This window comes from Agrobacterium sp. LY4 (genome assembly GCF_001526585.1).
Taxonomy (GTDB): domain Bacteria; phylum Pseudomonadota; class Alphaproteobacteria; order Rhizobiales; family Rhizobiaceae; genus Agrobacterium; species Agrobacterium leguminum.
Genome location: NZ_ASYA01000012.1, coordinates 229790 through 343784 on the forward strand (window position 1 = coordinate 229790; position 113995 = coordinate 343784).

Genomic DNA, 113995 nt, shown 5'->3' on the forward strand with positions numbered 1-113995 from the left:
CTACATCACCGATTTCGAGAAGCTGCTTGCCGACGTGGCCCGCACCGATCGCGACCGGACCGTGACACAATCCTACCTCACCTCCGATACCGGCAAGGTCTATACGATGCTTGCCCATGCGGCGGGCCGGTTCAACTGAGCCGATTGACGCTGAAATGACAAAACCCCGGTCAAGACCGGGGTTTTTCTTTTGGCTCTGCTCGCTGTTTTATCGCTCTTCGACGACATCGAACTGAGCGGGTGACGCTGAAATCAAATCTCGAACGTGCCCGAGGCAACGCGCACCGCGTGGCCGCCGATGCGGGCGCGGGCGATTTCGCCGTCCTTGATGTCCATACGCAAATGGATATGGGACGGTCGTTCCATCTCCACGCCCTGCTCGATGAGCAGCGGATAATGGCCGTCGGTCAGGCCGTCGAAATGGTGGATGGCGCCGGAAAGGGCGGCGGCGGCGGAACCGGTGGCGGGGTCTTCCGAAATGCCCATATCCGGAGAGAACATGCGGGCGTGGAACTTCGCCGCGTGATTGACGCCGCCGCGACAGTAGATATAGGCCGCCGCCAGGCGTCCTTCGACCAGCGGCGCGGTGCGTAGCCACAGATTGGCATCGAAATCCATGTCCCTGATGGCGGCGATATTGTGCAGCGGTACGATGAGGAACGGTACCCCGGCCGTCCAGATCGACGGTACATGGTTTTCAAAGCCGAGATGCGCCTCGCTGACGCCCAACGCATCGGCAAGCGCGGTGTGATCGAGCGGTAGTTCCACGCGAGACGATTTGCGCGGCAGGTCGAATTCCGCGAAGCTGACCGCGCCGGCACGCATCTTCACCGCGCAACGCACCGGACCCACCTGCTCTTCCAGCACGCAGACCATATCGATATCGTCATCGCCCTCGCCGCGATTTCGCTCGGCGATGGCGACCGCCGCGCCGACTGTCGGATGGCCGGCGAAGGGCAATTCACCCGATGGCGTGAAGATGCGCAGCGAAGCCGCATGGGCCGGATTGCTGGACCGGTTGACGAAAACCGTCTCGGAGAGGTTCATTTCCCGCGCGATCGCTTGCATCGTGGCCTGGGGAAGATCGTCGGCGTCATACATGACCGCCAGCGGGTTTCCCGCCATTTTCGTCTCGGTAAAGACATCGTAGATATCGTAGTTCAGCGCCACATCCGTCTCCTGCCACTCGTCATTCCGACTGCCTTGGCAAACTGCATCAGGCCGTCCCGCATCGCAACCCTTGTCGGCGGGCGCAAATCAAGAAGCTGTGGACCGGAGCGGTGCGGTCCGCCGTCAGGGAACGCCTGCGTCTTCGAAAGGCCTTGTCGCCAGCCGCCGTCTTCATGTACCAAGGGTGCGTCTGGCGGCTTGTTATCGACCTTCCTGTCGAGGTTTAAAGATTTCGAGCCGCTTCAACGGGTTACAGCGCCTTGCGTGGACGGTTTCCGGTCTGCGCGTTGTCGAGGGAAGCGGATGTCGCATTCTACCTATTCACTGTCCTTCGTCGCCTCCGCAACCGAGGAGGCGCAGACGGCGCTGAAAGAGCTGAAAGGCATTTACGGCGATACGCCGTTCGAAGAGGCGGAAGTGATCGTCGCGCTCGGCGGCGATGGCTTCATGCTGCAGATTCTCAACGAAACGATGAATTCCGGCAAGCGGGTCTATGGCATGAACCGGGGGTCCGTCGGCTTCCTGATGAATGACTACCGGGTGGACGGCCTGCTGGAGCGCATCGCGGTGGCGAGCGGCAATGATTTCCATCCCCTGCGCATGACGACGACGGATTCCGACGGCGACGAGTTTACGGCACTCGCCATGAACGAGGTCAGCCTGTTTCGCCAGTCGCATCAGGCCGCCAAGCTTCGTGTGGAGGTGGACGGCAAGGTACGGTTGGAAGAATTGATCTGCGACGGCATGATGGTGGCGACCCCGGCAGGGTCGACAGCCTACAATTTCTCCGCCCATGGACCCATCCTGCCGCTGGAATCGCCGCTGCTTGCGCTCACCCCGGTCAGCGCTTTCCGCCCGCGGCGCTGGCGCGGCGCGCTTTTGCCGAATAAGGTAACGGTTGATATTCATGTTCTCGAACGCGACAAGCGCCCTGTGAATGCGGTGGCCGACCACACCGAGGTGAAATCCGTTCGTCACGTTCGGATCGCACAATCGCAGGACAGGACGGCCAGAATTCTCTCGGATCCGGATCGTTCATGGTCGGACCGGGTTCTCGCCGAACAGTTCAACAATTGACGCCCACAATCGACAATGGCCATGCAACTGACAAGACCTATCCTCGCTGCCTTTCTTTTCGCCGCCGCCGCGCTTCCCGCGCGGGCGCAGACGGAAGCGATTGACGCGCTGCCGGTTTCGGCGATCTTCGTCGTCAGCAGCGGCATGTGGGAAGATCGCAATCTTGAGCCGGTGAAAGGTCCCGACGGGCAGTTGCGGCCACCGCCTGCCTCGCCCACGCGCGGCTATTACAAGGTTATCGCCATCCGCCAGGGCGACGGCACGGCGAAAATCTACCTGCAACGCATCGTCTTTACCGCCGACGGGCCGAATCTCCTGGAAAATATCGAGCTGGAAGAATTCAACCAGATGAAGTCCTATGTCACGGATATTCGCCCCGAAAGCTCGAATGGCGCACCTGCCTCGCCCGGCCTGTTCGTGACCGTCTACCTGAAGACGGACCCGATAGCCAAGGAAGCGGAAAGCTGGACGATCCTGATCGACGAGCTGGGCGAGATGAAGATCGAGAAAGCGTCCAACTGATCGGCCCGATGCGCGGGCCGGGCAAGTTTACGCTTGCAGTGCCTCCGCCCCGGCAAGAACCGCACCGAAATGATGTTTCCACAATCTCGCCCCGAGTTCACCACTGCGGTCGAGACTGGAGCCCACCGTCAGCCACGGCAACAGCGTGGGATGCAGCCCCGCATCGAAGAGGGCAAAACCGGCGGCCAGCACGCAGGTATCGGCCTGAATGCCGCAGACCAGCACCCTGTCGAGTTTCAGCGACAGAAGATGGTCGATGACCTCCCGGGGTGGCGCATAGCCGTGTTTGATGAATATGCGATCTGCCGCAACAAGCGACTCGTCGTCCCTCCCAGGTTTCCAGCCGAGTTGCCGCTCAAAGGGTGTCACGCTTTCATCATGGCGCTCGACGGTGGCAATGCTGTGCATCGTCAGGGCGAGAGCGGATATTTCCGCCACCAGCGCAGCCGGCGGATTGAAGCTTGGCTGGACGTCGACGATATAGAGCGCCTGTTTCATGCTTGTCCTCCAACGAAAAACCCCTCGCAATGGGTTTGCGAGGGGTAATCTTTTCAATCGACGCACTTGGCGCGTCAGTCGATATCCGCGACTTCCACATCCGCGCCGCCGCTGATGCGATGCGCGAGGGCCGCTTCCATGAACTCGTTCAGATCGCCGTCCAGCACGTTGCCGGGTGCGGTGCTTTCCACGCCGGTGCGCAGATCCTTGACCAGCTGGTAAGGCTGCAGAACGTAGGAACGGATCTGGTGGCCCCAGCCGATATCGGTCTTGGATGCGGCCTGGGCGTTTGCCGCCTCTTCCCGCTTCTGCAGCTCCACCTCGTAGAGGCGGGCGCGCAGCATGTCCCACGCCTTGGCGCGGTTCTTGTGCTGGGAACGCTCCTGCTGGCAGGCAACGGCAATACCGGTCGGAATATGCGTGATACGCACGGCCGAGTCGGTGGTGTTGACGTGCTGGCCGCCTGCGCCGGACGAACGATAGGTATCGATGCGGCAATCGCTCTCGTTGATGTCGATCTGGATCGAATCGTCGACCACCGGGTAAACCCAGACGGAAGAGAACGATGTGTGGCGACGCGCATTGCTGTCATAGGGCGAAATACGAACGAGGCGATGCACGCCCGATTCCGTCTTCAGCCAGCCGAAGGCATTGTGGCCCTTGACGAGGATCGTCGCGGACTTGATGCCGGCTTCTTCGCCGTCGTGAACTTCGAGCACCTCGACCTTGAAACCTTCGCGGTCGGCCCAGCGGGTATACATGCGCAGAAGCATGTTCGCCCAGTCCTGGCTTTCGGTGCCGCCGGCGCCGGAATGCACTTCGAGATAGGTATCGTTGGTATCGGCTTCGCCTGACAGCATGGCTTCCACCTGACGGCGGTTCGCCTCGCTCTTCAACGCTTTCAATGCGTCTTCGGCGTCCTTGACGATCTCGTCATCGCCTTCCATCTCGCCGAGTTCGATCAGCTCGATATTGTCCTTGAGCTGCTGCTCGAGCGCCTTGACGCCGTTGATGCTGTCATCCAGCTGCTGGCGTTCGCGCATCAGCTTCTGGGCTTCAGATGCATCGTTCCAGAGGGTCGGGTCCTCTGCCTTGTTATTCAACCAGTCCAGTCGTCTTATCGCCTGGTCCCAGTCAAAGATGCCTCCTCAGCAGGCTTATGGCCTGCTTGATTTCGTCGACTACGTTCACGATTTCATTGCGCATTTCGCTGGTTCTTCACCTTCATTGAAACTCGTTGCTCAAATAAATGCGGGGGGCGCGGATGTAAAGACCCGCGCCCCCGCCAAACGTCAGGAGTGATATCAATAAAGACCGCCGCCACCGCCGGTGATGGCCTGCTGCGCCTGCGGCGAGGTCTTCAGAATGTCTTCCTGCGACATATATCCGTCATCGCCGATGACGGAGAAGGTGGAAGCAGGACCCGTGCCGGGCTTGAAGGCTTCCATGATGGTGTCGGGCTCGCCCTCGACCGCCGCCATGCCGGTCTTGCGGTTGACGGCGACGAAGTTCATGCCGCTCGGTACGATGAACTTGCTCGGCTCCATGTGCTTGGCCGCATCGGAGATGAACTCGCCGAATATAGGCGCGGACAGCGAGCCACCCGTGCCGCCGCGACCAAGCGGTGCGGGCGAATCGAAGCCGATATAGAGGCCGGCGACCATGTCCGGTGTATAACCGACGAACCAGGCGTCCTTTTCATCGTTGGTCGTGCCCGTCTTGCCGGCAACCGGCAGATCGACCTTGATCTTGCCCGCCGCCGTGCCGCGCTGCACGACGCCTTCCAGCATCGAGGTCGTCTGATAGGCGGTCATCGGGTCGAGAACCTGTTCGCGATTGTCGACGATGACAGGCTCATCCTGGTTCTGCCAGCTTGTCGCGTTGCAGCCTTCGCAGGCGCGCTCCTCATGCCGGAAGATCGTCTTGCCGTAGCGGTCCTGAATGCGGTCGATCAGTGTCGGCTTGATCTGCTTGCCGCCATTGGCGATGACCGAATAGGCCGAGACCATACGCATCACGGTCGTTTCACCCGAACCGAGCGACATGGACAGAAGCGGCGGCATCTTGTCGTAGATGCCGAAGCGTTCGGCATATTCCGCAACCAGATTCATGCCCATGTCCTGCGCCAGACGCACCGTCATGAGGTTACGGGATTTCTCGATACCGAGACGCAGGGTCGACGGGCCGGCGGAACCGCCGCCGTAATTCTGCGGCTTCCAGACCTGATTGCCAGAAACCACCTCAATCGGCGCATCGAGAATGACCGACGCCGGCGTATAGCCGTTATCGAGCGCCGCAGCGTAGATGAACGGCTTGAAGGAGGAGCCCGGCTGGCGCATCGCCTGCGTCGAGCGGTTGAATTCCGACTGCGCATAGGAGAAACCGCCGACCATGGCCAGAACACGGCCGGTATGCGGGTCCATCACCACCATACCGCCCTGCACTTTCGGCGGCTGGCGCAAGCGATATTCGTTACCTGAATTGGCAAGCGGCTGCGCATAAACGACGTCACCGGCCGAGAGGACGCCAACCGGCGACTTGGCGGTCGCCTTCTTGCCGGTCGCATCGCGGAAAGCCCAGCGCATGTTTTCAGCGGAGATATGGCCGCGCGTGCGCTTGTCGCCATCTTCCGTTTCCGTGTCCGGCTGTACGCCGATATCGACGCCATCGGCAGCGACGGCAAGCACCACAGCGACTTTCCATTCCGGAACGTCGCGCAGGCCCTTTACCTTGGCGAGCGCCGCCGTCCAGTCACCCGCAGTCTCGATCTTTTCGACGGGTCCGCGGAAACCGCGACGCTCATCATATTGCACCAGACCGTCCTGAAGCGCCTTGCGTGCCTCCATCTGGATCTGCGGATCGAAAGAGGTGCGGACCGAGAGCCCGCCTTCGAGAAGCGCTTCCTCGCCGTATTTCTCGACGATCTGGCGGCGAACTTCTTCGGCGAAATAATCGGACGCGAAGATATGCGCGCCGCCGCGACGCAGATTGACGCCAAGCGGCTGCTTTTTGGCGTCCGTGGCGTCGGCGACCGTGATGTAGCCGTTTTCGGCCATGCGGTCGATCACCCAGTCACGACGCTCAAGAGCCGCCTTTTCGCGGCGGATCGGATGGTAATTGGCCGGACCCTTCGGCAGCGATGCGAGATAGGCGGTTTCCGCAATCGTCAGTTCCGTCACCGATTTGTTGAAATAGGTGAGCGCCGCGCCGGCAATGCCGTAGGAGTTCAGACCGAAGAAAATCTCGTTGAGATAAAGTTCGAGAATCTTGTCCTTGGAATAGGTCTGCTCGATGCGGAAGGACAGAATGGCTTCCTTGAGCTTGCGGTCGATAGTCTGGTCGTTGGTGAGCAGAAAGTTCTTCGCCACCTGCTGGGTGATGGTGGACGCGCCGACCGGACGGCGGCCGGAGCCGAGATTCTGGATATTGACGAGAATGGCGCGTCCGAGGCCGAAGACATCCACACCCGGATGGTTGTAGAAATTCTTGTCTTCCGCCGAAAGGAAGGCAGCCTTCACACGGTCGGGTATGGCCTGGATCGGCAGGAACAGGCGCTTTTCATGGGCGTATTCCGCCATCAGCGCGCCGTTGCCGGCATGCACGCGGGTCGTCACCGGCGGCTCATAGGTGCTCAAAACTGCGTAATCCGGCAGGTCCTTCGTCACGCCGTGCAAATAAATCGCACCGGCGGCAGCGGCGCACAGGAAGAGCACGCTGGCCAAGCCGAAAAAATATCCAATCAGTCTGATCATACCAAGCTACCGATAATTCGAATCGTAACCATCAACGCCCGACGATTTACGGGCGCATCCTTGCATATCGCGTGCCGTTTTGCACACCATACCTTCGATGACAAGCCGGATACGGCAGCATTCGCTGATATGTTACCGGGCGGCAGGCCCGCAATCGCGCTGCGGGCGCTTTGCGGATCGCCACCGAATCCGCTTTCCGAGTAACGCGGCGAATGTGAGTAAAATAGGGCTTCGTCTTCGTAATCGTCCGCAAGACCCAAGAATTGAACAGCTTTTCGGCGGTCAATGGCAGCTCGGCAACAGCATTGCCGCTCCGCCGGCTACCCTCTTAGCCGCCATTTGCCATGGCCTTGGCGCGGTATCGCCCAACGGCGGTTGCCAGCGTATCGGCCACCTTCTTGCGCCATTCCCCATCGAGAAGCAGCTTTTCGTCTTCCGGATTGGAGAGGAAACCGAGCTCCAGCAGCACCGACGGCACATCATGGGCGCGCAGCACCATGAAACCGGCGTAACGGTGCGGATTGTTGATGAGCCCAACCTGCCCCTCAAAGGAGGAGACGATGTTTTCAGCCAGCGTTACCGAAAAGGCCTGCGTTTCACGACGGGTGAAATCGAGAAGAATATCGGCCACTTCCGGCGGCTCGCTGGAGGCAGCGACACCCGCGATCTGATCGGACTTGTTTTCGCGCTCCGCCAGTTCCTGCGCCTGCCGGTCCGATGCCCGGTCCGACAAAGTATAGACGGTCGCGCCCCGGATGCCCTTTTGCTTCAACGTATCCGCATGAAGAGAGATAAAGAGGTTGGCATTATTCTGGCGGGCGATGGTCACCCGTTCCGACAAGGCGAGAAAGGTATCGGAATCGCGCGTCAGGAAAGCCTTGATGCCGGGTTCGCGGTTCAGCCGCTCGGCAAGTTCCTTGGCGAAAGTCAGCGTGATAACCTTTTCCTCGGTGCCGGTGGTGCCGCCGGTGGCGCCGGCATCGATGCCACCGTGGCCGGCATCGACCGCGATGACGAATTCCGCTGGCCGCGACGTCTTGTCATCCGGCGTGATCGCGGCAGTCGTCACCGGGGCCGGCGCCTGCCACTGCTGATCCTTCACCAGTTCCGCGAACTTGCCCTTGGTGGTGATTTCCGTATCGAGCACGAAATGGAAAGATTGGCCATTATCGGTCTTTTTGGTTTCGGCAACCGCCACCTGAACCGGCTTTTTCGCCGTCAGCACGATGCGGGCGCTGTTTTGCCCCATGCTGCCGAAACGGATATCCGAAAAAAGACCGGTCGGCTTCAGGTCGGATGCGGGAAAGCTGAAATTCACCGCCGGAAAGTCCACAACGATGCGGGCGGGCGAATCGAGATAGTGCACGTCGAATTCCGGCTCTTCGGCGAAGTCGAGAACGATGCGCGTGCGCGCCTCATCGCCGATGATCCGCGCCTGATGGACGACGAGCGGTTCCACGGCATGGGCTGCCGGCGCGGCGGAAACAGAGGCGACGACGGAAAATGCCAGAGCCGCCGCAAGCCGCGCGATTCGCGCGCCAAGCCGCCCTCTCCCACCGAATATCGCTGCGTTGCGCGTGAAATTCATGGTCTTCAAGAAATTCCGTATTTCAGTCATTTTCGATAAACGGCGAGGAAAAACGCCGGCAACAGTGCCGTTTCGACCACGCCGTACGATAGTTTGCGCGTTTGCGCCCCACAATCGCAGGCCTTGGTGAACCAATTGTTAACCCGGAAATTCCACCAATAATATGGCATATTTAGCCAGCCTATTGCTATTATGACAGAGAAAACATACAACACGGATGAGGGTTAAAAGTGTTGACGGGATAGATGCCCGCCGGCTGCCAATCGAAAAAGACGCTGGCGCTGCAAATCGGGCAATCATCTGCCGTCGTTACATTTATCCTGAAACTCGATCAATTCCGGCCGTGGCCGGAGACCTACCCGGTGGCGCTGCCACCGCCGCTCTGAGGAGAGCAAATTCATCGGATCCCAAGGGGTCTATATATTATTGTCGTTCCGCCTGGCCAATGATGTCGCAGCAGTTTTCACATGAACCGGATACCAGGAGCAGGCCAAGCGCCTCGCCGTCGGTCCGGATGCTGCCAGTTTACAGACGCCCGGCAGGAGACTTCATTTCCGGCACATCCTTGCACTCATATGAAAGGCTCGTCCGTGTGGCGGGCCTGTTCTCGTATAAAACAAGGCTGCGCCGAGGAGCACAGCTTACATGGCAGACAAAATGCTTATCGACGCCTCCCACGAAGAGGAGACACGCGTAGTCGTTGTCCGTGGGAACCGGATCGAAGAATTCGATTTCGAATCGGAGCACAAGAAACAGATCCGCGGCAATATCTACCTTGCCAAGGTCACGCGGGTTGAACCCTCGCTTCAGGCGGCCTTCGTCGATTACGGTGGAAACCGCCACGGCTTTCTCGCTTTTGCGGAAATCCATCCGGACTATTACCAGATTCCGCTTGCCGACCGTCAGGCCCTCCTGAAAGCGGAAGCCGAGGATCATCGCCGCAGCGACGATTTCGAATCCGCTGATGCACCCGAGCCCGGCGCGCCCATGATCGACCTTTCGCAGGTGGATCAGCCGGATGTCGGCATTGTTTCCGCCAGCGAAACCATTGAAACCGTTATTACGGAAGAAACCGCGACCGTCGCGGAAGAGGTTTCAGGGGAAGCGGCCGTCGAGGCCGTAGCCGAAGAAGCGCCCGCCGAGGAAGAAAAGCCGAAGAAGCGCACCCGTCGCCCCCGCGCCAAGAAGAAGACGGCGGAAGAAGAAGCCGCAGCAGCCGAGGCCGCCGAAGCGTCTTCCGAAGACGACGGCAGCGTCGGCGGCGAAATGGCCGCCATGGTCGATACCGACACGATTTCCGAGGAAGTCGAGGGTCTTCGCCGCGGCAATGACGATGATGACGACGACGATGACGATCACCACGAAAAGGAAGTGATCGAATCCGTCGGCGCTGAAGACGCCATGGAAGAGGTTCCGGACCGCGTCGCCCGCAAGCCGCGCAAGCAGTATCGCATTCAGGAAGTCATCAAGCGCCGCCAGATCCTTCTGGTGCAGGTGGCCAAGGAAGAGCGCGGCAACAAGGGCGCGGCGCTGACCACTTACCTGTCTCTCGCCGGCCGTTATTCCGTTCTGATGCCGAATACGGCGCGTGGCGGCGGTATTTCCCGCAAGATTACCCAACCGGCCGACCGCAAGCGTCTGAAGGAAATCGCGCGCGATCTGGAAGTGCCGCAGGGCATGGGCGTCATCCTGCGCACCGCCGGCGCCAACCGCACCCGCGTCGAAATCAAGCGCGACTTCGAATATCTGATGCGCCTGTGGGAAAATGTCCGCACGCTGACGCTGAATTCCACGGCCCCCTGCCTCGTTTACGAGGAAGGCTCGCTGATCAAGCGTTCGATCCGCGATCTCTACAACAAGGATATCGGCGAGATCATCGTTTCGGGCGAAGACGGCTACCGTGAAGCGAAAGACTTCATGAAGATGCTGATGCCGAGCCACGCCAAGGTGGTTCAGCCTTACCGCGATATTCACCCGATCTTCTCGCGCTCCGGTATCGAAGCCCAGCTCGACCGGATGCTGCAGCCGCAGGTGACGCTGAAGTCGGGCGGTTATCTCATCATCAACCAGACGGAAGCGCTGGTTTCCATCGACGTCAACTCGGGCCGTTCGACCCGCGAGCACTCCATCGAGGAAACCGCGCTGACGACGAACCTCGAGGCAGCGGAAGAAGTTGCGCGGCAATTGCGCCTGCGCGACCTTGCCGGCCTTGTCGTCATCGACTTCATCGACATGGAAGAAAAGCGCAACAACCGCGCTGTCGAGAAGAAGCTCAAGGATTGCCTGAAGAACGACCGCGCCCGCATTCAGGTCGGCCGTATCTCGCATTTCGGCCTCCTGGAAATGTCGCGCCAGCGCATCCGCGCTTCGGTGCTGGAATCGACCACGCAAGTCTGCCAGCATTGCGGCGGCACGGGCCATGTTCGCTCGGAATCCTCCATCGCGCTGCATGTGCTGCGCGGCATCGAGGAATATCTGCTGCGTAACACCACGCATAACATCACGGTGCGCAGCACGCCGGAAACGGCGCTCTACCTGCTCAACCACAAGCGCGGCACGATCGTCGATTATGAAGGCCGCTTCGGCGTGTCGATCATCATCGCCGCCGATTCCGGCGTCGGTGCGCAGCATTTCGCCATCGATCGCGGTGAAGCCGTCGAAAATCCGGTGAAGATCGAAAGCCTCATCCAGATGCTGCCGAACTTCGTGGAAGAGGAAGACGATTTCGTCGCCGAGGTGGAAGAGGACGAAGACGAGGAAGAAATCGTCAAGGCGCAGACCTCCGAGCCACGACAGCAGCAGCAGGGCGACAATGGCGAAGAAGGCAAGCGCAAGCGCAAGCGCCGCCGCCGCCGTCGCGGCAAGGGCGGTCAGGGCGAGCAGAACGGCGCGCTCGACGCCCAGTCCGGCGATGCGGAAGGCGATGATGTCGAAGGTGACGACGATGGCGTCGAAACCGATGAAGCCGATGCAGAAACCGAAAACGGTGCAGCGGAAGCGGTAACATCCGAAGAGGATGGCAAGCGCAAGCGCCGCCGTCGCGGCAAGCGCGGCGGACGTCGCAACCGTGCGGAAGACGAGGCTCTCGATGCCGCCGGCTCGGAAGCCGAGGGTGAAAGCGAAGAGGCTTCCGCCGAAGCACCCGTAACCGAAGAGCCGACCGCCGCCGAGGTGGTGGAAGGTGCGGTTGCCGAGGTCGCGGAAGAGGACGTGCCGAAAAAGCCGCGCCGCACCCGCAAGGCAAAGGCCAAGACTGAAACCGAGGAAGCGCCGAAGGCCGAGGCCGTTGAAACGGTGGAGCCGGTGATCGTCGAGGAAACCGTCGTGGACGTCGCGATTGAAGAAGCGGGTGAGGCTTCGGCCGATCTGGCTTCGGAAGCGGAAACCCCGGCCACGGAAGAAAAGGTCCGCGCGAACCGGGGCAGCAATGTCTCGAGCTCGGAGCCGGTGGTCACCTCTTCCGGTTCCTCCACGCCCGCCGATGGCGACGAGCCGAAGCCCCGCAAGGGCGGCTGGTGGCAGCGCAAGGGCTTCTTCTGAGAGAAGCCACATCCTGAATAAAAGACGCCCGCAACGATGTTGCGGGCGTTTTCTTTTGTCGATGCAAAGAGCGGGTGTTTTTTGAGCCGCTGACATTTCCTCATTCCTGTGCTTGTCACAGGGATGAAGAGTGGGAAAGGCCAACCCGTCAAACAGACCGCGTCAGCCCACCATCAACGCGGATATTCTGACCGGTAATATACCCGGCCCCCGCAGAGGCAAGGAATGCCACGGTGGCGGCGATTTCCTCGCTCTTGCCGTAACGCTGCATCGGCACGCTCTCGCGGCGTTCCTCCGTCGTCGGCAGGCTGTCGATCCAGCCGGGCAGAACATTGTTCATGCGCACATTGTCGGCCGCATAGGTATCGGCGAAAATCTTGGTGTAGGAGGCAAGGCCAGCACGGAACACGGCGGATGTCGGGAACATGCTGCTCGGTTCGAAAGCCCAGGCGGTCGAGATGTTGACGATGGCGCCCGCCTTCTGTTTCACCATGACGGGGGCAACGATTCGTGTCGGGCGGATGACGTTCATCAGATAGACATCGAGGCCGGTGTGCCATTGCTCGTCGGTGATATCGAGAATGGAGGCGCGCGGGCCATGGCCGGCGCTGTTGACCAGCACGTCAATGCGGCCGAATTTTTCGAGTGTCAGATCCGTGAGCCGCTGGAGATCGTCATTCGACTGGTTGGAGCCGGTGACGCCGATGCCGCCCAGCTCCTGCGCCAGCGCCTCTCCCTTGCCGGAAGAAGACAGGATTGCGAGCTTGTAGCCATCCGCGGCCAGACGTTTCGCCACGGCGGCCCCCATGCCGCTGCCGCCTGCCGTTACAATCGCTACTTTTTCTGCCGACATCGCTTTTCTCCTTGTCCAATCCTAAGGGTGCCCCGCACCACATTGGCCCATCTATAACGGGTTTCAAAGACGAGTTCGAACCAGAAAGCCTTGCAGCGGCATGCAGAAAAACTGATGCTGGAAATGTCAGCCCAAGCCATTTCCCTCTGCCGGATGGGCTTTCCGGCTGTCGGCTGGCGCTTCCTCCCTGTCCTCCAGGCCATAGTCGCGGATCACCTGCGCGATACGCAGCCGATAATCGGAAAAAACACCGGACCGGCCCAGCGACTGCGCGGCGCGATGCGGCATGGTGTTGCGCCACGCCCTCACCGCCTCCTCATCCCGGAAAAAGGACAGAGACAGCATCTTGTCCGGATTGCCGATGCTTTGAAACCGCTCGACGGATAGGAAGCCGTCGATGGTTTCCAGTTCCGCCCGCAGGCCTGCCGCGATGTCGAGATAATGCTGCTTCTCGCCTTCCGCCGGCCAGACCTCGAAGATAACGGCAATCATTGCCCACCTCCGGCATGCGGAGTGGAAGCGAGACGCAGGAAAAGCCGGTCCTCGCGGCGGATGAACTGTTCGCGGCGGGCGAATTCGTAATTTTCCCGCCCCGCAGGATCGGCGGCGAGCCGTGCCCTGTAGGCTTCGTAGGCGGCGAGATTTTCGATGTTGTAGACACCGTAGGCAATGGTGCTCGATCCCTCCTTCGGCGCATAATAACCGATCAGATCGGCCCCGCAGCGCGGTATCGCCTCACCCCATGTGCGGGCATATCGTTCGAAGGAGTCGACCTTGAAAGGATCGATCTCGTAGCGGATGAAACAGGTCAGCATCGTTTGTCTCCTCGTGTTTTGCCTTTCTCTTTTACGCCATTGCTTTGCATCAATGCTTCGGCTACCATCGAAGCATGAAAGACGGACCTCTGATTGCCAATGTCGCCGCGCTGATCGGCGACCCTGCCCGCGCCAACATCCTGACGGCGCTGATGGACGGACGCGCGCTGACCGCAAGCGAGCTTGCCGAAGCCGCAGGCGTGACCCTGCAGACCGCCAGCGGGCATCTGTCGAAGCTCTCCGAGGCGCAACTCCTGAAAGCGGAAAAACAGGGGCGTCACCGCTATTTCCGTCTTTCCGACGAGGATGTGGCGCATGTTCTGGAAGCGTTGATGGGTCTTGCCCAGCGCACGGGCGCAGTCCGCGTCCGCACGGGACCGAAGGACAAGGCGCTGCGGGAAGCGCGCATCTGCTACGATCATCTGGCCGGGGAGAGCGGCGTGGCGCTGCTTGCCGCCATCACCGCAAAAGGGCTCGTGACATCAGGCGACGATCCTGCCCTCACGGAGAGCGGCCGTGATTTCTTCTCAAGCTTCGGCATCGACCTTTCGCCGCTCGAAAAAGCCCGACGCCCGATCTGCCTGCATTGCCTGGACTGGAGCGAACGTCGCCATCACCTCGGCGGCGGGCTTGGCGCATCTTTGCTTGAGGCGATGCAGCAGCGCGACTGGCTGCGGCGCGGAAACGGCCGTGTGCTGACCTTCACTGCAAAGGGCGAAAAGGCGTTCAACAACACCTTCGGCTGCACGCCCGCCTGATCTCCCTAATCGGATGATCCCAACTTACTTCAGCCAGCCGGCAATACGTCCAACGGCCTCGGCGATATCCGACACGGAACCCGCATAGGAAATGCGCAGCGCCCTGTGGCCTTCCTCGGGGTCGAAATCCATGCCAGGCGTCGCCGCCACATCGATTTCCGCCAGCATGCGCTTGGCAAAATCCATGCTGTCATTGGAAAAACGGCTGGTATCGACATAGGCGTAAAAAGCGCCATCCATCGGGGATGCCAGCGGCAGGCCGATTTCCGGCAGGCGCGCCATCAGGAAATCGCGGTTGGTGCGATAGCTTTCCCGGTAGACATCCAGTTCCTCCGCTGCCGAAAAGGCCGCCGTCGCCGCCAGCTGTGACAGTTCGGGCGAGGAAATATAAAGGCTCTGCGCCAGGCACTCGACCGGCCTGACCAGATTTTCGGGTAGGACCATCCAGCCGATGCGCCAGCCGGTCATGCAATAATATTTGGAGAAGGAGTTGATGATCACGGCATTGTCGGTGATTTCGAGCGCGCTCGTCTCTTCGCCGACAAAGGTAAGGCCGTGATAGATCTCGTCGGAAATGAAAGCCATGTCGCGGCTTTCGCAATAGCTCGCAAGCCGCTTCAGCGCCTCGCGGCCGGTAACCGTGCCGGTTGGATTGGCCGGGCTTGCCAGAAGCACGCCCTTCAGCTTGCAGCCGGCCTTTGTCTCCGCCCGCTCCAGACTTGCCGGCGTCAGCGTATAACCGGTTTCGGCGGTGACCGGCACTTCCACGACATTGAGGCCGAGCGCCTTCAGAATATTGCGATAGGCCGGATAGCCGGGTCTTGCGATGGCAACATGGTCGCCCGCATCGAAAAGGCTGAGGAAAGCGAGATTGAAGGCGGCAGATGAGCCCGTGGTCACGGCGATGCGGGCCGGATCGATGGCGACCTGGTGGCGCAGCCGGTAATGGCCGGCGATCGCCTCCCGCAGCTCGCGCAGGCCGAGCGCATCGGTATAACCGATCCGCCCATGCTTCAGCGCCGCCTCAGCCGCCGCAAGCGAGGCTTTCGGCGCGGGATGGGAGGGCTGGCCGACCGCCATGGAAATGACGGGGCGGCCCGCCTGCCTGCGCCGATTCGCTTCCGCCAGAATATCCATGGCGTGAAAGGGTTCGACTGCGCTCCGCTTCGACATCGTAATCAAGGGCATGCTCTTTCCTGAACCGTATTTCAGAGACTTGCCGCAGAATCACAATCTTCACAATCATGCGATCATAATGCGGACAAGTATTTTTGCCGTATGGCATTTGGCTTAAAGTAAGGTAATTGCCTTCATAAGATTTGAAGAGGCTCCGGCCGCACAGAATGAGGACCGATATGGCGCATTTTCTCCGTTCCACCCTTCTCGCCAGCGTGACGGCCCTTTCGACGGTATTCGCCTCCCTGCCCGCCCATGCGCTCGACGAGCAGCAGAAGAAGGAAATGGGCGAGTTCATCAAGCAATATCTGATCGAGAACCCGGAAATCATGCTTGAGGTTCAGGATGCGCTTGAGCGCAAGCAATATGCGGCGCGCAACGCCAAGGCGGCGGAAGCCGTCGCCGACAACAAGAAGGCCATTTTCGAATCGAAATTCGATCTGGCGCTCGGCAATCCGGATGGCGACGTCACGCTGGTCGAGTTCTTCGACTACAATTGCGGTTATTGCAAACGCGCCATGGGCGACATGGACAATATCCTGAAGAGCGACAAGAAGGTGCGCGTCGTCCTTAAGGAGTTCCCGATCCTCGGACCCGAATCCGTCGCGGCCCACCGTGTCTCCAATGCCGTGAAGCTGCTTGCGCCGGCCAAGTATCCCGAATTCCAGCGCACGCTCCTCGGCGGCCGCGGACGGGCGAATGAGGACAGCGCCATGGAAGTCGCGACCTCGCTCGGCCTCAAGGAAGCCGACATCCGCAAATCGATGGCGGAGAACCCCAATGACGAGCAGGTGCAGGAGACTTACAAGCTGGCAACCAGCCTCGGCATCACCGGAACGCCATCCTATATCGTCGGCGACGAGGCGGTTTTCGGTGCGGTCGGCGCCGACCCGCTGAAGGAAAAAATCGCCAATATGCGCAGCTGTGGAAAAGCCACCTGCTCCTGATTGCTAAAAAAGCCACTGCATTCCCTGTGAGATGCCTGCCAAGCGGCCGGTTTAGGGCTTGCGGGGGCTTTTCCTTGACGGCTGCGCAGTCTATAGGTGTCGCTGATTTTCTTATGGAAACGTGAATGAGCAACATCATCATCGTCATCAACGGCCCCAATCTCAACATGCTGGGAAAAAGGGAACCGGGTATCTATGGTGGCAAGACGCTGAAGGACATCGAGAATGATTGCCTTCAAGCCGGTGCCGATCTCGGTTTCGCAGTGGAATTCCGCCAGTCCAACCACGAAGGCGTGCTGGTGGACTGGTTGCAGGAGGCGGGCGAGCGGGCTATAGGCGTCGTCATCAATCCCGGCGCCTACAGCCACACATCCATCGCGTTGCATGACGCCATTCGCGCGATTTCCACGCCCGTCGTGGAAGTGCACATTTCCAACATCCACGCCCGCGAAGAGTTCCGTCACAAGTCGATGGTATCACCCGCGGCAAAGGGCATGGTCTGCGGTTTCGGACCATATGGATACATCATGGCGCTTCATGCGCTGAAAAACATCACGGCATAAAAAGAAACAAAGAATAGGGTTTGTCATGTCTGAAAAGAAACAGGGTATCGACAAGGAACTGATCCGCGAACTCGCGAATATCCTCAACGATACCGACCTTTCGGAAATCGAAGTGGAGCAGGACGACCTGCGCATCCGCGTTTCCCGCGCCGCTCCCGCCGCCACGGTCTATGCCGCAGCGCCTGCTGCTTATGCGCCCGCACCGGCAGCAGCCCCCGTTGCTGCACCGGCCGCAGCCGCGCCGGCCGCCCCTGCGGCCTCCGCAGCGCCTGCCCGCAACCCGGCCAACACCGTGTCGTCGCCGATGGTCGGTACGGTCTATCTGTCGCCTGCCCCGGGCGCACATCCCTTCATCGAAGTGGGTGCAACCGTCAAGGAAGGCCAGACCATCCTCATCGTCGAAGCCATGAAGACCATGAACCAGATCCCGGCTCCCAAGTCCGGCAAGGTCGTGGAAATCGTCGTCAACGACGCTCAGCCCGTGGAGTATGGCGAAGCCCTCGTGGTCATCGAATAAAGGCGGTTCAGCATGGTTTCGAAGATCCTCATAGCCAACCGCGGCGAGATCGCGCTACGCGTCCTGCGCGCCGCCAAGGAGCTTGGCATTCCCACCGTAGCCGTGCATTCCACGGCCGACGCGGACGCCATGCATGTGCGCCTTGCCGACGAAAGCGTGTGCATCGGCCCGCCGCCCTCGCGTGACAGCTACCTCAACATCCACCAGATCGTTGCGGCCTGCGAAATCACCGGTGCGGACGCCGTTCACCCCGGCTACGGCTTCCTGTCGGAAAATGCCAAGTTCGCTGACATTCTCGACGCGCACGGCATCACTTTCATCGGGCCGACCGCCGAACATATCCGCATTATGGGCGACAAGATCACCGCCAAGCAGACGGCGCAGGAACTCGGCATTCCCGTGGTTCCCGGTTCCGATGGCGAAGTGAAGCCTGAAAACGCGCTTGAAATCGCTCGCACGATCGGCTTCCCGGTCCTCATCAAGGCGACGGCGGGCGGCGGCGGTCGCGGCATGAAGGTGGCGAAGACGGAAGCCGATCTGGAAGAGGCCGTTGCGACGGCCCGCTCCGAAGCGGCAGCAGCCTTCGGCAACGATGCCGTCTACATGGAAAAGTACCTCGGCAAACCGCGCCATATCGAAGTGCAGGTTTTCGGCGATGGCGAAGGCAATGCCGTTCACCTCGGCGAACGCGATTGCTCGCTCCAACGCCGTCACCAGAAGGTGCTGGAAGAAGCCAATTCGCCGGCTCTGACCGTCGAACAGCGCATGAAGATCGGCGAGATCTGCGCGAGCGCCATGCGCAAGCTGAAATATCGCGGCGCGGGCACCATCGAGTTCCTTTATGAAAACGGCGAGTTCTATTTCATCGAAATGAACACCCGTCTGCAGGTGGAGCATCCGGTGACGGAAGCCATCACCGGCATGGATCTCGTGCAGGAACAGATCAGGGTCGCTTCTGGTCAGGGCCTGTCGGTCACGCAGGACGATATCGAATTCCATGGCCATGCCATCGAATGCCGTATCAATGCCGAAGATCCGCGCACCTTCGTTCCCTCCCCGGGCACGCTGACCTATTTCCATACGCCGGGCGGCCTTGGCGTGCGCGTCGATTCAGGCGCCTATCAGGGCTACAAGATCCCGCCCTATTACGACAGCATGATCGGCAAGCTGATCGTCCACGGTCGCGACCGTGACGAGTGCATTCGCCGCCTGCGTCGGGCGCTGGATGAGTTCGTCGTCGACGGCATCAAGACCACGCTGCCGCTTTTCCAGGACCTCCTCCAGAACGAGGACATCCTGAACGGCGATTACGACATTCACTGGCTGGAAAAATATCTGGCCGGTGACGCGTCTCACTAAGACGATATGGTTGGGCGGCGCAGCAGAAATAACGGCATAACGGTCGATATCCTGCTGCGCGCCTATTCCGCCGGCCTGTTCCCGATGGCCGATTCGGCTGACGATCCCGAGCTTTTCTGGGTCGAGCCGGAAATTCGGGGAATCATCCCGCTCAATGGTTTTCACGTTTCCAAAAGCCTCGCCAAGGCGATGCGCAGGAAGCCGTTCGACATACGCTTCAACACCGCTTTCGAAGCGGTGATGGCCGGATGTGCGGCGGAAGCGCCGGACAGGCCGAGCACCTGGATCAACGCCACCATCCGCAGACTCTATACCGAGTTGCACCAGATCGGCCACGCCCATAGCGTCGAGGCTTGGGAGGGCGAGGAGCTCGTCGGCGGGCTCTACGGTGTCTCGCTGGGCGCCGCCTTCTTCGGCGAGAGCATGTTTTCCCGCCGCACCAATGCATCGAAGATTTGCCTCGTGCATCTGGTCGAGCGTTTGCGGCAGCAGGGATTTACGCTGCTCGACACGCAATTTACGACCGAACATCTGAAGACATTCGGGGCGATCGATATCCCAAAGTCGGAATATGCCACGATACTTGAAGCGGCTGTCGACAGGCCGGATGTGCCCTTCGAAAAATTGTCGGCGCAAGAAAATCCACACTGAAAACAACCTGAGATTTTGCTTGCAACCCTCAAAAACATGACCTATCCGATCATGATATATGGTTCACCGGGGGATTGTCATGCGCTGGATTGCGGCCTTGTTATTGATGTTGACGCCGGCGGCGAATGTCACCGCTGCCGAACAGCGCCCGAACCCGCAGGCCGCCTGGCGAAGCGAAATTTCCCGAGCCTTGACGGGCGTAACCGGCCGCCCGGAATTCAAGGTCGTGCGGACGAACAAGAAGCAGGTGCTCCTTGTTACTTTCCGCGTTGACCCGGCGGGAAAGATGCAGGCTGTTCAGGTCAAAAACATAAGGGATAGCACCTATCAGACAAGAACGGCCGTGAAGAGGGCATTTTCTGAAATCAGGTTCCCCTCACCTCCCGCCGGCGATCAGCCCAAAAAGTTCACCGTTCCGATCGTGATCGAGCCCGAACTGACGCGGGAGGAAATGATCGAACAACTGGAAAGCAAAAGCAAAGCCCTGGCCGATTTGGCCGAGAAGCTCAGACGCCAGAAATAGGCGCGGTCGTGGGTTAATTACTTGCTTGCCGTAGAGGGAGCGGGAACTTCCGAGTCCTGCTTGCAGCCCGTCAGCCACACGTCGTAGATCGGGTGTTCCACGGCGTTGAGGCCGGGGCTGTCGGCGAACATCCAGCCCGTGAAAATCCGCTTGATCTTGCGGTCGAGCGTGATCTCATCGACCTCGACAAAAGCGTCGATCTTCTGGGTTTCCGTCTGGTCGCGGGAATAACAGACTTTCGGCGTCACTTGAAGCGCGCCGAACTGCACGGTCTCATCGATATAAACATCGAAGGAAGTGATGCGGCCGGTGATCTTGTCGATGCCGGAAAACACCGCCACGCGGTTTTCGAGACGGGCGGCGGAGACGGGCGAAATGAGGATGACAGCAGAGACCGCTGCAAACAGCGAGACTGTCAGCGCACGCAAAGAACGATCCCGCGTGAATTTCCTCATACGATATGTCTCCAAATATTTGCCTGTGTCGAACCGCCGACCGGATCAACGCCTAAGGGCGGAATGTGGCAAAAACCGGTGAGGCCGGATGCAAGCGCGGCGTTTTGCACAACACCGCGCATCGCAAGATGCTTAGTTGCCGGGTGTCCAGGCGTCGTAGTCGCCGGTCACGCGCGGGCGTTCGCCAGCCACGGCCAGCGATCCCTGCGGGCGATAGGCCTTGGAGGAACCGGTGAGGTTCGGCTGGTGCGGCTTCTGCCAGTCGCGCGCAACGTAGCTTTCCTGGCTCGGCGGCACGTCGGTGCGGTAATGCATCCAGCCATGCCAGCCGGGCGGAATGGCCGACGCTTCGGCATAACCATTGTAGATCACCCAGCGGCGCGGCATGCCCCAGGAGGTGGTGCCGCCTTCGTAATAGGTGTTGCCCAACTCGTCCTGTCCTACCTTCTTGCCGAAACGCCAGGTATGAAACCGCGTTCCGATCGTCTGGCCGTTCCACCAGGTGAAGATTTGCGTCAGGAGAGTCTTCATTCTACGTTCCTCGGGCTTGAATGCGCCGCAGCGATTTTCCGTGCACGGCACAAGACATGCTTATGCCGCCCCTCACGGCAATTGTCCAGCATTTCGAGATATATCCGCGCTATTTCAGCTTCATCCTGAAGCCTAAATGCCGCTTCTCGAAACCCAGCCGCTCATAAAAGCGATGCGCATCCAGCCGGGCCATGTTGGACGTCAGTTGCGCAGCGTTCAGGCCCTGACGGCGGGCTTCTTCCAGGCAATGATTGATCATCACAGCGCCGATGCCGCGACCGCGCATGTCGGCGCGCGTCTGCACCGCCTCGATCAGCATGGACTTCGCCCCTCGCCCGACAAGCTTGGTCAGGATCGCCATCTGGAAGGTGCCGACCACATCGCCATCCAGTTCCGCCACATAGAGCGTTTCGCTCGGCGACGCTTCGATGGCACGGAAAGCGGCGAGATAGTCCGGCTGCGCCGATTCTTCTGCCGTATCCCCGTGGCCGCCGATCTCGTCGGCGGCAAAAATGGCGGCGAGTGCTGGGAGATCGTCTTCGCGCGCCGTGCGGATGATCAGCTTCTGTAATGTCTCATTCATCGGGTCAGGCTCTTTTCCATAACGATGCCGGGTAACCCCTCGATGCCCGCCATGCGCTCGATTCGGTCCACCTCGACAAATCCGACGCCTTCATAAAAGGCGATTGCGACAGTATTTTTAGGTTCGACTTCCAGCCGCATGATTTCCGCATCCGGAAAGCAGGTTTCCAGTTCGGCGAAGAGATCGCGGCCGATGCCCTGCCGCTGGAGGTCGGGCGCGACATAGAGCTGGTGCAGCAGGGCTGTCTTCGCCATCTTGGTGGACATGGAGCCATAGGCCATGCCGCCGATCCGCTTGCCGTCGTCAGCCACCAGAAACTCGCCGCCCTTTTTCTCGATGCGGTCCTTCATGGCCTGCGGCGAATGCCATGCAAGGATCAGCTGGTTCACCTTGTCCACGCCATAGATCGCATCATAGGTCGCGTGCCACGTCGTGGCGAGCAGGGTGCGCACCGGCTCGATGTCACGCAGGCTTGCCGTGCGGATGAAGAACATGATTTGGCTCCGTCTTGAAACAGAAATGCCGGGCGTTGATCCCGGCAGAAGTGATGTCAGTCCCTCGTACCCGACGTCATCCTCGGGCCTGTCCCGAGGATCTGAGCACGTTGGACCTTGTGGGTCGTTAGATCCTCGGGACAAGCCCGAGGATGACGGATGAGAGCTTTCTGCCTCGATACCTATGAGCACGAGGCAGCGTCCGCTTACTCTTCCTCGATACCGAGCTTGGCCTTCACCAGCGCCTGCACCGCCTGCGGGTTGGCCTTGCCGCCCGTCGCTTTCATGACCTGACCGACGAACCAGCCGGCAAGCGTCGGCTTTGCCTTCACCTTCTCGACTTGATCCGGGTTGGCGGCGATGATCTCGTCGACGGCCTTTTCGATGGCGCCGGTATCGGTCACCTGCTTCATGCCGCGGGCTTCCACGATTTCCGCGGGGTTGCCGCCCTCGTTCCAGACGATCTCAAACAGGTCCTTGGCGATCTTGCCGGAGATGGTCTCGGCCTTGATGAGATCTATGATGCCACCGAGCTGTTCTGGCGAAACCGGCGTCGTCTCGATATCCTTGCTGAACTTGTTGAGCGCGCCGAGCAGATCGTTGATGACCCAGTTGGCGGCGGCCTTCGCATCGCGACCGGCGGCGACGGCCTCGTAATAATCGGCAATCGCCTTTTCCGAAACGAGGATCGAGGCGTCATAGACCGACAGGCCAAGATCGGCCACGAAACGGGCCTTCTTGTCGTCAGGCAGTTCCGGCAGGTCGACCTTCAGCGCCTCGACGAAAGCATCGTCGAATTCAAGCGGCAAGAGGTCCGGATCGGGGAAATAACGGTAATCATGCGCATCCTCCTTGGAGCGCATGGACCGCGTCTCGCCCTTGCCGGGATCGAACAGACGGGTTTCCTGGTCGATGACGCCGCCATCTTCCAGAATGGCGACCTGGCGGCGCGCCTCGTATTCGATGGCCTGGCCGACGAAGCGGATGGAGTTTACGTTCTTGATTTCGCAGCGCGTGCCGAAACCTTCGCCCGGACGGCGCACGGAGACGTTGACGTCGGCGCGCATCGAGCCTTCATCCATGTTGCCGTCGCAGGTGCCGAGATAACGTACGATGGAACGCAGCTTGGTGAGATAGGCCTTGGCCTCGTCCGACGAGCGCATGTCCGGCTTGGAAACGATTTCCATCAGCGCCACGCCCGAACGGTTCAAATCCACGAAGGACATGGTCGGGTGCTGGTCGTGCATGGACTTGCCGGCGTCCTGTTCCAGATGCAGACGCTCGATGCCGATCTCGATATCTTCGAAATTGCCCTGACGGTCCGGGCCGAGCGAAATGGTGATAGTGCCCTCACCGACGATCGGGTCCTTGAACTGCGAAATCTGGTAGCCCTGCGGCAGGTCCGGATAGAAGTAGTTCTTGCGGTCGAAGATCGAGCGATGGTTGATCTTCGCCTTCAGGCCAAGACCGGTGCGCACCGCCTGCTTCACGCATTCCTCGTTGATGACGGGCAGCATGCCGGGCATGGCGGCATCCACCAGCGACACGTTGGAATTCGGCGCATTGCCGAAGGTGGTCGATGCACCGGAAAACAGCTTGGAATTGGAGAGAACCTGCGCATGCACCTCCATGCCGATCACGATTTCCCAATCGCCGGTGGCGCCGGGAATGAAGCGTTTCGGGTCGGGGGTGCGCACGTCTACAAGGGTCATCTGAAGCTCACGATATACGGGTTCTTTGGCCTTGGTGGGTAGAACAAATGGAGCGCGGGCGCAAGACATCTTGCACCCTCTCACGCCAGGCCCGGGATTTTCGCCGAAACAGGATACGCGTTTTTTACGCTTCCCGGTTTCAATTCACGTCATGGTGACGGTCGCTCTCTGTTTCATAACCTATATCGCCTTCAATCTTTTCGTCTTTCTTGTCTATTGGTGGGACAAGGAAGCGGCGAGAAATGGTGCATGGCGCATTCGGGAAAGCATGCTGTTATCGCTTGCGCTCATTGGCGGCAGCCTGGGCGCGATCTCGGCACAACGGCTGCTTCGGCATAAAACGCGCAAGGAACCGTTCCGCAGCATCCTGATATCGATCGTGATATTGCAGATAGGCCTTGTCGCATCGCTCGCCATCATGCCGGATTGGCCGATGCAGCTGGTGGAGGCTTTGCAAACTCTGTCTCAGAAAGCCGGCCCATAAAGACCGCTCTCGACCTCGGCCAATTGCTTCTGTAGGCCTACCGACTGCACTTCGCGGTCGAGTTTCGGCGCATAGGAGACGGAGAGCCAGCGGACGCTATAGCCATGGTGGCGGAAAAAGGCGACGGCCGGCTCATTCTGGGCATGGGTTTCAAGCCGGATGGTCTCGAACCCCCTGTCCTCAATCAGCCTTTCGACATCGCCCAACAGGTGGCTGCCGACACCTCTGCGGTGAAAATCAGGATCGATCCAGAAATCGGAAATCGTCTCGTCGAAATGCTCCCGCGCCGCCCATCCGGCAACCGAGCCGCCCAACTCCGCCACCCTGATCGCCAGCCAAGAGGAACGGGTAAAATTGGAAAAGGCGCTGGCTGCATTGTCGTAAAGGGTCGGGGTGATGCCGAGAGCCGCGGTTGCCTGTCGCCATGCCCTGAGGCCGATGGCCGCCAGAACCTCCGCTTCCTGCTCATGCGCATTGCGAATGACGATCAAGCCGCGCCCTCCATGGCCGTTGAAATTAAACCATTGCCGGCGCGATTCGACCAGCGTGGTTTTCTCGCGCCTGGCGGGACTTGACCGCCTCGGCTTTGCCCGCTACCCAAAAGAAGCAAGAACGGAGTTTTTATGTTCGCTCAATCGGAGTCCCGGTAAAGGCCCTGCCCGCAAGTTTATTGCGCGCCGGGCCATGCTGAAACCGAGCCGGATGCCTTAACGGCACCCGGATTTGCTTTCACGCGTCTATATGACGCCGACCGGACTTCCAAAAAATGGACATTTCCCGCGCCGAACAGCGCATTCTTCACCTGCTCGCCCAGGGCGGCAGAATTGAACTCGTTCGAGACGACGCCCACAAAATCGAAAAACTCGCGCTCTACACGCGTGACGGCTGGATTTTCAGCGGCCTCGATCTCCTCACCTTCCGCAAACTGAAACGGAAGAGAGCGATCGCCTCCTCGGGCGGCAAACCCTACCGCATCACGACGCGCGGGCTGGAACTCGTGCGGGGTGAGCTGGACAATCGATAAATCAACCGGGCGGCGGCAGTGCTGTCGCCCGGCATTTCGCCGAGAAGCCGCTGCGGCCGTAAGAGCGGGTTATGGCGAGAGCCTGCGCTCTAGCTTCACCTTCTCGAGTTCGACTTTCATGATGTCGGACCATTCCATGCCGCGCCAGACGATCTCAAATCCGCAACGCTCGTAAAGACCGATGGCTGCGCGGTTTCTGGCATGGGTGTCGATGGTGGCAAGCGGCAGGCCTTGCGCGCGCATCCTGTCGAGAAAATGAAGGATCAGGGCTTTGCCGATCCCCTTGCCCTGCCAGTTCGGGTCCACCCAGAGATCGGAAATGTGATGCGGTGCCGTATCGCACGCTCCCCAGCCGGCAACAACGCCGTCCATTTCAGCGACGACAATATCACCGGTCGGAGACTTGGCGAAACTCTCGAATTCGCCCCTCACCCGCTCGATGACATCAGGATTGAGATAGCTGTCGTCGAAGGCGTCACCGGAACGCCATGCCGCAAAACCGACGAAGCCGACCGCATCGCGGTCGGCTTCGTTCATGTCTCGTAGCTTTAGGCTTTTCACCACCATTTGGCGGGGGTGAACTTGCCGGCTGCCTGCTCGATGGCATGCGCCGTCTTGAACAGCGTTTCTTCCTCGAAAGGCTTGCCGATGAGCTGAAGGCCGAGCGGCAGGCCCTTGCCGTCGAGGCCGGCCGGAACCGAGAGGCCCGGAAGGCCGGCCATGTTGACGGTGATGGTGAAAACGTCCTGCAGGTACATCTTGACCGGATCGGAGGCGAGTTCCTCGTCACCGACTGCGAAGGCGGAAGACGGGGTGATCGGCGCCAGAATGGCGTCCACGCCCTCGTGGAAGACGTTTTCGAAGTCGCGCTTGATCAGCGTGCGGACCTTCTGCGCCTTCAGGTAATAGGCGTCGTAATAACCGGCCGACAGCACATAGGTGCCGACCATGATGCGGCGCTGCACTTCCTTGCCGAAACCGGCGGCGCGGCTCTTCTCATACATGTCGGCAATGTCCTTGCCGTCGACGCGCAGGCCGTAGCGGACGCCGTCATAACGGGCAAGGTTGGACGAGGCTTCCGCCGGCGCGACGATGTAGTAAGCAGGCAGCGCGTATTTGGTGTGCGGCAGCGAGATATCGACGACCTCGGCACCGGCATCGCGCAGCCACTCGACACCCTTGGCCCAGAGCTTTTCGATTTCTTCCGGCATGCCGTCGACGCGATATTCCTTCGGAATACCGATTTTCAGGCCCTTGAGCGACTGGCCGATGGCCTTTTCGTAATCCGGCACCGGCAGGTCGACGGAGGTCGTATCCTTGGCGTCGACGCTTGCCATGGTCTTCAGCAGGATCGCGGCATCACGCACGTCACGGGCAATCGGGCCTGCCTGGTCGAGCGAAGAGGCATAAGCGACGATGCCGAAGCGCGAGCAGCGGCCATAGGTGGGCTTGATGCCGACGGTGCCGGTGAAGGCTGCCGGCTGGCGGATGGAGCCGCCGGTATCGGTTGCGGTGGCGCCGGCGCAGAGATGCGCGGCCACGGCTGCGGCCGAACCGCCGGAAGAACCGCCGGGCACCAGCTTCTGGTCGGAGCCATTGGCGCGCCACGGGTTGATGGCCGGGCCATACCAGGAGCTTTCATTGGACGAGCCCATGGCGAATTCGTCCATGTTGAGCTTGCCGAGCATGACGGCGCCCTGATCCCAGAGGTTCTGGGTGACGGTGGATTCATATTTGGGCTTGAAGCCGTCGAGAACATGCGAACATGCCTGCGTGTGCACGTCACGGGTGGCGAACAGGTCCTTCACACCAAGCGGAACGCCTTCCAGCTCGCCAGCCTTGCCGGCGGCGATGCGTTCGTCGGAGGCTTTCGCCATGTCGCGCGCCTTTTCAGGCGTCAGGGCGACATAGGCGTTCAGCGCGCCGTTGGCCGCATCGATGGCGGAGAGATAGGCGTCGGTCAGCTCGAGGGCGGAAAATTCTTTGGCCTTCAGCTTTTCGCGGGCTTCGGCAATGGTCAGGCTCGTCAGGTCGGTCATGGTCGGCAACGGCTTTCGAAATCTTGGAAAAATCGGGCGGCAAAGGCGGTCGGCTTATTCGACCACTTTCGGGACCATGAAGAAGTCCCGGTCGGTCGCAGGCGCATTGGCGACAATGTCTTCCGCCTTGTTGCCGTCGGTCACCACGTCGGCGCGTTTTTTCATGTCCACCGGGGTCACCGAGGTCATCGGCTCAACGCCGTCGACATTCACTTCCGAAAGCTGCTCCACGAAACCGAGTATGCCGTTCAACTGGCCGAGCATATTCTGTGCTTCTTCTTCGCTGACTGCGATACGGGCAAGGCGCGCAACGCGCTTTACGGTGGCGAGATCGACGGACATGGTTCTACTCCGGTCAGAATTTTCCTACCCGCTATAATCACCATGCCCGTCCTTCGCAACGGTAGAAAACATGTCGCGTCAAACTGCGGGGCGGTTTTGCTGCCGCGACATGCCGGAACGGAGGCTCAGAAGGACAGCGTATCGCCGGCCTTTGGCGTGTGGACGCGCGCTTGCGCCCCTTCCATGCCGGCCACGAACTTCTCCGGCGTCTGGTCGATGATCGGGAAGGAACCGTAGTGGCAGGGAATGACATTGCCGAAATTGAAGAAGCGCTGGCAGGCGAGCGCTGCGACGGCTCCGCCCATGGTGAAGCGGTCACCGATCGGCACAAGGCCGATATCCGGCTGATGCAGTTCATTGATGAGTTTCATGTCGGAAAAGATGTCGGTATCGCCCATGTGATAGACGGCCGGGCCGTCTTCGAAATGCAGCATCAGACCGTTGGCATTGCCGAGCGAATGGGAAACGCCGTCTTCGGTGATCTGGGCGGAGGAATGCAGCGCATTGGTGAAGGTGACGGAAAAACCGTCGAAATGCACCGTGCCGCCGGTATTGCCCATATCGACCTTCGCGACGCCCTTGGCGGAAAGCCAGGCGGCAAGATCGGCATTCGCGAGCACGGTCGCGCCCGTCTCGCGGGCAAGCTGCACGGTATCGCCGACATGGTCGCCATGGCCGTGGGTCAGGAGAATATGGGTGACGCCTTCGGCTGCCGACTTCCCATCCTGTCCGGCAAAACCGGGGTTGCCGGTGAAGAACGGATCGATGAGGATCTTCGCGCTACCGTTTTCAAGGCGGAAGGCGGAATGGCCGAGCCAGGTGATTTTCATGGGAAGTTCTCCTTTGTATTGCCGGTATATTATGACATAGGACGGCCTGAACAACCGCACTACCAATATTTAAGAGAGGCGACCATGGCCGCAAATGATGACGAGTACGTGTATGACGAGGCGACCGGTGAATGGCGACCGGCCTCCGAACTGGCTGCAGAAGCAGCGCGCGCGAATGAAGTGCGCGATGCGGCGGGCAATGTGCTGGCGGATGGCGATTCCGTCACCCTGATCAAGGATTTGAAGGTCAAGGGCACCAGCACGGTCATCAAGCAGGGCACCGTCATCAAGTCGATCCGCCTGACCGATAATCCGGAAGAGATCGATTGCAAGCATGATGCGGTGAAGGGTCTGGTGCTGCGCACCGAATTCGTCCGCAAACGATAAAGGCAACACGCGACATGGCAACACTCACCATTGAGGAACTGGCGCAGGCGCTTCAACCGGGACAGGCGATTGCCGGCCTCGACCTTGGCACGAAGACGATCGGGCTTGCCATGTCGGACCTGTCGCGGCGTTTCGCAACGCCGCGCCCCGTCATCAAACGGGTGAAATTCACGCAGGATGCGGAAGTGCTGCTGGCCTTTGCCGAAAAGGAAAAAGTTTTCGCCTTCATCATCGGCCTGCCGATGAACATGGATGGTTCGGCCGGTCCCCGCGTGCAGGCGACGCGCGCCTTCGTGCGGACAATGGGCGAAAAAACCGCCCTGCCCTTCATTTTCTGGGATGAGCGGCTTTCGACGGTCGCGGCCGAGCGCGCATTGCTGGAAATGGACGTCTCACGCGCAAAGCGGGCCGAACGCATCGATTCGGCAGCCGCAAGCTTTATTCTTCAGGGCGCGCTGGACAGGCTTTCCGCACTCACCCGCGCGGCCGACTGACGGCCCTGCCACCACGCGGCAATCTGCTTTCTCTTGCGGAAGGCGAGAATCGCAAAAACGATCAGGCTGTCGACGGCGATGGCGCGCGCCACCAGCGGCGGCAGGCTTTCCGGCGGCAGGCCGAGAATATTGCCGTAAATCTGGAACACCAGATCATGGGTCTGGCGTGTGAGCATGTAGAAACCGAAGCTCATGTCGTAATAGGAAAGCCAGTACCAGCTGCCCAGCAGCGCGACGGGGCCGGCCCAGAGGATCAGAAACCACTTCATGCCGCCTGCCCCCGCACAAACATCGTATCGGGAACGCCGGCAAGCACCGCCCAGCGCACCACGGCCATAAGGCAGAGGTTCAGCGCCGGCGCGTCGATATCCAACGGCAGCATCACAAAAAACGTCATCATGACGCCTAAAGCTGTCCAGCGGCTCACTTGCGGCTCCCTTATGCGCAGTCATTGCGCATGGTTAACATTTCGTTAATCCACACTGGACCGGCAGCCATGGCGAGGCAAACGAAAGCTGTCATTATGGTTAACGACGGGCGGCCGGCATGTGGAAAAGAACGTGATCGCGTGAACGGCCGGGTGCGCCGGGCGGTTGCCGGCCCGGCGAAAACATGACTGATTTTTCTTTAATGCACAGGCCCGAGCGCGACCGTCTTCCGCCTGCGGAAACCGGTTCAGCCGTAAACGCCGCGCACCAGCCTCTTGACGGCAGTGGCGATCTTGTCCCAGTCCCGGTCCGATTTGAGCGGTACGCCAGCGAACTGACCGCTGGTGGCAGCGGAAATGACGAGGTGCTGAATGGCGGCGAACAGTACGGCATTGACCGCCGCTGTATCCACCCCCTTCGGCGCCGCCAGCGAACCGCGCATCCGCTCCAGCCACTTGCCCAGCGATTTGGCGCGGGCTTCGGCCAGTTGCCGCACCTGCGGCGAACCGTCAGACACTTCCCACGCGATGATCTTGCAGACGAGAGGATCGCTGCGCAGCGCATCCATGAAATAAAGCGCCAGCTTTTCCATGAGGTCGCCATAGGTCAAAAGGAACATGCCGCCGGTATCTTCCGGAATTCGATCCTTCACCCAGGAACCGAGGTCCTCGCCGATCGCCTCGATCAGGCCATCGAGGCCGCCGAAATAACGGTAGATGAGCTGCTTGTCGCAGCCGGCGCGGCGGGCAACGGCATTGATGCCAAAGCCCTGAAACCCCTCTTCGGCAAGCAGCGACCGCGCCGCATTAAAAATCGCCTTCTCGGTCTGAGCGCGATCCTTGATGCGCTTTTCCGGTCTGTCGGCTGAAATCGCCTCTGCGGTCGCCAGCATGATTCCCTACCCGTGTTTTGAAAGGCCTTCCTCAACGGGTTAACAAAGCATGAAGGGAAGAACAACGCGGCGGGGCGGATGGACGGAAGGTTTTTGTGGATGAAGGGTACGCCATGCCGTTTCCGGCACGCGCCGGAAAAGCATCCACGCATTTTCAGGCGCTGACATCTCCATAGTCAACCGGGAGATGCCGCTCGATCTCCATGGAATCATGAAGAATGCGACCGATGCCCACCAAATCGGGATTCAACACGCGATAAAGCAGCAGATGCCTCGGATATTTAACCAGGCCGGTTTCACTTCTCGCCCGCTCCCGGCTGTAACGGAGATGGTAGCTGCGCACATCGTCTGCCACTTCCGGGCGGAGACTTGTTCCGGAGCGAAACGGATCCCGCGCAACATCACGCAGCGCCGTGACAAGCAATTTTTCGTAGCGTTTTCTCGCTGCGACCCCAAATGTCGCGTGGGTCCATCCAAGAATTTCAATAATGTCCGATTGCGCGGCTTCGGACAGACGATACTTCGTCATGCCTTATCAGATTTGGCAAGGCGCGCTTCAGCGTCGCGTCCGAGAGCGGAAATGAAGTCGTCGAGATCATCATCCGCCACATCCGTAAAACGGCCTTGATCCAGGTCGGCGAAGCCCTGTTGCGCCGCCACCCTCAAGGCTTCCAATCTGGTCACCTCAAGGCGCTCGCGTCTTTCGATCAATCGTAAGCCCTCGCGCAGCACTTCGCTGGCATTTTGATAGCGGCCAGATTTAACGAGTTCGTCTATGATCTCTTCGTGATGCTGTGTCAGAACGACGTTACGCGTTGGCATCGGAGCCTCCACCAGACATTAGCGACGTCCACCAATACCACCGATTGGCATAATCTGCCAATATTACTCCAGCGCCATGCCGAACCACACGCTGCCCGGCGTTTCGTGGCTTTCGAGGCGTTTGAACCCGCGGGTTTCCCAGAAGCGCATGCCCGCATGGTTGCGTTCGCTGGCGCCGAGGTGGATGCCGTAGACGTTGTTCTGTCTCGCCATATCGAGCCAGCGCGACAGAAGCCGGGTGCCGCCGCCCTTGCCCTGCGTGCGCGGCAAGAGGTTCATGTGGATATGGGCCGGAAACGGATCGGTGAGCCAGGCGGGTGTGCGGCGCGGATGGTGGATGAACTGGGCGCGGCGCTGGTCGGCGTCCCATGTCTGCTGGTCGCCGCCGGGATCGGGGTAAAGGCTGCGCAGATGCGGCCACCATTCCCGCTCCAGCCGCTCTTCGTGCACCGCTGTACGAGAGCGCCGACGATATACCCGCACACACCTTCCTCATCCTCCGCCACGAAAACGGCATCGGGCCAGAGATGCAGATAGGGCACGGAATAGATATGCCCGACCATGCGGCCATCGTTGTAAAGGGCGGTGGCGTCCTGCCCGGCATCGCCGGTGGCAAGGCTTATGGCGTAGAGCGCGTCTTCATCCTCGGCGCGGGCGGAACGGAAGGTCAGCATTGGCAGCCGCCTTCCCTTGCCGCGCATCGATGCGCGAAAGTGTCACGACAGATCAGAACACGCTTTACGCCATTGCTGTTTTTCAAATCCGAGACCCCTCCCGCCGGGACTGCAAAACCTTCATCCGCATGCATCGGTCAAGATGCAGGCGGATAAAGAAGATCGATTATATAATTCGGATCGAAGCGGGAATCGAGCATGCCGTAAGTATGCCGCCAGCCGCCCGCGAGACGGGTCTCGAGGAAGGCATCGGCAATCTTGCCGGCGCCGAGACGGCAAAGCTCGGCGGCAGCGGCCGCAAGCGCGAACTGCTCCACCAGCAGACGGGCCGCTCCCTCGTCACGTTCGGCAAGGGCGATTGCGGCGCGCAGCACGTCGGTGGTCTTTTTGCCGGCTGCCCCGAGATCACGCTCCAGCGTCTGGAAAACGAGATCGAACAGATCCTTGCCGCGCTGGAGAACCCGCAGCACATCCAGCGCCATGACGTTGCCGGAGCCTTCCCAGATGGCGTTGACGGGCGCTTCGCGATAGTGGCGGGCAATCGGCCGCTCTTCCACGTAACCGTTGCCGCCAAGGCACTCCATGGCCTCATAGATAAGCGCCGGCGCAATTTTGCAGCACCAGTATTTCACGATGGGCGTCATCACCCGCGCATAGGCGGCTTCGGCCGGATTGTTGCGGGCGGCGTCGAATGCCGTCGCCAGCCGGAAGGAGAGCGCAGTGGCCGCCGCCACATCCAGCGCCATGTCGGCGAGAACGCGCGTCATGATCGGCTGGGTGACCAGCATCTTGCCGAAAACAGAACGGCCGCGGGCATAGTGCACGGCTTCGGCAAGCGAGGCGCGCATCATGCCGGCGGAGGCAAGCGCGCAATCGAGCCGCGTCAGCGTTACCATGTCGAGGATCGTACGGATGCCGCTGCCGGGATCGCCCAGCAGATAACCGAAGGCATCGGTGAATTCGACTTCGGCGGATGCGTTGGAGCGATTACCGAGCTTGTCCTTCAGGCGCTGGAAGTGCAGGCCGTTCTTTGAGCCATCCTCCAGATAACGCGGCACGAGGAAGCAGCCCATGCCGTCGCCCATCTGGGCGAGCATGACGAAACCGTCGCTCATCGGCGCGGAGAGGAACCATTTGTGGCCGGACAGGCGATAGATGCCCTCGCCCACCCGCTCGGCCGTGGTGCGGTTGGCGCGCACATCCGTGCCGCCCTGCTTTTCCGTCATGCCCATGCCGATTGTGACGGCGGTTTTCTGCAGGGCCGGTTTCTGCGAGGAATCATATTTGCGCGAAAGAATCTTCGGCGCCCATTCCTTCTGCACGCGCGGCGAAGCCATGATGGCGGCGACGGAGGCGCTGGTCATGGTCAGCGGGCAAAGATGCCCGGCCTCCAGCTGCGAGGTCAGGTAGAATTTCGTGGCGCGGGCCTTGTGCTCATTGCCGCGCGTATCGGGAGAATTTTCCCAGACGCTGGAATGCAGGCCTGACGACATGGAACGGCGCATCAGCGCGTGCCAGGCGGGGTGGAACTCCACCTGATCCAGACGTTCGCCGCGCGGGCCGTGGGTATGCAGTTGCGGCACGCCCTGATTGGCCATGCGCGCCAGTTCCTGCGCCTCATGCGACGTGACGTAACGGCCGAGCTGGTCGAACTCGTCTCTCAGATTGCGCGACAGGCCGGAGGTGAGATCGACGATCAGCGGATCGGAACGATAGGCGTTGATACCGGACCAGAGGCTTGGCTGGTTCAGTTCGGCGAGCGTTTCTTCTGTCCGGGAATTCTGGGTCATCCGCTGCTTCTAGCTGTTTTGTACTGGCGTTGCATAGTGGGGTGATATTGCATAATTCCACCCGCAGGAAGCGATTGAGACGATTAAACCGCCGCTTTCAGCATTTTTCGGGAGTGATCCTGATTTAGGTATCCGGCCCGGAGAATACCAAACACGTTTCCGGCAAGATCAACGACAGTCCCCAAAAAGCCGCGCAGAAGTTGCGGCAGCAACCGGCAGGCATGCGGATAAACGCATTCTCCATAATCTGCGGCCTGACGTGGAACCTGCGGCAGGCTTTTTCGGTTGGCGACTTTGCTGAACGGCTGCACAGGGAGGAGACCATGGAGGCCAGCGTAAGAAAGCTCTTCGAGCGATATGAGCGATTTTTCAACAAGTCCCTCAAGGGTGACATGGATATGGAGGAGGTCGCCTCTCTCTACGCCTCCGACTTCATCGCCGCCTCCCCCGCCGGGGTGATGACCGGAAAGAACGATGACCACTTGAAGCAGGTCATGATGAAGGGTTACGAGCGCTACCGGACGATCGGAACGAAGGAGATGCGGATACGCGCCATCCGTATCTCGCCCATCGACGACCATCATTGCCTTGCCCATGTTGCCTGGACGGCGACCTTTGATCGCAAGCGACAACCGGATGTCGCAATCGATTTCGATGTTCATTACTTCGTCCAGAGGCTGGACGGAGCGCCGAAAGTTTTCGGCTGGGCGTCAGGAGACGAGCAGGCGCTTTTGAAGGAGCATGGCATCGTTTAATGCCTGCGCCTTCCATGGTCAGGCCGTTTGTTCTCGAGGGTTGGGGAAACATCGCCATGTTTTCATTTCAGGAGTTGCGGGTGCTTGCCCCGCGACCGTGCAGTCTCTATAGAGCGCAGGACCGAATTCCGCCGCACTCCTGAGGCGTGTTCACAGCGAATGGGAGCGCGCGGATCAGCATTCGGGCGTTCCGGGCATTTTCACGGGAAAATGCGGCGCCCGTCAGGAGGCAAACCGCATGGTCTTCTTCCCCCATCGCCATCTCCTCGGCATCAAGGGGCTTTCCCACCAGGATATCACCCTGCTTCTCGACAAGGCCGACGAGGCGGTGAAAATCAGCCGTCAGCGCGAGAAAAAGACCTCGACGCTTCGGGGCCTGACGCAGATCAACCTGTTTTTCGAAGCCTCGACGCGCACGCAATCCTCCTTCGAGCTTGCCGGAAAGCGTCTCGGCGCAGACGTGATGAACATGTCGGTCGGCAATTCCTCGGTGAAGAAGGGCGAAACGCTGATCGATACGGCAATGACGCTGAACGCCATGCGCCCGGATGTGCTGGTCGTGCGCCACTCCTCCGCCGGTGCGGCAGCTCTTCTCGCGCAAAAGGTCGCCTGCTCCGTCGTCAATGCTGGCGACGGCCAGCATGAGCACCCGACGCAGGCGCTGCTCGACGCACTGACCATCCGCCGCGCCAAGGGCGAACTGTCCGGCATCACGGTGGCAATCTGCGGCGACGTGCTTCATTCACGCGTCGCCCGCTCCAATATCATCCTGCTCAACCAGATGGGTGCGCGCGTTCGCGTCGTCGCCCCCGCCACGCTGCTGCCCTCCGGTATCCGCGACATGAGCGTGGAGGTTTTCCACGACATGAAGGAAGGGCTGAAGAACGCCGATGTGGTGATGATGCTGCGCCTGCAGCGCGAGCGCATGTCCGGCTCCTTCGTGCCTTCGGTGCGCGAATATTTCCATTATTACGGCCTCGATGCCGAAAAGCTGAAGGCGGCGAAGGAAGATGCGCTGGTCATGCATCCCGGCCCGATGAACCGCGGCGTGGAAATCGCCTCCGACGTGGCCGACGGTCCGCAGAGCGTGATCGAAAGTCAGGTCGAAATGGGGGTTGCCGTGCGCATGGCGGTCATGGAAACCCTGCTTGTCTCGCAAAATCAGGGTGAGCGCGTATGAGTACCGTTACCGTTCTCAACAATCTCCGCATCGTCGATCCGTCCCGTGATCTCGACGAGACCGGCAGCATCGTTATCGGTGCCGACGGCACCATTCTCGCGGCGGGCAAGGACGCGCATAATCAGGGCGCTCCCGAAGGGGCGACCGTTCGCGACTGCAAGGGTCTGCTGGCTGTTCCCGGTCTGGTGGACGCCCGTGTTTTCGTGGGTGAGCCGGGTGCCGAACACCGCGAAACCATCGAATCCGCCTCGCGCGCGGCAGCAGCCGGCGGTGTCACCAGCATCATCGTCATGCCCGATACCGATCCCGTCATCGATGACATCGCGCTGGTCGAATATGTGAAAAAGACGGCGCGCGACAAGGCGCTCGTCAATGTGCATCCCGCAGCAGCACTCACCAAGGGTCTGAACGGCGAGGAAATGACCGAATTCGGCATGTTGAAGGAAGCCGGCGCGGTGGCCTTCACCAATGGCCGCAAGGCGCTTTCCGATACGCTGGTGCTGCGCCGCGCCATGACCTATGCGCGCGAACTGGGCGCTGTCATCGCGCTCGAGACGCGCGACAAATATATCGGCGGCGGTGACATGAACGAGGGGCTTTTCGCGAGCTGGCTCGGGCTGTCGGGCGTTCCGAAGGAAGCCGAGATCATTCCGCTGGAACGCGACCTGCGCATTGCCGGGCTGACGCAGGCGATCTACCACGCCGCCAAGATTTCCGTGCCCGAATCGGCAGAAGCGATCCGAGTTGCGCGGCAGCGGGGCGTCAAAGCCACCTGCGGCATCTCGATCAACCACCTCACGCTCAACGAGAACGATATCGGCGAATACCGCACCTTCTTCAAGCTCTCCCCGCCGCTGCGCGCCGAAGACGACCGCAAGGCGATGGTGGAGGCGCTGAAGGACGGCACCATCGATATCATCGTCTCCTCGCACGACCCGCAGGATGTCGACACCAAACGGCTGCCGTTTTCGGATGCGGCGAGCGGCGCGGTCGGGCTCGAAACCCTGCTGGCGGCGGCGCTGCGCCTGCACCATAGCGGCGAAGTTCCATTGATGCGGCTGATCGATGCGCTCTCCACCCGCCCGGCGAAGATTTTCGGACTGGATGCGGGAACGCTGAAGGTGGGCGCGAAGGCCGATATCACGCTGATCGACATCGACGAGCCGTGGCTCGTGGCAAAGGAGCAGCTGGTCTCGAAATCCAAGAACACCCCGTTCGAGGATGCCCGTTTCAGCGGCCGCGCGGTTGCCACTTATGTGGCTGGCAAAGCCGTTCATTCCTTGGCATAAGATCACCAACGGAGATCACGCGGCCAGCGCGACAGAGGGGACGTTTGAATGAGTGCTTTGACTGACTGGCAGACGGCGCCTGCCCTTCTCGCGCTTTCGGCGCTGATCGGCTATCTGTTCGGTTCCATTCCTTTCGGCCTCATTCTTACCCGCATGGCGGGGCTGGGCGACGTGCGCAAGATCGGCTCCGGCAATATTGGCGCGACCAACGTGCTGCGCACCGGCAACAAGAAGCTCGCCGCCGCAACCCTGCTGCTGGACGCGCTGAAGGGCACGGCGGCGGTACTGGTTGCCAATGCGCTCTGGGGTTACGAAGCGTCGCTGGTCGCCGGTTTCTTCGCCTTTCTGGGTCACCTGTTTCCGGTGTGGCTCGGCTTCAAGGGCGGCAAGGGTGTGGCGACCTATATCGGCGTACTCTTGGGGGCCGCACCGCTGATGATGCTGGCCTTTGCGCTCATCTGGCTCGCAACCGCCTTCATCACCCGTTATTCCTCGCTCTCGGCGCTTTTGGCCATGCTGGTCATTCCTGTGGCCCTCTGGGTACTCGGACCTGAAAAGACGGCGCTGCTGGTGACGCTGCTGAGTGCGATTTCATGGTGGAAGCACCGCGAGAATATCGCGCGCCTGCTGGCGGGCACTGAAAGCAGGATCGGGCAAAAGGGCTGAGACCCATTTAAGGATATGCCATGCCGCATGAGGAAACGACACGGCAGGGCTTAGAGCTTTCCGCGCGGCAGCGGGTCGCGTGGCTGAGGCTCATCCGCAGCGACAATATCGGCCCCGTCACCTTCCGCGAACTCATCAATCATTTCGGCAGCGCCGAAAAGGCGCTCGATGCCCTGCCCGAGCTTTCAAGGCGCGGCGGCTCGTCGCGCAGCCCACGCATCGCCACGCAGGCGGAAGCGGAAGGCGAGATCGAAACGGCCGAAAAATTCGGCGCGCGTTTCGTCGGCATCGGTGAGCCGGATTACCCGCCTGCCCTGCGGCAGCTGGATGGCGCGCCGCCTTTGATCGCCATGAAAGGATCGGCAGCGACCGCGACAAGACCAAGCATCGGCATCGTCGGCTCCCGCAACGCCTCCATCAACGGCGCGAAATTCGCCGCCATGCTGGCGCGCGATTGCGGCCGCGCCGGCTATACCATCGCCTCGGGGTTGGCGCGCGGCATCGATGCGGCCGCACACAGGTCAAGCCTTGCAACCGGCACGGTTGCCATGCTGGCCGGCGGCCTCGACCGGCCTTATCCGCAGGAAAATTTCGGGCTCTTGCAGGAGATATACGATCAGGGCGGCGCGACGATTAGCGAAATGCCCTTTGGATGGGAACCGCGCGCCCGCGATTTTCCTCGCCGCAACCGATTGATCGCCGGTGTCTCCCTCGGTGTCGTCATCGTCGAGGCGGCGGAGCGCTCCGGTTCGCTGATAACGGCAAGGCTTGCCGGAGAAGCAGGGCGGCTGGTTTTTGCCGTGCCCGGCTCCCCGCTCGATGCACGCTGCGAGGGCACCAACCGGCTGATCAAGGAAGGCGCGATGCTGACCACGGGCGCGGCCGATATTCTGGAAGCGCTGCGGCCGCTGATGGAGCCGCAATTGCCCTATGAACGCAAGATCGAGGAACCGAGATCCGACACCGAGATGTCACCACCAGGGGACGACGAGCGCAGCATCATCGCCGCCGCTCTCGGTCCCTCGCCCGTGGAAACGGACGATATCATCCGTCACACAGGTTTTTCCGCTGCAACCGTTCATCTGGTGCTGCTGGAGCTTGATATTGCCGGACGTCTAAACCGGCATGCCGGGGGGCGTGTGTCGCTCTTCATCGCGGATTGACAGCTTGCGCCGCCCGCTCTGGATATCGCCGACTTCGACATAGGCCATCTCGATCAGATAACACAGCATGTCGGCCCCCTCACGACTTGCGACCTGCCGCAGTTCCGCGAGCATCTGGCGAATGTAAGCCAAGTTCTCTCTGGTCCCTTCATTATCGGCATTATTGTTTGTTGCGTTGGGGACCATATATCTATCCTGCAAAATTTGCCTGAAACGAAGAGCAATAAGTCGATTCAAATGATGTTGCCCATCATAACCAATTTACCAAAGATTGCAATACAACAATAGATTATCCATAGGTTGTAATCACCTTGAAGCGATAAAATCGGCCTTGCCTCTTGACCCGCGCGCATTACCTGTCCATGTCGAAATATAAAGAAGGCGAATTGCGGCATTGCGCCGTGACCCGGCCACGTTAACGGACCAGTTCCAGAGAAAAACAATATGAATGTCGTCGTCGTAGAATCTCCTGCCAAAGCCAAGACGATCAACAAGTATCTTGGCTCGGGCTACAAGGTTCTTGCATCCTTTGGCCACGTCAGAGACCTTCCTGCCAAGGACGGATCGGTGCTGCCCGACCAGGATTTCGAAATGTCCTGGGAGGTCGACAGCGCATCCGCCAAGCGCATGAAGGATATTGCCGATGCGGTAAAATCCTCCGACGGCCTCATTCTCGCAACCGACCCGGATCGCGAAGGCGAGGCCATCTCCTGGCACGTTCTCGATCTTTTGAAGAAGAAGCGCGTCCTCGGCGACAAGCCGGTAAAACGCGTGGTCTTCAACGCCATCACCAAAAAGGCCGTGCTGGACGCCATGGCGAACCCGCGCGACATCGACGTGCCGCTGGTCGACGCCTATCTCGCCCGCCGCGCGCTGGATTATCTCGTCGGCTTCAACCTGTCGCCCGTGCTGTGGCGTAAGCTGCCCGGCGCGCGTTCCGCCGGCCGCGTTCAGTCGGTTGCGCTGCGCCTCGTCTGCGACCGCGAATCCGAGATCGAGCGTTTCGTTTCCGAAGAATACTGGAACATCAGCGCACTTTTGAAGACACCGCGCGGTGACGAGTTCGAAGCCAAGCTGGTTTCGGCCGATGGCAAGCGCCTGCAAAGCCGCTCGATCAAGACCGGAGACGATGCGAACCGGTTGAAGGCGCTGCTCGAAGGCGCGAGCTATGTGGTCGAAAGCGTCGAGGCGAAACCGGTCAAGCGCAATCCCGGCCCGCCCTTCACCACTTCGACGCTGCAGCAGGCGGCCTCCTCGCGCATGGGCTTTTCCGCCTCGCGCACCATGCAGGTGGCGCAGAAGCTTTACGAAGGCATCGATATCGGCGGCGAGACCGTCGGTCTGATCACCTATATGCGTACCGACGGCGTACAGATGGCCCCTGAAGCGATCGATGCCGCCCGCCGCGCCATTGGCGAGCAGTTCGGTGGCCGTTATGTGCCGGAAAAGGCGCGTTTCTATTCGACCAAGGCCAAGAACGCCCAGGAAGCGCACGAAGCGATCCGCCCGACCGATTTCAACCGCACGCCGGATCAGGTGAAGCGTTACCTCGATCCAGATCAGCTGCGTCTTTATGACCTGATCTGGAAGCGCGGCATAGCGAGCCAGATGGCCTCGGCGGAAATCGAGCGGACCACGGTGGAAATCCTTGCCAGCAATGGCGGCGAAAAGGCAGGGCTGCGCGCCGTCGGTTCGGTGATCCGCTTCGACGGTTTCATCGCCGCCTATACCGACCAGAAGGAAGATGGCGAACAGAGCGATGACGGTGACGACGAAGGCCGTCTGCCGCCGATCAACGAGCGCGAGAACCTCGCCAAGCAGAAGATCAACGCCAGCCAGCACTTCACCGAACCGCCGCCGCGTTATTCGGAAGCCTCGCTGATCAAGAAGATGGAAGAACTCGGCATCGGCCGTCCTTCCACCTATGCGGCGACGCTGAAGACGCTGAGCGACCGTGAATATATCGTCGTCGACAAGCGCAAGCTGATCCCGCATTCGCGCGGCCGGCTGGTGACGGCTTTCCTCGAAAGCTTCTTCACCAAGTACGTCGAATACGACTTCACCGCCGCGCTTGAAGAAAAGCTCGACCGGATTTCCGCCGGCGAACTGGACTGGAAGCAGGTTCTGCGCGATTTCTGGAAGGATTTCTTCGCCCAGATCGAAGACACCAAGGAACTGCGTGTCACCAACGTTCTGGATGCGCTGAACGAGGTTCTGGCGCCGCTGGTCTTCCCCAAGCGCGAGGATGGTTCCGATCCGCGCATCTGTCAGGTTTGCGGCACCGGCAATCTTTCGCTGAAGCTCGGCAAATATGGCGCTTTCGTCGGTTGCTCCAACTATCCGGAATGCAACTACACCCGCCAGCTGACCTCGGACGGTTCGGAAGCCGAAGCTGCGGCTTCGAACGAGCCGAAGGCGCTGGGTGCCGATCCGATGACCGGCGAGGAGCTGACGCTGCGCTCCGGCCGTTTCGGGCCCTATATCCAGCGCGGTGACGGCAAGGAGGCCAAGCGCTCCTCGCTGCCCAAGGGCTGGAAGCCTGAGGATATCGACCACGAAAAGGCGCTGGCGCTCATCAACCTGCCGCGCGATATCGGCAAGCATCCGGAAACCGGCAAGATGATATCGGCCGGCCTCGGCCGTTACGGGCCGTTCCTTTTGCATGACGGTTCCTATGCGAACCTTGAAAGCATCGAGGACGTGTTCTCTATCGGCCTCAACCGCGCCGTGACCGTGATTGCCGAAAAGCAGAGCAAGGGACCGGGTCGCGGCCGCAGCGGCACGCCGGCGGCGCTGAAGGAGCTGGGCGACCACCCCGATGGCGGCTCGATCACCGTTCGCGACGGGCGTTATGGCGCTTACGTCAACTGGGGCAAGGTCAACGCCACCATTCCGAAGGGTCAGGACCCGGCTTCGGTGACGCTGGACGAGGCGCTGGTGCTGATCGCCGAGCGCATCGCCAAGACCGGCACCGGCGGCAAGCCTGCCAAGGGCAGGAAGACGACTGCCAAGAAGGCCGATGGTGACGCCGCAGCTAAGCCGAAGGCGACCAAGGCCAAGGCGGCAACGAAGAGCAAGACGGCCGCCAAGCCGAAGGCAGCGGCCAAACCCAAGAAGGCAGCAGAGTGAGCAAAGCGCCGCGTCAGAGACAGGGTTCCGCCAGCGACGGTTTCGGACGCACCGGGCGCGGCAAGCGGGTCAGTGAAGGTGAAGGCATCATCCATGGCGAGGTGCCTCCCCGCGAGGTGCTGCTGAAATTCATCGCCGACCATCCGCAACAGGCCTCCAAGCGGGAAATCGCCAAGGCTTTCGGGCTGAAAGGCGAGAACCGCGTCATTCTCAAAGCGCTGCTGAAAGAGCTTGAAGCCGACGGCATGGTGCAGAAGAGCCGCAAGTCGCTGACGCGGCCGGGCGGCCTGCCGCCGGTCACGGTTCTCGATATCACCACCCGCGACAAGGACGGCGAATTGATCGGCCGGCCGGCGGAATGGCCGGAGGATCAGGGCGCGGCACCGGCCGTGCTCATCCGTCAGTCATCGCAGGATCGCGGCAAGAAGGCGCCGGCGGCGGGTCTTGGCGACCGCATTCTGGCGAAAATCTTCCCCTCCAAGGAAAGTTCCGGCCCGGCCTATACGGCCCGCGTCGTGAAGCTGATCGACCGCCGCCAGAACGCGCTGCTCGGCGTGTTCAAGGAGACGGCGGGTGGCGGCGGACGGCTGATGCCGATCGACCGGCGCGGCGAAGAAATGGTCATCGACCCCGATGGCGTCGGCGATGCCAAAGACGGCGACCTGATCGAGGTGGAAACCTCGCGCAACAGCGGCCGTTACGGGCTGACGCGCGCCAAGGTCCTGTCGGTCATCGGCTCCGTTGCCTCGGAAAAGGCGATCTCGATGATCGCGATCCATTCGCACGGCATTCCGCATATCTTCCCCTCGAACGTTCTTGCCGAGGCGGATGCCGCCAAGGCGGCCAGCATGTCGCACCGCGAGGACTGGCGCGACCTGCCGCTCATTACCATCGATCCGGCCGACGCCAAGGACCATGACGATGCGGTCTATGCCGAGCCCGACACATCGCCCGACAATCCCGACGGTGTCATCGTCACCGTCGCCATTGCCGATGTCTCCTGGTATGTGCGTTCCGGTTCGCCGCTCGATCGCGAAGCGCTGAAACGCGGCAACTCCGTCTATTTCCCCGACCGCGTCGTGCCGATGCTGCCGGAGCGCATTTCCAACGATCTCTGCTCGCTGAAGGAAGGCGTCGACCGCCCTGCCCTTGCCGTGCGGATGATCTTTTCGAAGGAAGGCCGCAAGGCCGGCCACACCTTCCACCGCATCATGATGAAGAGCGCTGCCAAGCTCTCCTACCAGCAGGCTCAGGCGGCCATCGACGGACGGCCGGATGACAAGACCGGCCCGCTGCTGGAACCGATCCTGAAGCCGCTATGGCACGCCTATGCGGTGATGAAGCGCGGCCGCGACCGCCGCCAGCCGCTGGAACTCGACATGCCGGAGCGCAAGATCATGCTCAGGCCCGACGGCACGGTGGACAAGGTCGTCATTCCCGAACGCCTCGATGCGCATAAGCTGATCGAGGAAATGATGATCCAGGCGAATGTCGCTGCCGCCGAGACGCTGGAAAAGAAGAAGCAGCCGCTGGTCTATCGCGTCCATGATGCGCCCACGCTTTCCAAGCAGGAAGTGCTGCGCGAATTCCTCGGAACCATCGGCATTTCCATGGCCAAGGGTGCGGCCATGCGCGCCAATTCCTTCAACGGCATTCTGGCCCGCGCGCTCGATACGCCACACCAGATCATGGTCAACGAGATGGTGCTGCGCAGCCAGAGCCAGGCGATCTACAGCCCGGAAAATATCGGCCATTTCGGCCTCAACCTGATGAAGTACGCGCACTTCACCTCGCCGATCCGCCGTTATGCCGACCTCATCGTGCATCGCGCGCTGGTGGGGTCGCTTGGCCTTGGCGAAGGCGGCATCACGCCGCAGGAAGAGGCGACGCTGGACGATATCGCCGCCGAAATCTCGACCTTCGAGCGCCGCGCCATGGCTGCCGAACGCGACACCATCAACCGGCTGATCGCGCATCATCTGTCTGAACGGGTGGGCGAAGAATTCGAGGGCCGCGTTTCCGGTGTCACCAAGGCGGGACTTTTTGTCGCGCTTCCGCAATTTGGCGCGGACGGCTTTGTTCCTATATCTACACTCGGAACAGACTATTTCCTTTACGATGAGGCCCATCAGGCCCTGACAGGAGAGAAGACGGGCCTTGGATACCAGCTTGGCGACACGGTTCAGGTGCGGCTTGCGGAAGCGGTGCCTTTGGCAGGCGCGCTTCGTTTCGATATGCTGAGCCCGGGGCGCAAGATGCCGGTCGGCTCGCGGTCGTTCCACAAGGCAGGCCGGCGGACATCGCGTCCTGCCGCAAAGCCCGGAACGCGACCGCCCAGAAGGCGACGATAACAAGACCGCTTCAGGCGGTTGAAAAACGGGAGAAGGACTTAAGGATGAGTGCACATCAGGGCTCGGAAACAGTCACCTTCGGAGACGATAGCGCGGAACGGCCGCTTGGCCGCTCGATCATGCGGGGAATGGCCAATCGCTGTCCTGCGTGCGGCAGCGGACGCCTGTTCCGGGCCTTTCTGAAGCCGGTGGACGCCTGCGCCGCCTGCGGCGAAGAAATGCACCACCACCGGTCCGATGACCTGCCGCCCTATATTTCCATCGTCATCATCGGCCATATCGCTGTCGGCGGTTTCATGATGACCGATATGGTGTTTTCCGTTCCCATGTGGGTGCATTTCGCCATCTGGGTGCCGATCACCGTTCTCGCCGCGCTTTTGACGCTGCAACCCATCAAGGGCGGCGTGATCGGCCTGCAATGGGCGCTGAAGATGCACGGCTTCGACCGAAAACAGCAAAAAGCGCAGATCGACGGCTCGTCTCACTGACGGCGGGCGGGACCTTGCACATGCCTCAGCTCCCCCGGCGCGCCGAGACGGCGAGCGCGCCCATGCGGCCGCGCGACGCCGCCTCCATCATTCTGTTCGACCGCTCCGGCTCGCAGCTCAGGGTGCTGATGGGCCAGCGCAGCAGCGCCCATGTCTTCATGCCCGGCGCCTATGTGTTTCCCGGCGGCAAACGCGATCCGCGCGACCATGCATTGCCCTTTTCGGGCGATCTGCATCCCGCCGTCCTCCACAGCCTCACCGCCTCCGCAGCGCGGCGGCTCAGCGCTGCCGGCGCGAGAGCTCTGGCGCTTGCCGCCGCGCGCGAGCTTTTCGAGGAAACCGGCGTGGATCTCGGCTTGAGCACCAGGGGTCCCGATCTTTCCCGTTTCCGATATGTGGCCCGCGCCATCACCCCACCCGGCAATGTGCGGCGCTACGACACGCGATTCTTCTGCTGTTATGCCGACGAATTGCGGCTGGATACCCGGCTAACCCGTGATTCCGATGAGTTGCACAATGTGCAATGGCTTGACATGACAGACCTTTCCGGTCTGAACATGCCGAAAATCACGCGCACGGTTCTCGAAGATGTCACAAAACTCATGATAGGTGATCCCTCATTGCCCTTTGAAAGCCCCGCGCGGCTCTATGTCACGCGCCACGGCCGGTTCATTCGAGACTTTGTATAAAGGCCGTCATGTCACAAATGAAATGCGAAGAAGCGGACGCCATTCACTGGCCCTCACTGATCGCCGCCATTTCCGCCATCAGTGCGGTCGGTGTCGCCATCGGCCTTGGCCTTCCGCTCCTGTCGATCATCCTTGAGAAGCGCGGCATCTCTTCCACCATGATCGGGGTGAATTCGGCCATGGCCGGCGTCGCGGCGATGATGGCGGCCCCCGTGACCACCAAGATCGCCCATGATTTCGGCGTGGCGCGAACCATGCTGTTCGCAGTCGTCGTTTCGGCGCTGAGCGCGCTCGGTTTTTATTTCGCCGAAGCCTTCTGGATGTGGTTTCCGCTGCGAATCGTTTTCCACGGCGCCACCACCACGCTTTTCATTCTCTCCGAATACTGGATCAACATGACCGCGCCGCCCAGGAAGCGCGGCATGGTTCTCGGCATCTACGCCACCGGCCTTGCGGTTGGCTTCGCGGTCGGTCCGCTGCTGTTTTCCGTGGTCGGCAGCGAAGGCATATTGCCGTTTCTGGTCGGCGCGGCGATCATCCTGCTCGCCGCGATCCCGATCTTCATGGCGCGCGGCGAAAGCCCGGAGCTGGACGAACGGCCTAACCACCATTTCGTCCGTTATGTCTGGCTGGTGCCCATGGCGTCCGCGGCGGCCTTCGTCTTCGGTTCGGTGCAGGCCGGCGGCCTTTCGCTGTTTCCGATCTATGCGACGCGGGAAGGCTTCAACGAATCGCAGGCAGCGCTTCTCCTTACCGTGATGGGCATCGGCAATATGGTCTTCCAGATACCGATCGGCCTGCTTTCGGACCGGATGAAGGACCGGAGGACGATGCTGGGGCTGATGGCCTTTGCCGGCGTCTGCGGCACGCTGGCGCTTCCTTTCCTGGTGGAAAGCTGGCTTCTGGTGGCGGCCCTGCTGCTGTTCTGGGGCGGGCTGGTCTCGGGCATGTATACTGTCGGCCTCACCCATCTCGGATCGCGCCTGAAAGGCGCCGATCTGGTCGCCGCCAATGCCGCCTTCATCTTCTGCTACGCCATGGGCACGATTGCGGGGCCGCAGGCCGTGGGCATTTCCATGGACCTTGCCGGAACCGATGGCTTTGCCTGGTCACTGGCGGTATTTTTCGGGCTTTACGTGGTGCTTTATATCGTCCGTTTTGTTTTCCGGGCAAAACAGGCTTGACTTTTCAGGCGCGATACGTAGTTTCGCGCCAGATTTAGCCGAGGTGAGAAGCGCCTGCGGCTTCTCTTTTGTTTAAAGGCAGGACGACCATGGCGAAAGCTACAACAATCAAGATCAAGCTGCTGTCGACAGCCGACACCGGTACCTTCTACGTCACCACCAAGAACAGCCGTACGTTCACGGACAAGATGACGAAGACGAAGTACGACCCGGTTGTACGCAAGCACGTTGAATTCAAGGAAACCAAGATCAAGTAATTTCTTGATCGGGTCTCCGACAAAAGCGCGCCCAACGGGCGCGTTTTTTGTTTGTGCCGATGGGAAAAGGCTGCCACCAGCCTTGTTGCGCCCAGAGGCTTTCCAGGCGGCCAATAAGGCCCCGCGTCCCCGCTGCCCCCGGAAATTGCCGCCGTTACTGGCGAAGCGCGCGAGCAGCCATGGGCAAGTCCGACCATATGGTCTGACGCCCCGCCCGCCGCCGCAATCATTCAGATGCTCAAAAGAAGTATCCCAAGGGCTACGCATCCGCCCCTGCCCCGTATCACGACCTCGCACATGACGTGAACGAAGACGACCGCACAAGCCGCTACGCTGCGACACGCACACCACGAACAGGCAATTTTCGGGAAGAAGGCGGTCGGCCAACGATGCGATTACGGCACGAGGAACCGATTCGGACATCGTCAGCCGACCGACCCCACGATTCAGGAGATGCGGCGGACCTGAGCATCATGGGGCATTCAAACTACGCAATACCAGCCCCTGACGAGCGAAATCGCGACGGCTAAAGCCGCTATCATTCATCATCACAAGACGGATAAACCGCCGGAAGAACTGTTACTCTCAATAGGGAGTGTGCGCAGAAGTAAAATAAAAATCAACAAATTCTTAAGCCAGAGATACATCACCTGGGAAACATGGTTAAGTATACAAAGCTGGCACACTATAGTTGCCGGAGAGATTGAATTCAACGTATTTTTCAACTTGAACTCTATTTATATCGCTAATCTGCATCTTTTCATTGCAAAGCGATAAAATACATCCAAGGTCAATGGCTTGCAGTCTCGCGACGCCCGCCCCGTATTCCCGAATAACTATTTCGCCGGGATATGACGGAGAGATTGCGCAATATTTTTAGTCAATCCGCCGCTGATGCTCAGGCAGCGGCAGCAACGACGCGGTTGCGACCGGCGTGTTTCGCCTCGTAAAGCGCCTTGTCGGCCTGCTTCAGGATTTCGTCCGGAGCGCCGAAGGCCCCGCTGCTGGTGGCGATGCCGAGGGAGGCGGTAATGCTCAATTCCCGGTCGATGGAACGAACATAAAAAGGCTTGTCCTCCACGATCGCCCGCAAGCGCTCGGCGACGCTTGCCGCAAGCTCCATCGGCGTATCGGGCATGACGACGACGAACTCCTCCCCGCCATAACGGCAGGCGAGATCTGCGCCGCGCACCGTGCTGCGGATGCGCGCTGCAAATTCCCGCAGCACCTCATCGCCGACATCGTGACCATAGGTGTCGTTGACCAGCTTGAAGCGGTCTATATCCGTCATGCAGATGGAGATCGGACGGCCGCGAACGGCAGCACGGTCGAAGAGTATCTTCAGGTGGTTGTCGAGGTAACGGCGATTGTTGAGGCCGGTCAGCCCGTCGACAATGGCGAGTTCCATCGTGTGCTGGAGATTGAGCCGCAGATGCTCGTTGTAGCGCTTGCGCCTGATCTGCGTCAGCGAGCGCGCGACGAGTTCGTTCGGATCGATCGGGCGGAGAATGTAATCATTCACGCCGAGATCGAGCGCCCGCGCCACCATGTCGTCCGCCCCCTGCTCCGCCACCAGAAGCAGCGGCAGGAAACGGGTGCGTTCCAGCGAGCGAAGCTGCGAGCACAGCCGTAGCGGATCGTAATTCTCGAAATTGGAATTGACGATGACGAGCTCGAACGGATTGCCCGCGGCCTTGAGCAAGGCCGCCTGCGGCTCCGTGACGGCATCGACCTCGGCAACCGGCTTCAGCGCCCGCACGATACGTTCCTGCGAGCTGGCGCGGCCATCCGCAACCAGCACGCGGCCGGGCGTCTGCATCAGGCCATCGCTGCGCAGCATCTCCTCGATGCCGATCTGCCGTGCGGTTTCGGCGCGCAGCCGCAATTCGTCGCTGACGGCCTTGAGGCGCACGAGGCTTTTGACACGGGCGATGAGTTGAAGGTCATTGACCGGCTTGGTGAGAAAATCGTCGGCGCCGGCCTTGAGGCCGCGCACGCGGTCCGACGGCTGATCGAGTGCCGTGACCATCACCACCGGAATATGTGCGGTATTCGGATTGGCCTTCAGCCTTTCGCAGACCTCGAAGCCATCCATGCCCGGCATCATGATATCGAGCAGGATGATATCGACCTGCTCTTCGTCGCAGATCGCCAGCGCCTTGAAACCATCCTCGGCGGTGACGACATCGAAATATTCCGCCAGAAGACGGGCTTCGAGAAGCTTCACATTGGCCGGAATATCGTCAACAACCAGAACTCTCGCCGTCATAACCGTTCCCCAGTCGCCTCACGCATCGCCCAGATAAGTCTTGATGACTTCGATGAACTTCGGAACGGAAATCGGCTTCGACACATAGGCCTCGCATCCGCCCTGGCGAATCCGTTCCTCGTCGCCCTTCATGGCAAAAGCCGTGACCGCGATGACCGGGATGACATGCAACTCGTCATCTTCCTTCAGCCACTTCGTCACCTCCAGCCCCGAGACTTCCGGAAGCTGGATATCCATGAGGATGAGGTCCGGGCGATGCTTGCGGGCGAGATCGAGCGCTTCCATGCCGTTGCGCGTCTGGATGGTCGTATAACCGGACGCCTCGATCAGGTCGCGAAAGAGCTTCATGTTCAGCTCGTTGTCTTCGACTATCATGACCTGCTTGGGCATGGTGAGCAGTCCCCGTTTCGCTTTGAAACCTTCATCCAGACATATAAGTTGCCAGAGAACCGATTCCATCGTCCATTTGTTGCGCAAGGCTAGAGGGATTTGGTTTCAAAATAGGTAACTTCGGGGAAGAAATGCTGCGCGATACGAAAAACAAAGACAATGCCGGCCAGGATCCGCAAGAAACGGCAGCCGCCATACTTGGCTGGCTGGCAAACGAACCGGAAATGCTGGCGCGTTTTCTGGCGCTGAGCGGGTTGCAGGCCAATATGCTGCGCCAGGCCGTCAACGATCCCGGCTTTCTTGCGGGCCTCACCGATTTTCTGATGAGCCATGAACCGGACCTCATGGCGTTTTGCGCCGCGACCGATACTTCCCCCGAAACAGTGGCGGCCGCCTGGCACCACTTTTCCGGGCCGGGGCTGGATTCAGGCGTGTATTGACGGGTCGCCAGCCGGAGGCGGTCAGCGTTTCAGCAATGTGCGGGCATAGGATTCCAGCACCGCATTCATGCGCGTCTGGTATCCCTTGCCGGTGGACTTATAAGCCTCGACGACGGACTTCTTGACCCTCAGCGTGATCTGCTGCGTCCCTTCCGGCTCCACGAGTTTTGCGTTCGCCCAGAAGCGCTCATCCAGTTCGGGAATATCGCTGTAGTCTATCTTCTCGTCAGGCAAGGCTGCCAGTTCTTCAAGACTCAGTTCTTTTTCGTATTTCTTCGTCATAACGTTTCCTTTCGCGGCGGTTTGCCGGCCGGGCGGAGATGATGCGGGTTTTACCGGCACGATCGGTATGGATGACCGCCAGAAATACTATTCCTTCGATCTGCCCTATGCTGTGATAGCGCGTCTCTCCATAGGCCCCGCGCTCATCGACCCATGAAAGAACCGCATCCTCGAAGATTCGAATCGCCGTCTGAAATCCGACGCCATGCTTTCGGATGTTAGACCTGCTTTTCTCTTCATCCCATTCGAACATGCGTAAAAAATCATCTACAATTGTAACTACAAATATGGGTGAGATCAAATATTTCTCTATGGTATGCAAGTTTTCCGATGCGCCGGGGTTTTCAAATCCGGGCTTTGTCGCGAACGCCCCTTGAGCCGTTGTCACGGCCGGAGTATGGTCAGTGACGTTCTTGTTTTGTTTTCGGCTCATGTCCACGTCGCACCCCTATGATCCCGGTTTTTGCCGCGACTGTCTGGCCGGCCAGCCAGAAGGGCTGAGGCGTTGCCGCGCCTGTGGCAGCCCGCGCCTTGTTTATCATGCCGAACTCTACGATCTGAGCATTGCCCATATCGACTGCGACGCCTTTTATGCCTCCGTTGAAAAACGGGACAACCCGGAACTGGCCGACAAGCCTGTGATCGTTGGCGGCGGCAAACGTGGGGTGGTTTCCACCGCCTGTTATATCGCCCGCATTCACGGCGTGCGTTCCGCCATGCCCATGTTCAAGGCACTGGAAGCCTGTCCTGACGCCATCGTCATCAAGCCGGATATGGAAAAATACAGCCGTGTCGGACGCGAAATCCGGGCGATGATGCAGGAATTGACGCCGCTGGTGCAGCCGCTTTCCATAGACGAGGCGTTTCTCGATCTTTCCGGCACCGAGAAGCTGCATCACGATCCACCGGCCCGTGTGCTGGCGAAATTCGCCCGGCGCGTGGAAAAGGAAGTGGGCGTGACCGTTTCAGCCGGCCTTTCCTACTGCAAATTTCTCGCCAAGGTCGCGTCCGACCTGCAAAAGCCGCGCGGCTTTTCAGTGATCGGCGAAACGGAGGCGCTGTCCTTTCTGGCGACGCGGCCGGTCACCACCATCTGGGGCGTGGGCAAGGCCTTCGCGGCGACGCTGGAGGCGGACGGTATCCGCATGATCGCGCAGCTGCAGGAGATGGAGGAAAGCGAGCTGATGCGCCGCTATGGCGTGATGGGACAACGCCTCTTCCGGCTTTCGCGCGGCATTGACGAGAGGCATGTGCACAATAACGACCCCGTCAAAAGCGTCTCTTCCGAAACCACCTTCTTCAACGATATTTCCCGCCATGAGGATCTGGTACCGATCCTGCGCTCGCTTTCCGAAAAGGTTGCCTGGCGGCTGAAGAAGAGCGGCATTGCCGGCCAGACGGTGGTGCTGAAGATGAAGACGGCAGACTTCAAGCTCCGCACCCGCAACCGCAAACTGGACGACCCCACGCAGCTTGCCGACCGGATTTTTCGCACCGGCCTTTCGCTGCTGGAAAAGGAAACGGACGGCACCAGGTTCCGCCTCATCGGTATCGGCGTCAGCGATCTGCGCGACGCGGGCCTCGCCGATCCGCCCGATCTCGTCGACAAACAGGCGGGGCGCCGGGCTGCGGCGGAAGCGGCGATGGACAAGCTGCGCGACAAGTTCGGCAAGGGCAGCGTCGAGACCGGCTATACGTTCGGAACGCGCAAATAACAGTTGCGCGATTGTGCGACAGGTCGCGCAATCCTGCCCTCGCCGCCTCGCGCCGGATATATTTTAGATTTTACACAAATTAGTGATGTTGCGGATGATCGGTCCTTAAACTTCATTAAACTTCGCATGATTGAGTGAGGCAAGTTTTGTACATGTGGTGTATTGCGTCATGTCCCTCCGCCTCCGTCTTATGGCTGGCATGCTGTCGGCCAGCATTCTTGCCTTTCCGGCGCTTGCCGCTGACAGCAGGTCCATGCAGATACTGGTATCGAAAAGCGACCAGTCGCTTTCGCTTTATGAGAACGGCGAAATCGTCGCCACCTCGAAGGTCTCCACCGGCAAGGCCGGGCATGAGACACCGAGCGGCATCTTCTCGATTCTGGAAAAGCGCAAATACCACGAGTCGAATATCTACTCGGCCGCGCCCATGCCCTTCATGCAGCGGCTGACATGGTCCGGCATCGCGCTGCACGAAGGCAAGGTGCCGAACTATCCGGCCTCGCACGGCTGCGTGCGCCTGCCGTCCAAATTCGCCAAGTCGCTCTTCGGAGACACCCGGACCGGCGTACATGTCATCATCACCGACCGGCCGGTCTCGCTGCGCTTTGTGCAGCATCCGGCGTTGTTTCAGCCGCGCGATGATGCCGATGACGGCAAGCTGCTTCTGTCGGATGTGGAATTGCGCCCGGCGACTTTCGATGCGGCTTTGGGGACGGTCGAGGTTGCCGTCAATGAAAAGACCCAAGCCCTCAAGCCGGCGGCGAAGACCAGGGAGCCCTCGCCCCTGCGCATTCTCATCACCCGGCGCGGCGAGCGGGAAAAGGTGATGGATATTCAGACCGTGCTGACCCGCCTCGGTTTCGATGCCGGTTCAGCCGATGGTTATGCCGGGGAGATGACGATCAGCGCCATCAATGGTTTCAAGCGCTGGAAGGGGCTGAAAACCACCGGCCCGCTTCTAACCGATGCTTTCGTGACGGCGCTTTATGCCTCCGCCGATGAAGACCACCCGCCGACCGGCCAGATCATGGTGCGGCAGGATTTCAAGCCGCTGTTCGAAGCAGCCATCGACATCAAGGACCCGGAAGTGGCGCTCGGAACCCATTTCTTCGAAGCCGTGTCCGTGGATCGCGCCGCCGGAACCGCCGAATGGAACGGCGTGACGCTGGAAAACCATCTGCCGGCGGCGGCCCGCAAGCGGCTCGGCATCTCTGTTACCGAAGCCCCGGGCGGTTTCGATCAATTGAGCGCCGTGCTCGGCCGCCTCGAAATTCCCACGGAAATACGCAGCCGGATCGAGCAGGAGCTTTCAAGCGGCAGCTCGATCACCGTTTCCGATATCAGTCACCAGCTGGAGACAGGCATTGGAACGGACTTCATTACCGTGACCAAAGAAGGGCCGGTATGAGCGACGTGTGAGGCCTCAAGCCTCACACCAGTTCCACATCGACGACACCGGGCGCGGAGCGCAGCGCAGCGGCGATCTCCGGTGAGATGCGGTATTTCTCCGTCAGCTCCACCTCGATCTCGCGGCTGCCCTCATCCTTGATGACGATGAAATAGACCGAGCCATCGCCTTTCGTATTGAGGTGGCGGGCCACCGTTTTCAGCGGGCCGGAATCGCGCACATAAACACGCAACGCCTTCTGCATCTGCACGGATTTCTCTTCCAGCGACTGCGCCGTCTGGATACGCAGACCGATGCCTTCCGGACGCTCTTCCGCCTGCACGGTGATGACCAGCGATTTGCCGACCTCGAGCAGATCGCGGAACTGGCCGAGCCCTTCGGAAAACAGCACCGCCTCATATTGGCCCGATGCATCCGAGAAGGTGACGATGCCCATCTTGTTGCCGGTGCGGGTCTTGCGCTCCTGCTTGCCGGTCACCGTGCCGGCCAGACGCCCGGCAGTCGCACCCTGTTTCACCGCGGCGGAAAAATCGGCGAAATTCTGCACCCGCAGCTTTTCCAGCACGGGGCGGTAGGTATCGAGCGGATGGGCGGTGAGGTAAAAACCGAGCACCTGATATTCACGCAGCAGCTTTTCGGAGGCGAGCCAGGGCTGGAAGGCGGGAAGGATGAGCTTTTCCGGGCCGCTTCCACCACCGGAGCCAAACATGTCCGATTGTCCAATGGTGCGGTTGTTCTGCGCCATCTGCGCATAACCGATAATGCGGTCCAGCCCGCCGATCAGCTCGGCGCGGTCGCGGCCGAAACAATCGAAGGCGCCGGCATTGATCAGGCTTTCCAGTACACGCCGGTTGATCTGCTTGGGATCGATGCGCAGGCAGAAATCCTCAAGGCTCGTGAACGGCTTGCCGTCGCGTACCTGGACGATGTGCTCCACCGCCCCCTCGCCCACGCCCTTGATGGCGGCGAGCGAATAATAGATGCGGTTCTCGCCCGTCTCGAATTGCCGGAACGACGTCTGCACCGAAGGTGCGACGACCTCGATGCCAAGACGGCCGGCATCCTGGCGGAAATCGTTGAGCTTTTCCGTGTTCGCCATATCGAGCGTCATCGAAGCCGCCAGGAACTCCACCGGATAATGCGCCTTCATATAGGCGGTCTGGTAGGACACGATGGCGTAGGCGGCGGCGTGGCTCTTGTTGAAGCCGTAATTGGCGAATTTCGCGAGAAGGTCGAAGATGGTGTTGGCCTGCGGCTTCGAGACGCCGTTCTCGATGGCGCCGTCGACGAAACGCTCGCGCTGCTTGTCCATCTCCTCCTTGATCTTCTTGCCCATGGCGCGGCGCAGAAGATCGGCTTCGCCGAGCGAATAACCGGAGAGGACCTGGGCGATCTGCATCACCTGTTCCTGATAGACGATAACGCCCTGCGTTTCCTTGAGCAGATGGTCGATGGTGGGGTGGATGGACTCCAGCTCCTCCTCGCCATGTTTGCGGGCGTTGTACACCGGAATGTTTTCCATCGGGCCGGGCCGATAAAGCGCCACCAGTGCGATGATGTCCTCGATGCAGTCCGGCCGCATACCGATCAGCGCCTTGCGCATGCCGGCACTTTCCACCTGGAACACGCCGATGGTTTCGCCGCGCGAGAGCATCTCGTAGGTTTTGGCGTCATCCAGCGGAATCGCCGCGAGATCGACCTTGATGCCGCGCTTGGCAACGAAATCGACGGCGACCTTCAGCACCGTCAGCGTCTTCAGGCCGAGGAAGTCGAATTTGACGAGGCCGGCGCTTTCCACCCATTTCATGTTGAACTGGGTGACCGGCATATCCGAGCGCGGATCGCGATACATCGGCACCAGCTTCGACAGCGGGCGGTCACCGATGACGATACCGGCGGCATGGGTGGAGGCGTGGCGGTAAAGCCCTTCGATCTTCTGGGCGATATCCAAAAGGCGGGCGACGACCGGCTCCTTGTCCGCCTCTTCCTGCAGGCGCGGCTCTTCCTCGATCGCTTTCGACAGGGGTGTCGGGTTGGCCGGGTTGTTGGGCACCAGCTTGCAGATCTTGTCCACCTGCCCATAGGGCATTTCCAGCACGCGGCCGACGTCGCGCAAGGCCGCGCGTGCCTGCAGCGAACCGAAGGTGATGATCTGCGCCACCTGCTCGCGGCCATATTTGGCCTGCACGTAACGGATCACCTCTTCGCGACGGTCCTGACAGAAGTCGATATCGAAGTCGGGCATCGAAACGCGTTCGGGATTGAGGAAGCGTTCGAACAGCAGCGAGAAGCGCAGAGGATCGACGTCGGTAATCGTCAGCGCATAAGCGACAAGCGAGCCCGCACCCGAACCGCGGCCCGGCCCGACAGGAATATCGTGCTGCTTGGCCCATTTGATGAAGTCGGCAACGATCAGGAAGTAACCGGGGAACTTCATGCGCGAGATGACGCCGAGTTCGAAATCCAGCCTGTCGCGATAGTCCTGCTCGGTATAGCCGGCCGCCATGCCGAGCGCCGCCAGCCGCTGATCCAGCCCCTCCACCGCCTGGCGGCGAAGCTCTTCGGCTTCGGCGTGTTCCGCCGCCTCCGGGTCGTCGCTGGCGCCGGTGAAACGCGGCAGGATCGGCCCGCGCTTCTTCAGTACATAGGAGCAGCGCAGCGCGATCTCGACGGTGTTTTCCAGCGCCTCGGGAAGATCGGCAAACAGCGCCGCCATCTCCTGTCGACTTTTGAGGTAATGGTCGGGCGTGAGCCGGAACCGGCTGTCATCGGAGACGATAGCGTTATGCGCCACCGCCATCAGCGCATCATGCGCCTCATAGTCGGCCTTGGAAGGGAAAAACGCTTCGTTGGTGGCAACCAGCGGAATATCATGGTCATAAGCAAGGCCAATCATGCGCCGCTCATGGGAGCGGTCATAACCGGACTGGCGCTGCAATTCGATATAAAGCCGGTCACCGAAGAGTGACTTCAGCGTCAGCAGCCGTTCCTTCGCTTGGGCAGCGTGACCTTCCTTCAAGGCCATATCCACCGGACCGCCGGACGCGCCCGTCAGCGCGATCAGGCCGGCATTGGAGGCTTCCTCCAGCCATGCACGGGTAATATGCACGGAATGGCCGCTGCCCTCGCCTTCCAGATAGGCACGGCTGACGATATCCACCAGCCGCTCGTAACCTTCGGCATTGGCGGCAAGGAGCACTATGGCGGGAAGTTTCTGAAGGTGGCTGTTGTGGTTGCGGCGGTCCTCCGCCGCATCCTGCATGTCGATCGACAGCTGGCAGCCGATGATGGGCTGCAAACCTTCGTCGCGCGCCTTTTCGGAAAATTCCAGCGCGACAAAGAGGTTGTTGGTATCGGTAATGGCAATGGCCGGCTGGCCGTCCGCGACGGCCTTGGACATGATTTTCTTGAGGGGCAAGGCCCCCTCAAGCAGGGAATAGGCGGAATGAACCCGCAAATGGACGAAACCGGGAGTTTTCAGCGTTTCGCCAGAGGTCTCTCCACGCACAACCGCATCGCCCATATCATCATCCTGTCATTCTGAATCGAGGGGGCGATTTTCCGATTTCCGGCGCTCAAAGTCCACCGCTTTACGGCGTCCATACAGGTTTCTGCGCCGGCGTGCCCTTCACAGGGCGGTGAGGATCACCGAAAAGCTGGCTACGAAGACAGCGATGGAGGCAAAAGCGGCAACGTCACGGATGAAATCAGTCATTGGTCTCTCCTTACTCGTTATGTTCCAACTTTGTTCTCATTTTGTTCGATTGTCAACAGGGTTTTGCTGATATTCCCCTTGCTAATGCCGCAGAATCGCCTTCGGTTCCCGCATGGAGAACAGCAAGCCACTGACTCCAAAACGAAAAAACCCGGAGGTAAAAACACCCCCGGGTTCGGAAAAAATTCAAATTTGGAGAACAGGCGTTCTCTGTAGAGCATCGGACGGACCGACTCGCCAGCTTGGCGCAATCCATCCCGGAACCGTCATTCACCCCAATTGGCGGGAATGATCGTTTCGAGTGCTATGGAAAAATTGACGCACGATGGTCGTGCCTCGCGCATCAAGCTCAGAAATCGACGATCTTGCCGTCGGCCAGCGTCACACGCCGGTCCATGCGGGCGGCGAGTTCATGATTGTGGGTGGCGATCAGCGCCGCAAGGCCGGATTGGCGTACCAGCGCCTCCAGCGCGTCGAACACATAATGCGCTGTTTCCGGATCGAGATTACCGGTCGGCTCATCGGCGAGCAGCAAAAGCGGTGCGTTGGCGACGGCGCGGGCGATGGCGACACGCTGTTGTTCACCGCCGGAGAGTTCTGCCGGGCGGTGCTCACCGCGATGCCCCACGCGCATATAGTCGAGCAGCGCGCTGGCGCGCTTGTGGGCTTCGGCCTGTGTCAGACCGGCGATGAGCTGCGGCATCATCACATTTTCCACGGCCGAGAATTCCGGCAGGAGATGATGGAACTGGTAGACAAAACCGATATCGCTGCGGCGGATCGCGGTTCGCGTTTCATCCGGCAGGTCATTGCAGGGGGCGCCGTTAATATAGACCTCGCCGGCATCTGGATGTTCGAGAAGTCCCGCCAGATGCAGCAGCGTGGATTTGCCGGTTCCCGAAGGGGCGACCAGCGCCACCATCTCGCCGCTCTTCAATTCGAAATCAGCCTTGCGCAGAATGGAAAGCGACGTCTCGCCCTGACCATAGGTTCTCTCGACGCCAGTAAGCCGCAGCACTGTTTTTTTTGCCATATTGCGAAGCGGTCCTTATTCGTAACGCAGGGCCTGCACCGGATCGAGCTTGGAAGCCCGCCATGCTGGAAAGATCGTTGCCAGGAAAGAGAGCGTCAGCGCCATGATGACAACGGAAATGGTCTCGCTGATATCCATTTCGGCCGGAAGCTGGCTCAGGAAATAAAGCTGCGGGTCAAACAGCACCGTGCCGGATATCCAGGAGAAGAACTGCCGGATGGATTCCACATTGAGGCAGACGATGACGCCGAGCGCCACGCCGGCAAAGGTGCCGACCATGCCAATGGCCGCCCCGGTCATGAAGAAGATGCGCATCACGGAGCCGGAGCTTGCGCCCATGGTGCGCAGAATGGCGATATCGCTGCCCTTGTCCTTCACCAGCATGATGAGGCCGGAAATGATGTTCAGCGCCGCCACCAGAACGATGAGGGTGAGGATCATGAACATCACGTTTCTTTCCACCTGCAGGGCGGAGAAGAAGGTCTGGTTCCGCTGTCTCCAGTCGGTGATATAAATCTGCCGTTCGGCGGCCTGTTCCACCAGCGGGCGGATTCCGTCGACATCGTCGGGGCGGCTGACATAAAGCTCGATGGATTGCACGAGGCCTTCGGCATTGAAATAAAGCTGGGCTTCGGACAGCGGCATATAGATCATCGAGGCGTCATATTCCGACATGCCGATCTCGAAGACGCCGGATATCTTGTAGGATTTGACGCGCGGATTGACACCCATCGGCGTCACGTCGCCTTCCGGGGAAATGAGGGTAATGTCGTCACCGGCCGTTACGCCGAGCTGGGCGGCGAGCCTTGAGCCGACGAGAACGCCATCTCCAGCCATGAAGCCGACCAGATCGCCGGTCTTGATGTTGGTGGCGACTTCCTTGACCTTGTCGATATCCTCCTGGCGAACGCCGCGCACCAGAGCGCCGGAGCCCGCGCCGCCACGGCCGGAGGCGAGCGTCTGGCCCTCCACCAGCGGCAGGGCCATGGTGACGCCGGGAACGGCGGCAAACTTCTTCGCTAGCTCATCATAATCATTGAAGGGCTGGTCGATCGGCTGCACGATCATATGACCGTTGATGCCGAGAATGCGCGAAATGAGCTCGGTGCGGAACCCGTTCATCACCGCCATGACGATGATGAGCGTCGCCACGCCCAGCATGATGCCGACGAAGGAAAAACCGGCGATGACGGAAATGAACGCTTCCTTGCGCCGCGACCGCAGATAACGCCAGGCCACCATGCGTTCAAAAGCGGAAAACGGCCGGGCGGTTTTTGCCCCGGCGGAAACAGCCGCACCCTTGTCAGCCTCGGCTTGTGCCATGTCGTCTCCCTGATCTCAAACTACAAGGCCGGTCTTTTCCGAAAACCGGCCCATATTTCTGCGGCATCTGCGTTACGAAACCGGAGCGGACTTCGGGTGAAGCCGCTCCGTTTCCCGCTCGCTCTTAGCCGAGCACCCTGTTCATCGCCGCCTCGATCGTCACGGTCTCCCGCTCGCCGGTCTTGCGATCCTTCACTTCGACTTCGCCATTCGCGACCGAACGCGGGCCGACGATGATCTGCAGCGGCACGCCGATCAGGTCGGCGGTGGCGAATTTCTGGCCCGCACGGTCGTCCGTGTCGTCGTAAAGAACATCCTTGCCGGCGTTGGAGAGCGAGTAATACAGCTTTTCGCAAGCCGCATCACAGGCAGCATCGCCAGCCTTCATGTTGATGATCACGACATCGAAGGGAGCGACCGAGGCCGGCCAGATGATTCCGTTCTCATCATGCGATGCTTCAATGATGGCGGGAACAAGGCGTGTCGGCCCGATACCATAGGAACCCATGTGGACAGGGTGTTCCTTGCCATCCTTACCCTGCACTTTCGCGCCCATCGGCTCGGAATATTTGGTGCCGAAATAGAAGATGTGACCGACTTCAATGCCGCGCGCGGAAAGGCGCTCGCCATCGGGAATGGCGTTATAGGCGGCTTCGTCATGCATTTCGGACGTGGCGGCATAGTCGGCCGTCCACTCGTCGAATACGCCCTGCAGGGCTGCAACATCGTCGAAGTCGGTGTTTTCGGCGGGAATGGCGCGGTCGAGGAAGCTCTTGTGGCAGAAGACTTCGGATTCGCCGGTATCGGCCAGAATGATGAATTCATGGCTGTGATTGCCGCCAATCGGGCCGGTATCGGCACGCATCGGAATGGCGCGCAGGCCAAGGCGCTCGAAGGTGCGCAGGTAAGCCACGAACATCTTGTTATAGGAATGGATCGCGTCTTCCTTGGTCAGGTCGAAGGAATAGGCATCCTTCATGAGGAACTCACGCGAACGCATGGTGCCGAAACGCGGACGCACCTCGTCGCGGAACTTGAGCTGGATATGGTAGAGGTTCAGCGGCAGGTTCTTGTAGGACTTCACATAGGAACGGAAGATGTCGGTAATCATCTCCTCATTGGTGGGTCCGTAGAGCATCTGGCGGTCCTGACGGTCCTTGATGCGCAGCATTTCCTTGCCGTAGTCATCGTAACGGCCGCTTTCCTGCCAGAGCTCGGCCGATTGCAGCGTCGGCATCAGAAGCTCGATGGCGCCGGAGCGATCCTGCTCCTGCCGGATGATCCTGTTGACCTTGTCCAGCACGCGCTTGCCGAGCGGCAGCCAGGAATAGATGCCAGCCGATTGCTGCCGGATCATGCCGGCGCGCAGCATGAGGCGGTGGGAGACGATCTCCGCTTCCTTGGGGTTTTCCTTCAGGATGGGCATGAAATAACGGCTGAGACGCATGACGGCTTCCATTGATGCGGACGACAGCGCGCAAAGGCGCGGGAATCGCCCCGAATAGAGGGATATTGGCGCCGGATATAGCCGTTTCCGGCCGAGATGAAAACCCGCCATGAAAAGAGCGTTAAAGGCGATTTTGCGGTATTTTCGCGATAGCTAATTCGCGTCAAAACGCTTTGATCGGAATATTATTCTTGATCCGGTGCGACAAATTGCACCACGGAGAATTTTTTGCCGACTGTAACAAATATGCAAAAAATGAGATGACAAGCATGGGGGTTTGAGCTAGCTTTAGCTTACAAAAGAGGCAGGAAGTTTAAATTCTTGTCATTTTCGCGGTCAGTCTTGGGAGGATCAGATCTTAGGCGCGCTCGTTCGCAGCCCCGGCAACGGTTACAGATCACGCGAAACCTGGAAAACAAGGCTGAAAAGCCTTGTTTTTTTTTGCTTCTACACAAATAGCCCCGTCCCGCCGCTATATTCCGGTAAAATTATGGCGGTGAATCAGGCACTGAGCACGTTCTTGCTGTGTGCACGAGAGATATGACATCCATATGACAGAATCCCGGTCATATCCGCCGGAAACTGCCGCGACCATGGGCTCACCGCCAGTCTGAGTGAGCAGATGCGCGCGAACGGCGATCACCTGCGCAGCTTTTCAATCGAAAACGGGAATAATTCTCGGCAGGTCATCGAGGCTGACGCCGAACCACCAGGTTCCGCCGTACCACAGCCCACAGATCAGGGCCGAGATCACGGTCGTCCACAAAACGATCCGCCCGCCCTTGAACCTTGATGGCGCACTGGCAACCGTGCCCAGCGCCACATCGCCCTCCTCATCCTGAGTGCGCAGGCCAATCGGCAGCACGATGAAAAGCACCGTCCACCAGACGATGAAATAAACGGCGAAGGCCGAAAGAAGCGGCATGTGATCCTCCTGCACAATGGGCTTCTTGTAACGCATTCATCCGCAGATCGGAATCACTTCTCCGCAAGAAACCCTAAAAGAAAAACAGAAGGGCCGCGCTTTGCAGCACGGCCCCGGAATCATCGGGAAAGAGACAGACGCCCCGGCCGATTGCCGGTAAGCTCCCGGCTCAGACCTTGGTTACAAAAACCGTCACGATCGGCTTCTTGCCCCAGCTCTGGTTGGCGGCGGCGCGCACGGCGCGGCGCACCGCTTCACGCAGCAAATCCAGATCCTTGCGGCGGGCGCGCGGAATGCTTTCGACGGCGCCGAGAACAGCGTCATAAAGCGTGTCTTCCATCGCCTCGTCCTCGTCATCGAATTCCGGCAGACCGAAGGGCACGACATCGGGATCGCCGAGGAAATCGTAACGGCTATCCAGCACGACATTGACGGCAACATGGCCGGCGAAGGACAGCTTGCGGCGATTGCTGATGCCCATCTCGTCCATGTCACCGACGAGATTGCCATCCTTGAAGACGCGGCCATGCGGCACGTCGTCGATGACTTCCGCCGGACCCGGCGCAAGGCGCAGGACATTGCCGTTGCGCACCTTCGGCACCTGCGAGATGCCGGCCTGTTCGGCCAGTTCCTTCTGCGCCACCAGATGCGCCGCCTCGCCATGGACGGGCACGACGATCTGCGGCTTCGTCCATTCATACATCTTCAGAAGTTCGTTGCGGCGCGGATGGCCGGAGACATGCACCAGCGCCTCATTGTCCGTGACGATATGGACGCCCTGCTCGATGAGACCGTTCTTGATGTCGATGATCGCCTTCTCATTGCCGGGGATGGCGCGCGATGAGAACACCACCGTATCGCCGGAAGCCAGCGCCACATTGCGCATCTCGTCACGCGAAAGCTTGGCGAGTGCGGCGCGCGGCTCGCCCTGCGAACCGGTCAGGATCAACACCACCCGGTCGCGCGGAATATAACCATATTCATCTTCGGCGAGGAACGGCTTGATGCCTTCCATGATGCCGAGATCCTGCGAGACGTTGACGACGCGCTTCAATGACGAGCCGAGCAGCAACACCTCGCGGCCGGCTGCTTCCGCGGCCTGCGCAATCGAGCGGATGCGACCGACATTGGAGGAGAAGGTGGTGACGGCCACGCGGCCTTCGGCATTTTCGATGATCTGCCGCAGACCTTCGGAAACCTCATGTTCCGAGGGCGACACACCATCGCGCACCGAATTGGTGCTGTCGCACATCAGCGCAAGCACGCCCTCTTCGCCGATGGCGCGGAAACGGGCTTCATCCGTCAACGGACCGAGCGACGGGGCTTCGTCGATTTTCCAGTCACCGGTGTGGATGACATTGCCGAGCGGCGTGCGAATGACCAGCGACATCGGCTCCGGAATGGAGTGGTTGACGCCGACAGCCTCGATTTCAAACGGACCGACATTGATGCGGTCGCCCGCCTTGAAGATCGTCACCGGAATTTCGGCGCGCGTGCCTTCATAGGCGCGCTTGGCTTCCAGCATGCCGGCGGTGAAAGGCGAGGCATAGACCGGCACGTTGAGGCCGGGCCAGAGATCGTTCAGCGCGCCGTAATGATCCTCATGGGCGTGAGTGATGATGATGCCCTTGAGGTTCTTTTTCTGCTCGGCGATATAGCTGATGTCAGGCAGCACCAGATCGACGCCCGGCAGATCCGGGCCGGCGAAGGTCACGCCGCAATCCACCATGATCCATTGGCGCTTGCTTTCCGGCCCGTAGCCGTAAAGCGCCAGATTCATGCCGATTTCACCCACGCCGCCAAGCGGCACAAAGACCAGTTCGTCCTGTTTAGCCATTGTTTTTCTTATCCATTCACGAAAGCACGCAGGCGACGGCAATTGGCCGCGCCCACCGCGCTCTTAAGCATCGGACCTGTTGAACCATCTGATCGACCGGGCCGATGCGGAACCGGTTTGTCACCCTGCTTTTCATGAGCCGCAGGAAAGCTCCAACCCGTCGAAAGCGGTTCGGCGCGGGCCTTCGGGTCGCGCCGTTCACCTCATCCGAAAAACACGTCGCCGGCGGCAATCGAGCGCCTTGCGCCCTCATCCTCATCCAGCAGCAGATAACCATTATCATCAATCCCGACGAAACGCCCGCCAATCGAACGGTCCGGAAAGTTGACGGTGATATGTTCGCCGATACCGCAGGCGGCGGCACGCCAGCCAGCCATGATGCCGGCAACGCCCCTGCCCTCGTCCCAATCCCCCAGCACCTCCGCCGTCTCGCGGAAAAGATGGGCGAACAATTCGTCGGGCGAGCAGGACGCCCCATGTTCGGAGAGCATGGTGACGGGGTAAAGCGGATTTTCCGGCTTATGGGCGATATTGATGCCGATGCCGATGACGATGGCGCGTCGGCCATCCGGCAGCAGCTCCGCCTCCATCAGAATGCCGCAGGTCTTGCGGCGACCGATCAGAACGTCGTTCGGCCATTTGATTTCGAGCGGCTCACCACCCGTCGGCAGCACCGCGCGGATGGCGCGATAAACAGCCAGCGCGAAGGCAAGCGGCAGAGACCCTATGCGATCCATCGGAGCGGGATCGATCAGAAGAAGCGAGGCGTAGAGATTGCCGGGTTCGGAGACCCATGGACGGCCGCGACGGCCGCGTCGCCAGTCTGGCGGATGGCGGTGATCCACAGATTGCCGCCATCGCCCGCCCTTGCCTGGGCGAAACATTCCAGATTGGTCGATGGCGTTTCCGCCATCGCCTCGTGCCGGAAGTCATCGATGGACATCCGGCCCGTATGCTTGTGCGTGCTGCTCAAAAGAAGGTCTTCGCCGCAACTGTCACCGCGTTGCCGAGTGCACCGCCGAAGACGATGAAGGCGACAACGAAGAGGCCGGAAAGCGCGTAAACGACTTTGAGTTCGCCGGCGGGACGCTCGAATTTGTCCTTGGCCTCATCGAACCACATGACCTTGACGACGCGGATATAATAATAGGCGCCGACAACAGAGCCGATCACACCGATGATGGCGAGCGGATAGAGCTTCGCCTCGATGGCTGCGAGGAAGACATAATACTTGCCGAAGAAGCCGGCGAGCGGCGGGATACCGGCAAGCGAGAACATCAGGATCGTCAGCACAACCGCCATGAAGGGGTTGGAGGACGAAAGACCGGCCAGATCCTCGACAGTCTCGACATTGCCGATTTCCTTGCGGCGCATGGAGAGAATGCAGGCGAAGGTGCCGAGCGTCATGACCATATAAACGGTCATGTAGAGGATGACGCCAGCCACACCGGCTTCAGTGCCCGCAGCGAGACCGACCAGCGCATAACCCATGTGACCGATGGAGGAATAAGCCATCAGGCGCTTGATGTTCTTCTGGCCGATTGCGGCAAAGGAGCCGAGCAGCATGGAGGCGATGGAGATGAACACGACGATCTGCTGCCAGTCGGCGAAGACCGGCTGGAACGCCTCGATGACGATGCGAACGAGGATCGCCATGGCGCCAATCTTCGGCGCAGCCGACAGGAACGCCGTTACCGGGGTCGGCGCACCTTCATAAACGTCCGGCGTCCACATGTGGAACGGCACGGCCGAAATCTTGAAGGCGAGACCGGCGAGAACGAAGACCAGGCCGAAGACCAGACCGAGGGAACGGGTTTCCGAGGCCAGAACCTGCGCGATTTCGGTGAAGCCGGTATTGCCGGTGAAGCCGTAAACCAGCGACATGCCATAAAGCAGCATGCCGGAAGACAGCGCGCCGAGCACGAAATACTTCAGGCCCGCTTCCGTAGAGCGCAGGCTTTCACGGTTGATCGCGCAGACGACATAGAGCGCCAGCGACTGCAGTTCCAGCGCCATGTAGAGCGAGATCAGGTTGTTGGCCGAGATCATCAGCAGGATGCCGAGGGTCGCAAGAACCAGCAGCACCGGATATTCGAAACGGCCGATGGGTTCGAAACGTCCCTGACCGACGGCGAGAATCATGGCGGTGATGGAGCCGATCAGCGCCAGTACCTTCATGAAGTTGCCGAAGGCATCGGCGATGTAGACACCGCCGAAAGCCACGCCCGAAGCGGGGGCAAAGATGATCCAGAGACCGACGACGAGCAGGAGGGCAACGGCAAGGCCGGTGACCGTCGTTGTCGACTTGTCGCCCGAGAAGACGCCAATCATGAGCAGCGCCAGCGCGCCGACCGCAAGGATCAGCTCGGGCGTCGCAATGTGCAGACTGGCAAAAAGGATTTCAGCGGTCATGTCCAACGGGTCCTGTCGTCAATTCATAGAGAGCGCAACATTTTGCGCCGCCTGCAATGCAGCCGTATAGTTGTTTACCAGAAGATCGACCGATGCGGCTGTCGCATCGAACACCGGCGCCGGATAGACGCCGAAGAAGATCGTCAGCACAACCAGCGGATAAAGGATGACCTTTTCGCGGGTCGACAGATCGAGCATCGACTTCAGGCTTTCCTTCTCCAGCGCACCGAAGATCACGCGGCGGTAAAGCCACAGCGCATAAGCGGCCGAGAGGATGACGCCGGTTGCCGCAAACAGCGCGACCAGCGTGTTGGCCCGGAATACGCCGATCAGCGTCAGAAATTCACCGACAAAGCCGGAGGTGCCGGGCAGACCGACATTGGCCATGGTGAAGATCATGAAGGCGACGGCATATTTCGGCATGTTGTTCACGAGGCCGCCATAGGCCGCGATCTCGCGGGTGTGGAGACGGTCATAGACAACGCCGACGCAGAGGAAGAGCGCGCCCGAGACGATGCCGTGCGACAGCATCTGGAAGATCGCGCCCTGCACGCCCTGAACGTTGGCGGCGAAGATGCCCATGGTCACGTAACCCATGTGGGCGACGGAGGAATAGGCGATCAGCTTCTTGATATCGTCCTGCATCATCGCGACCAGCGAGGTGTAGATGATGGCAAGAACCGACAGCGTGAAGACGAAGGGGGCGAAATAGTCAGAGGCCAGCGGGAACATCGACAGCGAGAAGCGGATGAAACCGTAACCGCCGAGCTTCAGCATGACGCCGGCAAGGATGACGGAACCTGCGGTCGGCGCCTGCACGTGGGCATCCGGCAGCCAGGTGTGCACCGGCCACATCGGCATCTTGACCGAGAAGGCCGCGAAACAGGCAAGCCACAGCCAGGTCTGCATACCAGCCGGGAAGCCGTATTTCAGAAGTTCCGTCATGTCGGTCGTGCCGGCCTGCCAGTACATGGCCATGATGGCGAGCATGGTCAGAACCGAGCCGAGCAGCGTGTAGAGGAAGAACTTGTAAGATGCGTAGACGCGATCCTTGCCGCCCCAGACACCGATGATGATGAACATCGGGATCAGCGTCGCTTCGAAGAAGACGTAGAAAAGAACCGTATCCAGCGCCACGAAGACGCCGACCATGACGACTTCCAAGAGCAGGAAGGCGATCATGTATTCCTTGACGCGCTTCTCGATCGAATCCCAGCTTGCCAGCACGCAGAAGGGCATGAGGAAAGTGGTGAGGATGACGAACAGCATGGAGATGCCGTCGACGCCCAGATGATAGGCGGCGATGTTGCCGAACCAGGCGTGTTTTTCCACCATCTGGAAACCGGGGTTCGAATTATCGAAACCGATCCAGACGAAGAGCGACACCAGGAAGGTGAAAACGGTCGTCAGCAGCGAGACATTGAGAATGTTGCGGCGACCGTAGGGGCCGTTCTCATTCGTCAGAAGCAGGAGCACCACGCCGACGAGCGGCAGAAAGGTGACCGTTGAAAGAATGGGCCAATCGGTCATCAGAGGGCACTCCCGAGCATCATCCAGGTGACAAGCGCCGCGATGCCGATCAGCATCGCAAAGGCATAATGATAGAGGTAACCGGATTGCAGGCGGACCATGCGGTTGGTCACGTCAACCACACGCGCTGCAATGCCGTTCGGTCCATAGTGGTCGATGACGGCGACGTCGCCCTTCTTCCACAGGAAGCGACCGAGCGCCTTGGCGGAACGAACGAAGAGGAAGTCGTAGAGTTCGTCGAAGTACCACTTGTTCAAGAGGAACTGGTAGAGGCCGCGATGGGTCTCGGCCAGACGCTTCGGCGTCTCCGGCGACTTGATATACATGTACCAGGCGGTCACGAAACCGAGCGCCATGGCGAAGAACGGGCTCCACTTCACCCACAGCGGAACGTGGTGGAACTCTTCGAGGATCTCGTTTTCCGGAAGTGTGAACAAAGCGCCCTTCCAGAATTCGGCATATTCATGACCGAAGAAATAACCTTCGAAGGCCACACCGGCGAAGATCGCACCGACGGTGAGGATGAAGAGCGGGATCAGCATGACCATCGGCGATTCATGCACATGGTGCATCACGTCGGCCGAAGCGCGCGGCTTGCCGAAGAAGGTCATGAAGGCCAGACGCCAGGAGTAGAAGCTGGTGAACAGGGCCGCGATGACCAGCAGCGTGAAGGCGACGCCGGAGAGAACCGAATGCGAAGCATAAGCGGATTCGATGATGACGTCCTTCGAGAAGAAGCCGGCAAAACCGATCATCGTGCCCGGAATACCGACGCCGGTCAGCGCCAGCGTGCCGACGGTCATGGTCCAGAAGGTGATGGGGATATGCTTGCGCAGGCCGCCCATGTAACGCATGTCCTGCTCACCATCGACTGCATGGATGACCGAGCCGGCGCACAAGAACAGAAGAGCCTTGAAGAAGGCGTGCGTGAAGAGGTGGAACACGGCAGCACCATAAGCGCCGACGCCGAGCGCCACGAACATGTAACCTAGCTGCGAGCAGGTCGAATAGGCGATGACGCGCTTGATGTCGTTCTGCACGAGGCCGACGGTTGCCGCGAAGAAGGCGGTGATCGCGCCGATCAGCGTCACGACGGTCAGCGCATCATGCGACAGTTCGAACAGCGGCGACATGCGGGCGACGAGGAAGACGCCGGCGGTGACCATGGTTGCGGCGTGAATGAGGGCAGACACCGGGGTCGGGCCTTCCATCGCGTCCGGCAGCCAGGTGTGCAGCAGGAACTGCGCCGATTTACCCATGGCGCCCATGAAGAGCAGCAGGCACACGCCCGTCATCGCATTGGCCTTGTCCAGCTGCATGCCGAACAGGTTGATGACGGTTTCCGAGGAGGCAGCGCCTTCAGCCGGCAGATAGGTCGCGGCAGCAGCGAAGATCGTTTCGAAATTGATCGAGCCGAACAGCACGAACACGCCGCCAATGCCGAGAATGAAGCCGAAGTCACCGACGCGGTTGACGATGAAGGCCTTCATGGCGGCAGCCGATGCGGACGGCTTCTTGAACCAGAAACCGATCAGCAGATAGGACGCCAGACCCACGCCTTCCCAGCCGAAGAACATCTGCAGCAGGTTGTCGGAGGTCACCAGCATCAGCATGGCGAAGGTGAAGAGCGACAGATAGGCGAAGAAACGCGGACGATGCGGATCGTGGTGCATATATCCGATCGAATAGAGGTGCACCAGCGTCGAGACCGTGTTGACCACGACGAACATGACAGCCGTCAGCGTATCGATGCGGAAGGCCCATTCGACATCGATGCCGCCGGACTGGATCCAGCGCAAGACCGTAACCTTGATCACCTCGCCCGGCTCGCCATGGGCAAGCGCGACGGTGAAGAACACGATCCACGACAGGATGGCGACCACGATCATCAGACCGGTGGTGACATATTCCGAAGCCTTGGCGCCGATGGAGCGGCCGAACAGGCCGGCGATCAGGAAGCCGATCAGTGGAAGAAAGACGATAGCCTTGTAGATCATAGCCTTATCAGCCCTTCATCATATTGACGTCTTCGACGGCGATCGATCCGCGGTTGCGGTAGAAGACAACGAGTATTGCAAGACCGATGGCCGCTTCGGCGGCTGCGACGGTCAGAATGAACAAAGCGAAGACCTGACCGACGATATCGTTCAGGAAGGCCGAGAAGGCCACCATGTTGATGTTGACCGCCAGGAGGATGAGTTCGATCGACATGAGGATGACGATGACGTTCTTCCGGTTGAGGAAGATGCCGAAGACGCCGATCGTGAAGAGGATCGCGCTGACCGTCAGGTAGTGGGAAAGACCGATTTCCATGTTCTGTTTCCTTGGATCCGTTCGCGCCTCAGATGCCCTGGCCCGGCTTGACCTTGACCGTGGTAACGGCGGTCTTCGGGTCGCGGCCGACCTGGGTGGAGATATCCTGCCGCTTGATGTCGGTGCGATGACGCAGCGTCAGCACGATGGCGCCGATCATGGCCACCAGCAGCACGAGGCCGGCGAGCTGGAAGAAGTAGACGTAATTGGTATAGAGCACGTCGCCGAGTGCGGCCGTATTGGTGCGTTCGGTGACAGGCGGGATCGGCATGGTGATGGACTTGGCCGCAATCGGGTTCAGCATGCTGCCACCGACCACGACGATCAGTTCCGCCGCAAGAATGACACCGATCAGCGCGCCGACCGGGGCATACTGCAGCACGCCCGAGCGAAGCTCGGCGAAATCCACATCCAGCATCATGACGACGAAGAGGAAGAGCACCGCCACGGCGCCGACATAGACCACCAGCAGGATCATGCCGAGGAACTCGGCGCCCGTCAGCAGGAACAGCGCGGCTGCGTTGAAGAAGGTCAAAATCAGAAACAGCACCGAATGAACAGGGTTCTTCGATGCGATGACCATGAACGCAGACGCCACGGCGACGAAAGCGAATATATAAAAGAATACAGCGTGCAGACCCATGTTGGTGCCTTCTTGTCCTCATCGGGCAAAGATGGCTCGAAGGCCCCTCACCCGTTTCGTCCCCGCCGGCGAAAACCGCGCAGGCATTTTACTTTTCATCGCTCTCCGGGGTCTCCCCCGGAAAGGCGGTTGCGCCTTAACGGTAAGGCGCATCCAGTGCGAGGTTGCGTGCGATTTCACGCTCCCAGCGGTCGCCATTGTCGAGAAGCTTCTGCTTGTCGAAATAAAGCTCCTCGCGGGTTTCCGTCGCGAATTCGAAGTTCGGGCCTTCGACGATGGCATCCACCGGGCAGGCTTCCTGGCAGAAACCGCAATAGATGCACTTCACCATGTCGATATCGTAACGCACCGTGCGGCGGGTGCCGTCATTGCGGCGCGGGCCGGCTTCGATGGTGATCGCCTGAGCGGGACAGATCGCTTCACACAGCTTGCAGGCGATGCAGCGCTCTTCACCGTTCGGATAACGGCGCAGCGCATGCTCACCGCGGAAACGCGGAGAGACCGGGCCCTTTTCGAAAGGATAGTTCACCGTTGCCTTCTGTTTGAAGAAGTGGCGCATCGTGAGCAGGATTGCGCCCACGAACTCCTTGAGGAACAGTGAATTGACGGCTTGGGAGAGGCTTGCCATCTCAGTCTCCAGATTTCTGAGCGAGGAGTACGGACTTCAACCGGCCCACCCCGTCAGCTTCAATACAAATGCAACAATAACGACCATGGCGAGCGACAGCGGCAGGAACACTTTCCAGCCGAGACGCATGAGCTGGTCATAACGGTAACGCGGAACGAAAGCCTTGGTCAGAGCGATCATGAAGAAGACCATGCAGCCCTTCAGCGCGAACCAGACAATGCCCGGAACCCAGTTCAGGAACCACACATCCACGATCGGCAGCCAGCCGCCCATGAACAGGATCGTCGTCAGGCAGCAGATCAGGACAATCGCAGCATATTCGCCGAGCATGAACATCATGTAAGGCGTGGATCCATATTCGACCATGTGACCGGCAACCAGTTCCGATTCCGCTTCCGGAAGGTCGAAGGGCGGGCGGTTGGTTTCGGCAAGGCCCGAAATGAAGAACACGATGAACATCGGGAACAGCGACAGCCAGTGCCAGTCGAGGAACGAGGCCGGCAGGCCGAGCATGGTGCCGAGGCCGGTCTTCTGGGCCAGAACGATGTCCGTCAGGTTCAGCGAACCGACGCAAAGCAGAACGGTCACGATGACGAGGCCGATCGACACTTCGTAGGACACCATCTGCGCGGCAGAACGCAGCGCGCCGAGGAACGGGTACTTCGAGTTCGAGGCCCAGCCGCCCATGATGATGCCGTACACTTCAAGCGAGGAAATCGCGAAGATATAGAGAATGCCGACATTGATATTGGCGACGACCCAGCCTTCGTTGAAGGGAATGACGGCGTAGGTGGCGAGCGCCAGCGTCACCGCAACCAGCGGCGCCAGAAGGAAGACGGCCTTGTTGGCGCCGGCCGGAATGACCGGTTCCTTCAAGATGAACTTCAACAGGTCGGCGAAGGACTGGAAGAGACCGAAGGGACCAACGACGTTCGGACCACGGCGCAGCTGCACGGCCGCCCAGACCTTGCGGTCAGCGAGCAGCAGGAAGGCGATGGCCACCAGAAGGCAAACGAGAAGCAGCAGGGACTGGCCGACCATGATCAGCGCGGGCCAGACGTAGCTCCAGAAAAACTGTTCCATAAATCCCCTACCCTTACTCTGCCGCAGCCTGGAAATTGTTGCGGGCCAATGCGGAGCACTCGGCCATGACGGCGGATGCGCGCGCAATCGGGTTCGTCAAATAAAAGTCTTTAACCGGCGAGGCAAACGCCGACTTGTTGAGCGAGCCGGTCTTGCCGGCCAGCGCTTCGATATCTTTGCCGTTGCCGGCGATGATCTCGTCGGTTTCCGCCAGATGCGGATGCGCGACGAAGAGCTGGCCGCGGAGCGCCGACAGCGAATCGAACGGCAGCTTCTTGCCGAGAACATCGGACAGCGCACGCAGGATCGCCCAGTCTTCGCGGGCTTCGCCCGGTGCGAAACCGGCGCGGTTGCCCACCTGCACGCGGCCTTCGGTGTTGACCCAGATACCGGATTTTTCGGTATAGGCCGCGCCCGGAAGGATGACGTCGGCGTTCATCGCGCCCTGATCGCCATGGCTACCGATATAGACGGTGAACTTGGCGCCCTTGTTCGACAGGTCGAGTTCATCGGCGCCGAGCAGGAAGAGAACGTCCATGGAGGCGACCATTTCAGCGGCGGCAACACCGCCCTCGCCCGGCACGAAGCCGATATCGAGACCGCCAACGCGGGCAGCTGCGGTGTGTAGAACCGAGAAGCCGTTCCACTCTTCGGTGACAGCACCTACCGAGGTAGCAAGCTTGGCGGCGGCAGCCAGTACGGCTGCACCATCGGCGCGCGCCAGAGCACCCTGGCCGATGATGATCAGCGGGTTCTTGGCGGATTTCAGCTTGTCGACGAAGCTGTGCGAGCCATTGGCCAGATCGGACAGCGTTTCAGCGCCGGAACCGAGATATTCGTAATTGTAGCGCAGTTCGCCGGCTTCACCGATCACGCCGATCGGGAAACCGCCACGACGCCAGCGCTTGCGGATGCGGGCATTGAGCACGGCCGCTTCGTAACGCGGATTGGAACCAACGATCAGCAGGGCGTCGGCCTGTTCGATGCCTTCGATGGTGGAGTTGAACAGGTAGCTTGCACGGCCGAGCGACGGATCGAGTGCAGCGCCATCCTGACGGCAATCGACATTGGCCGAGCCGAGCGAAGCGAGAAGCGACTTCAGCGCGAACATTTCCTCGACGGAGGCCAGATCGCCGGCAATCGCGCCGATCTTTTGGCCGTTGGTCGCGGCAACCGCCTGCTTGATAGCGCCGAAGGCTTCACCCCAGCTTGCGGGCTGCAGACGGCCATCCTTGCGGACGTAAGGACGGTCGAGACGCTGTGTCTTCAGGCCGTCCCAGATGAAGCGGCTCTTGTCGGAAATCCACTCTTCGTTGATCGCCTCGTTGACGCGCGGCATGACACGCATGACTTCGCGGCCACGGGTGTCGACGCGGATCGCCGAACCGAGCGCGTCCATCACATCGATGGTTTCGGTCTTGTTCAGTTCCCACGGACGGGCGGTGAAGGCGAAGGGCTTGGAGGTGAGCGCACCGACCGGGCAGAGGTCAACAACGTTGCCCTGCAGCTCCGAGGTCATGGCCTGTTCGAGATAGGTGGTGATTTCTGCATCTTCGCCGCGGCCGATGAGGCCGAGTTCGGCAATGCCGGCCACTTCCGTGGTGAAACGGACGCAGCGCGTGCAGTGGATGCAGCGGTTCATCACCGTCTTGACGAGCGGGCCGATATATTTGTCTTCAACCGCGCGCTTGTTTTCCGCGTAACGCGAACCGGCGATACCGAAGGCCATGGCCTGGTCCTGCAGGTCGCATTCGCCGCCCTGGTCGCAGATCGGGCAATCGAGCGGGTGGTTGATGAGCAGGAATTCCATCACGCCTTCGCGAGCCTTCTTGACCATCGGCGTGTTGGTGAAGATTTCCGGCAATTCGCCGTTCGGGCCGCCGCGAACGTCGCGAACGCCCATGGCGCAGGAAGCGGCAGGCTTGGGCGGTCCGCCCTTCACCTCGATGAGACACATGCGGCAGTTACCCGCGACCGACAAGCGCTCATGAAAACAAAAGCGCGGAACTTCGGCACCAGCCTCCTCGCACGCCTGCAACAGCGTGAAATGATCCGGAACCTCGATCTCTTTACCGTCAACCTTGAGCTTTGCCATGGTTCTACTTACGTCCTGTTGCCTGTTCGTCCCATGTCTCACACGGTCCGCAACAAATCCTTAATCGCGTCCGGCACTCATATCGTCTGCCAGATGCTTCATGGTGTCGCGAGGCCGGAAAACTCCGGCTCCGCCTGAAGCCTCAATGCTTATTCAGCGGCTTCCAGAACAGCGCCATCATCCATGGCCCTGTAGGTATATTGGTCGATGCGCTTTTCGATTTCCGGACGGAAATTGCGGATCAGCGCCTGTACCGGCCATGCGGCGGCGTCGCCGAGCGCACAGATGGTGTGGCCTTCGATCTGCTTCGTCACTTCGAACAGCATGTCGATTTCGCGCTTCTGGGCGTTGCCCTTGACCATGCGCTCCAGCACGCGCCACATCCAGCCGGTGCCTTCGCGGCACGGCGTGCACTGGCCGCAGCTTTCATGCTTGAAGAAGGCCGCGATGCGAGCGATCGCCTTGATGACGTCGGTGGACTTGTCCATGACGATCATGCCGCCGGTGCCGAAGGAGGATTTCACTTCGCGCATGCCGTCGAAATCCATGATGGCGTCCTTCATGTCCTCACCGCGAACGATGGGGCAGGATGCGCCGCCGGGGATGACGCCGAGCAGATTGTCCCAGCCGCCGCGAATGCCGCCGCAATGATGTTCGATCAGCTCGCGGAAGGACAGGCCCAGCGCGTCTTCGAAGGTGCACGGACGCTCGACATGGCCGGAGACCATGAACAGCTTGGTGCCGACATTGTTCGGACGGCCGATGGACGAGAACCAGGCCGCACCGCGACGCAGGATGGTCGGCGCAACGGCGATGGATTCGACGTTGTTGACGGTCGTCGGGCAGCCGTAAAGACCCATATTGGCCGGGAACGGCGGCTTCAGACGCGGCTGGCCCTTCTTACCTTCGAGGCTTTCGAGCAGAGCGGTCTCTTCGCCGCAGATATACGCACCCGCGCCGTGATGGACGTAGATATCGAAGTCCCAGCCGTTCTTGTTGTTCTTGCCGAGTAGGCCGGCATCGTAGCATTCGTCGATGGCCGCCTGCAGCGCCTCACGCTCGCGCATATATTCGCCGCGAACGTAGATATAGGCCGTATGCGCGCCCATGGCGAAACCGGCGATCACGCAGCCTTCGATCAGCGTATGCGGATCGTTGCGCAGGATTTCGCGGTCCTTGCAGGTGCCGGGCTCGGATTCGTCGGCATTGACGACGAGGTAATGCGGGCGGCCGTCATTTTCCTTCGGCATGAAGGACCATTTGAGACCCGTCGGGAAGCCAGCGCCACCGCGACCGCGAAGGCCGGAAGCCTTCATCTCGTTGATGATCCAGTCACGGCCCTTTTCGATGATCTGCTTGGTGCCGTCCCAATGGCCGCGCGCTCTCACGCCCTTCAGGGACTTGTCCTTGAGGCCGTAGAGATTGGTAAAGATGCGCTCCTGATCTTTTAACATGCTTCACCTCTTACCGCGGCTTCTTGCCGAAGACCTTGATATACTCGGCTTCGCCACCCTTGGCGAGCGCCTCGGCCTGCTTGATCCACTCGTCGCGTTCGATGCGGCCCTTGAAATTCAGATAACCGTCAACCCAGTCGCATTCGGCTTGTCTCCAGCCGGCGATCTGCGCATAGGTAAAGATGCCGAGCTCGTGCAGCGTGCCTTCGATCTTCGGACCGACGCCGGAAATGAGCTTCAGGTCATCGGGCGTTGCGGGCTTTTCGATGCCTGCCGGACGATCCTTGGAATCGAGCGACGGCTTCGCAGATCCCGAAGCTTCCTTTTCGGCGGTCTTTACATTGGCTTCGGCAGCCTTCGGCGCGGTCGCCGGCGTCTTCAGCTTCGGATCGGTTTCCGGCGCGTCCGTCTTCGGCTTGGCGGCGTTGGACGGCGGAACCGGTGCGGCGTCCGCAACCACTTCGGCCGGCTTGTCGAGATTGGAGCGATCCGGCTTGATCTCTTCCGTCAGCGTCGTCAGGCCGCCGACCGGGACCGACTGGTGACGGTCGATCTGCGGGCCGGTCTTGACGGTGTCGCCCTTGCCTGCCTCAAACGTATCGATGATCTCTTCCAGACGCTCGGGCGTCAGGTCCTCATAGGCATCCTTGAAGATGATGACCATCGGCGCGTTGACGCAGGCGCCCTGACATTCCACCTCTTCCCAGGAGAGCGTGCCGCTCTCATTGGTGTGCAGCGGATCGTGGTGGATCTTCTTGCGGCACACGTCCATCAGCGCTTCCGAGCCACGCAGCATGCAGGGCGTGGTGCCGCAAACCTGAACGTGGGCGCGCGTGCCGACCGGCTTCAGCTGGAACTGGGTATAGAAGGTCGCCACTTCCATGACGCGGATATAGGCCATATCCAGCATGTCGGCGATTTTCTCGATGGCGGCGCGGGTAACCCAGCCGTCCTGCTCCTGCGCACGCATGAGCAGCGGGATGACCGCCGATTGCTGGCGTCCCTCGGGATATTTCTTGATCGTCTTTTCAGCCCATGCGGTATTTTCCGCATTGAAGGCAAACGCCACGGGCTGGAACTGATCTTCGGCTAGTCGACGAACGGACATACTTCCTCACGCCTTTTCAGTTTAACGTCTCACAACGCGATCTCGCCACCGTGACGAATTCGCAGGCGTAAGCCGCCTTGTCTTTCTGCATGAACACGATGAACTTGCTGCCATTGGGAACCGAGGCCTTGATCTCGTATCCCGACGACAGAAGCTGCTTGATGGTCGAAGAGCCGCCGCTCGACAGCGATATGCCGCCCTCGTCCGTCGCCGTCTGGGCGAGAGCGGGGGCAGACATCGCAGCGAGAAAAGCCGGTATGGCCAGCGGCAGACGCATCAGCGGTCGACCTCCCCGAACACGATGTCGAGGGAGCCGAGCACGGCTGTAACGTCAGCAAGCTGATGGCCCTTGCACAGGAAATCCATGGCCTGCAGGTGTGCGTAGCCCGGCGCGCGAATCTTGCAGCGATAGGGCTTGTTCGAACCGTCTGCGACCACGTAAACGCCGAACTCGCCCTTCGGCGCTTCGACGGCGGCGTAAACTTCGCCGGCCGGAACGTGGTAACCTTCGGTATAAAGCTTGAAGTGGTGAATCAGCGCTTCCATCGAACGCTTCATCTCGCCGCGCTTCGGCGGAACCACCTTGCCGTCCAGCGAGGAGACCGGGCCGATGCGGTGCTTGCCGGAGAGAAGATCGACGCACTGCTTCATGATCTTCACGGATTCGCGCATTTCCTGCATACGGATCAGGTAACGATCGTAGCAATCGCCGTTCTTGCCGACGGGAATGTCGAATTCGAGATCGGAATAGCACTCATAGGGCTGCGCGCGGCGCAAATCCCAGGCAGCGCCCGAGCCGCGTACCATCACGCCCGTGAAACCCCAGGCGAAGGCGTCTTCAAGCGAGACGACGCCGATATCGACGTTACGCTGCTTGTAGATGCGGTTGTCGGTCAGCAGGCCCTCGATATTGTCGAGAACGGTGAGGAACGGGTCGCACCACTTGCCGATATCATCGACCAGCTCCGGCGGCAGGTCCTGATGCACGCCGCCCGGACGAACGTAAGCCGAGTGCATGCGGGCGCCACAGGCGCGCTCATAGAACACCATCAGCTTTTCGCGCTCTTCGAAGCCCCAGACCGGCGGCGTCATCGCGCCGACGTCCATGGCCTGCGTCGTGACGTTCATGATATGCGACAGGATACGGCCGATTTCCGAATAGAGAACGCGGATCAACTGGCCGCGCATCGGGATTTCGAGACCGAGCAGCTTTTCGACGGCGAGCGCGAAAGCGTGTTCCTGGTTCATCGGCGCGACGTAGTCGAGACGGTCGAAATAGGGAACAGCCTGCAGATAGGTCTTGGTCTCGATCAGCTTTTCGGTGCCGCGATGCAGAAGACCGATATGCGGATCGACGCGCTCGACGATTTCGCCGTCCAGTTCCAGAACCAGACGCAGCACGCCGTGCGCGGACGGATGTTCCGGACCGAAGTTGATCGTGAAATTGCGGACGTTATGCTCAGTCATTCTAGTGCTCCGCCGAGGTGATCATGGCGATGAATTCGGGGCCGGTCATGTTCTGCGTGGTTTCAGCGAAAGAGTAGCTCGAGGGCTTCTCATCCGTGAAAATCTGCGACGCGAACCTGAAGCTGGAAGGGTTATCGAAAGCCTGCAGCGAAACGGCGAAATGCTTGCCGTCCTTCGAGCGCCACATCAGCGTGCTGCCGCAGTTCTTGCAGAAGCAGCGCTCACCCCATTCCGACGAGGAATAGACGCCGAGGTTATCTTCGTTTTCGACGGAGATATCAGCGCATTCGACAGCCAGAAACGCACCGCCGGACCAGCGGCGGCACATGGAGCAATGGCAAACGCCGAATTCGCGGGCACCGATGACGGCATTGAGGCCGACGGCGCCGCAAAGACATTGCGCATGCTCTGTCGCGGGGGCTTGGCTCATTGCTTGGCCTTTTCGTCGCCCGGGAGAACATATTCGGTTCCTTCCCACGGGGAGAGGAAATCGAAGTTGCGGAATTCCTGTTTCAGTTCGACCGGTTCATAAAGAACCCGTTTCAGCACGTCATCGTAACGCACTTCCACAAAGCCGGTAACCGGAAAATCCTTGCGCAGCGGATGGCCTTCGAAACCGTAATCCGTGAGGATACGACGGAGATCCTTATGGCCTTCGAACGGAATGCCATACATGTCCCAGGCTTCGCGCTCGAACCATTCCGCGCCCATGTAAACGGAGGTCGAAGACGGCACGCCCTCGTCTTCTGCCACCTGTAGCTTGACGCGCACGCGCAGGTTCTGGCGCGGCGACAGCAGGTGATAGACGACATCGAAACGCTTCTCGCGCTGCGGCCAGTCGACACCGCAAATATCGATGATGTTGACGAAACCGCACTGCACGTCGTCACGCAGGAAGGTCAAAAGCGCGATCACGCTTTCAGGCGTCGTGTTCAGCGTCAGCTCGCCATAGGCGATATCGGCCGACACCACGAGGGAACCGCGCGCTTCCTTAACGTAAGCAGCAAGATCGTTGAGAGCTTCGCTCATTCTTAATCCGTCCTTTGCCCTTAGCGCTCGATCGTACCGGTACGACGAATCTTCTTCTGCAGCAGAAGCACGCCGTAAAGCAGCGCCTCCGCCGTGGGGGGACAGCCCGGAACGTAGATATCCACCGGCACGACGCGGTCGCAGCCGCGCACCACGGCGTAGGAATAATGGTAATAGCCGCCGCCATTGGCGCAGGAGCCCATGGAGATGACGTAACGCGGCTCAGGCATCTGGTCATAGACCTTGCGCAGAGCAGGCGCCATCTTGTTGGTCAGCGTGCCGGCGACGATCATCACGTCCGACTGGCGTGGTGAGGCGCGCGGGGCGACACCGAAGCGCTCCATGTCATAACGCGGACCGGACGCCTGCATCAGGCCTTCGACGGCGCAGCAGGCGAGACCGAACTGCATCCACATCAGGGAGCCGGTTCGGGCCCAGGTGATCAGTTCGTCGGTCGAGGTGACGAGAAAGCCCTTGTCGGCCAGCTCGTCATTGATTTCCGTGAAGTAGGCGTCGTTGCTGCCAACCGGTTTGCCAGTCGAGGGATCGATGATCCCCTTCGGCTGCGGCGCAACGAGCGTGGTGTCGTTCTGGCTCATGCCCATTCCAGCGCTCCCTTCTTCCACTCATAGATAAAGCCGATGGTGAGAACGATGAGGAACACCATCATCGACCAGAAACCGAACCAGCCCATCTCGCCGAAAGACACCGCCCATGGGAACAGGAAGGCGACTTCCAGATCGAAGATAATGAACAGAATCGATACCAGATAAAAGCGGATATCGAACTTCATACGGGCGTCGTCGAAGGCGTTGAAACCGCACTCGAAAGCGGAGAGCTTTTCCGGGTCCGGCGCCTTGTAGGCGACAGCGAAAGGCGCAATGAGAAGCGCCAGGCCGATGACGAGAGCGATACCGATGAAGATTGCGATCGGAATGTAGGAACTGAGGAGTTCAGTCATGGTCTCTTCCCTGCCCGGCCGGGTGCCGGACCTGCCTTTGTGACCCGAAGTCTCAAAGAGCGCACAAATATGTTGCAACGCCAAAGTCGTTAGCGCAGCCGCGCTCTCTCTGCAAGAGTTTAGGCACCATTTCAAGACACCTGCCGCATTGATTGGCAACAATATTGCCGGAATTGACGCAAATTTGGGCCACAATTCCGACCTAAGCTCCTCAAATACAATAATAATCGATTGAACGACGCAACCGCAAAAAAGTCACACGAATTTTACGTCCGGATGGCGGTGAAGTGACGATATTCGGGAATCGAAACTTGACTAAAAAATGCAGGAAAAATCGCGTTTAAAAAGCCCGGAATCAGGTGCCGGAATCGTCAATAGACGAGCGCGCAAATCGCGCGTCGATCTGTTTTTGAGGAGACATTTCAGGAGAAAGAAATGGCGCGAGTGACGGGGCTCGAACCCGCGACCTCCGGCGTGACAGGCCGGCACTCTAACCGACTGAGCTACACCCGCGCACCACAGACATTCATCTGCGTTTTCCGAGGTACAGGATGGCGCGAGTGACGGGGCTCGAACCCGCGACCTCCGGCGTGACAGGCCGGCACTCTAACCGACTGAGCTACACCCGCATCTCCTGACGACAGGAACCAGTCCCGCCGCTCGAACCAGCCTCGGCTGTTCGATGAGCGGCTAACTACGGCGTTCGTGCGGGGGTGTCAAGCAGGTTTCACGACAAAAGAATAAGCTTCTTCATTTTGATCGGGAAAAACCGGAAGGCCTTGGAACGCGATTGCGGCAAACGCCCAGATTTCCGGGCTTTTCCCAACGAAAACAAAAAACTTGTCCACAGCCGCAGGCTTCCGTAACGGGATTTCCACATGGCCATCAAGGCGTCCTCGGGTCTTGTCTCAGGCAAAAAGCCCGCAGTTCCCGGCTTTTTGCCCCCGGCTCCCGGCGCCGGAAAATTCTCTCGGCAAAAAAAACAAAAAAACTTCACAAAAGCCCTTGCGGTTTTTTTCCGATCCGAATACATCACGGCCACCGACGCGGCGGACATGATCCGAGACACGCGAAGGGCGATTAGCTCAGTTGGTAGAGCGCCTCGTTTACACCGAGGATGTCGGGAGTTCGAGTCTCTCATCGCCCACCATTTTCCCAGAAGATTTAAATATCACCCGTCAAACCGAGATCCTTCGTGTTTGTTTTCGCTATGCGACAAGCCCTCGAGTATTCGGAATTATCGCCCCTGCCCTTACTGCGGTCGGTGAAGCGTCGTCATGATTCCCAGCCGCTGGAATCGCTTTTCTCCAGTTACACCATGCCAAATCGGCACTGCTGTTCCATATTCCGACAGCTTGACCACCCCCTGTATCAGCCCGCAACATACCGGAAAATAAGGAAGATTCAGACTTTCTAAAGAGATTTCAGGCATTGTTTGCGCACCGTTTCATGATGAACGGTTGAACTGATGGATGAAACCATGTCGATCGACGCGTTTGTAACACTCGCGCTTATTGCGCTGCCTGTTTATATTTTTTTCCGCTGGGTCCAGCAGGACTCGGAAAAACAAGATACTCCCAAAAGCAAGAATTCCCTGGGGCGGTGATCCGTTACGATCGATCCGCAGCATTTTCCCGGATGGCCTCCGGACGAAATCCTCCACAATCCGAAATCGAAGCGCAATGCCGATTTTAACGGCTTGCATCGTCAGGCATCGTGCAAGATCGGGAAACCCGGCCAAGGAGCCCCTCGCCGTACAAAAAAGCCGGGCATAGCCCGGCTTTTCTCATTTGCGGCGCCAAATCGGCCCGATCAGTTGATCGCCTTCATATTGACGGTGAAGAACAGCGTTTCGCCGGAAGAATCGTCCACGCCGTCATTGTCGGTCACGGCATAAGCCGTTCCCGCCTTGTCGAAGGTGAAGCCTTCCAGCTTGTCGACGACATAACCGTTGGTCTGGGCCTTGAGGTCGGGCAGGAAGTCATGGGCTTCCTGCTTGGCCACCAGCGGCAGTTCGCCGCCGATCTTGCCCGGCTTCAGGTCCGCGATCGCAACGCGGTAGAGCTTCTTGATCTTGGCCTTGTCGCCGATCTGGTTGTCGCGCTCGACGATATAGACATAGTCGCCCTGCGCGGCGATTTCGGAGAGGCCGACCCAGCCTGCCTCGGTCTTGTCGAGCGGGTAACGCACGGCGCCCCACTCCTTGGACTTCGGATTGTAGGAAACGAGCTTGACGAAGCCCTTCTCGTCCGTGCCCCACTCACGCTGCACGGCCATCCACAGCGTCGCGTCGTCGCCCTTGCCGATCATCGTCACGCCTTCGAAACCGAAGCGGGTGTCGCCGGCGAGAAGTTCCTTCGGCAATGCGATCTCGGCCTTGATCTCGCCCTTGGCGTTGACGTTATAGAGCGCGTGGGGCACGAGCTTGGCGCTGTCGCCTTCAGAAGCCAGCCAGAAACCGCCCTTGCCGTCCAGCGTGATGCCTTCGATGTCGAGCTTCTGGGCGGCGATGCCGTCACGCTTGACGCGCAGGACGCTGGTGATGGTAGCGGGCTTTTTCGTCGCATCGATGGTGAAGATCGACGGCTGGTTGCCATAGACCGAGTCGGACACGGCATAGAGAATGCCGGGCTTTTCGGCATCGCCGACCAGACCCGAAAGAGCGCCCCAGCCGATCGGTGCACCATCGACGGTCGCGGAAACGAGCTGCGGATAGGCTGCTTCACCTTCACCGCGTTCATAGAGCATGACATGCGAGCGCACGCCGCCGTCTTCGATCAGATCGACCTCATTGGCCGTGGCAAGGAGGTTGCGCGACGGGATGGCGACAGCGCCTTCCGGCGAAACGCCCGAAGGCAGGAGCTGCGTCAGTTCCGGCTCCTTGCCGGTATCCTTGTAAACAGCGACGACAGAGGCGCGCTCGGACAGCACGAAGAAATATTTCTGGTCGCCGAATGTCGCCGCTTCCAGACCTTCAGGCTCGATGCCCTTGGCCTTGGAGCGCTTTTCCGGATAGTGGCCGATGGCCGCAACCGCGTGTTCGAGCGAGGAGCCGGATTCGTAGACGAGCTTGCCAGTCTTGTCGAAGATGGTGAAGCCACGCGAACCGCCCTGCCAGTCACCCTCATTGGCGATGACGATGCGGTCATTGTCCAGCCACTTCACGGCGTCCGGCTCGCGCTTGCGGCCTTCCTGCTTGTCAGTGAACTTCAACTGGCCGTCGGTCTTCGTATCGATGCCTTCAAGATCGACCTTGCCGGCGGAGAAATGCGTCTTCACCGTGCCGGTCTTGCCGTCGAGAATGACGATATGATTGTTTTCCTGAAGCGTCAGAGCGATCTCGCCATTGGCGTTGATCGACACGAATTCCGGCTCCGGATCCTCAGGGGAAATTTCGGCAAGGCCGGTGAGTTCGATCTTCTTCAGGGTCGCGCAATCGGCGACGCCGTCCTTCAGGCCGACAGTCACCAGATAACCGGCTGGCATCTGCGGCAAGGCGCCTTCATTCACCTCTTCATCGCGCTCGTTTTCAATGGCGATGGCGGCGAAGGTCTTGTCCGGGGAAACGGCGACGGAATCGGGCTGGCCGCCGAGATCACAGCTTGCTTCGATCTTCTTGGTAGCAATATCGACCGTCACCAGCTTGCCGGACGGCTTGGCGCGATTTTCCGACGTGTTGACGCCGGCCAGAACCTTGACGCCTGCGACAGCAACGGAGGTCGGTTCGCCTTCGAGCAGCAGCGCGCCGCCGGCCTTGGGAGCCTTGGCGTCGGTGATGTCGATGAAACCGATGCCGCCAAGCGGGCTGTCCGAATAGATCAGCGTCTTGCCGTCTTCGCTGGCGGTGATGATTTCAGCCGAGGTGACGGACTTGGCGTCCTTGTCCGCGGGAAGGTTTTTTGCCACCGGGAAAGATGCGATGCGGTTGAAAACCGGCTCGGCAGCGGCCGGGATGGCTGCGGACGTAAGCAGTGCAGCGGTCAAAGCCATTTGAGAAAATCGGAACGCCATTTTAATCCCCCTTGGGTCCAGAAATACCCCAAGGCTTCTGCGTTACAGACATGACAGTGGCATGACACTTCCTGACCGCTGAATCAAAAAGCCCGGCCTAGAAGGCCGGGCTTTCGTGTTTATGCCCACATTCCGCGTAGAAAAACGCCGTGTGTCCGGATGGAAGCTACACAGGCGCTTCCCTGCTTTCATTCACATCTTGACCGGGAAAACCCGGCCTGTCCGAAAAGAGCTTCTCGAAACACCGCCCACTTTTGGCGGCGATGTGACGGCGTCAGGGCGTCAAAACATGTTTCCTCGTGAACCTGAAAAGCCGCCCGCCCGCCGCCGGGCGTTGCGGCTTTCCGGAAACCTTACGAGTTGACGGCGTCCTTCAGGCCCTTGCCTGCGGAAAACTTCGGTACGTTGCGAGCCGGGATATCGACTTCAGCACCCGTGGAAGGGTTACGGCCCTTGGAGGCTTCACGACGGCTGACGGAGAAGCTGCCGAAGCCGGCCAGACGAATGTCGCCACCGTTCTTCAGTTCGCCCTGTACAGTTTCGAATACAGCATCAACAGCGGAAGCAGCATCTGCCTTCGTGAGACCAGCCTTTTCGGCAACAGCAGAGACGAGCTCGTTCTTGTTCATGTTTCCACCCCTTTCAATGGTTTGAAACGACTCAAATTAAGCCGGCGCAGAATACGTTCGCATCCGCGCGCAGCAACCCAAAAGCGCTGGAATCGCCTGAAAAACAAGGGGTCTGCGTTTTTTTTCACAAAAAAGGCCGACATTTCTGCCGGCCTTCCACATATTCGTGCCAAATTCGCATCACTTGTGCGCAGCTTTACGCCACATGCGCCTTCAGACACCTAACACATTGAATCTATGCAGCAGCCGTCGCGAAAGGCGATTCCCGCCCCTCGCGACGATGCATTATCAATGCGCGATGGTCTGGCTGCCGTCGTCGACGCCTTCGACGGTTGCGATCACCGGCGTCTCGATGCTGCCGTCCCACTCGATGGGCTCCGGCTGGCGGATAAGGGCGTGCTTGATGACCTCGCCCATGCGCGACACCGGGATGATTTCCATCTCGTTCTTCACATTGTCCGGAATTTCCGCCAGATCCTTGGCGTTTTCTTCCGGGATCAGCACCTTCTTGATGCCGCCGCGAAGGGCTGCGAGCAGCTTTTCCTTCAGGCCGCCGATCGGCAGCACGCGACCGCGAAGCGTGATCTCGCCCGTCATCGCCACATCCTTCGAGACCGGGATGCCGGTCATGATGGAGACGATGGCGGTCGCCATGGCAACGCCGGCGGACGGTCCGTCCTTCGGGGTCGCACCTTCCGGAACGTGCACGTGGATGTCGCTCTTGTCGAAGCGCGGCGGCTCGATGCCGAAGTCCACGGCGCGCGAACGGACATAGGATGCCGCCGCCGAAATGGATTCCTTCATCACTTCCTTGAGGTTGCCGGTAACCGTCATGCGGCCCTTGCCCGGCATCATCACGCCTTCGATGGTGAGCAGCTCACCGCCAACTTCCGTCCAGGCAAGACCCGTGACGACGCCGACCTGATCCTCGCGCTCGGCCTCGCCATGGCGGAACCGCGGAACGCCCAGATAATCCGGCACGTTGGCAGCGGTGACTTCCACGGACTTGACCTTGCCCTTGATGATCTCGGTGACGGCCTTGCGCGCCAGCTTCATCAGCTCGCGTTCGAAGCTGCGCACGCCCGCCTCGCGAGTGTACTGCTGGATGACGACCATCAGGGCGTCATCGGTAACCGAGAACTCTTCCGGACGCAGGGCATGTTCCTTGATCGCCTTCGGCAACAGGTGACGCTTGGCGATTTCGCGCTTTTCGTCTTCCGTGTAACCGGCGATGCGGATCACTTCCATACGGTCCATCAGCGGGCCGGGAATGTTCAGCGTATTGGCCGTGGTCACGAACATCACGTCGGACAGGTCGTATTCCACTTCAAGGTAATGGTCCATGAAGGTGGAGTTCTGTTCCGGATCGAGCACCTCGAGCAGAGCCGACGACGGATCGCCACGGAAATCCATGCCCATCTTGTCGATTTCGTCGAGCAGGAAGAGCGGGTTCGCCTTCTTGGCCTTCTTCATCGACTGGACGATCTTGCCCGGCATGGAGCCGATATAGGTACGGCGGTGACCGCGGATTTCCGCCTCGTCACGCACGCCGCCAAGCGCCATGCGCACATATTCGCGGCCGGTCGCCTTGGCGATCGACTTGGCGAGCGAGGTCTTGCCGACGCCGGGAGGGCCGACGAGGCACAGGATGGGGCCGCGGATCTTCGAGGCGCGCGCCTGTACGGCGAGATACTCGACGATGCGTTCCTTGACCTTGTCGAGACCGAAATGATCCTGATCGAGGATTTTCTCGGCGGCGTTGAGGTCGGCCTTGATCTTCGACTTCTTGCCCCAGGGCAGACCGAGCAGCCAGTCCAGATAGTTGCGCACGACGGTCGCTTCCGCGGACATCGGGCTCATCTGGCGAAGCTTCTTCATTTCCGCCTCAGCCTTTTCCTTGGCCTCCTTGGAAAGCTTGGTCTTGGCGATGCGCTCTTCCAGCTCGGCCATCTCGTCACGGCCGTCCTCGCCGTCGCCGAGTTCCTTCTGGATCGCCTTCATCTGTTCGTTCAGGTAATATTCACGCTGCGTCTTCTCCATCTGGCGCTTGACGCGCGAACGGATACGCTTTTCGACCTGCAGCACGGAAATTTCGCCTTCCATGAAGCCGAGCGCCTTTTCAAGCCGCTGCTTCACGCTGACGGTTTCCAGCATTTCCTGCTTTTCGGTGATCTTGATCGACAGGTGCGAAGCGACCGTATCGGCAAGCTTCGAATAATCGTCGATCTGGCCGGCTGCGCCGACAACCTCGGGCGAAATCTTCTTGTTGAGCTTCACATAGCTCTCGAATTCAGACACGACCGAACGCGACAGCGCCTCGATCTCGACCGGATCTTCGGCAGGCTCCTGCAACGGCGTCGCAGTGGCTTCATAGAAGTCTTCACGGCCGGTGTAGCTGTCGATCTGGGCGCGGCCCTTGCCTTCCACCAGCACCTTCACGGTGCCGTCGGGAAGCTTCAGAAGCTGCAGGACATTGGCGACCGTGCCGACCTTGTGGATGGCCTCCGGGGCCGGATCGTCATCGCTGGCGTTGATCTGGGTGACAAGCATGATCTGCTTGTCCGAACCCATGACTTCCTCGAGCGCACGGATGGATTTTTCCCGCCCGACGAACAGGGGAACGATCATATGCGGGAAAACGACAATGTCGCGCAGGGGAAGTACCGGATAGGTACCGCCAGATGCCGCAGACGTGATGTTCGTCATATCATTTCCTTTCCATGGTCCCTTTCGGGACACTTTGCCGGACAGCTTGGGGCATCCGGCACATTCATTTCTCGAGACTGAAAGTGGAGTTTCGAAACACCGATTTCAAGTCGCCGGAACAGACGGTCCCGCTAAGCCGCAAGACCGTGAAATTCAACAAAACCCAGCGCCGGCTAGTACTCCCGACATTTCCGGTTATCCCGAAGGACATGGGAACCGGGTCGCCGACGGGAATTCACATTTCCGTCATATCGCGCTGCAAATCAGTTGTAAGACTTTATCAGCAAAGCGCAATCCGCTCCAAACGCAAAATCGGGCTTCGCCAAGTTAGGCGCAAGTTTCACAACGGGCGACAACAGAAAAGGCCCGCACGGAGGCGGGCCTTCTGACTTCATCAAAGCACCGGACCGGCCGATCAGGCCGAAACGTTGGTCTTTTCTTCCTGACGATCCGCATAGATGTAGAGCGGACGCGCAAGGCCACTGACGACCTCGTCGGAAATGACCACTTCGCGCACGCCTTCCAGCGTCGGCAGTTCGAACATGGTATCCAGAAGGATCTTTTCCATGATCGAGCGCAGGCCGCGGGCGCCGGTCTTGCGGGTGATCGCCTTGCGGGCGATTTCGCGCAGCGCGTCCTCGTGGAAGGTCAGTTCCACATCTTCCATCTCGAACAGGCGCTGATACTGCTTGACCAGCGCGTTCTTCGGCTCGGACAGAATCTGGATCAGCGCATCCTCGTCAAGGTCTTCCAGCGTGGCGAGAACCGGCAGACGGCCGATGAATTCCGGGATGAGACCGAACTTCACCAGATCTTCGGGCTCCAGCTCGCGCAGCACCTCGCCCACACGGCGATCGTCTTCCGCCTTGACGGTCGCACCGAAGCCGATCGAGGTCTTTTCACCACGGGCCGAGATGATCTTGTCGAGGCCGGCAAACGCGCCGCCGCAGATGAACAGGATGTTGGTCGTATCCACCTGCAGGAATTCCTGCTGCGGATGCTTGCGACCGCCCTGCGGCGGAACGGAAGCGACCGTGCCTTCCATGATCTTCAGAAGCGCCTGCTGAACGCCCTCGCCCGACACGTCGCGCGTGATCGACGGGTTGTCCGACTTGCGGGAAATCTTGTCGACTTCGTCGATATAGACGATACCGCGCTGGGCGCGCTCGACATTGTAATCCGCAGCCTGCAACAGCTTCAGGATGATGTTTTCCACGTCCTCGCCGACATAACCGGCTTCGGTCAGCGTCGTTGCGTCCGCCATGGTAAAGGGAACGTCGATGATGCGGGCGAGCGTCTGGGCAAGATAGGTCTTGCCGCAGCCCGTCGGGCCGACGAGCATGATGTTCGACTTCGCAAGCTCGACATCGCCATTCTTGGAGGCGTGCGCGAGGCGCTTGTAGTGGTTGTGAACGGCAACAGACAGGATCTTCTTCGCCTGCTTCTGGCCGATGACGTATTCGTCGAGGATCTTGATGATATCCTGCGGGGTGGGAACACCCTCGCGCGACTTCACCATCGACGTCTTGTTCTCCTCGCGGATGATGTCCATGCACAATTCGACGCATTCATCGCAGATGAATACCGTCGGTCCGGCAATGAGTTTCCGGACTTCGTGCTGGCTCTTGCCGCAGAATGAACAATAGAGTGTATTCTTAGAGTCGCCGCCGTTGCTGCCGCTGACTTTGCTCATATCTCTTTCCTTCCAGCACGCCGCAGGTCCGCCAAACGGATCGCGGTCAACTTACCGCCCGCCGATACGGCAGCCCTTGGGGTGCATCGCCGTATCCGCCTCGTTTCCCGGGGTACTAACCGGTATCAGATACATGAGCTGACAACCGGCTGCAACGAATTCCCCATCAAACCAAAGGCCACGTCATAAAAATTCAACATAGCCTTTATATATACTAATATCGCTTTCTGTTGCGGTTGAAAGCCCCGAAATTACTTTTGCGGGTTCAAACAAACGTCAAAAAGCGGCGCGCCTCAATTCGCGGCGGCGCCTTCGATTTCCTGGCGCGAGGTCAGGATCTTGTCGATCACGCCCCAGTCCTTCGCCTCGTCTGCATCCATGAAGTGGTCGCGATCGAGGGTTTTTTCAACCTCTTCGAGCGTACGGCCGGTGTGCTTCACGTAGACTTCATTGAGGCGGCGCTTCATCTTGATGATGTCGCGGGCGTGACGCTCGATGTCCGATGCCTGTCCCTGGAAACCGCCGGAAGGCTGGTGCACCATGATGCGGGCGTTCGGGGTTGCGAAACGCATTCCCTTTTCACCGGCAGCCAAAAGCAGCGAGCCCATGGATGCGGCCTGGCCGACGCAGAGCGTGGAGACCGCAGGGCGAATGAACTGCATCGTATCGTAGATCGCCATGCCGGCGGTCACGACGCCACCTGGCGAATTGATGTAGAGTGCGATTTCCTTCTTCGGGTTTTCAGCCTCGAGGAAAAGCAGCTGCGCGCAGACGAGCGAAGCCATCTGGTCTTCCACCGGGCCGGTGAGGAAAATGATGCGTTCCTTGAGAAGACGGGAAAATATGTCGTAGGAGCGTTCGCCGCGATTGGTCTGCTCAACGACCATCGGCACCAGAGCCATGGCGGTATCAACTGGATTTTTCATGTCCGTCCTTTGTCAAACTCTGCCCTTCGCGAAAAACCGCTCCGGAATCACTTCTAACCTTCATACTCCCTACATAGAGTGTCCCTGCCCCGTACTTCAAGACACGAAGCCGCATATCCTTAACGGCTCAACAGCGTTTGCAGGCCTTTCGGGCCGAGGTTGACAGGGCTTTCGGACGGGGCGGCGCCAGCCGGGCCTCTTTCCCTCGCTGCCACCATTTTTTTACTATGGCAGGCAACGACGGCAAAAATCGCCCGCCATGCACAGATATAACTTCTCACCGGCAAGAACTCGTTAGTATTTGCTGCCGATACTGGCCAGCGAATTTCCGGTTCCCGTTGGGGAATGGGCCCATCCGGGCGAAATGGCAGCTCAACAATTCCAGCGGGCATAACGCACCTCGTGCGAGAGAGCCCGCTTTTACCGCATGATGGCGCAGATAGGATTTTGCAATGCTGGATGCAAAGACGAGCACGCTACTGTGGGCGGCGGAAACGTTCACCCTTGCCGTGCTTTTGGGAACGCTGTGGCTGCACCGCCCTTCCCGCCGGCATAATCTCTATTTCGCGGCCGGCTTCCTCGCCACGGGCTTCGGCACTGTCATGGTGGCGTTTCGCGGCGATATTTCCAGTTTTCTGTCCATACAGGTCGGCAATACGCTCGCACTTTCCGCCTTCGGTTTCTGGCTCGCGGGCCTGTTATGCCTGGAGCAGCGGAAACTCGGCGGCTGGATTGCAATTCCGGCGCTGCTGTGGATCGCCGGGATGTTCGTACCATCCGTGCGCGAAGACATGGTCGCCCGCATCCTGCTTTATCATGCCAGCGCCGCCACGGGCTATTTTATGCTCGCCGGTGTCCTTCTGGCCAGCAGGGCGCGTGCAACGCGCAGCCGAAAGGTGCTGGCCGCTATCCTGGTTCTGCAGGCCTTTGCCGGAGCGCTCGTCGCATCCATCGTCATCCCCGCCAATGCCGCAGTTCCCAACGCCATTCCCATGACGTCGGCGCTCTCCATTTCCGGCATGCTCGGCTTCACGGCCATCATCATGATCAGCGCCAAGATCATCATGGAAGATACGGAGATTCGTCTCCACCGGCTCGCCATGACCGATCACCTGACCGGCGTTCTCAACCGGCGCGGCCTGCTGGAGGAGTTCGAGCGTATCAAGAAAAGATCGCCGGCCTCCAGCCGTTACGTGGCGCTGGTGCTGTTCGACATCGACCATTTCAAGAAGATCAACGACAGATACGGCCACCAGTCCGGCGATGCGGTGCTCGTGCATTTCTGTCATATCGCGCAGCGCGCGATTGGCGATCGCGGCCTTTTCGTCAGAATGGGAGGCGAGGAATTCGCTCTGGTTGCCGAAGTGGAAAGCCCTTCCAGCACGGCGACGCTTTCGGAAGCCATCCGCAGCAATCTGCGCCTTTCGAAGATCAGTTCGCGTGGTGAAGCCATCGAGGTGACCACCAGCGTCGGCATATCCGAAGCCATGATCAAGGATGCGGACCTGAGCGTGATGATGACGGAAGCCGACCGCGCGCTCTATGCCGCCAAGAAGGCCGGGCGCAACCGGACGGTCATCCACGTCAATTCGGCCAATGTCGTCGTGCCCGCCTCGGACCGCGACGAAAATCCGATGGATAACAATGCCGACCGCCAGGTCGCGGCGCTGAACCGGATATCCGCCATCGCCAGCCGATGACGATGTAACCACCCAGTGACAGACATAGAGATATCCGGAAGGGATTTCCCTCCCTTCCCAAAGCGCCGCGCGCGGAATAGACCATGGGCATGACAGCGACATTTCCGTTTCTCAAAATCGATCCCGCCACCCGCCGCGTTTCCCTTGATGCCCGCGACCCGGCTTTCTACAACGATCCGAACCCGGTTTATGCGGCCTTGCACGCTGAATGTCCCACCTTCTACTGGGAAGAACAGCGGCAATGGTTTTTCACCGGATACGACCATGTGAGCGCGCTTTTGCGCGACCGCCGCTTCGGACGGCAGATCCTGCATGTGGCAAGCCGCGAAGAGATCGGCCTGGCGGAGCCGCTCGAACATGTGAAGCATTTCGATGCTGCCGAGCAGCATTCGCTTCTGGAGCTCGAGCCGCCGGAGCACACGCGGCTGCGCACGCTCATCAACCGCGCCTTCGTGTCGCGGCATGTCGACAAGATGAAGCCGGAAATCGAGGAACTCGCCAACCGTCTGATCGACGCCTTCGAAAGCAAGGGCGAAACGGAACTGCTCTCCTCCTATGCCGATATCATTCCGGTGACGATGATCGCCCGCATGATCGGCATTCCCGAGGAAATGGGGCCGCAGCTTCTGAAATGGTCGCATGCCTATGTCGGCATGTATATGTTCAAGCGCACGCCGGAAGACGAGCTGCTGGCCGACAGGGCCGCGCGTGAGTTTTCAGACTATGTGCGCAGCGTGATCGCCGAGCGGCGAGCGGAGCCGAAGGACGATCTGCTGAGCCACATGATCCACACGGAACACAAGGGCCAGTACCTCACCGACGACGAACTGATCTCCACGACGATCGTGCTGCTGAATGCCGGGCACGAGGCGACCGTGCACCAGATCGGCAATTCCGTGCGCATCATTCTGGAAAGCGGCATCTCCCCCGAGACGCTGTTTAACGACGATGCCACCACGGAACGGACGGTGGAGGAAACCCTGCGCATCTGCGCGCCGGTGCATATTTTCCAGCGCTGGGTTCTGGAGCCGGTCGAAATCGACGGCGTCGCGTTCAAGCGCGGCGACAAGGTCAGCCTCATTCTGGCCGCCGCCAATCTCGATCCGGCAAAATTTTCCGATCCGCTGACCTTCCGGCCGGACCGCAACGAGGGCGCCAACGTCTCCTTCGGCGCCGGCATCCATTTCTGCATCGGCGCGCCGCTGGCAAGGCTGGAGCTCAATCTTGCCCTGCCCCTGCTTTTCAAACGCCTGCCGGGCCTGAAGATCGCCGAGCCACCCAGGGTCAAGGATGTCTATCATTTCCATGGTCTGGAGCGGCTCGATCTCAGCTGGTGAGATTTGGCCGGTAGAGCACTCGCAAGAACCATCCGGTTTCAGAGCCGGATGACATAATCCTTTCGCGTCGTCTCCACCACCTCCCACGTGCCCGTAAAGCCCGGACGCAGGATAACGCGGTCGCCCGGTCTCAGATCGCGCGGCGCACCGCCGTCTTCGGTCAGGATGGAATGGCCTTCGAGAATGTTGAAATATTCCCATTCGTCATAGACCACCCGCCATTTGCCGGGCGTGGACTGCCAGATGCCGGCATAGATGCCGCCGGGAGCTTCCTCGAGATTCCATGTGGTGAATTTGGGATCGCCGGAAATCAGTCTTTCCGGCGCTGGCGCACCGTATTCCAGCTCGGCGATATCATCGAAGGACAGAAAATTCGTCATGACGTCCCCTGTCCGTCAAATATGGTTGGCCATACAGCTTTGCTCAATTGTGGGCGCTTCGTCAAATAGTCTCGGGTGTTCCGGTTGGGCGTTGCCGCCGAGGAAACGAGGCGCCTACTCCATCTTCGTCCAGCCGAAAACCAGCCAGGTGTATTTCGACTTCTTGTCGGGTTCGGCCGTGTACGTCATCTGTATATCGCCGTCCTTCGCGTAAATATCGAGCCGGGGCGCGGTATCCAGCTTCAGCCATAGCGAACTCTTGTCAAAAGACCATGTGCCGCACCAGACGCATGAACCTGAGGGATCGCCGGGTTGATGGAAATTGTAGCGACCGTCCGCCGTGATCTCCAGATAATCAAACGCGGAATAAAATGTCGTCACCGTCTCCTGGAACAATGTCGCATCCGCTTCCTGCCGGGAGGTGGGCGCAGTCTTCATATCGCGCGGCGGGCGGCTGGTCGCACCGGTGAGCTTCCATTTTCCGACAAAGTCCTGCTGCGTCGGGAAATATTCCGCCTCGGCCTTTGCCGGCGAAACCGAAACTACGACCGGTATGTCAGCCACACCCGCGACCCCGATTGCAAGGAGAAGGGTGACAATACGGAGCATTTTCATATGGCGTATCTTTCGCGATGGGACTGAAGGAGCCTGTTCTAGGCGGATTCGGCGCTTTGAGTAAGATGGTCGCGGATGAACGGAAGCAGCGCGCCGCTCAATCTGGCACCGAAGTTTTCTACACAGACCGGTGGAAACCGGCAGCGTACGGGCTCAGTTTCCTGCTGATTTCGCGAGCGCGATGAACAGGAGGATCACCGCAAGAAACTCGATGGGAAGTCGCCAGCGGCTCAATCGGACCCATCTGGCCGCAGCATTGGAAGCGGCCGTTGCGTCCCCGGCCAATCCCGTCTCAAACCGAAGCGCCATTGGGATGAAATATGCAAAAGACCAGATCCGCGCGACAAGGTGCGCGGCGAGTGCGGACCATATCCAGACGCGAATTGCGGGATGAGCCCATGTCAGCCAGACAGCGGGGAGCAAGGCCACCTCAAACAGCCCGTGAGCGGGACCCCAGAAAAGCTTTCGGTTGATCCCGCCCCGTTCAGGCTGGATCAGCATCGGCTGCGAAGGCCACACCCTATCGACAAGAAGCGTCTCATAGATGCCGCCGCCCAGCCCGACGCTCCCAAGAACAGCGGCGACGACAATCGCGTAGAAAACCAGCGGCTCGAACATCTCTCACCTCTTCCAGAAATCGCCGTGACGCCTGCGAGAGCATGGCCAGCACACATTTTCCACTTTTCGACGCTCACAGGCGTAAGCAGCATATTTAACGCTGGCGAAATCACATCCGGCCAATTATCTTGATGACTATTATTTCTTAATTATTGAGATATTCAAATGTCAAGAGATATCCTGGATCGCCGGTTGACCGACGCACTTCGCCAGGCCAGCGCGCAATCATTGCTCATCAGCCAGTCCATCGCGGCAAAGGCTCGGATGAACACCACCGATCTGGAGTGCCTAGACATCCTTCAGATGCAAGGCCAGGCGAGTGCGGGTGAACTTGCAAGATCGACCGGCCTGACGACCGGAGCGGTGACGGCGCTGCTCGACCGGCTGGAGAAGGCCGGCTTCATAAAGCGCTTGCCCGACCCTGCGGATCGTCGGCGCGTGCTGGCAGCGCCTCATCCCGAAAAAATGCGGGAATTGTTTCAGATGTATGCGCCCCTTCAGGAAAAGATGGAGGCGCTCTATGGGGAATATGATGAAGAGCAATTGCAGCTCATCATCGGTTTCATGGAAAAATCATGTGCCATTTCGAAGGACTTCATTGGCACTTTGCAGAAGAAATAAGCTGAATGCAGCCGAGCGAGTGCACCTCGCCGCAACACGCAAATCCGCTGCCGCCGAAAGCACCCTGTTTCCATGGTTTTCCGGCGGCCGCTCAATCACACTTAAATATCATTGGGGGTCACGCGGGCACCAAACTCGCGTGAGCCACCACATCAGACCTTGGCGAGCGATTGCTCGAGATCGGCGATGATGTCCTTGACGTCCTCGATGCCGACCGACAGGCGAACCACATCCGGCCCGGCGCCGGCGGCCGTCTGCTGTTCCGATGTCAGCTGCGCATGGGTGGTGGAGGCCGGGTGGATGACGAGAGAGCGCGTGTCGCCGATATTGGCGAGATGGGAGAAGAGCTGCAGCCCTTCCACCAGCGCCTTGCCGGCCGCATAACCGCCCCTGACGCCGAAGGTGAAGACGGAGCCCGCCCCCTTTGGCGAATAATGCTGCTGGATAGCGTGGTTGTCGCTGTCTTCCAGCCCCGCATAATGCACCCAACCAACCTTGGGATGCGCCTTCAGCCATTTCGCGACGGCGAGCGCATTGTCGGAATGGCGCTGAACGCGCAGCGGCAGCGTCTCGATGCCGGTCAGGATGAGGAAGGCATTGAAGGGTGAGATCGCCGGGCCGAGGTCACGCAAGCCCAGCACACGGCAGGCGATGGCGAAGGCGAAATTGCCGAAGGTCTGGTGCAGCACGACGCCGGAATATTCCGGCCGGGGCTGTGACAACGCCGGATATCTGTCTGTCGCGGACCAGTCGAAGGTTCCGCCGTCAACGATGATGCCACCCATGGAGTTGCCGTGGCCGCCGAGGAATTTCGTCAGCGAATGCAGCACGATATCCGCGCCATGTTCCAGCGGCCGCAGCAGATAGGGGCTCGCCATGGTATTGTCGACGATCAGCGGCAGACCGTGCCGGTGGGCGACCTCGGCGATTGCGGCGATATCCACGAAAGTACCGCCCGGATTGGCAAGGCTTTCGATGAAGACGGCACGGGTGCGCTCATCGATCTGCGCCTCGAAGCTGGCCGGATCGGTGGCGTCGGCCCAGCGGACCTGCCAGTCGAAGCCCTTGAAGGCATGGCCGAACTGGTTGATCGAGCCGCCATAGAGCTGGCGGGCGGCGACGAAATTGTCGCCGGATTGCAGCAGCGTATGGAAGACCAGCAATTGCGCGGCATGGCCGGACGCGACGGCAAGCGCGGCCGTGCCGCCCTCCAGTGCTGCCACGCGCTCTTCCAGAACCGCCTGAGTGGGGTTCATGATGCGGGTGTAGATATTGCCGAACTCTTTTAATCCGAACAGGGCGGCGGCGTGATCGGCGTCGCGGAAAGCATAGGCCGTGGTCTGATAAATGGGTGTGGCACGCGCGCCGGTGGTCGGATTCGGTTGCGCGCCCGCATGAACGGCCAGCGTCGAAAACCCGGGATTGCTGCTCGGCATGATGTTTCCTCCAATTGGAATTTCGGAGGGATCATAATGCCTTGCCGCCAAATGATAAGTCCGATCCGTACCAACTATCGCACAATATTGAGACGCGGATACTCAATTGCAGGACAACGATCCATCACGACTTCCATACCGTAGGCTTCCGCCTTGGCGGCGGCATTGTCATCGCGAACGGAAGCTGGCCCCAGATTACCGATGGCCGCTCCGGCAGCAATATCGCCTCCTCGACGATTGCCGACAAATATTCCGGCGCCCGGAAAACATCGATCATGTCCACCGGCTCGGGAATATCGGCGAGTTTGGCATAGACCTTCTGCCCCAGTATCTCCTTGCCTGCCTGGCCGGGATTGACCGGAAACACACGATACCCCCTGGACAGCAGGAAGCGCATCACGCCGTGGCTCGGCCTGTCCGGGTTGGGCGAAGCACCGAGCAGGGCGATGGTTTTGACATCCGTCAGAATTTTTCTGAGGTAGTCGGGCTCGTAACTATCATGCTGCATGTCAACTTATCCCTTCTGGAGCGTCGCATGGTTTGAAGAATACCACTGCAGCTGCGCCATTCGAAAGCGCCGCGAGCATAGCGTCTCCTGCATAATTCCACCGACACATTCCTGACGCTACCGGTTGCGTCCGCCCTTCCACCTAGGAAGGTTCTTCGCTCTCTTGAACCCCTGCCCGGCTGAAAAATTGCAGCTACGGCAGAAACCCCGCCGCGCAGTGGCACGTTTTCGCCCACGCAAAATGATTTCACCAAACGCCGGAATGCCGGTTGTACTGACTATTTTTGTCCAGTTTTCAAAATGACGCGAATTGCCGCAAATAGGGGCCCAAACAACATTAGCGTGCAATTCATGCGCTCTTCGTCTCCTGTTTGTTTTCATTCCGTTCACAGGAAAATTAGAGACATCTAATTTTCAGAAAGTTATTCTGTAAATCAATCTATACACAAATCTGCAACGTTACAGTTGCCAATTCGTGAAAGATATGAAATTTCTTTTCATGCACGCCTTTGCCCGATTGATACACCTTGCGCCCGAAGCGCCATGGCGCACTGGGCGCCAATATTTGACAAATTTGGTAGTATTTTTAGCGAAAATTCGTCGTGAGGCGAAACCATAAGCTGTGCGTCGGACGCTCATGCGTCCATCTGACGGATGAAATCATGAGCAGAACGCCATATCGCCCCTGCGCAAAATCATTCCCCGGCGCCATGACATGCACAAAGCATAAATTTTACGCGCGTTGCAGTATCTGCTGCGATCACAGGCCGTTTGCGGGCGGTTCCACGGGCGCAAAACGCTCGCTCGAATGATCGGGAGAGGCATATCGCCTCGCCGAAAATCGATTCCGGTTTTCAAGCCGATGCTGTAGGTTGCCCAAAGTAGCCCGCGAGCGAGTCTCTATTGTGACATTTGACATTCTTCTTCTGGTGCTCCTGGGCGCGATACTGCATGCCGGATGGAATGCGCTGGTCAAGGCCGGATCCGACAAATCGCTGGACGCCTCGCTGATCGCGGCGGGCGCTGCGGCCTGTTCGCTGCCGTTTCTGCCTTTCCTGCCATTTCCCGCGCCGGTCGCCATTCCTTTCCTGATCGCTTCGGCCGTTCTGCAATTCGCCTATTTCCGGCTTGTCGCCGCCGCCTATACGATCGGCGACATCGGCCTTGTTTATCCCGTCATGCGCGGCGTGGCGCCCCTGATCGTCGCGGCGACGAGCAGCCTGTTCCTCAGCGAGATTTTAAGCCCGCTGGCCCTTGCCGGCATCGCCGTCATCTCCGGCGGCATCCTGACGCTCGCTTTCGAGGCGCGGCGCGGTGGCGGAAAGGCGATCATGGTCGCCCTGCTCAACGCCTTCGTGATCGCATCCTACACCTTCGTCGACGGTGTCGGCGCAAGGCTTTCCGGCAACGCCATCTCCTATACGCTGTGGATGTCGCTTCTGCCGCCCGTGCTGCTTTTCGGCTTCGCCTTCTACCAGCGCGGTGTAGGCCCGGTCGCGAACCATGTCCGGCGCAAATGGTGGCGCGGCCTGATCGGCGGCGGCGGCTCCATTCTTTCTTACGGGCTGGCGCTCTACGCCATGACCAAGGCGCCCGTCGCCGTCGTCGCGGCGCTCCGGGAAACCTCCATTCTCTTTGCGCTGGTGATCTCCGTGGTGATCCTGAAAGAACGCGCCAGCATCTGGCGTTATCTTGCCGGAGGCATCATTGCAGCGGGCGTTCTGGTGATGCGACTGGGGTAAAACGGGACCGTTCGATGAGGTAAAATAATACCCCATTATCAAGCCATTGTTTTTGCTATCTTATTTTTACGACCTCTAGAATCCGTCATATTGACGCTTTCGCTCGCGCACCGTATAAGCGCGCCAGATCGGATTCCAGCCGGAATAGGGTCATTTGCGGTTGCCTTTGATGGCAACCAAACCAAGCAACAAGAAACGCCCGTATGCTCTTATTTAAAAGAGGATGCTGGGTCCACGTTAGAAAGTGAAATCCATGTCTACTTTCGTTCAGAAGCCTGCTGAGGTGGAGAAGAAGTGGGTCATCATCGACGCCGAAGGCCTCGTTGTTGGTCGCCTCGCCACCATCGTTGCAACCCGCCTGCGCGGCAAGCACAAGGCTACCTACACCCCCCACGTTGATGATGGCGACAACGTCATCGTTATCAACGCGGAAAAGGTTGCCTTCACCGGCAACAAGTACTCCGACAAGAAGTACTACTGGCACACCGGTCACCCGGGTGGCATCAAGGAGCGTACGGCTCGCCAGATCATCGAAGGCCGCTTCCCGGAGCGCGTCGTTGAAAAGGCCATCGAGCGCATGATCCCGCGCGGCCCGCTCGGCCGTCGCCAGATGAAGAACCTGCGCGTTTACGCCGGCTCGAACCATCCGCACGAAGCACAGCAGCCCACCGTTCTCGACGTGGCCGCGCTTAACAAGAAGAACGTAAGGAGCGCCTGATAATGGCCGATCTTTCCTCTCTGAAAGACCTCGCCCCGGCATCGGAAGCTTCGGCTCCCGTGCATGTCCGCAAGGTTGACACCCTCGGCCGCTCCTACGCGACCGGCAAGCGCAAGAACGCCGTAGCCCGCGTATGGGTCAAGGCCGGTTCTGGCAAGATCATCATCAACGGCCGCGATTTCACCACGTATTTCGCACGTCCGGTTCTGCAGATGATCCTTCAGCAGCCGATCGTCGCCGCTGCCCGCACGGGTCAGTTCGACATCATCGCCACCGTTGCCGGTGGTGGTCTGTCCGGTCAGGCCGGCGCCGTTCGTCACGGTCTGTCCAAGGCCCTCACCTACTTCGAACCGGGCCTGCGCTCCGTTCTGAAGAAGGGTGGCTTCCTGACCCGCGACAGCCGCGTTGTCGAGCGTAAGAAGTACGGTAAGGCCAAGGCCCGCCGTTCGTTCCAGTTCTCGAAGCGCTAATCGCTTCTCAGAACGGTTCGTTCAGAACTTCGAAAGGCGGGGCTTCGGCTCCGCCTTTTTTTATTTTGTCCCCCGACGACATCTTGAATTATTCCCTCAAGGGAATAATATTGTCTCATGAATTATGTCGTCGAGTATACGGACGAATTCGGAACATGGTGGGAAACGCTTGAAGAAAGCGAACACATCAGCATCGACGCTCATGTTCAGAAACTGGAAGAACGCGGCCCTCGACTGCCGTTCCCCTATTCGAGCGGCATTTATGGATCGCGTCACGCGCATATGCGCGAATTGCGAATCCAAAGTAGCGGAAAGCCGTTGCGGATTTTTTATGCCTTCGATCCCCGTCGAATGGCGATCCTCTTGATTGGCGGCGACAAGACGGGAGACAAACGGTTTTATGACCGCATGATACCGATTGCCGACGACCTTTATGACGAGCATCTGGCCGAGCTTGAAAAGGAGAAACACAATGAGCGGTAGGCACAGTTTTGCGCGGTTGCGCAACCGGATGTCGGACGACGCGCGTGTTAAGTCGAAAGCCGAAGCAGATCGTCTGGAAGAAGAAATGAACCTTGCGGATGTTCGCAGGGCGCTGAAACTCTCGCAGGACGAAATAGCGCAGGCACTGGATATCGGCCAAAGCTCCGTCGCAAAACTGGAAAAGCGCGCTGATATGTATGTTGGGACCTTACGCCGGTTCATCGAGGCGATGGGCGGCGAACTTGAAATCGTCGCGCGCTTCGACGGCCGCGCGATCAAAATTCGCAACTTCGCCGATCTTGCAGAAAAGGCGGATAAATAATGCCCAACAAAACCATCGACCATGCCTTCACCGCAACGACGCTAACATCGGCCGCCACCGACCCGACCCATGCGGGCGTCCTCTCCTTCATGCGGCGCAAATATACCAAGAACCTCAAGGGCGTATCGACGGCCATCTGGGGCATTCCCTTCGATGCGGCCACCTCCAACCGGCCGGGCGCCCGTTTCGGGCCGCAGGCGATCCGCCGCGCCTCGGCCATCTTCGACAACGATCCGCAATATCCCTTCGCGCGCGATCTCTTCGCCCATATGCCGACCATCGACTATGGCGACTGTCTGCTCGACTATGGCAATCACTGGAAAACGCCTGATACGATCGAAAAGGAAGCGCGCCGGATCATCTCCAAGACGGATTACCTGCTGACGCTCGGCGGCGATCACTTCATTACCTGGCCGCTTTTGAAAGCGCATGTGGCCAAGCATGGGCCGCTGGCGCTGGTGCAGTTCGATGCGCATCAGGACACCTGGTTCGATGACGGCAAGCGCATCGACCACGGCTCCTTCGTGGCCCGCGCCGTGCGCGATGGCCTGATTGATCCTGACCGGTCCATCCAGATCGGCATCCGCACCCATGCGCCTGACGATTTCGGCATTCGCATCCTCCACGGTTACGAGGTGGAGGAGATGCGGGCGGGCGATATCGCCTCGCTGATCGTCAAGCACACGGCCAGCATGCCCACCTATCTGACCTTCGATATCGATTGCCTTGATCCCGCCTTTGCGCCGGGAACCGGCACGCCGGTGGCCGGCGGGCCGACCAGTGCCAAAATTCTCTCCGTTCTGCGCGGGCTTGGCCAGCTCGATATTCGCGGCTCGGACGTGGTGGAGGTGGCGCCCGCTTACGACCATGCCGACATTACCGCCATTGCCGGAGCCACCGTTGCAATGTATATGCTTGGCCTGCGTGCCGAACGGCTGGCCAAGGCCGGCTGACAACACGGCCACAACTTAGAAAACTGATTCCGATTACCCTCGCAACCCTTTGAAAAGTCAGGACAAGGACATGACAGCGAAGATCTTCATCGATGGCGAACACGGCACCACGGGTCTGCAGATCCGCACGCGCCTTGCCGGTCGCCGCGATATTGAGCTGCTGTCCATACCCGAGGCCGAGCGCCGCAATGCGGCGATGCGCGAGGATATGCTCAACAATGCCGACATTTCGATCCTCTGCCTGCCGGACGATGCTTCCCGGGAAGCGGTCTCGATGGTGGCCGGCAATAACAATGTCCGCATCATCGATACCTCGACCGCCTATCGCGTCCATCAGGACTGGGCCTATGGCTTTGCCGAAATGGATAAGGAACAGGGCGAGAAGGTTCGTTCCGCCCGTCTCGTCGCCAATCCGGGCTGCTACCCGACCGGCGCGATCGCGCTTCTGCGCCCGCTGCGCGCCGCAGGCCTCCTGCCGGACGGTTACCCGGTCAGCGTCAATGCGGTTTCCGGCTACACCGGCGGCGGCAAGCAGATGATCGCGCAGATGGAAGACCAGAGCCGCGATGACGCGATCAGCGCCAATAATTTCCTTTATGGCCTGACGCTCAAGCACAAGCATGTGCCGGAGATGACCATTCATGGCCAGCTCGACCGCGCACCGTTGTTTTCGCCCTCCGTCGGTCGTTTCCCGCAGGGCATGATCGTGCAGGTGCCGCTGTTTGCCGCCGACCTCAAGGAAGGCGCGACCGTCGAAACGATCCATGCGGCGCTGACCACCCACTATGCGGGACAGGACATCGTCAACGTGGTGCCGCTTGCCGAAAGCAAGGGGCTTGCGCGCATCGACGCCGAGGAACTGGCAGGCAAGGACACGATGAAGCTCTTCGTCTTCGGTACGCCGGGCGGCGAACACATCAACCTCGTCGCGCTGCTCGACAATCTCGGCAAGGGTGCATCCGGTGCTGCTGTGCAAAACATGGAGCTGATGCTCTCCGCATGAGACTTTTCTCATGACGATTGCCCCGCCCTCTTTTCCGGCCTCGTGGAATATCGAGGCCGCGAAACCTATTGCCGATACGCCGGCCGGGGTGGTTTACGAGCTTACGCGCGGCGACGGTTCCCTTGCCGTCGCCAAGGTTCTGAAAAAGAAAGTGCTGGAAGACAGCCTTCGCGGCGCGGATTTCATCGCATGGCGCTCCGGCATCGGCTGCGTGGAGCTGCTCGACCGCTCCGACGATATTCTGCTGATGGAACATGCCGGTACGGAGACCCTGCGCGACGTGCTGTTTCGCGACGGCAACGACAATGCCACCACGGAAATCGCCGCCGATGTCCTGCTCAAATATCATCAGCCATCGCAGCAACCGCCGCCTTCAAGCCTGCTGACACTGCCGCTCTATTTCGAGAGCCTGTTCCACAAGGCCGAACAGGACCGTACCGACGGCGTGGACAGCCCCTATATCGAGGCGGCCACGCTGGCGCAGGCACAGATCGACCGGCAGCGGGATGTGAAGCCGCTGCACGGCGATCTGCATCACGAGAACATCATGCACAGTGAACGCGGCTGGATCATCATCGACCCGGCCGGCCTGATCGGCGATGCGGCGCTCGATGTCGCCAACATGTTCTCCAATCCGCTCGACCGTTTCGACCTCACCCGCAGCGAGGCGCGCATCGCCTCCATGGCGGCGATTTTTGCGAAGGCGCTGCAACGGGACGAACGGCTATTGCTGCAATATGCGTTCGCCTATGGCTGCCTTTCTGCCGCGTGGCATGAAGAGGACGGCAATGCGGAGGAACGCGACAACGAACTCGCCGTCGCGGCCACCATCAAAACGGTGCTCGGGCAGTTCTAAACCGCTTCAATCCCTAACTTCGACCGCAACGGGCGCCGGATATTCGCCGATGAAACCGCGCCAGTGGGCGACGGCGAAACCGAGCACGATCAGCGCCATGCCCTGATGAGCGAGCGCGACGTGAATATCCACATGCATCAAAAGCGTGGTGATGCCGAGCGCCGCCTGAATGGAGACGAGCACGAAGAACAGCACCGCGCGGCGGGCATGCGGTGTATTAGGCAAGGCACGCGCCATAGACACCATATGCCACAGCGTGGCGGCAAACAGCGTGTAGGCGCCGAGGCGGTGAACGAATTGCACCGTCTTGGGGTTCTCGAAGAGGTTGATCCACCAGGGCTGTTGCAGGAAGAGATCGCCCGGCACCAGCGAGCCATCCATCAGCGGCCAGGTATTATAGGAAAGGCCGGCATTCAGCCCCGCCACCAATGCGCCGAGATAGATCTGGAAGAGACAGAGCACCGTCAGCAGCGCGGCAAAACCCCTGCCCGTCTTTTCGTCGGCGGCCTCGGGGGAATGATGCGACAGCCCGCGCAAAATCCACATGCAGCCCGCAAAGATGAGGCAGGCGATGGTCAGATGTGTGGCAAGGCGATATTGCGAGACATCCGTTCGGTTGACGAGGCCGGAAGAGACCATCCACCAGCCGATGAAGCCCTGAAAGCCGCCAAGCGCCAGAAGGCCGACCAGCGGCAGGCGCAGGCGCTTTTCGACGCGGCCGGTGAGCCAGAAGAAGGCGAGCGGCAAAGCAAAGATGACGCCGATGGTGCGGGCAAGCAGGCGATGCGCCCATTCCCACCAGAAAATCGTCTTGAACTCATCTAGCGACATGCCCTTGTTGATTTCCTGATATTGGGGAATGCGCTTGTAGAGCTGGAACTCCTCTTCCCATTCGGCGACGGAAAGCGGCGGAATGGCGCCGTGGATCGGCTTCCATTCGGTAATCGACAGGCCGGATTCGGTAAGCCGCGTGGCGCCGCCGACGAGGACCAGACAGAAGAGCGTGAAGAGCACGACGCGCAGCCAGATGCGCAGCAGGCGGCGGTCCCTCTCCTGTTTCTGCAGGGCAGCCTCCACCACCATTTCCGCAGAACCATTTGCCATCGTCATGCCGCTCGAACGCATCTTTCAGGTCTCCCTCATACAGTCATGTTGATTAGCCCCAACCCGCACCACAAAACAAGGCCTCAGGGTTTGCGGCATGCGGTCGCGGCGCTATAGTCCCGCACAGATACTCAATGACGGAAGACTTCATGCACCCTCGCCTCAGATCGCTTATCGGCACCATCGTCATCATCTGCCTCGTCGTCGTTTACGCCGTGGTGGCGACGGCCATCGCATCGGCGGCGCTGGCGCAATCGCCCTGGTGGGTGCATCTCGCGTATTTCGTGCTGACCGGAATCCTGTGGGTTCTGCCGGCGATGCTGATCATCAAATGGATGGCCGGACCCAAAAAGCAGGGTTAAGCGCCGACCACTGCATGACACCCTGAGGTCGCAATTTTATAAACCGATTGTTTGCCGCTCAGCGATATAGTCCGACCGAAACAACCGGAGAGAGTGGATGGCGGCTGAGGGGCCGGTCTTCATCAGCGACGAGCAAGCGCCGACCGCCGTGCAAAACGAGCGGCGGGGTGCTGATCGTCTGTTGATCGATCTGGTCGATGACGCCTCCACCATCCGTGCCGACTGGGAGCGGCTGGAAAACGACCCGCTCAATTCATTGCATCAGGGTTTCGGCTGGTGCTCCATCTGGGCGCAGACGCAGGATAGCGCGCTCCTGACGCTTCGCGGCCGGCAGGGCGGCAAGACGATCTTTCTGTTGCCGCTCGAAATCGTACTGGAAGGCGGCATCCGCAAAGCGCGTTTTCCGGGCGGCCGTTTCAACAATATCAATACGGGGCTTTTCGACCCCTCCTTTGCCGAACAGGCCGGACAGGAAATCGCAGCGGCGATTGCCCGCGAAGCGCGGAAGCTGCTGCATGGCCGGGCCGATATTCTGGCTTTGCAGAACATACCGCTGACGTGGCGCGACAGGACCAATCCCCTCTCGCATCTTGCTTCCGTCGAAAACCAGAATCCGGCCTTCCAGCTTCCCCTGTTCGAAAGTTTCGAGGCCACGCTTCGACAGGTCAATGCCAAGAGGCGACGGAAGAAATTCCGCATCCAGAGCCGAAGGGCCGAGGAAATGGGCGGTTACAGCCATGTGATCGCACGGTCGCCACAGGAAAAATGCGAATTGTTGCAGGCATTTTTCCGCCAGAAGGCCGCCCGTTTCGCCTCGCAGGGCATTCCGGATGTGTTTCGGGATCAATCGGTGCGGGATTTCTTCTACGATCTGGCCAATTTTCCCGAGACGGGCACGGATAGTCTGCTGGAATTGCATGCCATTCGCCTGCATGGCGAAAGCGAGGGCGTCATCGCCGCGATAGCCGGCCTTTCGCGCAAGCAGGATCACATCATCTGCCAGTTCGGTTCGATCGATGAATCCGTTTCGGAACTCAGCCCCGGTGAATTGCTGTTCTGGTTGATGATCGAAAGGGCATGCCGCGAAAAGGCGGCAATCTTCGATTTCGGCGTCGGCGACCAGCTCTACAAACGCAGCTGGTGCCCGCTTTTCACCGTGCAGCACGATATATTCCTGCCGGTGACGCTGAAGGGTCGTGTTGCGGCCTCGGCCTATGTCGCCATCGCCCGGACGAAGAGCCTGATCAAATCCAATCCGGCGCTTTATGCGCTCATTCAGCGTTTTCGCGCCGGACGCTCGAAGATGGACACTGCCACCGACTGAGCAGGGTTTTGCCGCACCTCAGGCCGCGCTCAGATGGTCCGGCTTGCGCATGCCGGTCATCGGCAATGCCTGTTCATAGCCCTCAGCAACCAGTTCACCGAGCGTCTTTTCCAACAATTCGCTATCCTTGCCGGGAACCGAGACGATGATTTCCGCCGGCAGGTTGCGCAGCATTTTCCCGAGGCTAGAAATCTGCACCGCGCCGCATTCGACGAGGACGGTATCATAAGCGTCGGAGAGTGCGCCGAGGATCATCGTCAGACGGTCTATCGCGCGCATGGCCTCGCGCGGCTGCGCATTGCCGCGCGGCACGATATGGGCGTCGGACAGGCGGTCGCCGTGAATGGTTTCACCGAAGGCGGCCGCGCCCGCCAGAAGATCCATGACACCGGGAAGCCCGGCTTCCGGCGCCATCAACCGCGTCGGACAGGCTGACGCCGTCATGTCGACGAGAACGACCGAACGGCCCATTTCGGACAAAGCGCGCGCCAGCATCACGGACGTGGTCGAACCGCTATCACCGGCCGGCGACACGATTGCGGCGACCGGTTTGGCAAGGCGGGTGGCGAGGAAACCTGCGACCGCGTCGATGGAGAAATCGTCATCCGTATCGACTTCCTCCTCCATTGCCTCCTCTTTCGCAGCCGCGACATCTTCCACCGGCAAGGCAGGCATGGCAGCAGCAGCGGCGACGGCCGGTAGATGCCGTTCTTCTTCTTCGGCAACGGGCTGGTATGCCGCGACCGGCATGGCCCGAGCAGCGGGCTGTATGGTTTCATGGCGCGCGGCTACAGACTGTTCCGGCACGTCCGTGGTCTTATCCGGATCGGCTGGAGCACGCGAAGGAGAAGGCGGATCGGAGAGCGGCGGAACCTGATTCCTGCCCATCGGCTTCAAAGCCCGACCGGTGAAAAGTTCCACCAGCATGACGACGATGCAGGACAGCAGAAACGCCGCCAGCGTCACGACGATGGTGATGGCGCCCGTCTTCGGGAAATAGGGTTCGCGCGGCTCCACCGCCGTCGAGATGACGCGCGCATCGGCCGGCGTGGAATCCACCGAGCCGGCGCGCGATGTCGCTTCGCGGTAACGGGCAAGATAGGTTTCCAGAAGCTGCCTTTGCGCCGAGGCTTCCCGCTCCAGATCGTTGAGGCCCACCTGCTGTTCGCCCGCACGCACGCTTTCCGATTTCAGCATGTTCAGCTGCTGGACCAGCTGCCGTTCCCGCAGGCGCGAAACATTGGCCTCGTTTTCGAGACTTGCCAGCACCTTGCGGGTCTCTTCCTGAATCTGCCGCTGTATGCCGTCGAGCTGGTTGCGCAGCGCGCGGATGCGCGGATGGCCTTCCAGCAGCGAGGACGAGAGATCGGAAATCTGGCTGCGGATCGTCGTTTCGTTTTCCTTCAGCCTCTGGATCGTCGGGGAACCGACGACATCGGGAAAAGTATCGAGCGGGCGGCCGCTTGCAAGCGCGCTGCGCACGCCTTCCGCCCGCGCCTCCGCATTGGCGCGCTCTCCGCGGATACGGCCAAGTTCGGTGGAGATATCGCCGAGCTGGCGGGTGGCGAGCGTTTCGCCCTGCCCCGCCGAGAGAAGATCGGAGGAGGCGCGGTAATCCGCGACCTTCCTGTCGGCCTCGCGCACCTTTTCGCGCAGATTGGCGATTTCCGGCTCCAGCCAGCGCGCCGCTTCCGTGCTTGTATCCAGCTTCGCGCCGCTTTGTAGCGCAATATAGGCCTTCATCATCTCATTTGGGATGGCGGCGGCGAGTTTCGGATCCTGCGAGGAAAATTCGACCGTGATGACGCGCGAGCTTTCGACCTGATAGACCTGCAGTTTTTCCCGGAAGGCCTTCAGCACCCGCTCTTCGGGCAGCACCTGAAGCGGGTCCTTCTTGACGCCGACGGCGACCAGGAGCTGCGAGATGAGCGAAGGATGGGCCTCCGGATCGAACTCATCCAGCTCGTAAAGCTTCATGTCTTTGGCTACCTGCTTGATGAGGTCGACCGATTGCAGGATCTGCACCTGGCTGGAAACGGTCAATTCATCGAGCACGGGTTCGGCGGGCGCATTGGACTGCTGCGAGGCGCCGAAGGAGGCCGCGCGGGATTCGATGAGCACGCGCGCCTCACCCTTGTAGGCGGGCGACATCATGCTTGAAATCACGAAGGCGGCGCCTCCCGCCAGAAGCGTGATTGCCGCGATCCGGCCCTTGCGCTGCCATATGGCCGCGACAAGCTGCGCAAGATCGATATCCACATCCCTGTCGTCAATGCGATCGCCGTTCATGCGGGCTCCGTAACCGAGACAAACCTCGGGCGCTCAAATATAGATGGTCAATTTTCGCGAAGTTTAAGTCTTGCCGGTAACACAACAGTTAATCCCGGCGAATCCAACGAAATAAAGCCGATATTATCACCGCTCGCGCTGCTCGTTTACCGCACATTAACCCTAACAGAACGATAAGAATGATCAAAGTTCGACTCGGAGCCAGATGAGATGCCGCTCGCCGGATCACGACATGTCACCGCACTGACGCTCGCCGTTCTGACGGCCCTTTCCGGCTGCGCGGCATATCAACCCGCGCCGAGGTCCTTCAATGAGGCTGCCCTGCAGCCCTATCATGTCGATAGCGGCGACAGGCTGCGCATCAACGTGTTCGAGCAGACCGGGCTGACCAATACCTATACGGTCGATCAGGCCGGCTATGTTGCCTTCCCGCTCGTCGGCCAGGTTCCGGCACGCGGCAAGACCCTGCCGCAGCTCGAAGCCGCCATCGCCGCCAAACTGCGCCAGGGTTATCTTCGCGATCCGGACGTGACGATCGAGATCGACCGCTATCGCCCGGTCTTCATCATGGGCGAAGTCGGTCGCCCCGGCCAATATTCCTATGTGCCGGGCATGACCGTGCAAAACGCCATCGCCATTGCCGGCGGCTTCACCTCGCGCGCCAATCAGGCCGATGTCGACATTACCCGCAAGATCAATGCCGAGGTGATGACCGGCCGGATCGGGATCACCGCGCCCATTCTGGCCGGCGATACCGTCTATGTGCGTGAACGCTTCTTCTGAAAACGGAGTGGCGAACGTGTCGGATGACGGCCCTCCCCTGCGCATCATTCACTGCTTCCGCTCCCCGGTGGGCGGTGTCTTCCGCCATGTGCGCGACCTCATCGAAGAACATGTGAAACAGGGCCACAAGGTCGGCATCGTCTGCGACAGCTCCACCGGCGGCGCGCATGAGGAACGGCTTTTCGCACAGATCACCCCGATGCTGGAGCTTGGCCTCACCCGGCTGCCCATCCGGCGGTCCATCAGCCCCGGCGATCTGCTGGCGCTCTATAAGTCATACAAACACATCAAAAGTTTGCGGCCGGACATTCTGCACGGGCACAGCGCCAAGGGTGGCGCTCTTGCCCGGCTGATCGGCTCACTCCTGCGGGCGAACAGGTATCGCGTAGCCCGCCTCTATTCACCGCATGGCGGCAGCCTGCATTACGCCAGAAACAGCCTCAAGGGGCAGCTTTTCCTGCGGCTGGAGCGGTTTCAGGAGCATTTCACCGATGCGCTCTGTTTCGTCTGCAATTTCGAGCAGGCGACTTACGAGGCCAAGGTCGGCAGGCCGCGCACTCGAACCGCGATGATCTATAACGGCGTGCAGGAAAGCGAGTTCGAAACCGTACCCGCCCGCGAAGATGCGGCCCGTTTTCTCTATATCGGCATGTTGCGCGACCTAAAGGGACCGGATGTCTTCATCAGGGCATTTGCAAAAATGGAACGCAGCATCGGCCAGCCGATGACCGGCGTGATCGTCGGCGACGGACCTGACAGGCACAAATATGCGGTGATGATCGACAAGGCAGGGCTTTCCCGACGGATTTCCATGCATGCGGCCATGCCCGCCAGGCAGGCCTTCGAACTGGCAACGACAGTGGTGGTGCCGTCACGCGCCGAAGCCATGCCCTATATCGTGCTCGAAGCGCTTGCGGCGGGAAAAACGGTCATTGCCTCGCATGTCGGCGGCATTCCCGAAGTCCTTGGAGAAGACAGCGAGGCGCTCGTACCGGCTGGCGACGCCGATGCGCTGGCGCGGATCATGGTCAAGGATGCCGAGGATGCCGGCTGGGCGCAGCGGATCATGCCTCGCCCGGACAGCTTCAAGGCGAAATTTTCAACCCCGGTCATGGCGGATGAGATGATGAAACTCTATCGCGACCTGTTATCGACCTAATAGTCATTTCAAAAACACGATTTTTAATTGTATATTCCGGCCGTCCTGTAGAAACTCATCATAAACGTTTCTTAGCATGTTTCGGCTAGTTTTCTGCTCGTAGAGCGCGCGTGTCCATTCGGATGCACAAAGGGCGCTCTACCACTTTGAGGTTGCGCATCGTTCCGGTCGAAAATCCAATGCGATTTTAAGGCCGATGCGCTGGAGGGTGCGGACCAAGGCAATGACCAAGACTGACAAGGACAGACTGCAATTCGATCTGGCGTCATTGCGCAAGAAACTCTCCGACCATGAAGCCGGCGGGGCTTCGGCCTCCGAAACCGTCGTTCTCAATCCGCTTGCACGGCAGATCGCCAACCAGCTTCGCGCCGGCAACCATTCGCCCAACATGGTGATCGGGCAATTGCGGCTTCTGGAATTCACGATGCTCGTCGTCATCGCCGCCATCGTCAACGGCATCGCAGCCGATCGCGGTCTCGAAACCTTTCTGTCGGTTTTCGGCGGCGGCGTGCTGGGGGCGGCGCTCTGCGTGTTCCTATTGCAGGCCGGTGACTGCTATCAGCTTCCGACACTGCGCACGCCGCTGAAGATGTTCGCGCGCATTCAGGGAGCAGTGTGCCTCTCCTTCGTGGGAATTGCCTGTTTCCTTCTCCTCTTCTTTCCCGATGCGCTGCATTCCTGGCAGGCCTTCGGCATCTGGTATGCAACGGGTGCGGTCGCAATCTTCGCCGGGCGGCTGATCCTCGGCTTCGCCATTCGCCACTGGGGCCGCAACGGCGTCATGGAACGCCGTGCCGTCATCGTCGGCGGCGGCGATACCGCCAAGGACCTTATCCGCTCGCTGGAGCAGCAGTCCGATAACGATATCCGCATCTGCGGTATCTTCGATGACCGGAAAAGCGCCCGTTCTCCCGAGGTTGTCGCCGGCTATCCCAAGCTCGGAACCTTTGCGGAGCTGGTGGAATTTGCCCGCCTGACGAAGCTGGACATGCTGATCATCGCCCTGCCGCTCAGCGCCGAGGCGCGCATTCTCCAGCTTCTGCGCAAGCTGTGGGTGCTGCCGGTCGATATCCGCATCGCGGCACATGCCAATAAATTGCGTTTCCGCCCCCGCGCCTATTCCCATGTCGGCAAGGTGCCGATGCTCGATGTGTTCGACAAGCCGATCCGCGACTGGGATTCGGTGGCGAAACGGGTGTTCGACATCACCTTCAGCCTCATCGGCATCGCCCTTTTATGGCCGGTGATGGTGGGCGCGGGAATTGCCGTGAAAACAACCTCGAAAGGCCCGGTCCTTTTCAAGCAGAAGCGCCACGGCTTCAACAATGAGACGATCAACGTCTGGAAGTTCCGATCCATGTATACGGAACTCAGCGATCCGACCGCGAAAAAGGCCGTGACGAAGAACGACCCGCGCGTCACGCCCGTCGGCCGCTTCCTGCGCAAATCCTCGATGGACGAGCTGCCGCAGCTTTTCAACGTTCTTTATGGCGACCTTTCGCTGGTCGGGCCGCGTCCGCATGCCGTTCATGCCCAGACGGGCAACCTGAAATATACCGAGGTGGTGGAGCACTATTTCGCGCGCCACAAGGTCAAGCCCGGTGTTACCGGCTGGGCGCAGATCAACGGCTGGCGCGGCGAGATCGACCATGGCGACAAGATCAAGTTCCGCACCGAATACGATCTCTATTACATCGAGAACTGGTCGCTGTTCCTCGATCTGAAAATCCTGTTCCTCACGCCGATACGGCTGCTGAAATCGGAAAACGCCTATTGACCCACACCGGCTACCAGCACGCACCGGATTTCGACGCGCCGCTGGCCGCCATGCGGCTCGTCGGCTCGTTCTTCATCGCATTCGGCGTGTTCCTTTCCGGTTTCGTCATTTCCGAGCCGGCGCCCTATGAGCTGATGATGGTGGGACAGGTGGCCCTGTGGTTCCTGCTCGGCCTTCGCCTTTCGCGCACCGTCATCCTGCTTCTGTGCCTGCTGCTTGCCTTCAATGTCGGCGGTTATCTTTCGCTCACCACCATGGCCGATCTGGATGAGGGACCGCTTTATCTCGCCGTCTCGACCTTTCTGGCGCTGACCTCGGTTTTTTATGCGGCGATCATAGAGGACAAATACCAGCGGCTGCTTTTGATTTTCCGGGCCTGGCTTGCGGCGGCGCTGATTACCGCCCTGCTCGGCATCATCGGATATTTCCACGCCATTCCGGGTTTCGAGGTCTTCACCCTTTACGACCGCGCCAAGGGCGCCTTTCAGGACCCGAACGTTTTCGGTCCCTTTCTGGTGACGC

Annotated in this window: 111 protein-coding genes, 3 tRNA genes and 4 pseudogenes (2 of these 118 cut by a window edge); 49 read left to right on the forward strand and 69 right to left on the reverse strand. The window is 59.9% G+C overall.

Going from position 1 to position 113995, the window contains the following annotated elements; translation table 11 throughout:
- A pseudogene (locus L904_RS12055) lies at positions 1-139 on the forward strand (hypothetical protein) (it extends 6214 nt beyond the left edge of the window).
- Between the two features lie 113 nt (positions 140-252).
- On the opposite strand, the gene L904_RS12060 reads toward L904_RS12055, so the two are convergent.
- Entirely contained in the window at positions 253-1170 is a 918-nt protein-coding gene (locus tag L904_RS12060) for a PhzF family phenazine biosynthesis protein (protein WP_020810265.1), read from the reverse strand.
- Between the two features lie 303 nt (positions 1171-1473).
- On the opposite strand from L904_RS12060, the gene L904_RS12065 reads away from it, so the two are divergent.
- Together L904_RS12065 and L904_RS12070 are read left to right on the forward strand one after the other, a co-directional pair.
- On the forward strand, positions 1474-2247 hold the full coding sequence (locus L904_RS12065; RefSeq protein ID WP_020810264.1) for an NAD kinase: 774 nt from the start codon (positions 1474-1476) through the stop codon (positions 2245-2247).
- A gap of 21 nt (positions 2248-2268) precedes the next feature.
- On the forward strand, positions 2269-2769 hold the full coding sequence (locus L904_RS12070; protein WP_031233881.1) for a hypothetical protein: 501 nt from the start codon (positions 2269-2271) through the stop codon (positions 2767-2769).
- Positions 2770-2796: 27 nt separating this feature from the next.
- On the opposite strand, the gene L904_RS12075 is transcribed toward L904_RS12070, so the two are convergent.
- The 4 genes from L904_RS12075 to L904_RS12090 form a co-directional block, all read right to left on the reverse strand.
- On the reverse strand, positions 2797-3267 hold the full coding sequence (locus tag L904_RS12075; RefSeq protein ID WP_020810262.1) for a cysteine hydrolase family protein: 471 nt from the start codon (positions 3265-3267) through the stop codon (positions 2797-2799).
- Positions 3268-3341: 74 nt separating this feature from the next.
- Positions 3342-4473 (reverse strand): peptide chain release factor 2 gene (gene prfB, locus L904_RS12080; RefSeq protein WP_196248048.1). Its coding sequence is split into 2 segments (ribosomal slippage): positions 3342-4403 and positions 4405-4473, totalling 1131 coding nucleotides; the frame shifts between segments, so codons are not numbered across the junction.
- A 98-nt stretch (positions 4474-4571) separates the two neighbouring features.
- Positions 4572-7019, reverse strand: a complete 2448-nt coding sequence (locus tag L904_RS12085; protein ID WP_035260697.1) for a penicillin-binding protein 1A — start codon at positions 7017-7019, stop codon at positions 4572-4574.
- 328 nt (positions 7020-7347) lie between these two features.
- Entirely contained in the window at positions 7348-8607 is a 1260-nt protein-coding gene (locus L904_RS12090) for an N-acetylmuramoyl-L-alanine amidase (RefSeq protein ID WP_003521444.1), read from the reverse strand.
- 645 nt (positions 8608-9252) lie between these two features.
- Between L904_RS12090 and L904_RS12095 the strand changes: the two genes are divergently transcribed.
- Positions 9253-12147 (forward strand): ribonuclease E/G, encoded by a 2895-nt coding sequence (locus L904_RS12095; RefSeq protein ID WP_059762562.1) that lies wholly within the window; start codon positions 9253-9255, stop codon positions 12145-12147.
- Positions 12148-12295: 148 nt separating this feature from the next.
- On the opposite strand, the gene L904_RS12100 is transcribed toward L904_RS12095, so the two are convergent.
- The 3 genes from L904_RS12100 to L904_RS12110 form a co-directional block, all read right to left on the reverse strand.
- On the reverse strand, positions 12296-13000 hold the full coding sequence (locus L904_RS12100; protein ID WP_035259919.1) for an SDR family oxidoreductase: 705 nt from the start codon (positions 12998-13000) through the stop codon (positions 12296-12298).
- 126 nt (positions 13001-13126) lie between these two features.
- The gene (locus L904_RS12105; RefSeq protein ID WP_035259916.1) at positions 13127-13492 is read right to left on the reverse strand and encodes an antibiotic biosynthesis monooxygenase; all 366 of its coding nucleotides are present in this window, start codon (positions 13490-13492) and stop codon (positions 13127-13129) included.
- A complete protein-coding gene (locus tag L904_RS12110) occupies positions 13489-13815 on the reverse strand; it encodes an NIPSNAP family protein (RefSeq protein ID WP_035259913.1) in 327 nt (108 codons plus the stop codon). The genes L904_RS12105 and L904_RS12110 overlap by 4 nt, the downstream gene beginning before the upstream one ends.
- A gap of 74 nt (positions 13816-13889) precedes the next feature.
- Between L904_RS12110 and L904_RS12115 the strand changes: the two genes are divergently transcribed.
- Positions 13890-14573 carry a helix-turn-helix transcriptional regulator gene (locus L904_RS12115; RefSeq protein ID WP_035259910.1) on the forward strand — a complete coding sequence of 228 codons (684 nt, stop codon included), beginning with the start codon at positions 13890-13892 and terminating at the stop codon, positions 14571-14573.
- Between the two features lie 24 nt (positions 14574-14597).
- On the opposite strand, the gene L904_RS12120 is transcribed toward L904_RS12115, so the two are convergent.
- Positions 14598-15755 (reverse strand): pyridoxal phosphate-dependent aminotransferase, encoded by a 1158-nt coding sequence (locus tag L904_RS12120; RefSeq protein ID WP_035259922.1) that lies wholly within the window; start codon positions 15753-15755, stop codon positions 14598-14600.
- Between the two features lie 173 nt (positions 15756-15928).
- Between L904_RS12120 and L904_RS12125 the strand changes: the two genes are divergently transcribed.
- The 6 genes from L904_RS12125 (at position 15929) to L904_RS12150 (ending at position 20309) form a co-directional block, all read left to right on the forward strand.
- Positions 15929-16696, forward strand: coding sequence for a DsbA family protein (locus tag L904_RS12125; RefSeq protein ID WP_003521455.1), 768 nt, complete (start codon positions 15929-15931; stop codon positions 16694-16696).
- Between the two features lie 125 nt (positions 16697-16821).
- On the forward strand, positions 16822-17259 hold the full coding sequence (gene aroQ, locus L904_RS12130) for a type II 3-dehydroquinate dehydratase (protein WP_031234304.1): 438 nt from the start codon (positions 16822-16824) through the stop codon (positions 17257-17259).
- A gap of 25 nt (positions 17260-17284) precedes the next feature.
- Positions 17285-17776 carry an acetyl-CoA carboxylase biotin carboxyl carrier protein gene (gene accB / locus L904_RS12135; RefSeq protein WP_035262713.1) on the forward strand — a complete coding sequence of 164 codons (492 nt, stop codon included), beginning with the start codon at positions 17285-17287 and terminating at the stop codon, positions 17774-17776.
- 12 nt (positions 17777-17788) lie between these two features.
- On the forward strand, positions 17789-19135 hold the full coding sequence (gene accC / locus L904_RS12140; protein WP_003521459.1) for an acetyl-CoA carboxylase biotin carboxylase subunit: 1347 nt from the start codon (positions 17789-17791) through the stop codon (positions 19133-19135).
- A gap of 6 nt (positions 19136-19141) precedes the next feature.
- The gene (aat, locus tag L904_RS12145) at positions 19142-19786 is read left to right on the forward strand and encodes a leucyl/phenylalanyl-tRNA--protein transferase (protein WP_020810216.1); all 645 of its coding nucleotides are present in this window, start codon (positions 19142-19144) and stop codon (positions 19784-19786) included.
- A gap of 79 nt (positions 19787-19865) precedes the next feature.
- Positions 19866-20309 (forward strand): hypothetical protein, encoded by a 444-nt coding sequence (locus L904_RS12150; protein ID WP_031233867.1) that lies wholly within the window; start codon positions 19866-19868, stop codon positions 20307-20309.
- A 17-nt stretch (positions 20310-20326) separates the two neighbouring features.
- On the opposite strand, the gene L904_RS12155 is transcribed toward L904_RS12150, so the two are convergent.
- The 5 genes from L904_RS12155 to gatB form a co-directional block, all read right to left on the reverse strand.
- Positions 20327-20764, reverse strand: coding sequence for a DUF2155 domain-containing protein (locus L904_RS12155; protein ID WP_003521462.1), 438 nt, complete (start codon positions 20762-20764; stop codon positions 20327-20329).
- 132 nt (positions 20765-20896) lie between these two features.
- A complete protein-coding gene (locus L904_RS12160) occupies positions 20897-21295 on the reverse strand; it encodes an NADH:ubiquinone oxidoreductase subunit NDUFA12 (protein WP_003521463.1) in 399 nt (132 codons plus the stop codon).
- 109 nt (positions 21296-21404) lie between these two features.
- A complete protein-coding gene (locus L904_RS12165) occupies positions 21405-21878 on the reverse strand; it encodes a GNAT family N-acetyltransferase (protein ID WP_020810214.1) in 474 nt (157 codons plus the stop codon).
- The gene (locus L904_RS12170; protein WP_003521465.1) at positions 21875-22372 is read right to left on the reverse strand and encodes a GNAT family N-acetyltransferase; all 498 of its coding nucleotides are present in this window, start codon (positions 22370-22372) and stop codon (positions 21875-21877) included. Before L904_RS12170 ends, L904_RS12165 begins: the two co-directional genes overlap by 4 nt.
- Before the next feature lie 206 nt (positions 22373-22578).
- On the reverse strand, positions 22579-24084 hold the full coding sequence (gatB, locus tag L904_RS12175; RefSeq protein WP_020810213.1) for an Asp-tRNA(Asn)/Glu-tRNA(Gln) amidotransferase subunit GatB: 1506 nt from the start codon (positions 24082-24084) through the stop codon (positions 22579-22581).
- Between the two features lie 151 nt (positions 24085-24235).
- Between gatB and L904_RS12180 the strand changes: the two genes are divergently transcribed.
- Complete coding sequence (locus tag L904_RS12180) at positions 24236-24568, forward strand: DUF1294 domain-containing protein (RefSeq protein ID WP_031233866.1); 333 nt, start codon at positions 24236-24238, stop codon at positions 24566-24568.
- Here the strand turns inward: L904_RS12180 and L904_RS12185 are convergent.
- On the reverse strand, positions 24550-25059 hold the full coding sequence (locus tag L904_RS12185) for a GNAT family N-acetyltransferase (RefSeq protein WP_020810211.1): 510 nt from the start codon (positions 25057-25059) through the stop codon (positions 24550-24552). The two genes, L904_RS12180 and L904_RS12185, sit on opposite strands and share 19 nt — an antisense overlap.
- A gap of 275 nt (positions 25060-25334) precedes the next feature.
- Here L904_RS12185 and L904_RS12190 point away from each other — a divergent pair, with 275 nt between their 5' ends.
- A complete protein-coding gene (locus L904_RS12190) occupies positions 25335-25592 on the forward strand; it encodes a YjhX family toxin (RefSeq protein ID WP_003521470.1) in 258 nt (85 codons plus the stop codon).
- 69 nt (positions 25593-25661) lie between these two features.
- Here the strand turns inward: L904_RS12190 and L904_RS12195 are convergent, their stop codons facing one another.
- The 4 genes from L904_RS12195 to L904_RS12210 form a co-directional block, all read right to left on the reverse strand.
- Positions 25662-26129, reverse strand: coding sequence for an N-acetyltransferase (locus L904_RS12195; protein ID WP_020810210.1), 468 nt, complete (start codon positions 26127-26129; stop codon positions 25662-25664).
- Positions 26130-26149: 20 nt separating this feature from the next.
- Positions 26150-27631 carry an Asp-tRNA(Asn)/Glu-tRNA(Gln) amidotransferase subunit GatA gene (gene gatA, locus L904_RS12200; protein ID WP_031233865.1) on the reverse strand — a complete coding sequence of 494 codons (1482 nt, stop codon included), beginning with the start codon at positions 27629-27631 and terminating at the stop codon, positions 26150-26152.
- Between the two features lie 54 nt (positions 27632-27685).
- Positions 27686-27973 (reverse strand): Asp-tRNA(Asn)/Glu-tRNA(Gln) amidotransferase subunit GatC, encoded by a 288-nt coding sequence (gene gatC, locus L904_RS12205; RefSeq protein WP_003521472.1) that lies wholly within the window; start codon positions 27971-27973, stop codon positions 27686-27688.
- 125 nt (positions 27974-28098) lie between these two features.
- The gene (locus L904_RS12210; protein WP_035262710.1) at positions 28099-28803 is read right to left on the reverse strand and encodes a metal-dependent hydrolase; all 705 of its coding nucleotides are present in this window, start codon (positions 28801-28803) and stop codon (positions 28099-28101) included.
- Between the two features lie 84 nt (positions 28804-28887).
- Between L904_RS12210 and L904_RS12215 the strand changes: the two genes are divergently transcribed.
- Positions 28888-29190: an alkylphosphonate utilization protein gene (locus L904_RS12215; RefSeq protein ID WP_003521474.1), complete on the forward strand. Its 303-nt coding sequence runs from the start codon at positions 28888-28890 to the stop codon at positions 29188-29190.
- A gap of 14 nt (positions 29191-29204) precedes the next feature.
- Positions 29205-29684, forward strand: coding sequence for a Holliday junction resolvase RuvX (gene ruvX, locus L904_RS12220; protein ID WP_003521476.1), 480 nt, complete (start codon positions 29205-29207; stop codon positions 29682-29684).
- Here ruvX and L904_RS12225 read toward each other — a convergent pair.
- The 6 genes and pseudogenes from L904_RS12225 to L904_RS12245 form a co-directional block, all read right to left on the reverse strand.
- Positions 29636-29953, reverse strand: a complete 318-nt coding sequence (locus L904_RS12225) for a DUF6105 family protein (protein WP_020808937.1) — start codon at positions 29951-29953, stop codon at positions 29636-29638. The genes ruvX and L904_RS12225 overlap by 49 nt on opposite strands.
- Positions 29950-30111, reverse strand: coding sequence for a hypothetical protein (locus tag L904_RS27750; RefSeq protein WP_020808936.1), 162 nt, complete (start codon positions 30109-30111; stop codon positions 29950-29952). The genes L904_RS12225 and L904_RS27750 overlap by 4 nt, the downstream gene beginning before the upstream one ends.
- 248 nt (positions 30112-30359) lie before the next feature.
- Entirely contained in the window at positions 30360-31004 is a 645-nt protein-coding gene (locus tag L904_RS12230) for a TetR/AcrR family transcriptional regulator (RefSeq protein ID WP_003521480.1), read from the reverse strand.
- Positions 31005-31158: 154 nt separating this feature from the next.
- Positions 31159-31533 (reverse strand): type II toxin-antitoxin system RelE/ParE family toxin, encoded by a 375-nt coding sequence (locus L904_RS12235; RefSeq protein WP_020808935.1) that lies wholly within the window; start codon positions 31531-31533, stop codon positions 31159-31161.
- Positions 31530-31826 (reverse strand): type II toxin-antitoxin system ParD family antitoxin, encoded by a 297-nt coding sequence (locus L904_RS12240; RefSeq protein WP_020808934.1) that lies wholly within the window; start codon positions 31824-31826, stop codon positions 31530-31532. Before L904_RS12240 ends, L904_RS12235 begins: the two co-directional genes overlap by 4 nt.
- A 63-nt stretch (positions 31827-31889) precedes the next feature.
- A pseudogene (locus tag L904_RS12245) lies at positions 31890-32497 on the reverse strand (GNAT family N-acetyltransferase).
- On the opposite strand from L904_RS12245, the gene L904_RS28380 reads away from it, so the two are divergent.
- Positions 32378-32656, forward strand: coding sequence for a hypothetical protein (locus L904_RS28380; protein ID WP_245289721.1), 279 nt, complete (start codon positions 32378-32380; stop codon positions 32654-32656). The pseudogene L904_RS12245 and the gene L904_RS28380 overlap by 120 nt on opposite strands.
- Here L904_RS28380 and L904_RS12250 read toward each other — a convergent pair.
- Positions 32638-34290 carry an acyl-CoA dehydrogenase family protein gene (locus tag L904_RS12250; RefSeq protein WP_020808932.1) on the reverse strand — a complete coding sequence of 551 codons (1653 nt, stop codon included), beginning with the start codon at positions 34288-34290 and terminating at the stop codon, positions 32638-32640. The two genes, L904_RS28380 and L904_RS12250, sit on opposite strands and share 19 nt — an antisense overlap.
- A 323-nt stretch (positions 34291-34613) precedes the next feature.
- Between L904_RS12250 and L904_RS12255 the strand changes: the two genes are divergently transcribed.
- The 5 genes from L904_RS12255 (at position 34614) to dprA (ending at position 39343) form a co-directional block, all read left to right on the forward strand.
- Positions 34614-35045: a hypothetical protein gene (locus L904_RS12255; protein ID WP_031233434.1), complete on the forward strand. Its 432-nt coding sequence runs from the start codon at positions 34614-34616 to the stop codon at positions 35043-35045.
- A gap of 238 nt (positions 35046-35283) precedes the next feature.
- Positions 35284-36225: an aspartate carbamoyltransferase catalytic subunit gene (locus tag L904_RS12260; RefSeq protein ID WP_003521487.1), complete on the forward strand. Its 942-nt coding sequence runs from the start codon at positions 35284-35286 to the stop codon at positions 36223-36225.
- Complete coding sequence (locus tag L904_RS12265) at positions 36222-37514, forward strand: dihydroorotase (protein ID WP_020808930.1); 1293 nt, start codon at positions 36222-36224, stop codon at positions 37512-37514. The genes L904_RS12260 and L904_RS12265 overlap by 4 nt, the downstream gene beginning before the upstream one ends.
- Before the next feature lie 48 nt (positions 37515-37562).
- A complete protein-coding gene (gene plsY, locus L904_RS12270) occupies positions 37563-38180 on the forward strand; it encodes a glycerol-3-phosphate 1-O-acyltransferase PlsY (RefSeq protein WP_020808929.1) in 618 nt (205 codons plus the stop codon).
- A 20-nt stretch (positions 38181-38200) separates the two neighbouring features.
- Positions 38201-39343, forward strand: coding sequence for a DNA-processing protein DprA (dprA, locus tag L904_RS12275; protein WP_020808928.1), 1143 nt, complete (start codon positions 38201-38203; stop codon positions 39341-39343).
- Here the strand turns inward: dprA and L904_RS26975 are convergent.
- On the reverse strand, positions 39296-39529 hold the full coding sequence (locus tag L904_RS26975) for a hypothetical protein (protein WP_003521491.1): 234 nt from the start codon (positions 39527-39529) through the stop codon (positions 39296-39298). The two genes, dprA and L904_RS26975, sit on opposite strands and share 48 nt — an antisense overlap.
- A gap of 258 nt (positions 39530-39787) precedes the next feature.
- Between L904_RS26975 and topA the strand changes: the two genes are divergently transcribed.
- From topA to rpmG, 6 genes are all read left to right on the forward strand, one after another.
- Entirely contained in the window at positions 39788-42472 is a 2685-nt protein-coding gene (gene topA, locus L904_RS12280) for a type I DNA topoisomerase (protein WP_031233433.1), read from the forward strand.
- Positions 42469-44823, forward strand: coding sequence for a ribonuclease R (gene rnr, locus L904_RS12285; protein ID WP_020808927.1), 2355 nt, complete (start codon positions 42469-42471; stop codon positions 44821-44823). The genes topA and rnr overlap by 4 nt, the downstream gene beginning before the upstream one ends.
- A 44-nt stretch (positions 44824-44867) precedes the next feature.
- Positions 44868-45311, forward strand: a complete 444-nt coding sequence (locus tag L904_RS12290; RefSeq protein WP_020808926.1) for a DUF983 domain-containing protein — start codon at positions 44868-44870, stop codon at positions 45309-45311.
- Positions 45312-45373: 62 nt separating this feature from the next.
- On the forward strand, positions 45374-46000 hold the full coding sequence (locus tag L904_RS12295) for an NUDIX hydrolase (RefSeq protein ID WP_003521495.1): 627 nt from the start codon (positions 45374-45376) through the stop codon (positions 45998-46000).
- Between the two features lie 17 nt (positions 46001-46017).
- Positions 46018-47184, forward strand: coding sequence for an MFS transporter (locus tag L904_RS12300; RefSeq protein ID WP_162144073.1), 1167 nt, complete (start codon positions 46018-46020; stop codon positions 47182-47184).
- Between the two features lie 89 nt (positions 47185-47273).
- Complete coding sequence (gene rpmG / locus L904_RS12305) at positions 47274-47441, forward strand: 50S ribosomal protein L33 (protein ID WP_003496403.1); 168 nt, start codon at positions 47274-47276, stop codon at positions 47439-47441.
- Between the two features lie 898 nt (positions 47442-48339).
- Here the strand turns inward: rpmG and L904_RS12310 are convergent.
- Positions 48340-49710: a PleD family two-component system response regulator gene (locus L904_RS12310; RefSeq protein ID WP_020810655.1), complete on the reverse strand. Its 1371-nt coding sequence runs from the start codon at positions 49708-49710 to the stop codon at positions 48340-48342.
- Between the two features lie 18 nt (positions 49711-49728).
- Positions 49729-50100: a response regulator gene (locus L904_RS12315; RefSeq protein ID WP_003521498.1), complete on the reverse strand. Its 372-nt coding sequence runs from the start codon at positions 50098-50100 to the stop codon at positions 49729-49731.
- A gap of 131 nt (positions 50101-50231) precedes the next feature.
- Between L904_RS12315 and L904_RS12320 the strand changes: the two genes are divergently transcribed.
- Positions 50232-50540, forward strand: coding sequence for a DUF3572 domain-containing protein (locus L904_RS12320; protein WP_035262830.1), 309 nt, complete (start codon positions 50232-50234; stop codon positions 50538-50540).
- A gap of 21 nt (positions 50541-50561) precedes the next feature.
- On the opposite strand, the gene L904_RS12325 is transcribed toward L904_RS12320, so the two are convergent.
- Positions 50562-50822 (reverse strand): BrnA antitoxin family protein, encoded by a 261-nt coding sequence (locus L904_RS12325; RefSeq protein WP_003502419.1) that lies wholly within the window; start codon positions 50820-50822, stop codon positions 50562-50564.
- Entirely contained in the window at positions 50788-51255 is a 468-nt protein-coding gene (locus L904_RS28385) for a BrnT family toxin (RefSeq protein WP_245267321.1), read from the reverse strand. The genes L904_RS12325 and L904_RS28385 overlap by 35 nt, the downstream gene beginning before the upstream one ends.
- On the opposite strand from L904_RS28385, the gene L904_RS12335 reads away from it, so the two are divergent.
- Together L904_RS12335 and L904_RS12340 are read left to right on the forward strand one after the other, a co-directional pair.
- Positions 51254-52537 carry a DNA polymerase IV gene (locus tag L904_RS12335; RefSeq protein WP_020810658.1) on the forward strand — a complete coding sequence of 428 codons (1284 nt, stop codon included), beginning with the start codon at positions 51254-51256 and terminating at the stop codon, positions 52535-52537. The genes L904_RS28385 and L904_RS12335 overlap by 2 nt on opposite strands.
- Positions 52538-52706: 169 nt before the next feature.
- Positions 52707-53945: a L,D-transpeptidase family protein gene (locus tag L904_RS12340; RefSeq protein ID WP_020810659.1), complete on the forward strand. Its 1239-nt coding sequence runs from the start codon at positions 52707-52709 to the stop codon at positions 53943-53945.
- A 22-nt stretch (positions 53946-53967) separates the two neighbouring features.
- Here L904_RS12340 and dnaE read toward each other — a convergent pair whose 3' ends face one another.
- The 26 genes and pseudogenes from dnaE to L904_RS28120 form a co-directional block, all read right to left on the reverse strand.
- The gene (gene dnaE, locus L904_RS12345; protein ID WP_035262828.1) at positions 53968-57468 is read right to left on the reverse strand and encodes a DNA polymerase III subunit alpha; all 3501 of its coding nucleotides are present in this window, start codon (positions 57466-57468) and stop codon (positions 53968-53970) included.
- Between the two features lie 541 nt (positions 57469-58009).
- Positions 58010-58693 carry an ABC transporter ATP-binding protein gene (locus tag L904_RS12350; protein WP_003521506.1) on the reverse strand — a complete coding sequence of 228 codons (684 nt, stop codon included), beginning with the start codon at positions 58691-58693 and terminating at the stop codon, positions 58010-58012.
- 15 nt (positions 58694-58708) lie between these two features.
- The gene (locus L904_RS12355; protein WP_035262824.1) at positions 58709-60016 is read right to left on the reverse strand and encodes a lipoprotein-releasing ABC transporter permease subunit; all 1308 of its coding nucleotides are present in this window, start codon (positions 60014-60016) and stop codon (positions 58709-58711) included.
- 124 nt (positions 60017-60140) lie between these two features.
- Positions 60141-61463, reverse strand: a complete 1323-nt coding sequence (proS, locus tag L904_RS12360; protein ID WP_003521508.1) for a proline--tRNA ligase — start codon at positions 61461-61463, stop codon at positions 60141-60143.
- Between the two features lie 655 nt (positions 61464-62118).
- A complete protein-coding gene (locus tag L904_RS12365) occupies positions 62119-62424 on the reverse strand; it encodes a DUF1467 family protein (RefSeq protein ID WP_035262821.1) in 306 nt (101 codons plus the stop codon).
- Positions 62425-62557: 133 nt separating this feature from the next.
- Entirely contained in the window at positions 62558-64225 is a 1668-nt protein-coding gene (locus L904_RS12370) for a ribonuclease J (protein ID WP_003521510.1), read from the reverse strand.
- A 203-nt stretch (positions 64226-64428) separates the two neighbouring features.
- Positions 64429-65168, reverse strand: a pseudogene (locus L904_RS12375) (biotin--[acetyl-CoA-carboxylase] ligase).
- A 26-nt stretch (positions 65169-65194) separates the two neighbouring features.
- Positions 65195-66637 (reverse strand): NADH-quinone oxidoreductase subunit NuoN, encoded by a 1443-nt coding sequence (gene nuoN / locus L904_RS12380; protein WP_003521512.1) that lies wholly within the window; start codon positions 66635-66637, stop codon positions 65195-65197.
- A gap of 18 nt (positions 66638-66655) precedes the next feature.
- Positions 66656-68167, reverse strand: coding sequence for an NADH-quinone oxidoreductase subunit M (locus L904_RS12385; protein WP_059762564.1), 1512 nt, complete (start codon positions 68165-68167; stop codon positions 66656-66658).
- On the reverse strand, positions 68167-70164 hold the full coding sequence (nuoL, locus tag L904_RS12390; RefSeq protein ID WP_035261474.1) for an NADH-quinone oxidoreductase subunit L: 1998 nt from the start codon (positions 70162-70164) through the stop codon (positions 68167-68169). The genes L904_RS12385 and nuoL overlap by 1 nt, the downstream gene beginning before the upstream one ends.
- A 7-nt stretch (positions 70165-70171) precedes the next feature.
- Positions 70172-70480, reverse strand: a complete 309-nt coding sequence (gene nuoK / locus L904_RS12395) for an NADH-quinone oxidoreductase subunit NuoK (RefSeq protein ID WP_003521516.1) — start codon at positions 70478-70480, stop codon at positions 70172-70174.
- A 28-nt stretch (positions 70481-70508) separates the two neighbouring features.
- Positions 70509-71123, reverse strand: coding sequence for an NADH-quinone oxidoreductase subunit J (locus tag L904_RS12400; protein ID WP_003521517.1), 615 nt, complete (start codon positions 71121-71123; stop codon positions 70509-70511).
- Between the two features lie 136 nt (positions 71124-71259).
- Positions 71260-71751, reverse strand: coding sequence for an NADH-quinone oxidoreductase subunit NuoI (gene nuoI / locus L904_RS12405; RefSeq protein WP_003496449.1), 492 nt, complete (start codon positions 71749-71751; stop codon positions 71260-71262).
- Positions 71752-71787: 36 nt separating this feature from the next.
- Positions 71788-72834 carry an NADH-quinone oxidoreductase subunit NuoH gene (gene nuoH, locus L904_RS12410; protein ID WP_003496451.1) on the reverse strand — a complete coding sequence of 349 codons (1047 nt, stop codon included), beginning with the start codon at positions 72832-72834 and terminating at the stop codon, positions 71788-71790.
- A 13-nt stretch (positions 72835-72847) separates the two neighbouring features.
- Positions 72848-74929 (reverse strand): NADH-quinone oxidoreductase subunit NuoG, encoded by a 2082-nt coding sequence (nuoG, locus tag L904_RS12415; protein WP_035261471.1) that lies wholly within the window; start codon positions 74927-74929, stop codon positions 72848-72850.
- Between the two features lie 149 nt (positions 74930-75078).
- Positions 75079-76383 carry an NADH-quinone oxidoreductase subunit NuoF gene (nuoF, locus tag L904_RS12420; protein WP_035261468.1) on the reverse strand — a complete coding sequence of 435 codons (1305 nt, stop codon included), beginning with the start codon at positions 76381-76383 and terminating at the stop codon, positions 75079-75081.
- A gap of 10 nt (positions 76384-76393) precedes the next feature.
- Complete coding sequence (locus L904_RS12425; protein ID WP_035261465.1) at positions 76394-77491, reverse strand: NADH-quinone oxidoreductase subunit E; 1098 nt, start codon at positions 77489-77491, stop codon at positions 76394-76396.
- A gap of 16 nt (positions 77492-77507) precedes the next feature.
- The gene (locus L904_RS12430) at positions 77508-77768 is read right to left on the reverse strand and encodes a hypothetical protein (RefSeq protein ID WP_003521522.1); all 261 of its coding nucleotides are present in this window, start codon (positions 77766-77768) and stop codon (positions 77508-77510) included.
- The gene (locus L904_RS12435; RefSeq protein WP_003496461.1) at positions 77768-78958 is read right to left on the reverse strand and encodes an NADH-quinone oxidoreductase subunit D; all 1191 of its coding nucleotides are present in this window, start codon (positions 78956-78958) and stop codon (positions 77768-77770) included. Before L904_RS12435 ends, L904_RS12430 begins: the two co-directional genes overlap by 1 nt.
- Before the next feature lies 1 nt (position 78959).
- Entirely contained in the window at positions 78960-79388 is a 429-nt protein-coding gene (locus L904_RS12440; RefSeq protein ID WP_003521523.1) for a GFA family protein, read from the reverse strand.
- Positions 79385-79987: an NADH-quinone oxidoreductase subunit C gene (locus tag L904_RS12445; protein WP_003496465.1), complete on the reverse strand. Its 603-nt coding sequence runs from the start codon at positions 79985-79987 to the stop codon at positions 79385-79387. The genes L904_RS12440 and L904_RS12445 overlap by 4 nt, the downstream gene beginning before the upstream one ends.
- 20 nt (positions 79988-80007) lie before the next feature.
- Complete coding sequence (locus L904_RS12450; protein ID WP_059762566.1) at positions 80008-80592, reverse strand: NADH-quinone oxidoreductase subunit B family protein; 585 nt, start codon at positions 80590-80592, stop codon at positions 80008-80010.
- On the reverse strand, positions 80583-80948 hold the full coding sequence (locus L904_RS12455) for an NADH-quinone oxidoreductase subunit A (RefSeq protein ID WP_035259670.1): 366 nt from the start codon (positions 80946-80948) through the stop codon (positions 80583-80585). Before L904_RS12455 ends, L904_RS12450 begins: the two co-directional genes overlap by 10 nt.
- Before the next feature lie 436 nt (positions 80949-81384).
- Positions 81385-81461, reverse strand: a tRNA-Asp gene (locus tag L904_RS12460).
- 39 nt (positions 81462-81500) lie between these two features.
- A tRNA-Asp gene (locus L904_RS12465) sits at positions 81501-81577 on the reverse strand.
- 98 nt (positions 81578-81675) lie between these two features.
- Entirely contained in the window at positions 81676-82005 is a 330-nt protein-coding gene (locus tag L904_RS28120) for a hypothetical protein (RefSeq protein ID WP_196248041.1), read from the reverse strand.
- Between the two features lie 17 nt (positions 82006-82022).
- Between L904_RS28120 and L904_RS12470 the strand changes: the two genes are divergently transcribed.
- Together L904_RS12470 and L904_RS28525 are read left to right on the forward strand one after the other, a co-directional pair.
- A tRNA-Val gene (locus tag L904_RS12470) sits at positions 82023-82098 on the forward strand.
- A gap of 330 nt (positions 82099-82428) precedes the next feature.
- Positions 82429-82554 carry a hypothetical protein gene (locus L904_RS28525; protein ID WP_256364472.1) on the forward strand — a complete coding sequence of 42 codons (126 nt, stop codon included), beginning with the start codon at positions 82429-82431 and terminating at the stop codon, positions 82552-82554.
- 206 nt (positions 82555-82760) lie between these two features.
- Here L904_RS28525 and L904_RS12475 read toward each other — a convergent pair whose 3' ends face one another.
- The 5 genes from L904_RS12475 to clpP form a co-directional block, all read right to left on the reverse strand.
- Positions 82761-84959, reverse strand: a complete 2199-nt coding sequence (locus L904_RS12475; RefSeq protein WP_059762568.1) for an esterase-like activity of phytase family protein — start codon at positions 84957-84959, stop codon at positions 82761-82763.
- Between the two features lie 353 nt (positions 84960-85312).
- Positions 85313-85588 carry a DNA-binding protein HupB gene (gene hupB / locus L904_RS12480; RefSeq protein ID WP_006312721.1) on the reverse strand — a complete coding sequence of 92 codons (276 nt, stop codon included), beginning with the start codon at positions 85586-85588 and terminating at the stop codon, positions 85313-85315.
- Positions 85589-85876: 288 nt separating this feature from the next.
- A complete protein-coding gene (lon, locus tag L904_RS12485) occupies positions 85877-88294 on the reverse strand; it encodes an endopeptidase La (RefSeq protein WP_059752644.1) in 2418 nt (805 codons plus the stop codon).
- A gap of 415 nt (positions 88295-88709) precedes the next feature.
- Positions 88710-89987 (reverse strand): ATP-dependent Clp protease ATP-binding subunit ClpX, encoded by a 1278-nt coding sequence (gene clpX, locus L904_RS12490; RefSeq protein ID WP_059752638.1) that lies wholly within the window; start codon positions 89985-89987, stop codon positions 88710-88712.
- A 293-nt stretch (positions 89988-90280) separates the two neighbouring features.
- Complete coding sequence (clpP, locus tag L904_RS12495) at positions 90281-90913, reverse strand: ATP-dependent Clp endopeptidase proteolytic subunit ClpP (protein ID WP_003521529.1); 633 nt, start codon at positions 90911-90913, stop codon at positions 90281-90283.
- Positions 90914-91365: 452 nt separating this feature from the next.
- Here clpP and L904_RS12500 point away from each other — a divergent pair, with 452 nt between their 5' ends.
- Positions 91366-92613: a diguanylate cyclase gene (locus L904_RS12500; RefSeq protein ID WP_035262753.1), complete on the forward strand. Its 1248-nt coding sequence runs from the start codon at positions 91366-91368 to the stop codon at positions 92611-92613.
- Positions 92614-92696: 83 nt separating this feature from the next.
- The gene (locus L904_RS12505) at positions 92697-93950 is read left to right on the forward strand and encodes a cytochrome P450 (RefSeq protein WP_020810497.1); all 1254 of its coding nucleotides are present in this window, start codon (positions 92697-92699) and stop codon (positions 93948-93950) included.
- A gap of 38 nt (positions 93951-93988) precedes the next feature.
- Here the strand turns inward: L904_RS12505 and L904_RS12510 are convergent, their stop codons facing one another.
- From L904_RS12510 to L904_RS12520, 3 genes are all read right to left on the reverse strand, one after another.
- A complete protein-coding gene (locus L904_RS12510; RefSeq protein WP_003521533.1) occupies positions 93989-94330 on the reverse strand; it encodes a cupin domain-containing protein in 342 nt (113 codons plus the stop codon).
- A 114-nt stretch (positions 94331-94444) separates the two neighbouring features.
- Positions 94445-94945: a hypothetical protein gene (locus tag L904_RS12515; protein WP_020810498.1), complete on the reverse strand. Its 501-nt coding sequence runs from the start codon at positions 94943-94945 to the stop codon at positions 94445-94447.
- Positions 94946-95098: 153 nt separating this feature from the next.
- Complete coding sequence (locus L904_RS12520) at positions 95099-95563, reverse strand: hypothetical protein (RefSeq protein WP_020810499.1); 465 nt, start codon at positions 95561-95563, stop codon at positions 95099-95101.
- Between the two features lie 165 nt (positions 95564-95728).
- On the opposite strand from L904_RS12520, the gene L904_RS12525 reads away from it, so the two are divergent.
- On the forward strand, positions 95729-96184 hold the full coding sequence (locus tag L904_RS12525; RefSeq protein ID WP_020810500.1) for a MarR family winged helix-turn-helix transcriptional regulator: 456 nt from the start codon (positions 95729-95731) through the stop codon (positions 96182-96184).
- Positions 96185-96336: 152 nt separating this feature from the next.
- Here the strand turns inward: L904_RS12525 and L904_RS12530 are convergent, their stop codons facing one another.
- Together L904_RS12530 and L904_RS12535 are read right to left on the reverse strand one after the other, a co-directional pair.
- Positions 96337-97620 carry an O-acetylhomoserine aminocarboxypropyltransferase gene (locus tag L904_RS12530; protein WP_020810501.1) on the reverse strand — a complete coding sequence of 428 codons (1284 nt, stop codon included), beginning with the start codon at positions 97618-97620 and terminating at the stop codon, positions 96337-96339.
- 74 nt (positions 97621-97694) lie between these two features.
- Positions 97695-98128 (reverse strand): annotated as a pseudogene (locus L904_RS12535) (CoA-binding protein).
- Positions 98129-99033: 905 nt separating this feature from the next.
- Between L904_RS12535 and L904_RS12540 the strand changes: the two are divergent.
- The 8 genes from L904_RS12540 to L904_RS12575 all read left to right on the forward strand — a co-directional run bounded on the left by L904_RS12540 (position 99034) and on the right by L904_RS12575 (position 104675).
- Positions 99034-99870, forward strand: a complete 837-nt coding sequence (locus tag L904_RS12540) for an EamA family transporter (RefSeq protein ID WP_031233947.1) — start codon at positions 99034-99036, stop codon at positions 99868-99870.
- 253 nt (positions 99871-100123) lie between these two features.
- Positions 100124-100588, forward strand: a complete 465-nt coding sequence (gene rplM / locus L904_RS12545; RefSeq protein ID WP_003502335.1) for a 50S ribosomal protein L13 — start codon at positions 100124-100126, stop codon at positions 100586-100588.
- A 2-nt stretch (positions 100589-100590) separates the two neighbouring features.
- A complete protein-coding gene (gene rpsI / locus L904_RS12550; protein ID WP_003521540.1) occupies positions 100591-101058 on the forward strand; it encodes a 30S ribosomal protein S9 in 468 nt (155 codons plus the stop codon).
- 117 nt (positions 101059-101175) lie between these two features.
- Positions 101176-101541 (forward strand): type II toxin-antitoxin system RelE/ParE family toxin, encoded by a 366-nt coding sequence (locus L904_RS12555; protein ID WP_020811160.1) that lies wholly within the window; start codon positions 101176-101178, stop codon positions 101539-101541.
- A 28-nt stretch (positions 101542-101569) separates the two neighbouring features.
- Positions 101570-101863, forward strand: a complete 294-nt coding sequence (locus L904_RS12560; RefSeq protein ID WP_236000789.1) for an XRE family transcriptional regulator — start codon at positions 101570-101572, stop codon at positions 101861-101863.
- Positions 101863-102816, forward strand: a complete 954-nt coding sequence (gene speB, locus L904_RS12565) for an agmatinase (protein ID WP_020811158.1) — start codon at positions 101863-101865, stop codon at positions 102814-102816. The genes L904_RS12560 and speB overlap by 1 nt, the downstream gene beginning before the upstream one ends.
- Before the next feature lie 70 nt (positions 102817-102886).
- Positions 102887-103819, forward strand: coding sequence for an N-acetyl-gamma-glutamyl-phosphate reductase (argC, locus tag L904_RS12570; RefSeq protein ID WP_020811157.1), 933 nt, complete (start codon positions 102887-102889; stop codon positions 103817-103819).
- 10 nt (positions 103820-103829) lie between these two features.
- Entirely contained in the window at positions 103830-104675 is an 846-nt protein-coding gene (locus tag L904_RS12575; RefSeq protein WP_020811156.1) for an aminoglycoside phosphotransferase family protein, read from the forward strand.
- 6 nt (positions 104676-104681) lie between these two features.
- On the opposite strand, the gene L904_RS12580 is transcribed toward L904_RS12575, so the two are convergent.
- Positions 104682-105785, reverse strand: a complete 1104-nt coding sequence (locus L904_RS12580) for a COX15/CtaA family protein (RefSeq protein WP_035262756.1) — start codon at positions 105783-105785, stop codon at positions 104682-104684.
- A gap of 143 nt (positions 105786-105928) precedes the next feature.
- Between L904_RS12580 and L904_RS12585 the strand changes: the two genes are divergently transcribed.
- Positions 105929-106141: a DUF2842 domain-containing protein gene (locus L904_RS12585; RefSeq protein ID WP_020811154.1), complete on the forward strand. Its 213-nt coding sequence runs from the start codon at positions 105929-105931 to the stop codon at positions 106139-106141.
- 97 nt (positions 106142-106238) lie between these two features.
- Positions 106239-107465: a polysaccharide biosynthesis GNAT family N-acetyltransferase UppA gene (gene uppA / locus L904_RS12590; protein WP_020811153.1), complete on the forward strand. Its 1227-nt coding sequence runs from the start codon at positions 106239-106241 to the stop codon at positions 107463-107465.
- A gap of 18 nt (positions 107466-107483) precedes the next feature.
- On the opposite strand, the gene uppB is transcribed toward uppA, so the two are convergent.
- Complete coding sequence (gene uppB, locus L904_RS12595) at positions 107484-109754, reverse strand: polysaccharide biosynthesis protein UppB (protein WP_020811152.1); 2271 nt, start codon at positions 109752-109754, stop codon at positions 107484-107486.
- 210 nt (positions 109755-109964) lie between these two features.
- On the opposite strand from uppB, the gene uppC reads away from it, so the two are divergent.
- The 4 genes from uppC to uppF all read left to right on the forward strand — a co-directional run.
- The gene (gene uppC / locus L904_RS12600) at positions 109965-110537 is read left to right on the forward strand and encodes a polysaccharide export protein UppC (protein ID WP_020811151.1); all 573 of its coding nucleotides are present in this window, start codon (positions 109965-109967) and stop codon (positions 110535-110537) included.
- Between the two features lie 16 nt (positions 110538-110553).
- Positions 110554-111696, forward strand: coding sequence for a polysaccharide biosynthesis type 4 glycosyltransferase UppD (gene uppD, locus L904_RS12605; protein ID WP_031234056.1), 1143 nt, complete (start codon positions 110554-110556; stop codon positions 111694-111696).
- Positions 111697-111919: 223 nt separating this feature from the next.
- On the forward strand, positions 111920-113473 hold the full coding sequence (gene uppE / locus L904_RS12610; protein WP_020811149.1) for a polysaccharide biosynthesis glycosyltransferase UppE: 1554 nt from the start codon (positions 111920-111922) through the stop codon (positions 113471-113473).
- Positions 113470-113995, forward strand: the 5' end (the start) of a protein-coding gene (uppF, locus tag L904_RS12615) for a polysaccharide biosynthesis O-antigen ligase family protein UppF (protein ID WP_035261763.1). 716 nt of this gene lie beyond the right edge of the window; 526 of the gene's 1242 nt are visible here — the first part of the coding sequence; it begins with the start codon at positions 113470-113472; its stop codon lies beyond the right edge, outside the window. Before uppE ends, uppF begins: the two co-directional genes overlap by 4 nt.

Coding starts and splice junctions, on each gene's coding strand:
- L904_RS12065 (WP_020810264.1), top strand. CDS start 1,474: ATGTCGCATTCTACCTATTCACTGTCCTTCGTCGCCTCCGCAACCGAG.
- L904_RS12070 (WP_031233881.1), top strand. CDS start 2,269: ATGCAACTGACAAGACCTATCCTCGCTGCCTTTCTTTTCGCCGCCGCC.
- L904_RS12075 (WP_020810262.1), bottom strand. CDS start 3,267: ATGAAACAGGCGCTCTATATCGTCGACGTCCAGCCAAGCTTCAATCCG.
- L904_RS12085 (WP_035260697.1), bottom strand. CDS start 7,019: ATGATCAGACTGATTGGATATTTTTTCGGCTTGGCCAGCGTGCTCTTC.
- L904_RS12090 (WP_003521444.1), bottom strand. CDS start 8,607: ATGAATTTCACGCGCAACGCAGCGATATTCGGTGGGAGAGGGCGGCTT.
- L904_RS12095 (WP_059762562.1), top strand. CDS start 9,253: ATGGCAGACAAAATGCTTATCGACGCCTCCCACGAAGAGGAGACACGC.
- L904_RS12100 (WP_035259919.1), bottom strand. CDS start 13,000: ATGTCGGCAGAAAAAGTAGCGATTGTAACGGCAGGCGGCAGCGGCATG.
- L904_RS12105 (WP_035259916.1), bottom strand. CDS start 13,492: ATGATTGCCGTTATCTTCGAGGTCTGGCCGGCGGAAGGCGAGAAGCAG.
- L904_RS12110 (WP_035259913.1), bottom strand. CDS start 13,815: ATGCTGACCTGTTTCATCCGCTACGAGATCGATCCTTTCAAGGTCGAC.
- L904_RS12115 (WP_035259910.1), top strand. CDS start 13,890: ATGAAAGACGGACCTCTGATTGCCAATGTCGCCGCGCTGATCGGCGAC.
- L904_RS12125 (WP_003521455.1), top strand. CDS start 15,929: ATGGCGCATTTTCTCCGTTCCACCCTTCTCGCCAGCGTGACGGCCCTT.
- aroQ (WP_031234304.1), top strand. CDS start 16,822: ATGAGCAACATCATCATCGTCATCAACGGCCCCAATCTCAACATGCTG.
- accB (WP_035262713.1), top strand. CDS start 17,285: ATGTCTGAAAAGAAACAGGGTATCGACAAGGAACTGATCCGCGAACTC.
- accC (WP_003521459.1), top strand. CDS start 17,789: ATGGTTTCGAAGATCCTCATAGCCAACCGCGGCGAGATCGCGCTACGC.
- aat (WP_020810216.1), top strand. CDS start 19,142: ATGGTTGGGCGGCGCAGCAGAAATAACGGCATAACGGTCGATATCCTG.
- L904_RS12150 (WP_031233867.1), top strand. CDS start 19,866: ATGCGCTGGATTGCGGCCTTGTTATTGATGTTGACGCCGGCGGCGAAT.
- L904_RS12155 (WP_003521462.1), bottom strand. CDS start 20,764: ATGAGGAAATTCACGCGGGATCGTTCTTTGCGTGCGCTGACAGTCTCG.
- L904_RS12160 (WP_003521463.1), bottom strand. CDS start 21,295: ATGAAGACTCTCCTGACGCAAATCTTCACCTGGTGGAACGGCCAGACG.
- L904_RS12165 (WP_020810214.1), bottom strand. CDS start 21,878: ATGAATGAGACATTACAGAAGCTGATCATCCGCACGGCGCGCGAAGAC.
- L904_RS12170 (WP_003521465.1), bottom strand. CDS start 22,372: ATGTTCTTCATCCGCACGGCAAGCCTGCGTGACATCGAGCCGGTGCGC.
- gatB (WP_020810213.1), bottom strand. CDS start 24,084: ATGACCCTTGTAGACGTGCGCACCCCCGACCCGAAACGCTTCATTCCC.
- L904_RS12180 (WP_031233866.1), top strand. CDS start 24,236: ATGGTGACGGTCGCTCTCTGTTTCATAACCTATATCGCCTTCAATCTT.
- L904_RS12190 (WP_003521470.1), top strand. CDS start 25,335: ATGGACATTTCCCGCGCCGAACAGCGCATTCTTCACCTGCTCGCCCAG.
- L904_RS12195 (WP_020810210.1), bottom strand. CDS start 26,129: ATGAACGAAGCCGACCGCGATGCGGTCGGCTTCGTCGGTTTTGCGGCA.
- gatA (WP_031233865.1), bottom strand. CDS start 27,631: ATGACCGACCTGACGAGCCTGACCATTGCCGAAGCCCGCGAAAAGCTG.
- gatC (WP_003521472.1), bottom strand. CDS start 27,973: ATGTCCGTCGATCTCGCCACCGTAAAGCGCGTTGCGCGCCTTGCCCGT.
- L904_RS12210 (WP_035262710.1), bottom strand. CDS start 28,803: ATGAAAATCACCTGGCTCGGCCATTCCGCCTTCCGCCTTGAAAACGGT.
- L904_RS12215 (WP_003521474.1), top strand. CDS start 28,888: ATGGCCGCAAATGATGACGAGTACGTGTATGACGAGGCGACCGGTGAA.
- ruvX (WP_003521476.1), top strand. CDS start 29,205: ATGGCAACACTCACCATTGAGGAACTGGCGCAGGCGCTTCAACCGGGA.
- L904_RS12225 (WP_020808937.1), bottom strand. CDS start 29,953: ATGAAGTGGTTTCTGATCCTCTGGGCCGGCCCCGTCGCGCTGCTGGGC.
- L904_RS12230 (WP_003521480.1), bottom strand. CDS start 31,004: ATGCTGGCGACCGCAGAGGCGATTTCAGCCGACAGACCGGAAAAGCGC.
- L904_RS12235 (WP_020808935.1), bottom strand. CDS start 31,533: ATGACGAAGTATCGTCTGTCCGAAGCCGCGCAATCGGACATTATTGAA.
- L904_RS12240 (WP_020808934.1), bottom strand. CDS start 31,826: ATGCCAACGCGTAACGTCGTTCTGACACAGCATCACGAAGAGATCATA.
- L904_RS28380 (WP_245289721.1), top strand. CDS start 32,378: ATGCCCGACCATGCGGCCATCGTTGTAAAGGGCGGTGGCGTCCTGCCC.
- L904_RS12250 (WP_020808932.1), bottom strand. CDS start 34,290: ATGACCCAGAATTCCCGGACAGAAGAAACGCTCGCCGAACTGAACCAG.
- L904_RS12255 (WP_031233434.1), top strand. CDS start 34,614: ATGGAGGCCAGCGTAAGAAAGCTCTTCGAGCGATATGAGCGATTTTTC.
- L904_RS12260 (WP_003521487.1), top strand. CDS start 35,284: ATGGTCTTCTTCCCCCATCGCCATCTCCTCGGCATCAAGGGGCTTTCC.
- L904_RS12265 (WP_020808930.1), top strand. CDS start 36,222: ATGAGTACCGTTACCGTTCTCAACAATCTCCGCATCGTCGATCCGTCC.
- plsY (WP_020808929.1), top strand. CDS start 37,563: ATGAGTGCTTTGACTGACTGGCAGACGGCGCCTGCCCTTCTCGCGCTT.
- dprA (WP_020808928.1), top strand. CDS start 38,201: ATGCCGCATGAGGAAACGACACGGCAGGGCTTAGAGCTTTCCGCGCGG.
- L904_RS26975 (WP_003521491.1), bottom strand. CDS start 39,529: ATGGTCCCCAACGCAACAAACAATAATGCCGATAATGAAGGGACCAGA.
- topA (WP_031233433.1), top strand. CDS start 39,788: ATGAATGTCGTCGTCGTAGAATCTCCTGCCAAAGCCAAGACGATCAAC.
- L904_RS12290 (WP_020808926.1), top strand. CDS start 44,868: ATGAGTGCACATCAGGGCTCGGAAACAGTCACCTTCGGAGACGATAGC.
- L904_RS12295 (WP_003521495.1), top strand. CDS start 45,374: ATGCGGCCGCGCGACGCCGCCTCCATCATTCTGTTCGACCGCTCCGGC.
- L904_RS12300 (WP_162144073.1), top strand. CDS start 46,018: ATGAAATGCGAAGAAGCGGACGCCATTCACTGGCCCTCACTGATCGCC.
- rpmG (WP_003496403.1), top strand. CDS start 47,274: ATGGCGAAAGCTACAACAATCAAGATCAAGCTGCTGTCGACAGCCGAC.
- L904_RS12310 (WP_020810655.1), bottom strand. CDS start 49,710: ATGACGGCGAGAGTTCTGGTTGTTGACGATATTCCGGCCAATGTGAAG.
- L904_RS12315 (WP_003521498.1), bottom strand. CDS start 50,100: ATGCCCAAGCAGGTCATGATAGTCGAAGACAACGAGCTGAACATGAAG.
- L904_RS12320 (WP_035262830.1), top strand. CDS start 50,232: ATGCTGCGCGATACGAAAAACAAAGACAATGCCGGCCAGGATCCGCAA.
- L904_RS12325 (WP_003502419.1), bottom strand. CDS start 50,822: ATGACGAAGAAATACGAAAAAGAACTGAGTCTTGAAGAACTGGCAGCC.
- L904_RS12335 (WP_020810658.1), top strand. CDS start 51,254: ATGTCCACGTCGCACCCCTATGATCCCGGTTTTTGCCGCGACTGTCTG.
- L904_RS28385 (WP_245267321.1), bottom strand. CDS start 51,255: ATGAGCCGAAAACAAAACAAGAACGTCACTGACCATACTCCGGCCGTG.
- L904_RS12340 (WP_020810659.1), top strand. CDS start 52,707: ATGTCCCTCCGCCTCCGTCTTATGGCTGGCATGCTGTCGGCCAGCATT.
- dnaE (WP_035262828.1), bottom strand. CDS start 57,468: ATGGGCGATGCGGTTGTGCGTGGAGAGACCTCTGGCGAAACGCTGAAA.
- L904_RS12350 (WP_003521506.1), bottom strand. CDS start 58,693: ATGGCAAAAAAAACAGTGCTGCGGCTTACTGGCGTCGAGAGAACCTAT.
- L904_RS12355 (WP_035262824.1), bottom strand. CDS start 60,016: ATGGCACAAGCCGAGGCTGACAAGGGTGCGGCTGTTTCCGCCGGGGCA.
- proS (WP_003521508.1), bottom strand. CDS start 61,463: ATGCGTCTCAGCCGTTATTTCATGCCCATCCTGAAGGAAAACCCCAAG.
- L904_RS12365 (WP_035262821.1), bottom strand. CDS start 62,424: ATGCGTTACAAGAAGCCCATTGTGCAGGAGGATCACATGCCGCTTCTT.
- L904_RS12370 (WP_003521510.1), bottom strand. CDS start 64,225: ATGGCTAAACAGGACGAACTGGTCTTTGTGCCGCTTGGCGGCGTGGGT.
- nuoN (WP_003521512.1), bottom strand. CDS start 66,637: ATGACCGCTGAAATCCTTTTTGCCAGTCTGCACATTGCGACGCCCGAG.
- L904_RS12385 (WP_059762564.1), bottom strand. CDS start 68,167: ATGACCGATTGGCCCATTCTTTCAACGGTCACCTTTCTGCCGCTCGTC.
- nuoL (WP_035261474.1), bottom strand. CDS start 70,164: ATGATCTACAAGGCTATCGTCTTTCTTCCACTGATCGGCTTCCTGATC.
- nuoK (WP_003521516.1), bottom strand. CDS start 70,480: ATGGAAATCGGTCTTTCCCACTACCTGACGGTCAGCGCGATCCTCTTC.
- L904_RS12400 (WP_003521517.1), bottom strand. CDS start 71,123: ATGGGTCTGCACGCTGTATTCTTTTATATATTCGCTTTCGTCGCCGTG.
- nuoI (WP_003496449.1), bottom strand. CDS start 71,751: ATGGCAAGCCTCTCCCAAGCCGTCAATTCACTGTTCCTCAAGGAGTTC.
- nuoH (WP_003496451.1), bottom strand. CDS start 72,834: ATGGAACAGTTTTTCTGGAGCTACGTCTGGCCCGCGCTGATCATGGTC.
- nuoG (WP_035261471.1), bottom strand. CDS start 74,929: ATGGCAAAGCTCAAGGTTGACGGTAAAGAGATCGAGGTTCCGGATCAT.
- nuoF (WP_035261468.1), bottom strand. CDS start 76,383: ATGTTAAAAGATCAGGAGCGCATCTTTACCAATCTCTACGGCCTCAAG.
- L904_RS12425 (WP_035261465.1), bottom strand. CDS start 77,491: ATGTCCGTTCGTCGACTAGCCGAAGATCAGTTCCAGCCCGTGGCGTTT.
- L904_RS12430 (WP_003521522.1), bottom strand. CDS start 77,768: ATGCGTCTGCCGCTGGCCATACCGGCTTTTCTCGCTGCGATGTCTGCC.
- L904_RS12435 (WP_003496461.1), bottom strand. CDS start 78,958: ATGACTGAGCATAACGTCCGCAATTTCACGATCAACTTCGGTCCGGAA.
- L904_RS12440 (WP_003521523.1), bottom strand. CDS start 79,388: ATGAGCCAAGCCCCCGCGACAGAGCATGCGCAATGTCTTTGCGGCGCC.
- L904_RS12445 (WP_003496465.1), bottom strand. CDS start 79,987: ATGAGCGAAGCTCTCAACGATCTTGCTGCTTACGTTAAGGAAGCGCGC.
- L904_RS12450 (WP_059762566.1), bottom strand. CDS start 80,592: ATGGGCATGAGCCAGAACGACACCACGCTCGTTGCGCCGCAGCCGAAG.
- L904_RS12455 (WP_035259670.1), bottom strand. CDS start 80,948: ATGACTGAACTCCTCAGTTCCTACATTCCGATCGCAATCTTCATCGGT.
- L904_RS28120 (WP_196248041.1), bottom strand. CDS start 82,005: ATGTCCGCCGCGTCGGTGGCCGTGATGTATTCGGATCGGAAAAAAACC.
- L904_RS28525 (WP_256364472.1), top strand. CDS start 82,429: ATGTCGATCGACGCGTTTGTAACACTCGCGCTTATTGCGCTGCCTGTT.
- L904_RS12475 (WP_059762568.1), bottom strand. CDS start 84,959: ATGGCGTTCCGATTTTCTCAAATGGCTTTGACCGCTGCACTGCTTACG.
- hupB (WP_006312721.1), bottom strand. CDS start 85,588: ATGAACAAGAACGAGCTCGTCTCTGCTGTTGCCGAAAAGGCTGGTCTC.
- lon (WP_059752644.1), bottom strand. CDS start 88,294: ATGACGAACATCACGTCTGCGGCATCTGGCGGTACCTATCCGGTACTT.
- clpX (WP_059752638.1), bottom strand. CDS start 89,987: ATGAGCAAAGTCAGCGGCAGCAACGGCGGCGACTCTAAGAATACACTC.
- clpP (WP_003521529.1), bottom strand. CDS start 90,913: ATGAAAAATCCAGTTGATACCGCCATGGCTCTGGTGCCGATGGTCGTT.
- L904_RS12500 (WP_035262753.1), top strand. CDS start 91,366: ATGCTGGATGCAAAGACGAGCACGCTACTGTGGGCGGCGGAAACGTTC.
- L904_RS12505 (WP_020810497.1), top strand. CDS start 92,697: ATGGGCATGACAGCGACATTTCCGTTTCTCAAAATCGATCCCGCCACC.
- L904_RS12510 (WP_003521533.1), bottom strand. CDS start 94,330: ATGACGAATTTTCTGTCCTTCGATGATATCGCCGAGCTGGAATACGGT.
- L904_RS12515 (WP_020810498.1), bottom strand. CDS start 94,945: ATGAAAATGCTCCGTATTGTCACCCTTCTCCTTGCAATCGGGGTCGCG.
- L904_RS12520 (WP_020810499.1), bottom strand. CDS start 95,563: ATGTTCGAGCCGCTGGTTTTCTACGCGATTGTCGTCGCCGCTGTTCTT.
- L904_RS12525 (WP_020810500.1), top strand. CDS start 95,729: ATGTCAAGAGATATCCTGGATCGCCGGTTGACCGACGCACTTCGCCAG.
- L904_RS12530 (WP_020810501.1), bottom strand. CDS start 97,620: ATGCCGAGCAGCAATCCCGGGTTTTCGACGCTGGCCGTTCATGCGGGC.
- rplM (WP_003502335.1), top strand. CDS start 100,124: ATGTCTACTTTCGTTCAGAAGCCTGCTGAGGTGGAGAAGAAGTGGGTC.
- rpsI (WP_003521540.1), top strand. CDS start 100,591: ATGGCCGATCTTTCCTCTCTGAAAGACCTCGCCCCGGCATCGGAAGCT.
- L904_RS12555 (WP_020811160.1), top strand. CDS start 101,176: ATGAATTATGTCGTCGAGTATACGGACGAATTCGGAACATGGTGGGAA.
- L904_RS12560 (WP_236000789.1), top strand. CDS start 101,570: ATGTCGGACGACGCGCGTGTTAAGTCGAAAGCCGAAGCAGATCGTCTG.
- speB (WP_020811158.1), top strand. CDS start 101,863: ATGCCCAACAAAACCATCGACCATGCCTTCACCGCAACGACGCTAACA.
- argC (WP_020811157.1), top strand. CDS start 102,887: ATGACAGCGAAGATCTTCATCGATGGCGAACACGGCACCACGGGTCTG.
- L904_RS12575 (WP_020811156.1), top strand. CDS start 103,830: ATGACGATTGCCCCGCCCTCTTTTCCGGCCTCGTGGAATATCGAGGCC.
- L904_RS12580 (WP_035262756.1), bottom strand. CDS start 105,785: ATGACGATGGCAAATGGTTCTGCGGAAATGGTGGTGGAGGCTGCCCTG.
- L904_RS12585 (WP_020811154.1), top strand. CDS start 105,929: ATGCACCCTCGCCTCAGATCGCTTATCGGCACCATCGTCATCATCTGC.
- uppA (WP_020811153.1), top strand. CDS start 106,239: ATGGCGGCTGAGGGGCCGGTCTTCATCAGCGACGAGCAAGCGCCGACC.
- uppB (WP_020811152.1), bottom strand. CDS start 109,754: ATGAACGGCGATCGCATTGACGACAGGGATGTGGATATCGATCTTGCG.
- uppC (WP_020811151.1), top strand. CDS start 109,965: ATGCCGCTCGCCGGATCACGACATGTCACCGCACTGACGCTCGCCGTT.
- uppE (WP_020811149.1), top strand. CDS start 111,920: ATGACCAAGACTGACAAGGACAGACTGCAATTCGATCTGGCGTCATTG.